Below are 108623 nucleotides of genomic sequence, written 5' to 3'. Positions count from 1 at the left end.
TTCTGCCGGTTCATGACGGAGATGCTGCCCGGTTCGGCCAGCTTGGGCTCGACCAGGCCGCGCAAAATCGCTTCCGCCATCGAGCCGGCCCCGTAAAAGCAAAGTCGAACTCCCCGCAGGGGGGAAGAGGTTGAATTCGTCATTTTCCGTTGCACGCTCCTAAGCTCTGATTTGACCCGAACCGACAATGCGGTATTTCGTCGAAGTGAGGGCGGGCAGTCCCATCGGACCGCGCGCGTGCAGCTTCTGCGTACTGATGCCGATTTCGGCGCCGAAGCCGAATTCGAAGCCGTCGGTGAAGCGGGTGGAGGCGTTATGGTAGACGGCGGCGGCGTCGACTTCCTGCAGGAAGCGCTCGGCGTTCCCGGGGTCTTCCGTCACGATGCACTCCGAATGCTGCGTTCCGAACTTGCGAATATGGGCGAGCGCTTCGTCTACATCTTTTACAATTTTCAGGTTCAAAATGTAGTCGTTGTATTCGGTGGCGTAATCTTCCGCGGTTGCCGTATCGATCGACGGAACGAGCTTGAGGGAGGCTTCGCAGCCTTTCAGCTTGACGCCGGCTTGCGTGAATTTGTCGGCAAGGGCGGTCAGATGCTCGGCCGCGAACGCTTCGTGCAGCAGCAGCGTCTCCATGGAGTTGCACACCGACGGACGCTGAACCTTCGCGTTCAGGGCGATCGCTTCCGTCATCGCGTAGTCCGCGCTCGCATCCGCGAACGTATGGCAGATGCCCGCGCCCGTCTCGATGACGGGCACCGTCGCATTCTGCACGACGTTCTGAATGAGCGATGCGCCTCCGCGCGGAATGATGACGTCCAGCAAGCCGTTCAGCTTCAGCATTTCGTCGACCGACTTGCGGTCCGAATCCTCGATCAGCTGCAGCGCGTCCGCGGGAAGGGCCGAGCGCGACAGCGCCTCGCGCATGACCTCGACGATGGCGCGATTGGAGGAGAGCGCCGCCGAACCGCCGCGAAGCACGACGGCGTTCCCGGTTTTCAGGCAGAGAGAGGCGGCGTCCACGGTGACGTTGGGCCGCGCTTCGTAGATCATGCCGATAACGCCGAGCGGCACGCGCCTCTGTTCGATGGACAACCCGTTCGGACGATCGAACGACTGCAGCGTTTCGCCGACCGGATCGGGCAGCTCGACGACTTCCCGGACGCCTTGGGCGATGCCTTGCAGCCGCTGCGGAGTCAGCTTCAGCCGGTCGAGCAGCGATTCCGACGTGCCTTGGGCGCGCCCGCGGACGATATCCTCCTCGTTCGCGGCGAGCAGACGGTCTTCAGCGGCAAGCAGGGAGTCCGCGATTAAAATCAGGGCCTCGTTCTTCTGCTCGGTAGTCAGGTTATTCAACGCGGCGGTCGTTTCCCGAGCCGCCTTGGCTTTCGTTACGACTTCACTCATGTGCGTGAGCCTCCTTTACGATCGTGGATGCGACCCATTCGTCGCGGTGAATGACTTCGATGCGGGCGACGTCGACGCGTTTGCGCGCTTCGTCGGTGGATAAGCCGGCTACTGCGGTAATCTGCCATAGGGCGTAATTCGTGATGCCCCTGCCGAGCACGCGGCCGTCTTGACTGACGACCTCGACGACTTCCCCGGGGTGGAAATCTCCCTCCGCCGCCGTAATGCCGGCGGGGAGCAGGCTGCTTCCCCGGTTCAACAGCGCGTCTTCCGCTCCGGCGTCGACGACGATTCTTCCTTGCGGATCGGACAGGAACCCGACCCAATGCTTCTTCGCGGACAGGGAGTGGAGGGAAGGGGCGAAATAAGTGCCCTTGCCGACTCCGGCTGCGGCCGCCATCAAATCTCCGGCTTCGGATACCCGTCCTACGAACAGCGGAACGCCTCCCCGCATGGCGATGCGCGCCGCGTCGAGCTTGGAGCGCATGCCGCCGGTGCCGACGGAAGAGCCGGCTCCTCCCGCCATCCGGTACAGCTCTTCGGTGAGCGCCTCGACGCGTTCTATGCGCTCGGCTTCCGGCATTTTGCGGGGATCGCCCGTGTACAATCCGTCCATGTCGGTCAGAATGTACAAGCCGTCGGCTTTGACCAGATTGGCGACGAGCGCGGAGAGGGAATCGTTCTCCCCGAACTTGATCTCGTCGACGGCGACGGTGTCGTTCTCGTTAATGATCGGGATCGCCCGCTGCTTCAGCAGCTCCTCGATCGTTCTCGTGGCGTTCTGCGCCCGTCCCCGGTTGCTGAAGTCCGGCCGGGTGAGCAGAATTTGCGCGGCCGCGATGCCGCTTGCGCCCAGCGCTTCCTGGTAAGCCTGCATCAGCAGCGCCTGGCCGACGGATGCGGCCGCCTGCTTCTCGTGCACGAGCTTTGGTCTCTCCGTATAGCCGAGGCGGCGGAACCCCGCGGCGATCGCTCCGGACGTGACGAGCAGCACCTGGTGGCCCTCGCCGTGCAGCGAGGCCAGCTCGTCCGCGAAAAACTTCACCTGCGCGCGGTTTAATCCGCCTTGCTCGGAGGTGAGGGAGCTGCTGCCTATTTTGACTATGATTCGTTTGCCCATGCGTTCAACCTCCAATCAAGCCATAAAAAAAACTCCCGCCCCATAAAGGACGAAAGCTCATCTTCCGCGGTACCACCTTCGTTGACGGCGCCTGAATACAGAGGCATCCGTCCTCTCATGCTCCCGATAACAGCGGGCGCTGTCCGGCTCGTCGCCGTCCGCTCGGGGATGGGGGAGGCGGGGGGCCAGGCAAACTCTCTCAGCCAAGGAGTTTGCTCTCTGCGCGAGCCCGGTTCCGCTTCGTTTCCCGTCATTGCGTTGTTATGATCCGCCGGTCGCCCCGGCGCTCGAATATCCTAAGAATACCATGCGCCGCAAGGGTTGTAAAGGAACGGACGGCGGGGGAGGCGGCTTAGAACAGCCCGAGCCGTCCGACTCTTGCGGCAACCTCGCGGAGCCGCTCCTCGCTTGTCAGCAGGCCGAGCCGGACGTAGCCTTCGCCGCTTTCGCCGAAGCCGGAGCCGGGAGCGACGACGACGTCCGCTTGCTCCAGCAGCAGATTGGCGAACGACATCGACGTGTGGCCTTGGGCGACGGGCAGCCAGCAGAAGAAGGAACCCGCAGGCTTCGTCGCTTTCCAGCCGATTTCGTCCAGCGCTCCGTACAGGGCGTTGCGGCGGCTCTCGTAAGTCGCCACGAGGTCGCGAACGGATTGCTGCGGGCCGGTCAACGCCTCCGCCGCGGCTTCCTGGATGCCGCCGAACAGACTGCAGTACATATGGTCTTGAATCAGGTTGATCTGCTCGATAATGTCCGCGTTGCCGATGGCGAAGCCGACGCGCCAGCCGGCCATATTGTACGACTTGGACAGCGTGTAAAATTCGACGCCCACCTCTTTGGCTCCCGGCGTCTCCAGGAAGCTGACCGGACGGTTGCCGTCGAAGCCGATCGCCCCGTAGGCGAAGTCGCTGGCGACGACGATGCCGTGCTTGCGTGCGAACGCGACGGTCCGTTCGTAAAATTCAGGAGTGGCCGTCGCAGCCGTCGGGTTGTTCGGGTAGTTGAGGAACATCAGCTTGGCGCGATCGACGGCGCCGGTCGGAATCGCTTCGTAGTCGGGAAGGAAATCGTTCTCCTCTATCAGCGGCATGAAGCTCATATCCGCGCCCGCGAGCGCGACACCCGACCAGTAATCCGGATAACCCGGATCGGGCACGAGGCAGACGTCGCCCGGATCGAGATAGATTTGGCTGATCTCGATCAGGCCGGATTTGCCTCCGAACAGGACGGCAACTTCCGTCTCGGGATTCAACTCGACGCCGTAATCCGCCAGATAGCGCTCGGCGACGGCTTGCTTCAAAAACGGGAAACCGCGAAAAGGCGGATATTTGTGGTACAACGGGTTTTCAGAAGCGGTTTTCAGCCGTTCCACGACGTTCCGCGGAGTCGGCAAATCGGGATTGCCTTGTCCGAGATTGATGACGTCGCTGCCGGTAGCGGCGCGCGCGTTCGCTTTGGCGACCAGCGCCGCGAAAAATTGTTCCGGTAAAGCCTGCATCCGCTTGGCAGGGGTAAACTTGACACTCATGCTCGATCGTCACGCTCCGTCATGCTTAGAATTGGAATAGGATGAATGTAGCATAACGACATCGGCTCGGCAACGGATGAGGGCTTTTTTTTTGTGGAAAAATCAGAGATAGAAAGGCGGAATTGTGGGGATTGTTGCGAGCGTATGGCGAGAACGCTCGGGGAGGCGCGGGAGCGGAGGTGGTACGGAGCAGGCAGAATACAGCGGGTGAGGCTCAGGACCGGAAGGAGCATCGGATTGGAGGCGGCAAGGGCTTGGAAGTCCATGGGATCGGCGGCGGTAGAATGCTGGAGGAAGCTTGGAACTCGGCGGCGGGGGGGGGGGGAAGTTGGGCGCGGTTGCCGGAACGGGGAGGATGCAGTACGATGGAGGACATAAGCGACTGTCGCTCAAGGACCGTGCTTCACGATCGGCCGGTGCCTGCGATTCATGGCGGACAGCCTCGTTCCGTCGACAGTCTCCATTATGGACGTGTACAGGAGTGGATAACGGTGACCCAATTAAGGATTGCGTTAGTTCAGATGAATATAGAAGCGGGGAATACGGAAGCGAACTTCGCCAAAATGGAGCGGAAGCTGGAAGAGGCGGCCGCCCTCGATCCGAAGCCGGACTTGATCGTGCTGCCCGAAATGTGGAACACGGGGTACGCCCTGACGGAAATTCGGAACCTGGCGGACCCGGACGGAGAGCGCACGAAGAAGCTCGTGTCGGAGTTTTGCCGCCGTCACGGCGTCAACGTGCTCGCGGGATCGATCGCGCAGCTACGCGGCGAAGGCGTGACGAACACGATCCACGCGTTCGATCGGACGGGAGTCAATATCGCCGAATACAGCAAAATCCACCTGTTCCAGTTGATGAACGAGCATCTGCATCTGGAAGCGGGAGGGGCGGCGGGATCGTTCGAACTGGAAGGCGTTCAGGCGGCGGCGATGATCTGCTACGACATCCGTTTTCCCGAGTTGGCTCGCAAGCTGGCGTTGGGCGGAGCGAAGCTGTTGATCGTCCCGGCGGAGTGGCCGCATCCTCGACTGCATCACTGGCGCACGCTGCTGCAGGCCAGGGCGATCGAGAACCAGATGTTCGTCGTCTCCTGCAATACAGTCGGAGAAAGCGGAGGCTCCAGCTTCTTCGGCCACTCGATGGTCATCGATCCTTGGGGAGAAGTGCTGGCCGAAGCGGAGGAGCGGGAGACGATTCTCGTCGCCGACATCGATCTTGCGCTTGTCGACGAGGTGCGCGGCCGCATCCCGGTATTCGCCGACCGCAGACCCGAATTGTACGAGTGAGGGGCGTCCATACGCGATTTCCTCGCTGTCGGATGCCGCATTAACGGTCTGCTGGACCGTTAGCGGTCCCTCGCGGCAGTGAGTCGGCGGATTAACGGTCTGCTGGACCGTTAGCGGTTCCTCGCGGCAGTGAGTCGGCGGATTAACGGTCTGCCGGACCGTTGGCGGTTCCTCGCGGCGGTGAATCGGCGGATTAACGGTCTGCCGGACCTTTAGCGGTTCCTCGCGGCGGTGAGTCGGCGGATTAACGGCCTGCCGGACCGTTAGCGGTTCCTCGCGGCGGTGAATCGGCGGATTAACGGTCTGCTGGACCGTTAGCGGTCTCCGAGCAATGCCGAGCCACCGGATCAACGGTTGACCGTCCCCGCCAACCGTCCCCGTTATTTGCCCATATCGATCTTGTCGAACGTGGAGCGGAACGTCGAGATGAAAGCCTCGGCCGCGTTGGACAGATAGCGTCCTTTGCGATAGGCGATGACCAGCGTACGCGTCGGACGGCCCTCCAATTGCAGGTATACCGGGGCGCGGCCGGGCCAGTCGCTGCGAGTGACCATCTTGGGCAGGAAGGCGACGCCCATCCCGGCGGCGACCAACGACTGGACCGTGTCGATGTTGGCGCTCTCGAAAACGACTCGTGGGTCAAAGCCGGCCGCGGCGCACAGATCGTGCGCGATCAGGCGGAAACCTTGGCCTTTCTTCAAAAGAACGAACGGCTCGTCCTTCAGCAGCCCGACGGAAATTTCCTTGTCCCGGTACTGCGGATGCGCGAGAGGGTGGTCGGGAGGCACGGCGAGGCAGATGCCTTCCTCGATGACGGGAAGATAGGCGAGCGAAGGCTCGATCAGCGGAAGCGAGAGCAGGCTGACGTCCGTACCGCCGCTGGCGGTCAACTGCTCCAACTGGCGGGTCGTCTCTTCGATGAGCACGATTTCGATGTTGGGGTAGGCCTCGCGGAAAACGGGAAGAACGTGCGGCAGCACGTGGGCGCCGGTCATCGGGAGGCTGCCGACGACGAGCCGGCCTTTGCGCATGTCGGCGATGTCCTCCATCTCGCGGCGCAGCTGGTCGGCCATATCGACGATCTGCTGCGCTTTCTTGACGAACACGTCGCCCGCGTGCGTCAGCTCGACCGAGTTCGTGCTTCTCTTGAACAGCAGCACGCCGAGCTCCTTCTCGAGCTTGGACAGCTGCTGGCTAAGGGACGGTTGGGCGATGTGCAGCTTCTCGGCGGCGCGCGAGAAGTTTCTTTCGTTCGCGATTTGGATGGCGTATTGCAGCTGGCGGAACTCCATCTTGAGCCCTCCTTTATAGTCTGGAACAATTAACCTTATAGATATTATATCTTGGAACAATGATAGACGAAATGTTAAGATAAGAGCAAGCTAAAGAGAACTTTTGGGGTGAACAACAGATGAGCAAAAAAACGATGTTCGAGAAAATTTGGGAAAACCACGAGATCGTATCGGAGCAAGGAAAACCTAGCATCCTTTATATCGATCTTCACCTGGTGCACGAGGTTACTTCCCCGCAAGCGTTCGAAGGCTTGCGCTTGTCCGGACGCCAAGTAAGACGGCCGGAATTGACGTTCGCGACGATGGACCACAACGTTCCGACGAAAGACCGCTTCAACATTTCCGATCCGATCTCCAAACAGCAGGTCGATACGCTTACGGCGAACTGCAAAGAGTTCGGCGTCAAGCTGTACGACTTGAACACGATCGACCAAGGCGTCGTTCACGTTATGGGACCGGAACTCGGCCTGACTCACCCGGGCAAGACGATCGTGTGCGGCGACAGCCACACATCCACGCACGGCGCGTTCGGCGCGCTTGCTTTCGGTATCGGCACGAGCGAAGTCGAGCACGTTCTCGCGACGCAGTGTCTGCAGCAAGCCAAGGCGAAAACGATGTGCATCCGCTTCAACGGCAAACGCAAGCCGGGCATTACCGCCAAAGACATGATTCTCGGTCTGATCGCAAAGTACGGCACGGACTTCGGCACAGGCTACGTGATGGAATATACGGGCGAAGCGATTCGCGGGTTGACGATGGAAGAGCGGATGACCGTCTGCAACATGTCCATCGAAGCCGGCGCTCGCGCCGGTCTGATCGCTCCGGACGAAACGACTTTCGAATATTTGCGCGGACGCGAATACGCTCCTCAAGGCGCTGCGTTCGATAAAGCCGTCGAGCAGTGGAGAGCGCTGTGCACGGACGAAGGCGCCGAGTTCGATTTGACGCTCGACTTCGACGTTGAGACGCTCATTCCGCAAGTGACCTGGGGCACGAGCCCCGGCATGGGTACAGGCATTACCGATTCCGTACCGGTTCCGGAAGAGCTGCCGACCGAGAACGAGCGCAAAGCCGCCAAGAGCGCGATCGAGTACATGGGCCTTAAGCCGGGTACGCCGATGACGGACATCGAGATCGATTACGTGTTTATCGGCTCCTGCACGAACGGACGCATCGAAGACTTGCGGGCTGCGGCATCCGTGGCGCGCGGCTACAAGGTCAACCCGAACGTGACCGCGATCGTCGTGCCGGGCTCCGGACGCGTCAAGATCCAAGCCGAGAAGGAAGGTCTCGACAAGATCTTCGTCGAAGCCGGATTCGAATGGCGCGACGCGGGCTGCAGCATGTGCCTTGCGATGAACCCCGACGTTCTTCAGCCCGGCCAACGCTGCGCTTCGACGTCCAACCGGAACTTCGAAGGCCGTCAAGGCCGCGGCGGACGCACGCACCTCGTATCGCCGGAGATGGCAGCGGCAGCCGCCGTCCAAGGCCGTTTCGTAGACGTGCGCAAATGGGATTTCAAAGCCGAAGTAACGGCGTAAGGGGAGGATCACGAACATGGAAGCATTCGTACAACTGAACGGACTTGTCGCCCCGGTCGACCGGGTTAACGTAGATACCGACGCCATTATTCCTAAGCAATTTCTGAAAAGAATCGAAAGAAGCGGGTTCGGCCAATTCCTGTTCTTCGAATGGAGATGGGATGAGCAGGGCAACGTCATTCCGGAATTCAGCCTGAACAAGGACCGCTACCAGGGCGCGTCCGTCCTGCTGTCCCGCGCCAACTTCGGCTGCGGCTCGTCCCGCGAGCACGCGCCGTGGGCGATTCTGGACTACGGCTTCCGCTGCGTCATCGCGCCGTCGTTCGCCGACATTTTCTACAACAACTGCTTCAAAAACGGCATTCTGCCGATCAAGCTGACCGAAGAGCAGGTCGACGACCTGTTCAAGCGCACGGAAGCTAAAGAAGGCTACAAGCTGAACGTCGATCTGGAAAACCAGGTCATTACCGACGAAGACGGCTTGAACATTCCTTTCGAGATCGACGCGCACCGTCGGAACTTCCTGCTGCAAGGGTTGGACGATATCGGCCTCACGCTTCAGCACGAAGCCGCCATTACGGCCTACGAACAACGCCGCGCCGCAAGCGCGGTCGTCTAACGCCGAATACTGCGGACGCGGATGCCTGAAATAGGCAGAAAAAAGACCTTTTGTCTCCGATTCGGCAAAATTCGGGGCAAGGGGTCTTTTTTTCCTCCGTTACGCAACTTTTCATGTTTTTCTACGTCTAATGATTCGTGGACAAGCCGCTGCAATTCTACATAAATCGGCATCGTTCGCAAATCTTTCAGACATCGAGGTGAAGCATGAAGAAGTGGCTCTCCCTGTTGTTCGTCGTCGCCGGCATGCTGGTCCTGAGTTCGGGCATGGCGCACGCCGCCAAAGCGGAGACGCCGACGCCCAAATTGATTTTGGACGGCATGGAGTTAGAGCCCCAAGTACCGCCGTTTCTCCTGAACAGTACGGTTATGGTGCCCGTGCGCATCGCGACCGAAAACTTGGGATACAAGGTGGACTACGACAACAGCAAGAAACAGGTGACGGTATCCAACGGCAAGAAGAAGCTCGTCATGACCGTGGACAAGCCCACGGCTTATCTGGACGGGACCCCCATGCAGATGACGAAGCCGCCGCTCATCAAATCCAACTTTACTCTTATCCCTTTAAGATTTCTTGGCGAATCTCTGGGCGTTCAGGTTTTCTGGGATAATCAAATTAAATCCGTATTTATGTATTCGCCTTCGACGCCGGATCCCGGCAGCGAGAGCGGAGGCAAGCCGACCGATCCTTCGGACGGCGGCCTGATCGGGGTCGTCGACCCAAGCGAAGGCTCCGGCGGATCGGGAGAAGAGACTTCTCCGGGCACCGTCGTTCCTCCTGCGGTGACGGGAAATCTGAACGAGATTTACTACGATCCCGGGACGGAATCCGTCGTGCTGAAATACGATGGCCTTATCGTTCCCCGAGATTTCAAGCTCGACAATCCGAAAAGGATCGTAATCGACGTTCCGAACGGAAGATACGCGCCGGAATTCGTTCCCGCCGTCGACTTCTCCTTGACGAACGAAGGTTATATTCCCGTAGAGGGACACGAAGCGCTGCGTTCGATTCGGTATTCGATGTTCGGAACGGATACGAAGGCGCCGAGATTCGTGCTCGACCTCAATCAAGCGTGGGATTACGAGCTGAGCAACGATCCGGGCGCCGGCACGCTCACGATTGCGCTCAAGCGTCCTCCGGAAGACAAATCGCTCTACACGGTCGTTCTGGATGCCGGACACGGCGGAACGGACCCGGGCGCGATCAGCATCTCGAAGAAGGCGGAGAAGGATTTTAACCTGGCCGTCGTGCTGAAAGTGAAGGCGATTCTGGAGGGAGAGGAGCGGATCAAGCTGATCCTGACGCGCGAGGACGATACGTACCCGACGCTGACGGACAGATATACGCTGGCCAACTCCGTTCAAGCGGACATTTTCGTATCGGTGCATGCGAACAGCCATACTTCTCCGAACACGAACGGCACGGAAACTTATTATACCCGCGAAGACAGCAAGGCGTTCGCGCAACTGATGCATTCCTTATTCGCTCCGGCGACGGGACTGAAGGACAACGGCTTCAGGAAGCACTCCGTTAATCTCGCCGTGACGACGAAGACGACGATGCCGGCCATTTTGCTGGAAGCCGGTTATTTGTCCAGCAGCATCGACGAGCCCAAGCTGTGGACCGAAGAACTGCAAAACCGCGTAGCCCAGGCGATCGCGACGGGAATCAAGATGCAATTGAATCTGCAATAAGCTGTCCGGCCCTATTAGGGGCCGGCATGCTCATATTCCGGGAGAGGGGACAGGTTGACGATGAAGAAAGGATTATCGAAAGGCATTACCGGTTTGCTCGCCGCATCGCTGGTGTTTTCGGGGGTCTCCTACACGGAAAGAACGGCGTCCGCCGCTTCCATTTTCACGGACGTCAAACCGGGCTGGGCGGAGAAGCACATTACGAAGCTCGCGATGCAAGGCATTTTGAAGGGCGGAACGGGGAAACAGGCGGGCATGTTCAATCCGGCCAACAAGGTGACCCGCCAAGAGGCGGTCATTATCGCGCTCAGATTCATGGGCGTGGACAACGAAGTGAAAATCGGGGATCCCCTCGTTTTTCCAAGCGATCTGGTCATCAAGGACGACTATAAACCCTACATAAAACTTGCGGTTCAAAAAAATATTTTGCTGCTCGACGAAGAAATCGCGCTCGTCAAAAAAGACGGCGGCAAGGAATGGGGCAGCAGCCCCGCTACGCGCGAATGGATGGCCAAGCTGCTCGTGCGCGCGATCGGCAAAGACCAGGCGGCCAAGGAAGCCGGGAGCCAAGCGACCTCGTTCGGCGACGACGCTCAGATCGACGCCGGCCTGAAGGGCTACGTCAGCGTCGCGGTGGCGCTCGGACTCGTCAACGGCGTAACGCCGACCAAGTTCGATCCGACGGCCTCGGTTACTCGGGAGATGGCTTCCACACTGTTCAGCCGCGCCCAATCCCAGATCGACGTCGCTTATGCCGGCCAAGTGACCGGGGCGCTCGTCGGGGTAGAGGGCAACAAGCTGACTTTGCTTCATTCCGACGGCGTAGTTAAGGATTACTCACTGTCCCCGACCGCTTCCGTCTACGGATTCGGATCGGAGCAGACGACGGATATTTCTTCATTAAAGCTGTACGGCGAAGTGATTCTCATCGGCACTTCCAGCGGCACAGTCGGCTACGTGGAGCAGACAAGCGAGACGCCTAAGGTGACCAACATCCAAGGAACGCTGCTGCTCGTGTCCGAAGCGCAAAGCAAGCTGACCGTCTCCGTCGACGGCGAGCCGAAAAGCGTCTCTTATAACGAATCGTCTTTGACGATCAAGGACATTAACGGACAATCGCTGACGATCGCCGATCTCCCGGTTAACGTGCCCGTGACGCTGGGCGTCGACGTGGCGACCGAGAGCAAGCTGCTGTCGCTTACGGTAAACAAAGCGGTAACGAACAAGTCCGGCGCCGGCACGGTCGAGAGCGTTAACGTGACCGGTCTGACGCTGCAAGTGAAGGACGCTGCCGGCACATCGGATACTTATCCGATCGACGCGAACGCGGTGGTCAAGCACAACGGCACGAACCTGACGCTGGATCAGCTGGTCGCGGGCGACGCCGTCTCCTATGAAGTAAAGATGGGCTCGGTGACGAGCGTTACGATAACGAAGAAGGTTCAGCCTCCGGTCGAGGGCGTCATCAACCTCGTCGACAAAGCGGGCAAGACGATTCAGTATCGCATCAACAACGAGCTTGGCGCCAAGGATTTGGCCGATAACGTCATCGTTAAGCTTGAAGGGCTGTCCAACGTGACGCTGGACGATCTGTTCAAAGGCGATACGGTATCCATGACCTTGAACGAGAGCGGCAAAGTCGCGATCATCACGATCAAGAACCGTTCCGTCAATTTCCTGAACGGAGCGGTCGTGTTCTCGGCCGACCTGGATAACGACATTCTGATCGTCACGGATTCGGCGAATAAAAAGGTTCCGCTCATTCTAACCGATACGACCCGGTTCGATCTGAACGGAACGGTTCTCACGAAGAAAGACGCGGTAAGATACATCGTCAAAGGCAAGAAGATCAACGTTGGTTACACTAACTCGAACGCGGCGTACATTTCGGTCGTTTCCCAGTATACCGGGACGGTGCTGGAGAACAACCTGTCGGCCAAGACGCTGAAGCTTCAGCTAGATAACAAAAACGAAGTCGTGCTGCCTTATCCGAACTATTTTGCGGCGGAAATCTACGGAACGTCCTCGACGAGCTACCTGGATATTCGCGTCGGCGACAAGGTCACGGCACTTATGGATTATAATACGCAAGACACGGTCATCGCCGTTCAAGTTCAGAAGACGGTTCAGTTCGAGCTGGACAGAGTGGATCTCTCGTTGAACAAGCTGCGGGCCAAGCGGGCAGACGGAGTATTCGAGGAATGGAGCCTGAATACGACGCTGCTGTCTCTCGTGGACGAGAACGACAATCCGATCAGCCTGACCGCTTTGAACCAATTGAACACGAAGCTGCTTAACGTCACGTTCAAAGGAAGAACGCCGATCAAGATTAAAGCTTATCCGGTCACCTACGGCAAGGTGGTTTCCGTGAACGCGGCGACCAATTCCATCGAGGTGTTGACGAACGCCGGCGCGACGGTGACGAAATCGTACCCGGCTGCTCCGACGGTAACGAGATCGAATACGGTAATCGGTTCGCTGTCCTCGATCAAGGCGAACGATCGCGTCGAAATTCGCGTGGACGAGAACGACAAGACGGTCATCGAGATCATTCCGGCAATCAGCAAGCAGTATCTGAATCACAATTCTTCAATTCTTTACGTGAACAGAGCTTCCTTGAACGAGAACAATACGTACGATTTGCATCCTCAGGTGTACGTCCATCAAGGCGCGAATACGATTTTGTTGTCGAGCATGAAGAAGGACGATCCGATCACCCTGTACATCGTCCGCGGCAAAGTCGTTGAAATCGTGAAATAAGCTTATCCGCCGTCAGGCCAATCGGAGCGATCCGGTTGGCCTGATTTGCTGTCCGGGATTAGTGTCGTATAGCGTGCTAATGTGTGCCGCATATTGCCGCACAAGCGATATTCCGGTAGACTAATAAGTTAGAGACTTTCTGAAAATGAGGAGCGCTTATGAACGCCGCAACGTTAAGGCAAGTGTTGAATACGATAGCGGAGATGTTTCCCGATGCGCGCTGCGAGCTGAATCACCGCAATCCGTTCGAGTTGACGATCGCGGTGCTGCTGTCGGCGCAGTGTACGGACGAGACCGTCAACAAGGTGACGGCTACGCTGTTCGAGAAATACCGCTCTCCGCAGGATTACTTGAACGTCCCCTTGGAAGAGTTGGAGAACGACATTCGCAGAATCGGGCTGTTCCGCAACAAAGCGGCGAATATCCAGAAGCTGTGCCGTATGATCATCGACTTGCACGACGGGGACGTACCCCGCACGCACGAGGAATTGACGGCTTTGGCCGGCGTAGGCCGAAAGACGGCAAACGTCGTCATGTCGAACGCCTTCGACGTGCCGGCGATCGCGGTGGACACCCACGTGGAGCGCGTATCCAAGCGTCTTGGCATCGCCATGCCCGACGATTCGGTGCTCGAAGTCGAGAAGAAGCTGATGCGCAAGGTGCCGAGGGAGGAGTGGACGATTACGCATCATCGGTTGATCTTCTTCGGGCGTTACCACTGCAAGGCTCAAAATCCGAAGTGCGAAGTTTGTCCGGTACTGGAACATTGCAAGGAAGGCAAGATTCGAATGAAAGCCTCCTTGAAGAAGAGGAGCGTAGCGAAGTGAACTCTATCGACCTCGGCGCGCCGCCAACCGGCGTGCCGTTATCATCAGAACTTATCCGATTCCAAGAAGCGCTGCGGCAAATGTCCGCCAGAACGGCCGAGAACGGCGACGATGTCCAGGCGGCGAAGCTGGAGGAGCTGTCCGGCAAGCTGGAGAGCGGGCGGCTGACCGTCGCGTTCTGCGGACACTTCTCCGCCGGGAAGTCCACGCTCGTCAATACGCTGTGCAGGGCGACGCTTCTTCCCGCCTCTCCGATTCCGACGAGCGCCAACGTCGTGACGGTCGTCAACGGCGAGCCGTTCGCCGAGACGGAATTCCGCGATTCGACCGGCAGGACGCATCCGGCGCGCACGATTCCGGTCGAGCAGCTGCACGACTTCGCGGTCGACGGAGAAGGCGTCACTTCGATTCGCGTATCCTACCCGATCCCGCTGCTCGGCGATCGCATGGCGATCGTAGATACGCCCGGAGTCGACTCGACGGACGGCGCGCACCGGGCGGCGACCGAGTCCGCTCTCCATATGGCGGACGTCGTCTTTTTCGTGACCGATTATAACCACGTGCAGTCCGAAGTCAACTTCCGTTTTCTGCGCAGTCTGGCGCGTTGGGGTAAACCGACCTATTTGCTCGTCAATCAGATCGACAAGCACAGGGAGGAGCAGCTCCCGTTCGCGGAGTTCAGAAGCAGCTTGAGCGAGGCGCTGTCCAACTGGGATATCGAGCCGGCCGCTACGCTGTTCCTGTCGCTGCGAGAGCCCGATCACCCGCTGTCGCAATGGAAGCAGCTGCTTCGGCTTATGGAGGAGCTCCAGCCGCTTGCGGACGCGCTCATCACGAGGAGCGTCGCCCGTTCGTCGGTTTACTTGGCGGAGCAGTATCGGGAGACGCTCCATCAGCGTAATCAGGAAAACAGGCAGCGGCTTCAGGAGCAGCTGGGCGACGAAGGCGAGACGGAGCGCAGATCGGTTCATCGCGCCGAGTTGGAGGCGGAGTTGTCCCAGCTCCGGACGGCGGGAGACCGGCGCAAGGAACGCGTACGCGTCGACATGGATAAGCTGCTCGGCAACGCCAACCTGACGCCGGCCGAGACGCGGGAGAAGGCGCAGGCGGTGCTGGCGGCGATGCAGCCCGGTTTTAAGGCGGGGTGGCTGGCAGGAGCGGCGAAAACGGAGGCGGAGCGCGTCGCGAGGCTAGGCAGGCTGACCGACGATTTCAACCGGCAAGTATCGGCGAACGTCACCGGCCATCTTAAGGGGCTGCTGAGGCGCGAAGCCGAACAGAGCGGCTTCTCCGGCGAGGAGATGGAGCGTTCGCTCGACGACATCTTCCGTCCGGTTCAGCCGGAATGGCTGCGCGCGCTCGTCAAGCCCGGCGCCGGAGCGGAAGGCCAGGCGACGCTGCACTACTCGGCGGAGATCAGCGCCGAGCTGAAGTCGCTCTACCGCAAAGCGGCGTTCCAGTGGATCGACGAGCTGCAGGAGCGGGATCGTCCCTCGCTGGAGAAGAAGGCCGAGGGCGTGCAAGCGCAACTGGCCGAGCTGGCGCAAGCGGACCGGATCGCCGACGAGATCGCCTTGCTGGAACGGGGGGAACGCGAGGAGGAGCGGAAGCTGCTCGCGCTGCTGCCTGAGCCCGAGGGCGGCCATGACGGCGAGCTGCGGCTTCCCGCGCCCGAACCGCTCGCGGCCTATCTCGTCGGTGCATTGGCGAAGGACGCGCCGACGCAGAATTCGCCGGAAGCCGTCGACGGTTCCGGGGACGATACGACGCCCGAAGAACAGGGAGCCTCTTCCGAAGAAGCCCAGCCCGGCCGTCTGGGAGCGCCCACGGGAGCCGCGGAGATGCTGGAGAACGCCGCCGCGCTGCTGTCCAACATTTCCGCGCTGCGAAGCGTCGCGGACGGCTTGAGCTCCAAGGCGGCGCGCTTTCGCGACAAGAGCTTTACGATTGCGCTGTTCGGGGCGTTCAGCGCGGGCAAATCGTCGTTCGCCAACGCGCTCGTCGGCAAGCCGGCTCTGCCGGTCTCGCCGAATCCGACGACGGCGACGATCAACCGGATCGTCGCTCCGACGGAGGAGCGCCCGGACGGTACGGCTCTCGTGACGATGAAGACGCCGGAAGAGTTCGCGGCCGACGTCCGTCACTCGCTGAAGCGGATCGGCATCGCCCGGGAGAAGCTGGACGCAGCCGGAGAGGACGTCCCTAGGCTGCTGGCGCTGAAGGATCCGGTGGCGGCCGGAGACCTGCATCCGCGCGGACGACCGCATCTGGCGTTCCTGACGGCCGCGGCCAAAGGCTGGAGCGAATTCGGCCCGCTGCTGGGCCGGAAGCTGACGGCGGGCGGGGAGGAGTACAGAAGGTTCGCCGCCGACGAGAGGGCTTCCTGCTTCGTCGCCGAGATCGACCTGTACGTCGATTCGCCCATTACGCGCAGCGGCGCGGTGCTCGTCGACACGCCGGGAGCGGATTCGATCAACGCCCGCCATACCGGCGTCGCGTTCCAATATATCAAAAACGCGGACGCGGTTCTGTTCGTGACGTATTACAACCACGCCTTCACGGAGGCGGACCGCGAGTTTCTCAATCAGCTCGGCAGCGTCAAGGACGTGTTCGAGCTCGACAAAATGTTTTTCGTGATTAATGCAGCCGACCTGGCTTCGTCGGAAGCGGAGCTGGAAGCCGTCAAAGCGCACGTGGGCGCGCAGCTGCTGAAGCACGGCATCCGCAAACCGCGGCTGTTCGGGGTGTCCAGCCTGAACGGCTTGCAGGCAAAGCTGTCGCGCAGCCGTCCCGCTCTCGAAGCTTCCGGATTGTCCGAATTCGAAGGCGCCTTCCGCCGCTTCTCCGAAGAGGAGCTGGGGGGGCTGGCGCTTGCGTCGGCGCATAAGGAGCTGGAACGCGTCGACAAGCTGCTGGACGGCTGGCTGCAATCGGCCAACGCGGACGCCGCCACGCGCGAAGCGAAGGCGAAGCGGCTGAGCGAGCAGGCGCGGCGCTGGCAGGCAGAGGGGGCGAAAGCCGTTCCCGCCGCGGCCGCGCAGCCTCTTCGCCAAGAAGTCGGAGAGCAGCTGTACCATTTGCGCCAGCGTTTGAAATTCCGCTTCAAGGAGCATTTCCAGGCGGCGTTCCATCCGTCCATTTTGCAGGACGACGGACGCGATCTCAAAAAGCTGCTGCAAGCGTGCGGCGAAGATTTGAAGCGGTCGCTGAACGAAGATTTGCTGCAGGAGCTGAGGGCGGCGGGATTGCGGCTCGAAGGAACGATCGGCGCGTTGGCGGAGAAGGCGCTCTCCGCGTTGTCCGGGTTGGCGGAGATGGAGAGCGAAGGCTTCACGCCGGAGCCGGCGGAGAAGCCGGCTCTGGAGCTGCCGCTTCCCGAAACGTTCGCCGCCGGACCGAATTTCGAGGCCAGACAGCTGTGGAGCGCGTTCCGTTCTCCGAAGCATTTCTTCGAGCAGGAAGGCGCTGCGACGCTGCGTGGCGACCTGGAAGAGACGTTGCTGGGGACGATCGACGAGGCTCTGGAGACGCTGCGGCGACAGTGGGAACAGGCGACGGAGCTGGCGCTGCAGGAAGCGGTCCGCTCGGCCGCGCAGGCCTGGTCCGGGCAGCTGTCCGCCTTCGCGCTCAGCATGAGCGAAGCGCTTCGTCAGCCGGGCGAAGAACGATATTTGATGGATTTGCGTGAGCAATGGCGGAAAATCCGCCGTTAATTTCGATAATCGGCCCTCTTTCATCTTGACGAAGATGGAAGGGGGCCTTTTCTTCCGTTGCCTGCGTTTTCCTTGCATAAACGGTTCAACAAGGGGATGTTGGGTATGAAAAGGGACGATATCGAAGAGATCCGGTGAATACCCGGCGATGCCGACGGCAGTTTCCGCCCCAAGCCCGAATAGGGCGAAATAACGCTGTTGCCGGGATCTGAGATTCGGCTTACACTGCCGTAGAAAGCAGCGAGGGGAGGACCATTTTTGGATATTTTTCGGGCTTTAAAATCCTATTACTGGAAAGACAAAGGCTTCTTGTGGGGATCGATAGCCGGACTGGCGGTCGCGACCGCGCTTGGCCTGATTTATCCCCTGCTACTCAAATCGCTTATCGACGACATGATTCTCGCGGAGAAGTATGACGGCGTTCTCGGTTTGACGTTAACGGCGGTCGGCGTCATATTCGTCAAAGCCGCATTCCAGTATGTACACGGTTTCAGCGGCGGCCGGCTGGGCAACCGGATCGCGTACCGGCTGCGCAACGCCTGCTACGAGAAGCTGCAGCAATTGTCTTTCTCCTACTATGATACGGCGAGGACGGGAGACCTGATGTCGAGGCTCACGGCCGATATCGAAGGCGTGCGGATGTTTATCGGCTTTGGCTTCGCGCAGCTGCTCAACACGGGGTTGCTGCTCGTATTCGGGTTCACGATGATGTTTTTTGTCGACTGGGCGCTTACGCTGCTCATCCTCGTCTTCATCCCGGTGCTAGGCTTCGTGGCGATTCGCTTCGAGCAGGCCATCCACCCGGTATTCCGGTCGATCCGGTCCGCGGTGGGCCGTTTGACGGTGCGAGTGCAAGAAAACATCACCGGGGTCCGTACCGTCAAATCGTTCGCCCGGGAACCGTTCGAGATCAATAAGTTCGTGAAGGAAAACGTGGACTATCGGGACAATCATCTGACGCTCGCGGACGTGTGGGCGAAGTATTTTCCGATGATGGAGTTTATCGCTAACCTTAGCGTAGCGACGCTGCTGCTGGCCGGGGGCTGGCGAGTGATCGCCGGCACGATGACTCTCGGCGAGTTGGTCGCGATCACGGGGATGCTCGGCTTCGTCGTCGCCCCGCTCTGGACGCTCGGCTTCCAGATCAACGGATATACGCAATCGAAAGCTTCGGGAGAACGTCTGCTGGAGCTGCTCTACCAACCGATCTCGGTGAAAAACCGCGACAACAGCCTAGCGCTGGACGACGAGGCGGTTCAAGGGCATATTCGCTTCGACGACGTCAGCTTCCGCTATACGAACCGCGACGATCTGCCTTCCGCGTTGCTCGGCTTGCAGCTTGACGCGCCGGCCGGCACCGTCGTCGGCCTGCTCGGGGGAACCGGTTCGGGCAAATCGACGGCCGTGGGGCTGCTGCTGAGAGCTTACGACGTCGGCGACGGCGCGATTACGCTCGACGGAATTGACATTCGCCACATCGAGCTGGAAAGCTTGCGCAGACAGATCGGCATCGTGTTCCAGGAGTCGTTCCTGTTCTCGACGACGATCAAGGAGAATATCCGCTACGGCCGCCCGGACGCGACGATGGAAGAGATCGAGGAGGCGGCGCGCTACGCGCAGGCGGACGGCTTCATCCGCGAGCTGCCGCTCGGCTACGAGACGATCGTGGGCGAACGGGGAATGGGCTTGTCGGGCGGACAGAAACAGCGGATCGCGATCGCGCGTGCGCTGCTGAACAAGCCGAAAATTCTCATTCTCGACGACGCGACGAGCGCGCTCGACATGGAGACGGAGCACGAGATTCAGACCGCCATCCGCAAAGTGATGGCCGGACGCACCGTGTTCATGATCGCCCACCGGATTTCGACTTTGCGCCATGCGGACGAAATTATCGTACTCGACCGCGGACACACGATTCAGCGGGGGACGCACGACAAGCTGGTGCGCCAGCCGGGACTGTATCGCGAGACGTACCGGATTCAATACTCCGACCGCCCGGAAGAACTGGATTACGAGGCGGACGGGGAATGCGCCTCGGAAAGGCGGGTGTCGGGATGAGCCGTCAATTCGTATACCAGGACGACGAACTGATCGAGAAACCGTTTAACTGGAAGCAGATGGGCCGTCTCGTCACCTTCGTGAAGCCGTACAAAGCCGAGGTCGGCAAAGTCGTATTCGTCATGCTCGTGTTCGGAATGCTCTCCAAGCTGGCGATTCCGTTCCTGACGATGCTGGCCATCGACCGGGCGATCTTCCCGAAGTCGGGCGAAGGCAGCCTGTCGCTGCTGCTGACGATCGCCGCCGCCATGCTCGTGCTGTACGGCACGCGCTGGTGGGCGCAGAAATATACGATTCACCGGACGAACGAGATCGGGCAGAGGGTCATTTTCGACCTGCGGGCCGCCCTGTTCAAGCACATCCAGTCGCTGTCGTTCCGCTTCTTCGACAAGCGTCCGGCAGGCTCGGTGCTCGTGCGGGTGACCAACGACGTCAATTCCTTGCAGGACATGTTCACGAACGGGGTCGTCAACACGGCGATCGACATCGTGCAGCTGATCGGCATTACGGTCATTCTGCTCTTCATCGAGCCGAAGCTCGCTTTGGCCGTTATCGTGACGGTGCCGCTCATGTTCTTCGTCTCTACGGCGCTGCGCAAGAAGATTCGCATGGCCTGGCAGATCGTCCGGATCAAGCAATCGCGCATCAACGCGCATCTGAACGAGAGCATCCAGGGCATTCGGGTGACGCAGGCGTTCGCGCAAGAGAAGGAAAATATCGCTTATTTCGACGAGATGAACAGGAGCAACATCCGTTCCTGGAACAGAGCTTCGGCGCTGAACCAGCTGTTCGGGCCGCTCATCGAGATTACGTCCGCGATCGGCACGCTGATCCTGCTGCTGTACGGCACGTACCTCATACAATCCGAGGCGATGACCGTCGGCGTCCTCGTCGCGTTCATTACTTATGTCGGCAGCTTCTGGGAGCCGATTACGCGGCTGGGCAACATGTATTCCCAAATGCTCATCTCGATGTCGTCGGCCGAGCGCATCTTCGAATTCATGGACGAACGTCCGGCCGTTCCGGAAAAGGAAGGCGCGAAACCGATCTCGCAGCTGAGCGGCCGCGTCCAACTGGACAACGTGACGTTCGGCTACGAGAACGACCGTCCGGCGCTGAAAGGCATCAACCTCGACGTGAAGCCGGGATTGTCGGTAGCGCTCGTCGGCCATACCGGCTCGGGCAAGAGTACGATCGTCAACCTGATCTGCCGCTTCTACGATACGGTGGAAGGCCGCGTGCTGATCGACGGCCAGGACGTGCGGGACGTGACGATCGACAGCTTGCGCTCGCAGATCGGCATCGTGCTTCAGGACACGTTTATTTTCTCGGGGACGATCCGCGACAACATCCGCTACGGGCGACCCGGCGCGACGGACGCGGAAGTCGAAGCGGCGGCCCGCGCCGTGCGGGCGCACGACTTTATCGTTGATTTGCCTAATGGCTACGACACCGAAGTCGAGGAGCGGGGCAACGTGCTCTCGGTCGGACAGCGGCAGCTGCTCAGCTTCGCGCGGGCGCTGCTCGCCGATCCGCGCATTCTCGTGCTGGACGAAGCGACGGCCAGCATCGACACGGAGACGGAGCTGCGCATTCAGGAGGCGCTGGGCACGCTGCTGGAAGGACGCACCTCGTTTATCGTCGCCCACCGTCTGTCCACGATTCGCCACGCCGATTGCATCGTCGTGCTCGACCACGGGGAGATGATGGAGATGGGCAATCACGAGGAACTGATGAAGCGCCCGGGGCATTACCGTAACCTGGTCGAAGCCCAGTATCGCTTTTTGTCCGCTTGACCGCCAGGAACGTTCGTCTGCTCACTTGTTCGCTTGCCGGCTTGTCGGCGTCTTTTGACGCCTTCAGGCCGGTTTTTTGCGGTTTTTCGCGCAGGACCGGGCATTTCGATTTGAAAAATGCGGCAATAACCGTTATCGTGGAAAAGTATAGGGAGAAAGCGGAAACAAGCTCCGAATCATCGAACGACTGGGGGAAAGCGGATGAAGTCGTCTTCCGTGCTGTGGAGAACGTTGGGCATTGCGTCGCTCGTCTGCCTGCTGGCGATGCTGACCGGTTTCGGCTGGGCGATTAAGGACACGTGGTTTCCGAAAGAGGGACTGGCTCTGCCTAAGGCCAGCGAACCGGAGAAGGCGGCCGGCGGTGACTGGAGCGCGAAGAGCGAGCTGTACGTCGCCGCGTTAGGGGATTCCTTGACGAAGGGAACGGGGGATGCGACCGGCGAAGGCTATGTCACGCGCACGATCGCTTCGCTGGCCGAGAGGCTGGACAAGCCGGTCTACCTGGTCAACAATATGGCCGTCAACGGCATGCGGGCCGACCAACTGGCCGTTAATCTGGATGAGAAAGGGTTCGTGAACGCGGTCGGACGCGCGGACATCGTGCTGCTGACGATCGGAGGCAACGACCTGTTCCAGGTCGCGCAAGGAGGCGGTTCGCTTGCGGAAGGAGGAGATCTGTCTCCGGAGACGCTTCGCGAGCTGCTGCCCGACGTCAAGCCGAGGCTTAAGGAAGTGTTCGACAAGATCAGGGCCGTGAATCCGGTCGCGCGCATCGTCTACGTCGGGCTGTACAACGCCTTCTACGACGTGCCGCAGATGCGGGAGGTCGCCAGCGAGACGGTGGCGGAATGGAACGGCTACGCCTACCGGCTTGCGCTGGCGGACGGCAACGCGACGGTCGTTCCGACGTACGATCTGTTCGAGTTTAATTTGACGGATTACTTGTCCTCGGACCATTTTCACCCGAATGCGCTCGGGTACGAACGGATCGCCGCAAGAGTCGCGGACGCGCTTCGATAACGACGGAGAAAGGGGATCACCGATGGGAGAGCAGGAGAAGGAAGTCGTATTGTCGGTACGGGGGCTGAAAAAAAGAATCGGGCGCAAGCCGATCATTCGCGACGTCTCCTTCGACGTCAAGGCGGGGGAGATATTCGGGTTTCTGGGACCGAACGGCTCGGGGAAGACGACGACGATCCGCATGCTTGTCGGCCTGATCAAACCGACGGACGGGGACATCCTCGTCTGCGGGGAGAACGTCCGCACGCATCCGGACAGAGCGCTCGCGCATATCGGCTGTATCGTGGAAAATCCGGAAATGTACGGCTTTATGACCGGATGGGAAAATCTTGCTCACTTCGCCCGAATGCAGCCTGGAATTCCGGAGTCGCGCATTGCCGAAGTGGTGGAGATCGTCGGACTCGACCACCGAATCCACGACAAGGTGAAAACCTATTCGCTCGGCATGAGGCAGCGGCTGGGCATCGCCCAGGCACTGCTGTGCAAGCCCCGGCTGCTCATTCTGGACGAGCCGACGAACGGTCTCGATCCGAAAGGAATCAAGGAGCTGCGCGAGTTTATCCGCATGCTGGCGGAGAGCGGCATGAGCCTGTTCATTTCGAGCCACCTGCTCAGCGAGATCCAGCTCATGTGCGACCGTGTGGCGATTATCGCGCACGGCGAAGTCATCGCCGTCGGCGAGGTGGAGCAGCTCGTCTCGCAGGCGGGCGCGTACACGGTGTGGCAGGTCGATCGGCCGGAAGAAGCGAAGCGGATGTTCGCCGACGGTTCGGACATCGGGCTCGTGCCGGAGGAGGAGCATCGGATCGACGAAGCGCTGCTGTCCGCGTTGGACGAGCCGATCGTCACCGTCGTGGACGAGAGCCGAGTCGCGGACTGGGTGAGCCGACTTGTGGCGTCCGGCGTCGGCATCGCATCGGTGCAGCGCGTCGCTCCCTCCTTGGAGGAGCTATTCCTGAAGCTGACGGAGGGGGAGAAAATTGACTAATCTGCTGGCGCTCATTCAGAACGAGTCGTTAAAGGTATGGAAGAAGAAACGGTTCGCGGTCGTCGTGCTTATCCTGCTCATCTTGATCCCCGTATTCGTCTATGCCCAGATGAAGATCGCGCAGAACAGCGCCGACAAGTTCCGGACGGATTGGCGGGCCGAGCTGCAGAGCCGGATTACCGACAATACGAACGCCCTGAGCAGCGACCGGATTCCAGAGGAATGGAAGCAGTGGCGCAAGGCGCTTGTTCAGCAGCTGCAATATTATCTCGATCACGACATCAATCCCGAGTCTCCGAACGGGGTCACGTTTACCCGCAGGTTTATGGATAACGCGGTGAGTCTGTTCATCCCGCTCATGGTGTTGGCGATCGCTTCGGATCTCGTCTCCTCGGAGCGTTCGACGGGGACGATCAAGATGCTGCTGACGCGGCCCGTGCGAAGATGGCGAATTTTATTTTCCAAATTAGCGACACTGACCTTATACGTTTCTCTTATTCTCGTGACGACAGTCGCGCTCTGCTACCTGATCTCAGGCCTCGTGTTCGGCTACGGAGGCTGGGGAGAACCGGTGTTCGTCGGGTTCCGGGTTCAGGGCGCGGACGTGGATACGTCGAATGTCCATGCCGTCACGCAGGGCGTGTACCTGCTGATGCAGGCGGGGCTCATCTGGTTCGCCGCCATGGTGGTGGCCGTGATCGGACTGATGGTATCGGTGCTCGTGCGCAGCACGGCGGCGAGCTTCGTGACGATGATGGCGACGATCATCTCGGGCACGATTTTGGCCAACATGGCCTCTTCCTGGAAGTCGGCGAAATATTTGTTCAACGTCAACCTGGAGCTGTCCGCTTATTTGCGGGGAACGCCGCCTCCGATCGAGGGCATGTCGCTCGGATTTTCGCTCGCCGTACTGGCGATCTGGGGCGCTGCGTCGATTATCGTTTCGTTCGCCGTCTTTACGAAGCAAGACATCTTGAATTAGAATAAACGAAGCGCGTTTATGAGCATAAGCGCAAGAGATTACGCAAGGAGGTCCGTTCGTGACCGAACAACTGGATATTTTCACTGAATCCGCCGCGCAGGCGGGAAGTGAATACAGCGCGGATGATATTCAAATTTTAGAAGGGCTAACCGCTGTTCGCAAAAGGCCGGGCATGTATATCGGCAGCACGACGACGTCGGGTCTGCATCATCTGTTGTGGGAGATCGTGGACAACGCCGTGGACGAGCATCTGGCCAAGTTTTGCTCGCGCATCGACGTCACCGTTCATGCGAACAACTCCGTTACGGTCATCGACAACGGGCGGGGCATTCCGACGGGCATGCACAAGAGCGGCATCCCGACGCCTCAGGTCGTCTATACGATCCTGCATGCGGGCGGCAAATTCGGCGGAGGCGGCTATAAGAAGTCCGGCGGGCTGCACGGGGTAGGCGCTTCGGTAACGAACGCCTTGTCCGAGTGGCTGGAAGTCGAGATTTACCGCGATGGAAAAATACATAAGATGAGATTCGAGACGTGGGTCGACGACAAAGGCGTGGAGCATGTCGGAGAACCCGTGACGGGGCTGGATGTGACCGGAAATACGAACCGCACCGGCACGAAGGTGACGTTCAAGCCCGATCCGAAAGTGTTCCACGGCAACGTCAGCATGAACTACGACACCTTGTCGGAACGGCTGCAGGAAATCGCGTTCCTCAACTCCGGACTGAAGGTCAACATCAAGGACGAGCGCAGCGGCAAGTCGGACTCGTTCCATTACGAAGGCGGCGCGCGCCAGTTCGTGCAGTTCCTGAACGAAGAGAAATCGGTGCTGCACGATGTCATCCATTTTGCGGCGGAGAAGGACGACATCGAGGTCGAGATCGCGCTGCAGTACAACGACGGCTATACGGAGACGATCGCATCGTTCGTCAACGCCATTCCGACGAGGGGCGGAGGCACGCACGAGACGGGCTTCAAAACCGCCTACACTCGGGTGATGAACGAATATGCGCGCAAGACGGGACAGCTGAAGGAGAAGGAAAAAAATCTCGAAGGCAACGACCTGCGCGAAGGCATGATGGCGGTCATCAATATTAAAATGTCCGAGGTCGAATTCGTCGGCCAGACGAAGGACCAGCTCGGGAGCGCTTCTGCGCGCGGCGCGGTCGACGCCGTCGTGACGGACAAGATGACCGTATTTCTGGAAGAGAATCCGCAGGTAGGCCAACTGCTGATCCGCAAGTCGATTCAGGCTTCCAAGGCCCGGGAAGCGGCGCGCAAAGCGCGCGAGGAAATCCGCAGCGGCAAGAAGCGCAGCGAGAGCCCGAGCCTCGGCGGCAAGCTGTCTCCGGCCCAGTCCAAGGACAGCTCTCGCAACGAGCTGTTCATCGTCGAGGGCGATTCCGCGGGCGGATCGGCCAAGCAGGGCCGGGATTCGAAGTACCAGGCCATTCTGCCGCTTAAGGGCAAGCCGATGAATCCGGAGAAATCCAAGCTCGTCGACATTCTGAAGAACGACGAGTACAAGGCGATTATCTCGGCGATCGGAGCGGGCATCGGCTCGGAGTTCGACGTCGAGGAATGCAACTATTCCAAGATCATTATTATGACCGACGCCGATACGGACGGCGCGCACATTCAAGTGCTGCTGCTTACTTTCTTCTACCGGTACATGAAGCCGCTGATCGACGCGGGCAAGGTGTTCATCGCCCAGCCGCCCCTCTACAAGATCACGAGAAAGTCGGGCAAGCTGGAGACGGTGCGCTACGCCTGGACGGACGAGCAGCTGAGCGTCTTCACGAAGGAGCTCGGCAAGGGCGCCGAGCTGCAGCGGTACAAAGGCCTGGGAGAAATGAACCCCGACCAGCTGTGGGAGACGACGATGAACTACGAGACGCGCACGTTCCTGCAGGTGCAGATCGAAGACGCCGCCAAGGCGGAGCGCCGCGTGTCGACGCTGATGGGCGACAAGGTCGACCCTCGCAAACGCTGGATCATCGAGAACGTCGATTTCACGGAGTACGAGGAGTAGTCTTGCGAGCGGGTGGGAGGGTTAGCGGTCTGTTGGACCGTTCACTGGGCCAGAACCGACGCGAAGGCGCAGTAACGGTCTGTTAGGCCGTTAACCGGGCTAGAATCGGCGCGAAGGCGTAGATAACGGTCTGCTAGGCCGTTAACCAGGCTAGAATCGGCGCGAATGCGCAGTAACGGTCTGTTAGGCCGTTAACCGGGCTAGAACCGGCGCGAAGGCGTAGATAACGGTCTGCTAGGCCGTTAACCGGGCTAGAACTGCGCAAACACAGAAATAGCGGTCTGTCGGACCGCTAATAAACCGCACATCATCGGGACATTGTTGAACTAACGGTCTGCGAGAGCGATATCCCGGTGCGTGTGCCCCAGAACTAGGAGGCAGTAGCAGTGAGCCTACTTGAGAACTTTTTGCCGGCGTTTCTGGAGGAGGTCGTAGGAGACCGCTTCGGACGCTATTCTAAATACATTATCCAGGACCGCGCCATTCCGGATGTCCGCGACGGCCTGAAGCCGGTGCAGCGCCGCATTCTGTACGCGATGTACGAGTCGGGCAACACGCCGGACAAGCCTTACCGGAAGTCGGCCAAGACGGTCGGCGACGTGATGGGGAACTACCACCCTCACGGCGATTCCTCGATCTACGAGGGCATGGTGCGGATGGCCCAGCCATGGAAAATGGCGCACATGCTCGTCGACGGGCACGGCAACTGGGGATCGATGGACGACGATCCGCCGGCGGCGATGCGGTATACGGAGGCGCGTCTGTCTCCGATTTCGATGGAGCTGCTGCGCGATATCGAGAAGAGGACGGTGCTGTTCAAGGACAACTTCGACAACACGGCCAAGGAGCCCGTCGTTCTTCCGTCGCGTTACCCGAATTTGCTCGTGAACGGCGTATCCGGCATATCGGCCGGCTTCGCCACGGAAATCCCGACGCATAATCTGCGCGAGATCATCGATGCGTGCGTCGCCGTCATGAACAAGCCGGACATTACGGTGCAAGAGCTGATGGACACCGTGAAAGGTCCTGATTTTCCGACCGGCGGCATCATTATGGGCGCGGACGGCATTCGCGAGGCTTACGAGACGGGCAAAGGGAAAATCCATATCCGCTCCAAAACCGCGATCGAAGAGATGCGAGGCGGCAAGCAGCAGATCGTCATTACGGAAATTCCGTACCAAGTCGTCAAGTCGAAGCTCGTGAACGCCATCGACAGCCTGCGGATGGAGAAGAAGGTCGAGGGCATCGCCGAAGTGCGGGACGAGAGCGGCCGGAACGGCCTGCGCATCGTCGTCGAGCTGAAGAAGGATGCGGACGCGGAAGGCATACTCGCTTTCCTGCTGAAGAAAACCGACCTGCAGACGACGTACAACTTCAACATGGTCGCGATTGTGAACAAGGCGCCGCGCCAACTCGGCCTTAAGCAGATTCTTGACGCGTACATCGAGCACCAGAAGGAAGTCGTCACGCACCGCACCCAATACGATCTGGAGAAGGCGGAAGACCGCGCGCACGTGCTGGAAGGGCTCGTCAAGGCGCTGAACCTGCTCGATCAGATCATCGAGACGATCAAAGCTTCGAAAAACCGTCAAGACGCGCAAAACAATCTGGTCGCCAAGTTCGGCTTCACCGAGCGCCAAGCGGACGCCATTCTCACCTTGCAGCTCTATCGGCTGACCAATCTCGAGATTACCCAGCTCGAGAAGGAGCATGCAGACACCCTTAAGAAAATCGCCCAGTTGCGCGCCATTCTGGATAGTCCGCGCAAGCTGCTGAGCGTCATTAAGGACGAGCTGGCGGAAATCCGCAACAAATACGGCATCGACCGCCGCTCCGTCATTCAGGGCGAAGTGGAAGAGATCAAGGTCAACCTGGAAGTGATGGTTCCGGCGGAAGAAGTGCTCGTGACGCTAAGCCGCGAGGGCTACATTAAGAGGACGAGCCTTCTGTCGTTCACGCGATCCGGCGGAGAGCTCGAAAGCGCGGGCGTGAAGGAAGGCGACGTCATTCGCTGGAGTCTCGGAGTCAACACGCTCGACCCGCTGCTGCTCTTCACGCAGAAGGGCCACTACTACTTGCTGCCGGTTCACCAAATTCCGGAGTTCAAGTGGAAGGACACGGGGACGGCGATCGTGAACGTGCTTCCGCTTGCCAAAGACGACCGCATCGTCGGCGTCGTGCGCGCCAAGAGCGCGGAGCTGACTCCGCCGGTAGACGGGAAGGAAGACGCAGAGACGTCCGGGCCGATGCTTGTGTTCGTAACGAAGCGGGGACAAGTGAAGCGGACGCCGCTCGTCGAATACGCCACGACGCGAAGCATGGCGATTGCCGCCTGCAAAGTGGCGGACGGGGACGAGATCGTGAAGGTGATGCGTTCGGACAGTCCGGACGATCTGCTGCTCGTGACCGAGCAGGGGATGAGCATCCGGTTCAACCGCGAGGAAGTCAGCGTGCAGGGCCGCGTCGCCGGAGGAGTAAGAGGCATTATGCTGAAAGAGGGCGATCAGCTGACGGACGCTCTGTTCGTCGCGGAGGACGAAGGAGAGGTTCTCGTTCTGTCCGACTACGGCTATGCGAAGCGCACCCTGCTGCTCGATTATCCTCAGCAAGGCCGCGGGGGCAAGGGCATTCAGACGTTCGAGTTCAAAGAAGGCAAACGCGTCCGTCCGAACGGCACGAAGCTGGTCGCCGCGTTCCATGTCAGGGAAGCGGTCAGCCTGCTCGCCTTGACGGCGAGCGGGGCCGTATCGGAATTTTCCTCGGAGAGCTCTCCGATCGAAGACAGACGCGGGCAGGGCAAGCTGATGATTCCCGTCGACCGGGGGGACACGCTGGCCGAAGCCTTCGTCAAGCCGCTCTCGACGCAAGCCGGGTCCGCTTAATCGTAAGGGCCGGAACCGTTCGGTTCGGTACGGTCTATCCATCGCAACAGCATATCCAAGACGACCCACAGGGGCACCGGTTCATTGAGCCGTTCGAGCCACTGGGGGTCTTCTATTAGTCCGGCATCCTGGGCCATTTGGCCGATCATTTTGATTTTCGTTTCGTTAGAGGACATGGACAGCGCCTCCTCATGGCCGTTTCTCCGCTTTTACCCATATTTCGTAACCAGTATATGTCGCCGTTTGTCGTCATGTTCTCGATCGTGCGGATTCATGTCGTAAATATTTAATTGCATTAAACTATCTTTCGACATAGACGGTGAGTATAATAAAGGAGAAGGCAATGTTCGGGAAGGAAGGGGCGTACCTATGGATAATGCGGCGGAATTTGTGAAAAGCTGGACGAAGCTCACGAAGGATTGGAACGCGCGGATGGAGACGGAGCTGGCTCCGCAACTGACGGCGGGGCAACTGGAAGTGCTGGAGCTGTTGCAAGCGCACGAGCCGATGAAGCCGTCGGACCTGCTACCCCATTTGGAGACGACTCCCGCCGCAATTACGACGCTGCTCGATCGCATGGAGAGGGCGGGGCTGGTCGAGAGAAACCGGGACGAAGGGGATCGCAGAATCGTTTGGGTGACGATGACCGAGCTAGGACGTTCCGAAGTCGAGCGCGGCATCGCTGTTCGCTCGGCGATCGTGAACGAATCTCTGGACCGGATTTCCACTCACAATCGCCAACTGCTCGTCTATCTGATCGGCAAAGTGTCGGGCACCAGAGAAGCGCGAACGTCAGAACGGAAAACGAATGCCGACAATGAAGCGGCGGAGCCGGCCGGCGAATCGGCGGCTGCCGAATCGGTCGTATAGGGCGGGGACGGGCTGTCGTAACGGCGAGAGAGCCGGTGGAGTAACGCAAGGCGAGCCGTTGAATCGGCCAAGAAGCCGGAGAGCAAGCACGAGGCAAACTGTCGAAACGGCCAAGGAGCCGGTAGTGTAAACGCAGGAACAGCTATCGGTAGCTAATGAAACAGCGCAAGTTCTCGGAGACCTATCGTCTGTCCGGAACTTGCGCTGTTTTTTGTTGGTTGAAGCTTATTGGGAGCCGAAGGCCCGTCGTCAACCCGAGACGAGCTTGCGGAGATGCTTGTGAATGCCCGTCTGCATCGTGCGCATCTTCTCGTAATCTTTGGACGTCAGTTCGGAGAAGCTGCGCAGCTTCAGTTCGGTCTGAAGAGGAATAACCGTATAATGCCGTTTCTTGTTCTTCCAGACGATATGAACCCAGGTCGGTTCGGTCGTGATTTCGTTCCATTCCATCTCGACGGTTCCGTCCGGATGGGCGGTTTTCGTCATGCGCACGCCGAAGATGACGCCGACGTCCTTCCAGCTGCCGGTCTGGTTGGAGATGAAGTTTCCGAGCGAGTAGATGACGATCCCTTTGCGGGGAGTACCGTCGAAGCTTTCCTCGGCGGGAACGGAAATTTCCTCGTACGGCTGTACGACGTGAGGATGCGAGCCGAGAATGAGATCGGCCCCGCACCGGATCAACTCCTTGGCCAGAGCGGTCTGTTGGGAGTTCGGCATGCGCTGGTACTCGACTCCGAAGTGAAGGGAGACGGTTACCGCGTCGACGTCGGACTGCCTCAGCTTCGCGATGTCGCGCTTGATGACGTCGAGGTCGATCAGGTTGACGGCGTATTCTTTGCCCGAAGGAATCGGAATGCCGTTCGTGCCGTACGTGTAGGAGAGGAAGCCCATGCGAATGCCGTTCCTCTCCTCGATGACTTCGCGATCCCGTGCCTCAGCGCTTGCCGCGGTTCCGAACGGAACCAGCCCGGCTTTGCGCACGGTCGCCAGCGTCCTCTCCACGCCGGGAACGCCGCGGTCGAGCGAATGGTTGTTGGCGGTCGAGACCAGCTGAATGCCGGCGCTTCTGACCGCTTTGGCCAGCTCGTCGGGGGCGTTAAAGCGCGGGAAGCCGGTAAACTTCAAATCCTTGCCTGCGATCGGCGTCTCCAGGTTGCCGATGACCCAGTCTCCGCGCTCCAAAATCGGTTTTACTTGCGAGAACCACGGAGTGAGGTCATAGCTGTCGCTGGCTTTGTCGTAATAGGCGGGAAGCTGCGGCATGTGCACCATGATGTCCCCGACGGCCAGCAACGTCGCTTCCGTGACCACAGGCTCCGCAGGCAGCTCGAGAGACGGCGTTTCCGGCGAGCCGGAAGCCGTTGCAGAGGGAGCCGGGGAAGAGGCTGTCTTCGACGGAGCCTGTTCCGAAGAGGGCGGCAGCGCACGGGAAGAATCGTTCGTACAGGACGTAAGAACGATCGCCAGCAAGCTTATGCCGAGCAGGGAGGCACACCTTCTGCCCCAAATCGAATCGTTAATCTGATGTGTCAAGCCTTTCGTCAACTCCCGCTTTCCCAACGTCCGTAGATGCCGCAGGGCAGCGTCATGCCGCTGCGCGTAATCGGCAGCCCGACTTCCCCGCTATCGAGCGAACCGCCGAACTTGCGCTTGAAGCTGAGCTCGAGCAGATTGCTTAATACGGTAGGGGAGAATCCGGTCGTATACGAATTAACGAGCACGAACAACGGCTTGTCGGAGAGGATGGACATGCACGTCTCCAGGAACGGGAACAAGTTTTCTTCAAGCTTCCACGTTTCCCCGTTAGGTCCGCGTCCGTAAGACGGAGGGTCCATGATGATCGCTTCGTACTGGCGCTCTCTTCTTTGCTCCCGTTGGACGAACTTGAAGACATCGTCCGTGATGTAGCGGATCGGAGCGGACCCTAGTCCGGACAGCTCGGCATTTTCCTTCGCCCATTGAACCATGCCCTTGGCGGCGTCCACGTGGCAGACTTCCGCCCCGGCGGAAGCGGAGGCGACCGTCGCGCCTCCCGTATACGCGAACAAGTTCAGCACGCGGATCGGTCGTCCGGCTTCGCGGATTTTGTTCATCATCCAGCTCCAATTGACCGCTTGCTCGGGGAACAGGCCGGTATGCTTAAAGTTCGTAGGCTTGATATGGAACTTAAGCGGGCCGTACGCAATGCTCCAGCGTTCCGGCAACGAGCGCTTGTAGGTCCATTGTCCGCCGCCGCTGCTGCTGCGGTGGTAATGGCCGTCCGCCTGCTTCCAGTCTGCGTTCTCGGACTTCAGCGGCCAAATAATCTGCGGGTCGGGGCGCCGCAGAACGACGTCTCCCCAACGCTCGAGCTTCTCTCCGTTGCCGGTGTCGAGCAGTTCGTAATCTTGCCAATCTTGCGCCAATCGCATCATCGTTCAACTTCCTTTTGTCGTCTATTTATGGTGAGTTCAAAAAGTCCGGTTTTCAGCTTTAAGTTATGAGGTCTGTTCCTCGCAGTTCTCCGCAGGGCAGAACCGGTAGCCGAAGCCGCGTACGGTCTGAATCCAGCGGGGACGAGCGGGATCGCTCTCCAGCTTCTTCCTGAGATTGCTGACGTGCACCATCAGCGTCCGCGTATCGCCCATGCTGTCCGTCTGCCACACTCTGCGGTACAGCTCCTCCAGCGGAAATACCCGCTTTGGGGATTTGGCCATGACGCTGAGCAGTTCGAACTCCTTGGCCGACAACGAGAGCAGTTCGCCGTTCAAGCGAACCTCCATGCTGAGAAAATCGATGTCCAGCCCCGGGAAGCTGAGCGACGAGGCTTGCTCCTCCGGATTTCGTTCCCGCGTTCTGCGCCTGCGGATGTGCGCCTGAATTCTCGCGACGAGCTGGCTCGGGCTGAACGGCTTCGTAATATAATCGTCCCCGCCTTCGGACAACGCGCGAATGATGTCCCGGTCTTCCGACTTGCAGCTGAGGAACAGGATCGGCACGTCCGCGCAAGGTCCTTGCCGCAGCATGCGGCACACCTCGATGCCGTCCATGCGTCCGAGCGAGACGTCGAGCAGGATCAAGTCGGGCTGAAGCGTCTCCGCCGTCCGGAGAGCCTGCGTCCCGTTGTCGGCCGCGTATACGTCGAACCCCGCTTTTTGCAAATAGAGGGCGATCAACTCGGTAATTTCCTGCTCGTCGTCGACGACGAGGACGGTTGCTTCGTAGCTGGTCATCATAATCCTCCGTGCGAAGGTCTTAATTCTCGAAGAGGAGAACCGATTTTGTGAAAACACTCCAATCGTCTTATTATAACGAAAGCGTTGACGAGGAATCAATGCACCGTTACAATGACGTTCGAAACGTATTCGCACCGGACCGACATCGATCAATAAAGGGAGAGGGAATCGTGGCGTCGCGAAAAGCGGAAATGTCGATCAGGCGATGGTATACGTATGCGGCGGCTTTGGCGATTATCGCGCTGCTGTCGGTCGGGGCGGCAGGATGCGCGTCTTCTTCGCGAGGAAGCATGGCGGAGCCGGTCGCCGCCGGAGGGGTCATCGACTTGACCCAGTGGCCTTGGAACGAAGAGGGAACCGTCCCTCTGGACGGCGAGTGGGGCTTCCGGTGGCTGGAGCGCGGGGAAGAGACCGGCTTGAAGCCGGCGTATCGGGATACGACGCTGAACATGCCCGGAACGTGGGGCGCGGTCGAGCCCGGCGACGGAAAATCGCTGGACGACATCGGCTACGGCGAATATCGGTTGACGATACTGCATCGCCCCCAGAGCGGGATGATGGCGATTCGGCTGCCGAACATTTCGACGTCTTACGAGCTTTACATCGGGGACAAGCTTGTGCAATCGCGCGGGCATCCCGACGTCTCGGCGCGTCTGACGATTCCTCGTCAGGTGCCTGCGACCGTCCACTTCGGCGCGGGAGGAGAACGAACGGAGCTGAAGCTTGTCGTCGCCAACTACGACCACCGGCACGGCGGCGTCCGCACGTCGATCCTGATGGGCACGTCGGAGCAAATCCAGCGATTACAGCTCAGGCATGCCGCTCAAGAGTTGATTATTATGGGCTGCCTGCTCATGATCGGCTTTTATCATCTCGGGCTGTATATTTTGCGGCGGAAGGAAACCGCGAACGTGATGTTCGCCTTGCTCTGCCTATGCGTCGGGCTGAGGACCGGCCTGATCGGCGAAGGTTTTATTGTCAGATGGCTGCAGGGCATGAGCTGGGGGACGGCGATCCGGCTCGAGTATGCGGCGTTCGTCATGGCCGCCTGGGCGGGCTTCGCCTACTTCCGCAAGATGTATCCGCTGGAAATCCCGAAGATGTGGTTCAAAGCCGCGACCCTCGTCGGCGCCGCGCTTATTCTTGTTGCGTTCGTTACGCCGACGCTGTCTTTTACATCGTGGCTCATCGTTAACCAGATCTACGTGCTCCTGTTCAGCGCGCGAGTTCTGGTCGGCTTGGTCGTATCGGCCCACCGGAAGCGGGAAGGCGCGATGCTCGCGCTGATCGGCGTCGCCGGCCTTGTCGTAACGATCGTCAACGACATTCTGTTCTACAACGGATGGTCCCGTTCGGTCGATATGCTCCCGTTCGGCCTGCTGTTCTTGATCATCATGAATTCGTTCATCATTTCGCTCAGGTTTTCGTTGACCTACGACAGGGCGGAGAGGATGTCGGCGCAGCTGATCGAATGGAACAGCTCGCTGGAGGAAAGAATCGAGGAGCGGACGGAGGAGCTGCGGCGCTCTTACGTTACGCTGGAGGAAGCGAAAGTCGAGCTGGAGAGGATGGAGCATTCGCGAGCCCGTCTCGTCAGCAACATTTCTCACGACTTGAGGACGCCGATCACGCTGCTGCGCGGCTATCTGGAGGCGCTCAGAGACGACGTCATCTCGGAACCGGAACAGCGCGACAAGACGATCCGGTCGATGCTGTCGAAGGTCGAAGGCCTCAATTCCCTCATCCAGGACCTATTCGACTTGTCTTTGCTGGAAGCCAGGAGGCTGGAACTGTCGCTGGAGAATATTCCTTTGTCGTACTGGCAACAAAGGATAACGGAACAATACGGCTTGGAGATGCAGGGCAAGGGCATTCGCTTTCGCTGCGAGCGGATCGGCGAATCCGCTCCCGATACGATCGTGGCGGTCGATATCAGGCAGATGGACCGCGTGTTCGCCAACCTGCTGTACAACGCCATTCGCTACACGCCGGAAGGCGGCGAGATCGTACTGTCGCTGCGGACGTTGCCGGAAACCGGCGGGGTGGAAATTCTGGTCGCCGACAGCGGCCCCGGAATCGAGCCCGCCGACGTGCCCCGAATTTTCGACCGGTACTATCGGAAGGGCGATTCCGGATCTTCCGGTTCGGGAGGCGGCGGATTGGGACTTGCGATCGCGAAAGAAATCGTCGAATTGCACGGCGGACGAATCGACGTCCGTAATTCCGAAGGCGGCGGGTGCGTCTTCCGCATTGAGCTTCCGGCGCGTCGCTAGGGCGTGTATGCATACACGCCCTAGCCGCTGTTGTCCGCTCGCTGCTCCCGGCTCATGAAATCCGAAATCAGGGAGATGGATTGCTTGCGCTGCTCGTGGCTCATTCGCCGGAACAGCTTCAGAATTTCTCCCGAATCCGGAATTGCGGGCGAATCCGCGGAAGGATTCGGCTGCGTGCCTCCGATTACGTAATCCAGCGAAACGTCGAAGAACGCGGCAAGCTTGATGAGAGTTTCATAGACAGGCTGTCTATTGTTAATCTCGTAATGGCTGTAGGCGGAGCGGGTGATGCCGATATGGCGCGCCACTTCTTCTTGCGAGATTTTGCGCTGCAATCGCAGCTCGCGCAATCTGTCTCCCATAGTCATTCGTCATATCTCCTTGATCAGAAATAGAGTGATCTAAATTAAATTTATGATACAAAATGTATCGTGTCAAGAGGAAGAGGAAACGTTTTCTTGAGAAATCGGTGCAAATCAGGCGGAATATAATAATTTTCAGCTCGCATTCAGCTACAATAAGGGTATAATTTAAAAAAAGATACAAAATGTAACATTTTGAAGCTTGATTCATTGCTGATGAGGAGGTGACGGCATGAAGGCAACTATACTTAGCGCGAAAATGACCCGGGACGAGGAGAACGGATACGTCGGCCTCATTCGCTTCGAGATCGAAAACCACAAGCAAGGCTACGAAGTGACGATTCAAAGCGACAATGGGAAAAACAATTGGAGCTATGCGCTGAATTTCAGCGACCGATCCGGCAGCGAAGAGGAAATTCAGGCGGTGGACGAGAGGTTGGAGGAGGACGACGCGTTCTTCGAACAATTCGTCATCGCGGCGAAGAACGCTCTTGTCGAATAGATCGCATTCCCGCAGCAGGGCCTTTCCGCAGCGCATCCAAGGATGAGCGGGATGGCCCTGCTGCGGTTTGCCGGACTCTCCGATTTTCGCTGAGCTGCAACTTCTTTCTTCCAGGGAACGTCATGTTCAGTAAAGAAATGGGGGATGAGACGTGCGCAAAACGGCTATCGGTTTAGGTATGGCGGCGGTAATCGCCTGCTCGGGCTGCGGGAATTCGGGTGCGGGGAACAATCCGGACTCGCCGGGCGAAGAGAGGCGGGAGAGCGCGTATATGGCCCAAGACGTCGATTCAAGCCTCGTGCAGGCTTCCAACGGGTTCGGCTTGTCGCTGATGGAGAAGCTGATGGCCGAGCGTCCGGAACAGAACGTGCTGCTGTCTCCGTTAAGCGTGTCTTCCGCGTTGGCGCTAACGACGACGGGCGGAGCGGGTAAGACGGGGGAAGAAATGCGGGAGGCGCTGGGGCTCGGCGGGAAAACGAACGACGAGATCGGGGAAGGCTATCGGGTGCTGCTCGATCTGCTTCGTCATCCGGGAGAAGAGGGCATCCGGACGAACGTCGCCAACTCGTTGTGGTTGAATGAAGGCAAGCCGTTCCTGGACGAATTCGTCGGCAGGAGCCGGGACGACTTCGGAGCGGAGGTCGAGCGGGTAGACTTCGCCGCACCGCAAACGCTGCGAACGATGAACGAATGGGTGGAAAATGCGACCGAGGGCAAAATCAAGCAGATGCTGGAGAGCGTGGAGGCGGATGCGGCTATGTACGTGCTGAACGCGGTTTATTTTAACGGCGCATGGACGACCCCGTTCAACCCGAACCGGACGAAGGACGGTCTCTTCCGAGTCTCTCCCGACGAGACGGTGTCGGTGCCCATGATGAGCGGCGGGGGCCGTTACCTCTACGCGAAGAAGGACGGCTACGAAGCGATCCGGCTCCCTTACGGGAAACGCGAGTCGGCCTATATGGCCGTTCTGCTGCCGGACGAAGACGTCGCGTTGTCCGAATTGGCGGTTCGGCTGGCGGAGAATCCGGGTCTGCTGACGGAATCGTACGAAGCGCGGCTAGGAAGCATCGAAATTCCCCGGCTTCGCTTGGAGTATTCCGAAGATCTGGTCGACTCGCTGCGGCGGGCGGGAATCTCGGAAGCGTTCGAACCGGACCGCGCGGAATTCTCGGCGATGGCGCCCGAGCCGCCGAACTTGTTCATCAGCAAGGTTACGCACCGGGCCACCCTCGCCATGGACGAGGAAGGCACCGAAGCGGCAGCGGCGACGGTGGTGGAGATGCTTGCCGGGGCGGCGCCTCCGGAGGAGCCGTTCGAAATGAAGGCAGACAGGCCGTTTATCGCTGCGATTGTAGACGGCGGCACGGGCTGCGTTCTGTTCGCGGGAGCGGTGTTCGATCCGGCCGGAGGGCGGTAACGGGATTTACTTTTATAGGGGATGGGAGTATATTAGGAGAAAAGGAAGGAGGTCGATCCGCATGGATGCGTCGACGGAACAACTGGAACACGGGACGGAGGACGGAGCGGAATGCTGCTCGGACGGAAGCTCGGTTCGCAAGAGCCATCACTCCGACAAGGTGAAAAACAGCCTGGTCAGCCGCCTCAACCGGATCGAAGGCCAAGTGCGCGGACTCAAGGGACTGATCGAGAAGGATACGTACTGCGACGACGTGCTCAACCAAATCGCCTCCATCCAATCGGCGTTAAACGGAGTAGGGAAGCTGCTGTTCGAGAATCATATGAAGAGCTGCGTCGTAGAACGAATTCAGGAAGGCGACATGGACGTCATCAACGAATTGATGACGACGATGAACAAAATGATGAAGTGACACGAAACGGGCAGCGGCGGCGCTGCTCTTTTTTATCCCCGGAAGGCAATAGTCGCATTAGCTTTCAATATAGGGTACCCTGGTATTCTAAAAATAGATATTGACTACATATAGGGTAGAGGGGTATACTAGCGTCAGAAATCAAAATCATATCCGAAAGGTTGATGAAACATGGCTAAAACCATTTTGAAAGTCGAAGGCATGAGCTGCCAGCACTGCGTAAATTCCGTCGAAGGCGCGCTCAAGGAGATCGGAGCGGAAGGAACCGTCGATCTGAGGAGCGGGTCGGTCGAAGTGACTTATAACGAAAGCAGCACGACCGTCGACAAAATCAAAGCGGCGATCGAGGATCAAGGATACGACGTAAAGTCATAATCGGCTTGCGCGACTAAGGAGTGAGCGACAGTGGAAACGACGGCGACGAGCGATACGAAGCAGACGTCTTTGCAAATTACCGGCATGACGTGCGCGGCATGCGCCAACCGGATCGAAAAGGGACTCGGCAAGCTGGAAGGCGTCACGGCCGCCAACGTCAACTTCGCGGTCGAGCAGGCGAGCGTCACTTACGATCCGGCGAAAGTCGGCATCGAACGAATGGAGGAGACGATCCGCAAGCTGGGATACGACACCGCCAAGGAGGTCGCGCAGTTCAAGCTGGAAGGCATGACGTGCGCGGCGTGCGCTAACCGGATCGAGAAGGGACTGGCGAAGCTTCCCGGCGTAACGGGCCTTACCGTCAACTTCGCGCTCGAATCCGCCCGCGTAGAGTTCAATCCAGGGAGCGTCTCGGTCGGCGATATTCAGGGCAAGGTCAAACAGCTCGGCTACCGGGCGATCGTCCGGCAGGAAGACGCGAACGCGGAGGATCGGCGCGCCAAGGAAACCCGGAAGCAGAAAAACAAGCTGATCTTGTCGGCCGTTCTGTCGCTGCCGCTGCTGTGGAGCATGGTCGCCCACTTCTCGTTCACCTCCTGGATCTACTTGCCGGAGCTGTTCATGGAGCCGTGGTTCCAACTGCTTCTTGCCGCTCCGGTGCAATTCTACGTCGGCAAACCGTTCTACGTCGGAGCGTACAAGGCGCTTCGGGGCGGCGGCGCGAATATGGACGTGCTCGTGGCGCTCGGCACCTCGGCCGCGTTCTTCTACAGTCTGTACCTGACGATCGACTGGTATGCCGCAGCCGGCATGCAGCATCACGGTCCGGCGCTGTACTACGAGACGAGCGCGATTCTGATTACGCTGGTCATTATGGGCAAGCTGCTGGAATCCCGGGCCAAAGGCCGCACTTCGGAGGCGATCAAGTCGCTGATGGGCCTGCAGGCCAAAACGGCGCTCGTCGTACGCGACGGACAGGAGCTGACGGTGCCGGTCGAAGAGGTGCTGGCGGGAGACATCGTGCTCGTTCGTCCGGGAGACAAAATTCCGGTGGACGGGGAAGTAATGGAGGGCGTATCGTCCGTTGACGAATCGATGCTGACCGGCGAGAGCCTGCCCGTCGGCAAGAAAGCGGGCGACGCCGTAATCGGAGCGACGATCAACAAGAACGGCGCGCTTCGCGTAAAGGCGACCAAGGTCGGCAAAGACACGGCGCTGGCCCAGATTATCAAGGTTGTCGAAGAGGCTCAAGGCTCCAAGGCGCCGATTCAGCGGGTGGCAGACGCGATCTCGGGCATCTTCGTGCCGATCGTAGTCGGCGTAGCCATTGCGGCTTTCCTCGTCTGGTACTTCTTCGCCGCGCCCGGCGATTTCGCCGAAGCGCTGGAGAAAGCGATCGCGATTCTGGTCATCGCTTGCCCTTGCGCGCTTGGCCTTGCCACGCCGACTTCCATTATGGCCGGATCGGGCCGCGCAGCGGAGCTGGGAATTCTGTTCAAAGGCGGCGAGCATCTGGAGCAGACGCACAAAGTCGACACCGTCGTTCTGGATAAGACGGGCACGGTGACGAACGGCAAGCCGGAGCTGACCGACGTGATCGCGGTCGGCGACGAAACGGAATTTCTCCGTCTCGTCGGAGCCGCGGAGCTCCAGTCCGAGCACCCGCTCGCGGAAGCGATCGTCGCTGGCATCGGGCAGAGGAACATCCGCATCGCCGCGGCCGAATCGTTCGAAGCGATTCCCGGCTACGGCATTCAAGCCGAAGCGCAGGGCAAACGGGTTCTCGTCGGAACGCGCAGATTGATGGAGCGTTATAACGTGGATGCAAGCGAGGCGTACGAGACGATGTCGCTGCTGGAGGAATCCGGCAAGACGGCGATGCTCGCGGCGATCGATAACCGCTATGCAGGGATGGTCGCGGTAGCCGACACGATCAAGACAACGTCCGCCGAAGCCGTTCGCAAGCTGAAGGATATGGGCATCGAAGTCGTGATGATTACGGGCGACAACGAGCGGACGGCCAAGGCGATCGCCGCCCAGGTCGGCATCGACCGCGTGCTGGCCGAAGTGCTCCCGGAAGGGAAGGCGGAGGAAGTGCGCAAGCTGCAAGCGAGCGGCAAGAAGGTGGCGATGGTCGGCGACGGCATTAACGACGCCCCGGCGCTGGCGACGGCGGACATCGGGATGGCGATCGGGACCGGGACGGACGTGGCGATGGAAGCCGCCGACGTCACGCTGATGCGCGGGGATTTGTCCAGCATTCCCGACGCCATCTACATGAGCCGGAAGACGATGAGCAATATCCGGCAAAATCTGTTCTGGGCGCTCGGCTACAATACGCTGGGCATCCCGATCGCGGCGGTCGGCTTGCTCGCGCCGTGGGTCGCGGGAGCGGCGATGGCGCTGAGCTCGGTGTCGGTCGTGCTGAACGCGCTTCGCCTGCAGCGCGTCAAAATCAAACGCGCCTGATCGATCCCAACGGCAATTTAGGAAACGGAGTGATCGTGCTTGAGAATGAATAGACGCATCATGCTGACGATTGCGAGTACGCTTGTCGCGGCAGCGCTGCTCGCCTCCTGCGGCAAGTCCGGCGAAAGCCGGCACGCTTCCGGGCATGGAGGGCATGACGAGCCGAACGCGGCGAGGGAGAGCGGCCTGCAGGCTTCGTTCGACTTCGCCGCCGGCCGGGCGGCTGCCAACGAAGAGACGGAGCTGACCATTCGCATTACGGACCGGCAGGGAACTCCCGTGGACAAGTATGAAGTCAACCACGAGAAGCTGCTTCATCTGATCGTCGTGGATCACGACTTGGCTTACTTCGACCATATTCACCCCGATTACCGGGGAGACGGGGAGTTCGCGGTAACGACCGCTTTTCCGTCGGGCGGACAGTACAAGGTGTTCGCGGACTTCATCCCCGAAGGCGGCAAAAACTTGACGCTGAGCGAATGGGTGACGGTGGAAGGCGAGGAAGCGGCTCATGTCGAGCTTAAGAAGGACGAGCGGCTCGTTCGCTCGACAGACGGCAAGGAAATCGAGCTTGCGCTTGACGAGGTCAAGCCGGGCAAGGACGTCAAGCTTTCTTTTACGATACGCGACGACAAGACGAAGGAGGCAATTGACGACCTCGAACCGTACCTGGGCGCCGTCGGCCACGTCGTGATCTTATCGTCGGATGCGGAGCAGTATCTTCACGTGCACCCGATCGACGAGAAAGCGACGGGACCGGTGGCCGAGTTCTCGACTTCTTTTCCGCATGCCGGCCTCTACAAAATATGGGCTCAATTCAAACACGAAGGCAAAGTGATCACCGTTCCGTTCGTCGTCAACGTCAAGTAACCGGCTTCGCAGGGAGGTCCGCAAGCTTGCCTCGCAGAGGGACGAGACGTCCAATCATTGAGCTGATCGAGACGATTCAGAAAGATACGATCGACGCTGCCGAGGCGATGAAGCTAAGCCTTCAAGAAGTGCAAGAAGGAGTAATCGCCGTTGGGGATGCAGAGCAGGCGTTTAAGGAAATCGTCGCGTCCACGGGCGAGGTATCCACACCGCCGCGGCGGCGGAGCAGCTTGCTCGAGCGGGGAGATAACCCGCTCGAGCAGACGTTGTCGGACATCGCCAAGGAATTGCAGTAGCTGGTCCGCCAGTTTGCGATCTGATTTCGCCAAGCGAAAAAAAACGACGACTGACCCATTGACATCCATCTGAGTGACTGGAGTCTCTCGGTGTAAAGCATGTACGAAAACAGCGATTGTTTTTTTCGTCATGGCTTGCCTGTCGAAGTTGCTCGCGTAACGGCCTCCCAGACCGCAAGGGAACTCGCCTTGGGAAGACCACCCCATTGGGTGTGCGCTGATGTGCGTTAATTGGTCAGTCGCAGAAAGAAAAAGCGCAAAGCAGAGCTTGCAAGACTGCTTGCGCTTTTTTCGTTCTGCAATTAGGTTTCCAACACTGTATTGGATACTCTCGCCACCATACCGTCGTTTGCAAAGAGACTTCAGCGATGACGGGGAGCGGAGTAATGAAAGCGTTGCCGAAAGCTCTTGTCTATTTTTTTATCCGCCCGTATACTTGGAGCACGCCTGTATGCGACAGTATCAGTCAAGTTTCGAGGGAGGGCGGCGACATGATCCAGGGCATTATGCAGAGCATTCGCAAAAAAATGATCGTCAGCTTTTTGGGCGTGATCGCGATGCCGCTGCTGTTGTCTATCTATATCTCGTATCGCAATTTCGCATCGGAGCTCGAACAAAGCTATATTACGAACAATAAGGTGATTTTGAAGCAGTTAACGAGCCGGATCGACGATTATTTCGCTCAACTGGAGAATATCGGGCTCACATTCTACTCCGACCTTTTGTTCTCCCCGGAATATCAGCTTGCGGACACCTCGTTTAGTCAGCATAACCTGAAGCTTCGCAAGCTGATGAGCTTGTATCTTGCCCGCAAGGAAACCCATTCGGTCATGTTCTACACGCCGCTTAATCAGGAACTGTACGTGATCAATAAAGCGTTAAATACTTCGTTCTCCGGCGCTCATGCGATGGAAAATCGCGACTGGTATCTCAATGCGATGGAGACGCCTAACAAACTGATCGTGGAGTCCGCGCATCGTTTGACCGACTACCCGGCAGAGTACCGAATTCAGTCCAACGTTCCCGTCTTTTCGCTCAGCCGTCTGATCAAAGGCTACACGCCGGAGGTCGGCGTCCTGACGATCAACTATGAGCTGACCCAATTGCAGCGAATCGGCGAGGAGGGCATTCTTAATCTCGACGAGGAGCTTGGACTGTGGACGGAAGAAGGGGGACTGCTGTACAGCTCCAATCCGCATAGATCTGCTTTGCCGCCCGAGTTGCTCGAGCGTATCCGCGGCGATGGTAGGGAAGGAGGGTCTTTTCAATATGCGGAAGCGGGGACTGGGGAAGCCAAGCGGCTCGTCTATGCCCGCTCCGACCATAACGGTTATCTGCTGGCGAAGCTGATCCCGATGAATGTGATCGTCTCGCAGGCAGAGAAGACGAGGACGATCAATTTACTGATCGCATTGGGCATTATTTTGGTCTTGATCGCGACTATCGCGTTTATCTCGATCCGGCTGACGGGGCCTCTGATCAAGCTGAAGCGCCATATGGTCCTGGCGGGAGAAGGCAACTTCCAGATGCCGATTTCCATCTCTCAGACCGATGAGATCGGGCTGATCTCTCATGCTTACAATCGGATGATCCAGCAGATCGATACGCTGATCATCGAGAAGTACAGGATGAAGCTGGCGACACGAGAATCCCAGTGGAAGGCGCTGCAGGCGCAGATCAACCCCCATTTTATGTTTAATACGCTACAGACGATCGGAAGCGTAGCACTGGACGAAGGCAACGACGAACTGGTTCGCATGACGCACTCGCTGTCGGATATGCTGCGTTACAGCTTGAAACCGGGAGACCGGGCATCGCTGCGGGACGAAATACGCAACGTAGAGGATTATTTGTGGATTCAGACTTTCCGTTTCGAGGATAAGTTGACGTCGCGGATCAAGGCGCCGGACGAGGCGCTTCGCTGGTCGGTGCCGAAGCTGTTTCTGCAGCCGCTCGTCGAGAACGCTATTCTCCATGGCCTGGAGCCAGCGAAGCATCGCGGCGAGGTTGAGCTTCGGTGCAGTCTGGAGGGCGGGAGGCTTCGCATCGTCATCTCCGATAACGGCGTAGGGATCGCGCCTGAACGGTTGTCCCGGCTGCAGGAGACGCTCGATACTCCGGATGTACCGGAGAGGGCTGGCCAAGATCGGATCGGTCTGTTGAACGTCCGCCAACGGCTGCGGTTGATGTATGACCAGGGGGCTGAGATGCGGTTGCGAAGCATACCCGGGCAAGGAACCGAGGTGGATATCCGTTTGTCGGCGGAGCTTGCGAGCGCCGCCGAGCAGAAGGGCGAAGGGGGAGAGTCAGATGAAGTACAGCGCCATCGTGGCGGATGACGAGCGAAGAGTCCGCAGCGCGATTATCAAGCAGGGGGATTGGGACATGCACGGCATCCTGCTCGTCGGAGAGGTCCAGGACGGCGACGAGCTTATGGAGGCGGTCGGCCGCGAGCGTCCGGATCTCGTCCTGACCGACATGCGGATGCCAGGCTTAAACGGAGCGGAGTTGATCCGTACGCTGCGCATTCATTATCCCGAGGCACAACTGATCGTTATCAGCGGATACGACGACTTTGTCTACATGAAGCAGGCTATCGCCTCGAGGGTAGTGGATTACCTGCTCAAGCCAGTTCACCGGGAAGCGCTGAACGAGGCGCTTGATCAGGCGGTACGTGAGCTGGACGCGAGGCAAATGGAGAAGGATCGCGCGTTCCTCCTGCAGCGCAAGTTGAACGAAAGCTTGCCGCTGCTGGGCGAAGACGCGTTCCACCAGTGGTTGACCAGCACAAGAATCGGTGAGGAGGCGTTGCTGCGCAGTCTTGATCTTCCAACCGTGCCAGGGGATCCGGGGTTTACGGCTGTCGCTTGCGTCATGGACAATTTCGCGGAAGTGGCCGAGCGCCGTTTCCGCTCCAATCCTCACTTGCTGCAGTACGCCATCGTCAACATCGCCAACGAGCTGCTTTGCAACTGCGGCAAGAGCTTCCGTAGCCGTCAGCAGAACAGCGAACTGATCGTCATTCTGTACCGTCCGTTGTCCCGGAATGAACTTGGTGAACTGCTCGACAAGCTGAGGGGGCTGTTGCATCGGCTGCTCGACATTTTGGTGCTGATTGGCGTCGGCGATAGCCGGTCCAGTCCCCGGCAGCTTCGCGATTCTCTGAACGAGGCGCGAGCGGCGCTGTCATGGCTTCATGCGGGCGAGCAGCAGGAGCGCACGGCGTTCTACGACCTGCTGCATTTGCCCAAGCGTCCGGCGCGCCATCCGACGGACAGCGGCGAGAGACAGCTTGCCGCCGCGATGGATTCAGGCAGCCTGGCCTTTATCCGGCAAACGATAGAAGAGGTGTACGCGGAAGCTTCCCGGTCGGCTTGCATGAGCATCGCCAGCATCCGCAAGCTGAATGCCGACCTGCTCTACCAGTTGGAGAGGCTCGTCGATCAGATGGAGGACAAGCGGACCTTTCTCGCCGAACTGACGTCTCTGAGGCTCACGGCTGCGGCCGAACTAAACCTGAACTTCGTTCAGGCCTGCGCCGTGCAGTTTCTGGAATCCATCTCACGACTGGAAATCAAGCAGAGAACAGAGCGCAAGATTATCTACGACATTCGCGACTACCTCGAGCGGGAATACATGCGCAAGCATTCCCTGAAGGAGCTTTCCGACCGCTTTTATCTGAGCAAGGAATATATCTCCAAAATGTTCAAGGAGGAGTTCGGAACCAATCTGTTCGAATATCTGGCGAACCTGAAGATCGAGCGGGCCAAGCAGATGCTTACGGGCAGCGAGGCCAAATTGCGACAGATCGTCGACGAACTGGGCTTTAACGACGAAAGCCACTTCAGCAAAACGTTCAAAAAGCATACCGGTTGTCCTCCCAAGGCATACCGGGCACAGTTCAGATCGATATAGCTCAATAGCATGCTTTTGGCTCCGGTGCTCCGGAGCTTTTTTCAACGATTGCAGGCCGGTATGCCGAAGAAGAAACGGGAAGATTGTTCAATACGGTACAAGTGTTGTTCAAGCCGGTACATGTTTACTGAGGGTGAAAACGCGTACATTACAATTAGAGGTTCGGCGCGAAGCCTCTCCCGCAGAAGCTTGGCGGGGTGTATGAAAAAATGGAGAGGGGTTATCTCATGAGAAAGAGCTTGAAGTCTGTTCTGTTCGCATCCGCTGCGGGTATGCTGCTGCTGTCCGCTTGCGGGACAGCAGGGAAGGAAAGCGGAAGCGAAGCAACGGACAGCAAAGGCGCGGAGCCGGTAACGCTGAAGTTTCTGACCCAGGTCGTCGATTATCCGAAATACGAGGATCAGATCAATGAGGCGCTGCACAAGACGCATCCGAACATTACGGTGGAATTCGACCATGTATTCGACAACTACGATTCCGTACTGAAGACGAAGATTGCGACCAAGGACGCGCCCGATCTGTTTAACTATGCGGGATATTTGGCGATGAAGCCGTTCGCCGACGCGGATCAACTGCTTGATTTTACGGAGGACAAGATCGAAGAAGGCATTCTGCCGAATTTCCGTGAAGGCGGCAAGTATAACGGCAAGACATATGCGGTCTCCACCCAGGTGCTCGGTTACGGCCTGATCTACAACAAGCAGGCGTTCCGGGAAGCGGGCATTGCCGAGCCGCCCCGGACTCTGCCCGAGTTGAAGGAAGCGATCGACAAGTTGAACGAAATCGGCATTACTCCGTTCGCCTCGGGCTTCAAGGACGTTTGGCTCAGCTATCATATGTTCTGGGCGATGCAGGGCGCGACTTTGGACGACTTCCAACAGTTCTACGACGATATGAACGCTGGCAAGGCGAAAACCAAAACCGACCGGCTTGATAAGGCGTTCGAACTGTTCGATCTGTACAATGCGAACGACGGGCAAAATCCGCTGTCCAGTGATTTTTCCAACATGAGCCATTTGGTCGGAACCAAGAAGGCGGCAATGGCCATCCAGGGCGTCTGGTCCTACGAGGAGATGGTGAAGCTCGATCCGGATGTGGAGCTCGGACTCGCGCCGATTCCGGTGTCCGACGATCCGCAGGACGCGACGATGCTCGCCGACGGCGACGGATTTATCTATATCTCCAAGGATAGCAAACACCCCGAGGAAGCGAAGCAATTTTTGAAATGGATGGTGTCCAAAGATGGCGCCGAGGCTACGGTCGGCAGCATCCTGAAGCAGCAGTCGACCTCCGTGAGCAATTCCAAGACCGAGCTTAACGCGCTTAGTGCCGATGTTGCCAAATACATCGCGGACGGCGGCAAAACGCGCGGCTTTGTCATCAATTTCTGGCCGAGCGGTTTGGCCGACATCATCGGCAAGGAAATGCAGGATTATATCGCCAAGGGCAAGACGCGCGATCAACTGTTCGACAACATCGACGCTTCGTGGAAGAAACTGTATAAGCCATGAGCATAGGGTGATCGGAAAATGTGAGCCAGACAGAGAAGAAGCTACAGCGGGTCCGGCTGACCGGCGTTTCGGGAGCTTGCCCATCACCTGCCCGCCGGCCTGCTTGGAGGAGGAGAGATACCGAAATGAACAGAATACTGCAGCGCGGAGGCAAGCAAACCGCCTCCCTGCTTCTTTTTACCGCTCCGTTTCTCATCGTGTTCGCTGTGTTTTTCCTGTATCCGCTTGCCCGCGGCGTCGTACTGTCGTTCACAGACTGGAATGGCATTCAGCGAAATGCCGTCTATAACGGACTGAACAACTACGTCGAGCTGTTTACCGACGACCCGCGGTTCTTACATTCCCTGTGGATCACCCTGGTCTTCACCGCGTTGACCGTAATCGTGTCCAATTTCGTGTCGCTTGTGCTGGCCGTGCTTATCGAAAGCGGTTCCCGCTTCAAAAACACGCTGCGCACCTTGTTTTTCCTGCCTTATGTATTCAGTCTGGTCGTGGTCGGGTTTACCTGGAAGATCATGTACATCGAGATTATCCCCGATATCGCCAAGCTGAGCCCGGCGCTGGAATTTCTGAATCTGGACTATATCGGCAATCCGCAGCTCGCCTTGTATGCGGTAATCGTGATGAACATCTGGTTCGGTATCGGTTATTACCTTATCATTTATTTGGCCGGCATCCAGACGATCGACTCCAGCGTAATGGAGGCGGCTTCCATCGACGGAGCTACCGGCTGGACGCGTTTTCGCGTCATAATGGTGCCGCTGCTGATGCCTTCGATTTCAATCTGTGTGTTTACGAGCATCACCAGCTCGCTCAAGATATTCGACGCCATCTTCGTGCTGACGGGCGGCGGTCCCGGCTATGCGACGGAGTCGATCGCCCTTAACATCTATTATGAAGCTTTCGGCTCAGCGAACCGGTTCGGCTACGGGATGGCCAAGTCGGTCGTGCTTGGCGTTATCGTGCTGATCATTTCCTACTTTCAATTGAAGTTCTTCAAATCCAGGGAGGTGGAAGCTTAATGCGCGCGTCCAAATCTTCGCCTCTGCCGGGCATCGCGCTGCTGGCGTTGTTGGCCGCGTATTTGTTCCCGGTGTATCTGATTGCGCTCAATTCCTTCAAGTCGTTCCGGGAAATTTTCGAATCGTTTCTTGCGTTTCCGCAATCGTTCTACATCGATAACTACGTCAAGGCGTGGTCCTCGACCAATTTCGCGAAGGCAATTACGAACAATGCTGTCATCACGGGGGCTTCGGTCGTCGGAGTTATTCTGGTGACTGCGCTGGCCGGCTACAAGCTCTCGCGAGACCGGAGCCGACTGAGTTGGTCGATCTACATGTTATGCACGTTTCCGTTCCTGATTCCGTTCTATACGTACATGATTCCACTCGTCCAGTTGTCCAAGACGCTACACATTACGAACAACCCACTCGGGCTGTCGCTGATCTACATGTCCACCGGGAGCTTCGCCATTTTCCTGTTTCATGCTTTCGTCAAAAGCATTCCTCGGGAGATTGACGAGTCGGCGTATATGGACGGCTGCTCGGAACTCGTTTTTTTCTTCCGAATAATCTTTCCGCTGTTGAAGCCTGCGGTCAGCAGCGTTGCCATTCTGTACGCGCTGTGGACGTGGAACGATTTTCTGCTGCCGTTTCTGGTGCTGACGGACAAGGAGTCGGCTACACTGACGATCAACATCTACAAGCTGTTCGGGAAGTTCGGCAGCGATTGGGACGTCATAACCGCCAGCCTGATGCTGTCGTCCCTTCCGATCGTGCTCTTGTATATCGCATTGCAAAAATACATTATCAGCGGAATCGCGGCCGGAGCGGTGAAAGGCTGAACGCGCGGCGGCAATGAAGCGAGAGGAGGACTATGGATGTGGAGTTCCGATGCATTTCTGGAACGGCTGTATGCCTGGACGTTAGAGAATAGCGCGGACCGGATGATGGGCGACAGCGCCAAGGAACAGATGCTTGAGACCAAGCAGCAGCAGCTTCGCGAACGGCTGCTGGACGCAGCCGGAATAAGGCACGTTTTCCTGGAGCGGGAGCCGCTGCAGCCGGAGCTGTTGGAGCGCCGCGAACAGGACGGGCTTGTCGTCGAAAAGCTGATCTATACGACTTATGCGGGACTTCGTGTACCCGTCTATGCGCTGTATCCCCGTGAGCGGCAGGGCCGAATGCCCGCCGTGCTCGCTTGTCACGGCCACGGCATCGGCCATCGCGCTGCGCTTGGCCTGAACGCGGACGGCTTAGTCGCGGATGAGCGGGGCATCCACAATTGCTTCGCCGTTCAACTGGCCCGCCGCGGCCTGTTCGTACTGGTGCCGGAGATGATGGGCTTCGGCGACCGGCGGCTGCAAGCCCACTTGGAGCAGGATCCGTCCGCCTCCTCCTATAGCTGCCTGCCGATTGCGCTGCAGCTTCTGATGTGCGGGACGACGCTGGCCGGTGTGAGGATCAGCGAATCCTTGGTCGCGCTCGATTATCTCGAGACTCGGGAGGAGGTCGACAGCGGCCGGATCGGGACGTTCGGCTTTTCCGGCGGCGGGCTTGTCGCCTCGTTGACTGCCGCGGTGGATATGCGCATCCGGGCCGCCGTGCTGTGCGGATATGCAAGTACTTACGTGGGAAGTATTTTGCAAGTTCCTCATTGCGTGGACAATTACATTCCAGGACTACTGCAGGTGGCGGAGCAGCCGGACCTTCTCGGTTTACTCGCGCCAAGACCTTTATTTATCGAATCAGGCGAGCAAGACGCCGTGTTCCCGATCCAACCAGCCCGGGAGGCGATCCGGAGGCTGGAAGCAATCTATGCAGAGTTCGGGGCTGTAGAACGGCTCGACTTCGACATTTTCCTCGGCGGTCATGAGATCAGCGGTCGCAGATCGTTCGACTGGTTGGCGAGCCGGCTGTCGGAAGAGGGTCCGTCATGACGGAGGGGAGAGAGATAACGATGCTGGTCGCTTCGGACGGCAGCGGACACTTTACCCGCATTCAAGAGGCGATTGACCGGATGCCTGCGGACAACGGCAAGCCGGTGATCATCCGGATCAAACCGGGAGTGTATCGGGAGAAGCTGAGGGTCGAGAAGCCTAACCTGACTCTGCTCGGGGAGGACGCTTCGACGACCGTCATCACGTATGACGACTACGCGCAGAAGACGTTTCCTGGCGGAGAACCGTATCATACGTTCAATTCCTACACCGCTTTTATCGGGGGCGACGGCTTCTCTGCGGAGCGGCTGACGTTTGAGAACGCTGCGGGACCGGGGGAGCAGGTTGGACAGGCGGTTGCCGCCTATGTGGACGCCGACCGCGTCGTGTTCCGGGACTGCCGATTTTACGGCTATCAGGATACGCTGTTCACCGGACCGCTGCCCGAGAAGCCGGTCGACCGGGCTTCCTTCGGAGGACCTCGTGACAGCGCCCCGCGATTGCAGGGGCGGCAACTGTACGAACGTTGCTACATCGAGGGGGATATCGACTTTATTTTCGGCTCGGCGATCGCCCTTTTCCTGGATTGTACGATTCATTCAAAGCGTCTGAGGGTAGAGACGGACGTGCACGGCTGGGTCACGGCCGCCTCCACGCCGGAGGGTGCGCCATACGGCTATGTATTCCGCGGTTGCCGATTGACGGGAGACGCGACCAGCGGCAGCGTCTATTTGGGTCGGCCTTGGCGGATTCACGCCCAGACGGTGTTCGTCGAATGTTGGTTCGGCGAGCATATCCGTCCGGAGGGCTGGGACAACTGGGGAAAACCGGAGAGCGAGCAGACCGCGCTTTATGCGGAATCAGACTGCTTCGGACCGGGAGTCGCGGTAGCGCAGAGAGTCGGCTGGTCGCGGACACTGACGGCCGCTGAAGCCCTCCGATACGAGCCTGCGACAGTGCTGCGAGGCTCAGACGGCTGGAATCCGTTGGTTGGAAAAAAGGAATACCCTGGAAGGAGGCGGAGCACCTGAGCACCGTATGGTCTTTGGCGATGTCCGAGTCGTTCATGAAGCAGTATCCGCTCGTGTCGGATATGCCCTTTCAGGAGCGCAGATGCTGGAATTATGAAAACGGTTGTATCCTGACCGCGTTCGAACGCATATGGCGGAAGACGGGGGATGAGCGTTATCTGACCTACATCCGGGACAATATGGATCTGTTCGTCCGCGAGGACGGCTCCATCGAGACGTATTCGCTGAATGAATACAACGTAGATATGATCAATCAAGGAAAGGCGCTGTTCGTCCTGCTTGAGCGGACGGGGCAGGAGCGCTACCGCAAGGCGGCGGAGCTGCTGGCTGCGCAGATGAAGGGACATCCCCGCACGTCCGAAGGCGGCCTCTGGCACAAGAAGATCTATCCGTTCCAAATGTGGCTGGACGGCGTGTACATGACGGCGCCTTTTCTGGCGCAATATGCGGTCGTATTTGGTGAAGAGGAATGGTTCGACGACATCGCAAGGGAAATTTTGCAGATGGAACGCGTATCGCGTTGCCCGAGGACGGGACTGCTGTACCATGGCTGGGACGAGAGCCGCGAGGAGCGATGGGCCGATTCGGAGACCGGCTGCTCGCCGCATTTCTGGGGACGGGCCATCGGCTGGTACATGATGGCGATCGTCGATGTGCTGGAACATTTGCCGCTTGATCATCCGCAGCGCGGCCAGATTGTCGGCATATTCTACAGGCTGTCCCGGGCGGTCGTCCGGGTACAGGATGAGGAGAGCGGGCTCTGGTATCAGGTGATTGACCAGGGAACCAGGGATGGCAACTATTTAGAAGCCTCCGCATCTGCCATGTTTGCCTATGCGCTGGCGAAGGGCGTCAACGAAGGCTATCTGGACAACTGGGCGCTGGAATCCGCAATCCGCAGCTATCGCGGTCTGTTGAGCCGCTATGTCGAGAATGACTCTGACGGCTCGCTGCATCTGAACGGGATCTGCAGTGTGGCGGGACTCGGCAATACGCCTTACCGGGACGGTTCCTTCAATTATTACATCAGCGAGCCGATCCGGAGGGATGACCCGAAGGGCTTTGCCCCGTTCGTCCTGGCGTGTCTGGAGATCGAAAGGTCTGGGATGACTTGATCCTCTGGATAGGTCAGGCGGTGGATGGACGCCGACGCCAAAGCTAAGAAAGCGCAAAGCAGAGTTCGCCAGACTGCTTTGCGCTTTTCTATTCTGCGGTCACGTTTCCAATAAAATGCGCCCGTATACGATAGATCGCAGCCTTGGATCGCGCGAAGCTCGTTCATGCTAGCCTGGCTAGTCGCCCCCCTCCTACTCGATTGGATGGTAAAATATAATTGTTGCTTAATATCCTCATTATTACAATTCAAGTATTATTTTTAATAGTTTTTTGACATTCTCCCTTCTATGATAATAGTAGGAAGAGTATGAATCTGCCATCGACATCTAGAACAGGGGGAAGTTAATGAGATCGGTAAGAGTAAAGCTGCTCAGTTCGTTCGCAAGCGTACTGGTCTTCGTATTCGCATTCGGATGGACGGCTTTGTCGCAGATTAAACAGGTAAGCGATTTTACGGACGAGGTCACCGACCACTGGCTGTACGGTACTGAGACCATCCTGCAGGCGAATCTGAAAATCGAACGATTTCTTAGCAATTATTATCAATCGTTGGTCTCCGACGACGCGGATCTGGCCAAGCAGCTGGCAGAAGCGAGAATAGTGCTCTTGAGCGGGATCGACGAAGACATCAAAAAGTATGAGGTAACTCTGTCGGGAGAACAGGACGCCGCTCAATATGCGTCGCTCGTCCAAGCGTGGAACCAGTTCCAAGAGGATCTGGCCAAGACGGCCGATCCTAACGCCACGCAGGAACAAGCCGCTGCGGCGATGGCGGATGTAACCCAATCGTTCGGTCATCTAAAGGCCGTAGTCGATGGACTGATCGGTTTCAACCATGAAGGAGCCATTGAGAGCGAGAACAAGAGCAAAGCGGTGTACGAAGGGACATCCAGAGTTCTGCTCTTCCTCGGAATCGGAATACTGGTCGTCGTAGGCGCGTTGGCCTGGTGGCTGATCGTGAATCTGACAAGGCCGCTTAAAGCGACGACGGCGGTCATGAACAGAATTTCTTCCGGCGATCTGCGAGTCGATCTGCTTCGCATCGATCGCAAGGACGAATTCGGGGTCATGATGGAGTCCGTCAATAAGACGGTGCTTGCGCTTCGGCAATCCGTCCAGCAGATGCAGGACGCCTCTACGTCGGTGGCAACGGCATCTACGCAGCTGTATGCGAGCTCCGAGCAAAACTCGGAAGCGGCCCGGCACGTGTCGGAGTCGATCAACCAGGTGGCTGTCGGCTCGGAAGAGCAAGCGAGCACCGCCGCGGAATGCGGACGCGTCATCGACGAGATGGCGGAAGGCGTCCAGCGGATCGCGGAGACGACGGGAGAGGTGTCGGAGCTGTCGCAGCAGGCCGCCCTGCAAGCGAGCAGCGGCTCTGCGAAAATGCTCGAGGTGTCGGATCGCATGCAGCGCTTGTCCGAGACCGTCGAGCAGGCCGGCCAGACGATCGTCAAGCTGGAGGAGCAGTCGGCCCAGATCAGCGAAATTTCCGGATTGATCGGCGAGATTGCCTACCGCACCAACCTGCTGGCGCTGAACGCTGCGATCGAAGCGGCCCGGGCGGGAGAGCACGGCAAAGGCTTTGCCGTCGTAGCCGGGGAAGTGCGCAAGCTCGCTTCGCAGAGCGACGAGTCATCCAAAGGCATTATCGAGCTGATCGCGACGATCCAGAAGGATACGCTCGACGCCGCGGAAGCGATGCGGCTGAGCTTGCAGGAGGTACAGGAGGGCGTACTCGCCGTGGATCACGCCGAGCAGGCGTTCAAGGAGATCGTCTCCTCTACGGGCGAAGTGTCCACCCGGATCCAGGAAGCCGCGGCGGCGGCGGAGCAGCTCGCGGCCAGCTCAGAGGAGGTCGCGGCTTCGATCTCCAACATGGGGCATATTGCCAGACAGACGGCCGGCATGTCCCAGCAAGTGGCGGCTACGACTGAAGAGCAGCAGGCGTCCAGCGAGGAGATGACCCGCTCTTCTCAGACGCTGTCGGACATCTCCAGAGATTTGCAGAAGCTGGTTCGGCAGTTTACGATCTAGAAGCGGGCGACATGTCCGCAGCGCAACAAAGAAGCACAAGGCGCAGCCCGGAATCGGGCCGCCTTGTGCTTCTTTGTTGCGGGATCAGGTCTCCAGCAGAATGCGGCCGGTCTGCGACAGGTCGTAGCCCTGGATCGCCCGCAGCTCGCTCAAATAAGCGTCGGATTTCAAAATGTCCATGACCGCCTCGATCCACCGGGCGTTGTCGGGCGATTTTCTCATGGCGAGGTCGTAGCGCTCGCGGATCAGCGGGACGAAGGTGACGTTGCCGACGATCGCGGCCGCCTTCTCGATCCCGATGCCGACGTCCGCCTCGCCCAATCCGACTTTGCCCGCGACGGCCAGATGATTGGACTCGATCGCATCGTATCCCAGCAACGAAGAGGGAGCGATGCGATTCAGCCTCAGCTGCTCGTCCAGCAGCACTCTGGCGCCGGAGCCGACCTCGCGGTTAACGAGGCGCAAGCCGGGTTTGGCAAGATCCGGCCAGTCTTGGAGTCCCAGGGGATTGCCTTGGCGCACGTAAAATCCGGCTTGACGGGAGAGCAGGTTCACGACGACGTAAGAGGAGCCGACTAAAATTTTCTTGATGTAGGGCAGATTGTACTCCCCGGTGTCCCCGTCCAGCAGATGCGTGCTGACCAGGTCGGATTCTCCCCGATACATCGAGATCAAGCTGTCCAGCGAACCAGCGAACGAGCGGAGCGGCCGGAACCCGGTCGCCCGGCTTTCCAAATGCTTGGATAAAATGTCGAGGCTCATATCCTGTCCCGTAATGACGAGAGGTCGAATGCCGGATGCCTGCCTTGGCTCGGGACGAGCGCTCGGGGGCTCTTCGGATGCAGCGGGCGATGGCGATGGCGATGGCGATGGGGCGATTCCCTTGGCCTGACGCTTGTACGCTTCCAGATCCGCCGCGTCGACCCGCATCTGCTTGCCCACCCGATAGGAAGGGAGCTTGCCTTTCTTGATCAGGTCGTACACGGTCAGCTTCGATATTTTCAACAGTTTGGCGATTTCTTCGGTCGTATAGGATTGATCGCTCGACATGACGGCGCGGGCCTCCCGTATGAGGAATAAATTCAGAATGTCTTTATTGTAACATACCGGAGCGGCCGAAGGTTTCCGGTTGTTGGCCGGGCGATGGTCCTTCCAGCCGAAGCTCTAAATGCCGGCCGGCTGAGCAAGTTCCGACAATCTTTCCCGCACGTCGCCACGGTACAGTCCGCCGTGATAACAGACGACGGTCTCGATGTCGTAGCCCAGCAGTTTGGCGAGGGAGCGTCTTGCCAGCTCCGGATCGAGCGTCGTCGCCGGGTCCGGGCCGCACAGCTCGCCTGCTTCGCTTACCGTTAAAGCGTCCGCGGCGATCAGCGTCTTGCTGGCCCGATGATAGAGGCTGATATGACCCGGCGTATGGCCGGGCGTGGCGATGATGGTTACGCCTCCGCAGCAAGGCAGCTCTTGGCCGTCATTGACGATGTCGCTCACCGGGCAGCTTGGGGGATGTTCAAGCGAATGCCGGAACGCCTGCTTCCACTCGTCGGATACGTTCGGAGGGAGGGACCTCACGGCTTGCTCGATCGCTTCGGGGGTTATTCTAAGCAGGCGGAGTTTGCCTTCGATATAGGGCTTCTCGAATGCGCTGGACATGACCAGGACCGCACCGGCGGATCGATCTGCGAGAACGGGCAGCGAGCCGATATGGTCGATGTCTTGGTGGGAAAGGATGATTCGCGTTAGGCCGCCCGAAGGAAGAGCGTATGTCCCGAGTTCGGCGGCAATCAGGTCGGCTTGGCCCGGATAGCCCGTGTCGAGGAGGACGGCTTCCTCCTCGTCCCATAGCAGGACGGGGTAGATCGTGTTCGGCTTGCCCATGATGACGGCGGTTAGTTCGAGCACGGCAATTCCTGGCTTGATCAGCATCGGTGGATTCCTCCTTGTTATCGCTCCGCCTTGAACGTTCGCAGAGAAGAGAGAAGTGCGTGCGACGGATAATCGTAAGATAACAAAAGAAGATTTTCTTGTAAATACATAAATATTTAATCATAACACAAATAAAAATTTTTGTCAATATTTAATTTGGTTTGGGGATGAGAAGCGTGAAGTTCAGTCCGGACCATCTTTCAGGCTTTGTGGGAAATCTTGCATCGGAGGGAGATAGATGCCCATGACATCATTCCATCGATAATCGTTCGGTACGGCTTTATTTACTTATTGGACAGCCCCTTTTCGGCGGTTTAAAAGTTGGCAACATTTATTTGCTATACTTGATCCATTAACGGATAAAGGAGCTTTGTCGTTGACGGATGCGATTAAAGTGCTGGCGATCGAAGACGAGGAGTCGATTCGCGACATTCTCGTATACGCGCTGAGGCGGGAAGGATTTCACGTGAAAGCCGCCGCGACGGGAGAGGATGGCATGGAGCTGCTGGAGCGCTTCGTGCCGGATGTCCTTCTGCTGGACGTCAACCTGCCCGACGCTGACGGTTTTGATCTGTGCAAAAAAGTATCTTCGAACGTCCGGATTCCGATTCTTCTTCTGACGGCGCGCCACGATCTGGTGGACAAGGTGCTCGGCCTGGAGCTCGGAGCGGACGATTACATGACCAAACCGTTCGAAATCCGGGAGGTGATCGCCCGGATTCGGGCGGTGCTGCGAAGAAGGGACATCGAGAGGGACGGCGGCTCCCGCGCATCCGGCCTCGTCGCGTTGTCGGGCAGGCTGGAGCTGGACCGGCCGGGCTATGCGGTGTACCGGGACGGAAGTCCGATCAAGCTCAAGCCGAAGGAATACGAGCTGCTTCTGCTGCTGCGCGATCACCCCAACCGGGTGTTCTCCAGAGAGGAGATATTGGACCAGGTGTGGGAGATGGACTATGACGGGGATTTGCGAACCGTAGACGTCCATGTTCAGCGAATCCGCAAAAAGCTGGAGGAGCCGCTCATCGAGACGGTGTTCGGAATCGGCTACAAGTGGCGGGGAAGGAGCCGCACGTGCTGACGGGGAAACTTAGGCGCAAACCCCGGGAAGGCAGCGGTCCGTTGAGGCGCAAATTTCTGCTCGGCTTCGCGCTGCTGTTCGCGGTGGCGGCTCTGGGCTTTTACGGCTATATGTCCCATCTCTTGAAGCAGCATACGCAAGCGGCGATTGCCGACGAGATGAAGAGGCTGCAATCGCTTGTCTATGATCATATCGATTATTACTTGACGCTGAACGACGTTCGACCGGAGCGATCGTCGTCCGGGCACCCCGAGACGTTGATTCGCGCGCTCAGCCTGAGCGGGAACGTCCGGGCGGCCTTCTACGGCCCGGACGGGACGTTCCAGGCCGAAAGCTTGCCGATGGATGGGGGATACGTGCTGGTGCAAACCAAGCCTTCGCCGGCGCTGCTGCGGTCGGCGGCAAGCGACTTGGCCGCCGCGGCGCAAAATCAATCCGTCGTCAGCCTGCATCACGACCGCGGGGAGAGCCTGGCCGTGCTGACGCTTCCGGTATACGCGCTGGACGAAACGGCGGGGTTTCTCAGACTAACCGCCGATTACACCGGGACGTTCCGCCGGGACGCCGTCGTTTTGCAGAGCCTGATCGGCTTTTCGCTTGCACTGTGGGCGCTGTTGGCTGCGCTTGCCTGGTCTTTCGCGCGCAGGCTGACCCGACCGCTGTCCAAACTTGCCTTCGCGATGCGGCAATTCGGCGAAGGCCGCTTCAGCTCCCTGCGCATTCCTCCCGCGAGCAGCGAAATCGCGGTGCTGTCGAAGAGCTTCGAGGAAATGAGAAGCAAGCTGGAAGAGCAAATGGAGGCGCTCGTGGCGGAGAGAAACAAAGTCGTCGCCCTGGAGGGCAACCGGCGCAGCTTCTTTCGCAACGTGACCCACGAATTAAAGACGCCGTTGACGACGATCTCCGGCTATGCGCAAATTTTGCAAGCTCCCGATTTCGACGATCCGGCGTTCCTGCGTAACGCGGCCGGCCGCATTCACCGGGAGTCCGGACGTCTGCATCGGATGATGCTGGACATTATCGAGCATTCCAAGCGGGAGTTCGATGCGGCGGATCGCCGCGACGAAGCCGTCCGGCTCGAAGATTCGATCGGCGACGCGGCGGAAGCGATGCGGTTGAAGGCGGAAGAGCGCGGGCAGCGCATTCGCTGCCGGCTGGAGCCGCTCGTCGCAAGCGGAGATGCCGACGAGCTGCGCAAAGTATGGGACAACGTTCTGGACAACGCGATTAAATACGGCAAACCCGACAGCCTCATCGAAGCCGAGCTGTCGTCCGTCGGCACCGAGGCCGTCTTGACGATCGTCAACGAGATCGAGCCCGGGCATCGTTTCGAAGCGGACCTCGCGTTCGAGCCGTTCTACCGCAGCGGCTCCTCGAGCTCCAAGGAGCGAGGGAGCGTCGGGCTCGGCCTTGCAATCTGCAAACAAATCGTCGAGCTCCATCGCGGCTCCGTCGCGCTGACTCTTCGCCCTGTCGCCGTCGTTCTGGAGATCAGGCTGCCGCTGCGGTCGCAAGTTGGCAACAATTCCGCCTGATTTGTCTATATCCGTGCGTTAGATTACAGGAGCGGGCGAACCGTGCAGTCCGTTAGCGAGGCGGAGCGCCGAATCGATTCAGAAGGGATGGAAGAAAATGACGATGGAATGCGGAAAAAGAGGAGGCGCGTGGCGCAAGCTCGGTCGCGCGGGGACGGTCGCTCTGGCCTTCGCGCTGAGCGGATGCGCCGCGCAGGCGGTTGGACATACCGGGGAGAGCGGCTTTGTTTTAAGCAGCGATGTAAAATCGGAGCTCCAGGCGAAGAAGCTGCCCCTGATTCAAGGCGACCCGGTCGAGCTGCGAGACCAGGTGCGGTTCGAAGAGGTGCTGAACGTTCGCGAAGGAAGCATGCTGTTTAACCGGGCGGATGGCTTGTACAAGGCGGAACTGGAACGGCTGGATGAGCCTCGGAAAGTGTCGGAAACGCGCGCGTCGGAGGTGTCCGAGGACGGACGGCGGTCGTTGTACGAGCGGGACGGGCGGCATTACGTCAGCGATCTGGAGAGCGGGGAGACGTGGGTGCTGGACGGCGCGGAAGCGAACTCCCGCTGGAGCTTCGCCGACCCGGAAGGCGAGTACGTGATCGGCGGCGTGCCCGGTATAATCGGTCTCATTCGGCCGGAAAGCGGAGAAGCGAAATGGGCGGATTTGAAGAAAATCTTCGATACGTCGAAATATGGCTACAGCTACGGCAATCCGCGCTATTACGGCGGATATATCTATGTGGACGGTTCGTTTGCGGACAAGGATAACGCCATCTACAGATTTTCGCCGGACGGGGGGGAGGCCGAGCTATATTTGGATTTTCCCGGAGGGAAAGCGCGCGACTCGATCGGGGAGTACCGCTTTTTGCCGGGCGGCGAGCTGTTGTTCGCCGGGACCTACGACCGAGAGAGCGGATTGTTCGTCTACGATCCGCAAACTCGGGAAGTCTCGTCGCTCGTGCTGGGGACGACAATCGACGGCTTGGGCGTCGGCGTCTCCTACAGTCTGTCTCCGGACGGGAAGAAGCTGCTGTTCCATACGAGAGACGAGAACAACGACCACGTGTATCAGGCGGAGCTGGACGGAACGCAGCTGGCGAACGGCCGTTACATTTTGCGGGATTCGCTGTACGCTTCGGTGTCGCGCCTCGCTTACTGGAACGCCGACTCGGCCTCCTATTATTTGAAATACACGCCTCCGGGCGGAACAGTCGAGAGCATCATCGCCTACAGGTTCTAGCCGAATAGAATAGCCCCTATTGCTGGCCGCCGGTTTCGACCCGCAGGGCAAATTTCGCAACGCTTTCTTGAATCGATATCTATTTGAAAGTTATGATAGATAGGGAAGAACATTCGAGGAGAGGTGCGTGGGGAAAATGAAATACGCTCGTTTGGGCCGCTCGGGCCTAAAAGTCAGCAAGCTATGTCTGGGAACGATGAACTTCGGAGTCGATACGGACGAGAAGGAAGCTTTCCGCATCATGGACGCCGCGCTGGATGCGGGAATCAATTTCTTCGATACGGCCAACATCTACGGCTGGGGCAAAAACGCCGGCCGGACCGAGGAAATCATCGGCCGCTGGTTCGCTCAAGGCGGGGGAAGGCGCGAGAAAGTCGTGCTGGCGACGAAGTTTTACGGCGATATGAGCGACGAGACGGACGGCCCGAACAGCGAGGCCGGCCTGTCCGCCTACAAGCTTCGCCGTCACCTGGAAGGATCGCTTAAGCGGCTTCAAACCGATCATATCGAACTCTATCAGATGCATCACGTGGATCGCAACGTAAGCTGGGACGAGCTGTGGGAAGCGTTCGGCGTAGCGATTCATCAAGGCAGAATCGGCTATGTCGGATCGAGCAATTTCGCCGGGCGCGATCTGGTCAAGGCGCAGTACGAAGCGAAGGCGAGCCGGACGCTCGGTCTGGTGAGCGAGCAGCATAAGTACAGCCTCCTGTGCCGCATGCCGGAGCTGGAAGTGCTGCCTGCGGCGGAGGAGCTTGGCATCGGCGTCATCGCGTGGAGCCCGCTGGACGGCGGCCTGCTGAGCGGACACGCGCTCAAGCCGGTCGAAGGCTCCAAGCGGGCCGGCAATCCGGAGCGCGTGGAGCGCCATCGGGCGCAGCTTGAAGCGTTCGGGGCGCTGTGCCGGGACATCGGCGAGAGCGATGCGAACGTGGCGCTCGCCTGGACGCTCGTTCATCCGGCGATGACGGCGCCGATTATCGGGCCGCGCACTCTCGGCCAGCTCGAAGGCGCTTTGCGCGTCGTCGATCTCGAGCTGTCGGACGACGTGTTGAAGCGCATCGACGAGATTTTCCCGGGCCCGGGAGGGTCTGCTCCTCAGGCTTACGCCTGGTAAGCTGCCAGTCGATAGCGACTGAATAGGATAGCGAGGAAAAAAACGCAGTTTCAGGGCCCAAGAGCCCCGGAGCATGCGTTTTTTTCATACGGCGGGGGAGGGGGAGCGTTACTCGATTTCTTAGAACAATACCCTTCGTGTGAGCGGAATTCGGGTGACGATACTCGATTTCATAGAACAATGCCCTTCGTTTGAGCGGAATTCGAGGGACGTTACTCGATTTCTTAGAACAACGCCCTTTGTGTGAGCGGAATTCGAGAGACGTTACTCGATTTCTTAGAACAATGTCCTTTGTTTGAGCGTAATTTCGTCAGACTATTTACATACATACAGTATGTATGTTAAATTAATGACGAAGCGATAATCGAGAGGAGACTGCAATTATGAAGACAAACAGCTTTTATCCCGTTATTATGACGGACAAGGTGCAGGAGACATCCGCTTTTTACGTCGAGTATTTCGGGTTCGAGACGGTGTTCGAAGCGGATTGGTACGTCAGCTTGAGGACGGGGGGCGACGGAGCGGCTTACGAGCTGGCGATCATCGATTATACGCATCCGACGATCCCGGAGGCTTATCGGACGCAAGCGAGAGGGATGATTCTCAACTTCGAGACGGACGATGTCGATGCCCAATACGATCGGCTCATACGCCAGGCGGGGCTTCCTCTGCATCTGGACATCCGCGACGAGGACTTCGGGCAGCGTCACTTCCTGACCTCCGATCCGAATGGTATACTGATCGATGTGATCAAGATTATTCCTCCGTCCGAATCGTTCGGCAAACAGTACTCGGAAGAGATATGGAATGCGGAGGAAGAACGTCAAGGTTGAACATTTCCGGAGGCAGACGGAGCGTACGATGAGGAAGAGCAAAGAGGAAGCGCAGGAGACGATTCGCCGGTTGGTCGAGATCGCCAGGGAGCATTTTACCGAACGGGGCTACGCGGACACCGCGCTGGAGGCGGTCGTTCAAGAGGCGAACATTACGCGCGGCGCGGTGTACCACCATTTTCGCAACAAGAAGGACTTGTTTCGCACGGTGCTCGAAGCGGTGCAGCAGGAAGTGGCGGAACGGATCGAGCAGGCGGCATCGGCAAGCGACGACGTGTGGGAGCAGCTGTTCTTCGGCTGTCGCGCCTTTGTGCTGGCCGCGGTAGAGCCACGCAACAAACGGATTATGCTGATCGACGGTCCCGCCATATTAGGCTGGGAGATCTGGAGGGCCATGGATCAGAAGCATTCCATGCGCCTGCTGCGCGGACAACTGGAAATGATGCAGGAGCTCGGCTACCTGAAGGCGGTTCCGCTGGAAGTAACGACGCATTTTCTGTCGGGAGCTTTGAACGAGATGTCGCTGTGGCTAGCTTCGCAGGAATCTGCCGGTCCGTCCGCCCTGGAAGATGCGATGAAAGCGATCGAATGGTTCATGGATGGCGTCAAGCGGCAAGAAAGCGATGCGTCCGGGCGGGATGGAGGCCAGTGAAGCCCGGAGATCCGATCGGGGCCAAGAGAACCGCCAACGGTATGCTCCGGAGCTTTAAGCAGGCGGGGCCGAATGAGGCGAAAAGCGCAAGTTTCAAGGGAATAATCCCCCTTGGGCTTGCGCTTTTTTTCATGCCGTTTTATCTCCGGTTCACGCCTTCCAGCTACTCCGTTACCGCCAAAAACCACTCGGATCGCGGCTTTTTTTACAAGAAACGGTTGACAAATTGCCTTGCGGTAATTATTTTAAACACGTACACAAGTTTTGCATTATGTAAAAATATTTCACCAAGTACACAATTGGATCGGGAGGAGAAAAAGAGTGGAGAAAAGGTTGTTCAAAAGCAAAAAGACGGTTGCGGGATTTTGTTTGTTGGCGTTGTTCGGGGCATTGACGGCCTGCGGTTCCAATGAATCCGATAAGGGGAAGACGGCGGAGGGAGAAAAAATCGACATCGTGACGACGATCGCGCAAATCGCGGAGCCGATATCCGTCATCGGAGGCGACCGGGTTAACGTGCAAAGTCTGATGGGACCGGGCGTCGATCCGCATCTGTACAATGCGACGCAAGGGGATATCGGGAAGCTGGAAGGCGGAGACGTGATTTTCTACAGCGGACTTCACTTGGAGGCCAATATGGTCAAGGTGTTCGAGGAGATCGGCAAGAGCAAGCCGGTGCTGGCGATCAGCGACGGCATAGCCGAAGACCGGCTCTTGAAGGACGAAGGAGGGGCGACCGACCCGCACGTCTGGTTCGACATCGACCTGTGGAAGCACGCGCTCGGCGCCGCGACCGAGAAGCTGAAGGAGGCTTCGCCGGAGGACGCCGATTACTTCGAAAGCAACAAGACGAAATATTTCGCCGAACTCGACGCTCTTAAGCAAGAGGCGACGGAGAAGCTGGCGCAGATTCCGCAGGAGAGAAGGGTGCTCGTCACCGCGCACGACGCGTTCGGTTACTTCGGCCGCATGCTGGACATCGAGGTGGTCGGCTTGCAGGGGCTGAGTACGGAGGCGGAAATCGGGCTGTCGGACATCGAGGATACGATCGGGCTGCTGCTGGAGCATCGAGTGCCGGCCGTTTTCGTGGAAAGCAGCATCAACCCGGCGTCGATCAATGCGGTCGTCGAAGGCGCCAAAAAGCAGGGACTGGACGTCAAGCTGGGCGGCGAGCTGTTCTCTGACGCGATGGGCGATGCCGGCAGTCCGGAAGGAACTTATGCGGGGATGTACCGGCATAACGTCGAGACGATCTATCAAGCGCTGAAATGAAAGGGGGAGCCGCATGCTTCCGGTAATCAACGTTAATCAACTGTCGGCCTCCTATCGGAAAAACAAAGTGCTCGACCGCGTCGGCTTCGAGGTTCGTCCCGGGACGATGACAAGCATCGTCGGACCGAATGGCGCAGGCAAATCGACGCTGCTCAAAGTGCTGCTCGAGCTGCATCCGAAGTTGTCCGGAACGGTAAGTTTCTTTGGAGAAACCTATGCCAAGGCGAAGGAGCGGATCGGCTACGTGCCGCAGCGGGGGTCCGTCGATTGGGACTTCCCGACGAACGCGCTCGATGTCGTCCTGATGGGGCTGTACGGCCGGATCGGCTGGTTGAAGTGGCCGAGGAAGCTGCACAGGGAGAAGGCGCTGGAGGCGCTCCATCAGATGGGAATGGCCGATTACGCCTCGCGGCAGATCAGCCAGCTCTCCGGCGGTCAGCAGCAGCGGGTGTTCCTCGCCCGCGCGCTGATCCAGGACGCAGACCTGTACTTCCTCGACGAGCCGCTCGCCGGAGTCGACGCCGCTACCGAGCGGGCGATCATGGATACGCTCAAGCTGCTCAAGAGCAAGGGAAGGACGGTGCTGGTCGTCCATCACGACTTGCAGACGGTGGAAGATTATTTCGACCACGTGCTGCTGCTCAATCGGACCGTTGTCGCTCACGGACCTACCGCCGACGCGTTCACGAGAGAAAATATATTCCGTACTTATGGAGGAACGCTTCGCTGGATGGAGGGGTTGTCGGGATGATCGGATTGTCCCATAACGCGCAATGGGTGCTGCTGAGCACGCTGATTCTCGGCACGGCGGCCGGCATCATGGGCTGTCTGGCCTATTGGAAGCGGCAAAGCCTGATGAGCGACGCGCTCTCCCATGCGGCCTTGCCGGGAGTCGTCGGAGGCTTCGCCTTGATCGGCTTCAAGAACCTTCCGGTCATGATCGCGGGAGCGGCGGTCAGCGCCCTGATCGGCGCTCTGCTCATCCACTGGATTCGCTCGTCCAGCCGCGTCAAGGAGGATGCGGCGATGGGCATTATTTTATCCGTCTTCTTCGGACTCGGCATTATGATGCTCACCTTCGTCAACCGGATGGCGGGCGCAAGCCAGAGCGGCCTGGACAGCTTTATTTTCGGGCAGGCGGCTTCGATGGTGCGCAAGGACGTGCTGATGATGATCGTGCTGGCGTCGATCGTGCTGCTCGTGGCCGGCATCGCCTTCAAAGAGTGGAAGCTGTTCCTGTTCGACCCGGCGTTCGCCAAAGGGCTGGGCATGTCGACCCGTTGGATGGGCGGCATCTACATGGGGGCGCTCGTGCTCGTCATCGTCGTCGGCATTCAGGCGGTCGGCGTCATCCTGATGGCGGCGCTGCTCATTATCCCGGCGGTCAGCGCCCGGTACTGGACCCAATCGTTCAAATGGATGGTCGTTCTATCCGCCTTGTTCGGCGGAGGAGCGGGAATGATCGGAACGTTGATCAGCACTTACGGCAAAGGCTGGCCGACGGGACCGTTTATCGTGATCGCAGCCGCCTGCCTGTTCGTCGTCTCGCTCGCCTTCGGCGCGCGTAAGGGGCTGGTCGTGCTGGCCGTCCAGCAGTACGCGCAGCGCAAAAAGCTCAGAAGAACGACGTTCGTACAACAAAGCGCGCTGGAGAGGGGGAGCTGAGATGAGTTATGCCGGTTGGATATTGCTGACCGCTTCTCTGGTCGGATTGTCTTGCGGATTTATCGGCGCTCTGCTCATTCTGCGGAGAATGGCGATGATGGCGGACGCGATCAGCCATACGGTGCTGCTGGGCATCGTTGTCGCCTATCTGGTTACGCGCGAGCTGAGCGGCGTGCACATGCTGCTCGGCGCGATCTCCGCAGGACTGCTGACGTCGGTGCTCGTGCAATGGTTCCATTCCCGCGGCGTGCAGCAGGAAGCTTCGATCGGCGTCGTGTTTACTTCTCTGTTCGCGATCGGCGTCGTGCTCATCGCGACGAAGGTCGGCAACGCCCACCTCGACGTCAAGCACACGCTGATGGGAGAGATTACGTTTATCCCGTGGGAGAAAATCGAGCTGCCTTGGCTAGGAGCGATTCCGGAAGCGGTATTCATCCTTTCGCTCGTGCTGATCGTCGTCGTGGCTGTCATCCTGGCGTTCTATAAGGAGTGGAAAATCACGTCGTTCGATCCCGCGCTCGCGGCGAGCCTGGGCATTCCGGTCGTGCTGATGCATTACGTGTTCATGTCGCTCGTCTCGGTCACGACCGTGGCCGCGTTCGATGCGGTTGGCGCGATTATGGTCGTAGCGATGCTTATTACGCCGGCAGCAGCCGCGTATTTGTGGACGGACCGGCTTGCCGTCATGCTCGGGCTAAGCGGTCTGTTCGGCGTCGTCTCCGCCATAGCGGGCTATTACGTCGCGGTCTGGCTGGATACGTCGATATCGGGTTCGATGGCGTTCGCTACGGGCGTCGTGTTCATGATCAGCTTCCTCGGGTCGCCGAAGCACGGCATCGTAGCGAAGTTCATCCGCCCGGCGGTCCCGTCCGCCTGAGAGGAGTGAGAGCTTACCTACCCCCGGGATGGAGGATCATCTGTCGGTGAAACCGTTCGCCTTCTCGAAAATGGCTCCAAAGCTGAGTCCGGGGGAATGCCAAAAAACCGTTCTCCCGTAAATGGAGGCACGACCTCCCTTTTACGACAAGAACGGTTTTTATGGAGTTGCGGGCCCTTCGCCGCGATTATGGACGGACTTCGTCCCGCCAGCGATGAACCGGCTGCCAGCCCAGAAGGCGCTTGGCCTTCGCGTTGTCGAGCAGCGTCTCGTGCCCTTCCAGCGGCGTTCGGATGTCCGTGACGCCGGGATAACGGGCGGTCAGCAGATCGCGGCTGCGAACCGCCATGCTGGAGTCGTCCGCGGCGATGTTGAGCGCTACGGCGCCGAGGCCGTCCGTCTCGATCGCCAGCCGGCAGGCGGAAGCGGCGTCGCGCGTGTCGATATAGCTCCACAAAATGCGATCCCGTTCCTCCGGCCGTTTAATGAACGAAGGGAACCGCTCGTACCATTCCGGCGGAATGACGTTGCCCAGCCGCAAGGAGACGACTTGCATGCCGGTGCGGCGGTGGAACATCTCGGCGGTTTTCTCGTTGACGACTTTGGACAGGCCGTAGCTGTCTTCCGGCAGCTGCGGATGGTCCTCGTCCACCGGAACATACTGCGGAGCGGGCGGATGAACCGCGAACACGATGCCGTACGAGGACTCGCTGGACGCGATGACCGCTTTGCGGATGCCGAGTCCGGCCGCCGCCTCCAAAATGTTGTAGGTGGACATGACGTTGTTGCGGAACGTGACCTCCGGCGTATAAATGTGCGCTGCCGGTATGGCCGCCAGGTGAACGACGGCGTCGGCGCCGGACAGCGCGCCGTAGGTTTCGCCGAGGTTTTCCAGATTGGCGATCAGCGTCTTGCATACGGGTTCGTCCGGGCGGCGGGTGTCGACGTTCAGCACGTCGTAGCCTTGCTCCACGAAATGGCGAACGACCCATCTTCCAAGCATGCCGCTGCCCCCGGTAATGACTACTTTAGGCATCTCGTTCGCTCCTATTTCAGAATTTCCTCAATGCGGTCCAGAACTTCCTGGCTAAGCTCGATGCCGGACGCTTTGGCGTTCTCCGTCACCTGCTCCGGACGGCTGGCGCCGACGAGCGCGCTCGCCACGTTGTTCAGGCGCAAAATCCACGCCAGAGCGAGATTGCCTACGGAAATGTCCAGTTCTTTCGCAATGCCTTCCAGCTGCTTTACCTTGGCGATTTTCTCCTCGGTAATGCCTTTGCGCACCCAGTCCAGCTTCGCGGCGCGGCTGTCTTGCGGGATGTCGGAAGCCGACGAATACTTGCCCGTAAGCAGACCTTGCGCGAGCGGGGAGAAGACGACTTGGCCAATGCCGGAGCGCTCGCTGAGCGGAACGACTTCCTTCTCGATGTAGCGCTCGAACATATTGTACACCGGCTGGTTGACGACGATGCGGTCGAGCAGGTAACGGTCGGCTACGCCGAGCCCTTCCGCGATCTGGGAAGCTTGCCATTCGCTTACGCCGACGTAGAGCACTTTGCCTTGGCGAACGAGATCGTCGATCGCGCGCAGCGTCTCGTACAGCGGCGTCTCCGGATCGTGACGGTGGCAGTAGAAGATGTCCACGTAGTCGTGGCCGAGACGCTTCAAGCTCGCGTTGGCCTGCTCGACGACGTGCTTGCGGGACAGGCCGCGGTCGTTCGGACCTTCTCCCATCGGCCAGAACGCTTTCGTCGCCAGCACGTAGGATTCGCGCGGATACTCCTTCAGCGCCTTGCCGACCAGCTCTTCCGCCGCGCCTCTTTCGTACACGTTGGCCGTATCGAAAAAGTTGATGCCCAGATCGTAAGCCGTCTTGATCGATTTCACCGCGTTTTCCCGTTCCACGTAACCGCCATATGTAAGCCAGCTTCCCAAGCTGATTTCGCTGACCTTAAGTCCGCTTCCGCCCAATCTGCGATATTTCATTCCAAGCAGCCTCCTTGAATTCGTTTTCGTTGCCTTCTCATTCTATAAAAGTTCGTATACAATTTGAAGAAGTGAAATGTTTTTCACTTAATTATAGCCAGTATAGCTACTATACTTATTTATAGTTACAGGCTTGGAGGAGAGACTGCATGAATTCGGTTAAAAAAGCGAGCAGCTATATTCCGAAAAATCCGGTACATATCGAATGCAATATCGAAAAAACGTTGGACGTGCTCGGCGGGAAGTGGGCGTTCCTCGTCATTCGCGAGCTGTTCTGCGGGACGCTTCGGTTCGGGGAGCTCCAGCGCAAAATCCCCAGCGTAAGCCCCCGCGCGCTGACCAGCACGCTGCGCCATTTAGAGGAGCAGGGCGTCCTCGAGCGGGTCGTCTATCCGACTGTTCCGGTTACGGTGGAATACACGCTTACCCCGAAGGGGCAGGATCTGCACGTCATCTGTCACGAGATGAAGCTGTGGGCGGCAAGATGGACCTAACGGGTCAAAGAGTCAAAAAAAACGAAACAAGATCTGGAGGAATGCGGGATGTTGACGATTCGCCGAATGATGGATCAAATGTACTGGGCCAACGACGAGCTGCTGAGGGGCCTTCACCAGCAGCCTGACGCGAGCGGGGAAATCGGCAAGCTGTTTCGCCACCTACTCATTGCCGAGCAGGTGTGGGTGACCCGGCTGGAAGGAAAGAGCAGCGCTCATCTGAAGTTATGGAAAGAGAGCGACGTCGATTCGCTGGAAGCGCTCGTTCGGGATAACGAGCAGCGGTACAAACGCTACGTCGAAGGATTGGCGGGGGCGGATTTGGATCGCATGCTCGAATACGCAAACCAAAGCGGAGCGAAATTCCGCACGTCGATCCGCGACATTCTCATTCACGTCGCGCTTCACGGCCAATATCATCGGGGGCAGATCAACAGCGCGCTCAGAAAGCTTTCGGGCACACCGGTCCCTCTCGACCATATCGTTTTCGCGCGGCTGGACGAAGCGCCGAAATCCTAAGAGAGGGAGGGGCAGTCATGAATTTCAGGCTGGAACAGGGGATCGAAGTATTGGAACGCACGCCGGTGACGCTGGAAGCGCTGCTGTCCGGCTTGTCGGACGGCTGGCTGAGCTGCAACGAAGGAGAAGGAACGTGGAACGCGTCCGAGGTCGTGGCGCACCTGATCGAAGGGGAGCGGACGAACTGGATTCCCCGGCTGGAATGGCTGCTCCGGGAAGGGGAGGGCAAGCCGTTTCCTCCGTTCGACCGTTATTCTCACTTGAATGGAACCGCCGATGGCTCTATCGACCGGAAGCTGCGCGAATTCAAGGAGATCCGGCTGCAAAATACGGCCCGGCTGAGAGCGCTGATCGATTCGGAGGCGAGACTGGAAGAGGTCGGTTCGCACCCCGCCTTCGGAGCGGTCAAGGCGCGAGAGCTGGTGTCGACTTGGGTCGCCCACGATTTGACGCACATCGCCCAGATCGTGCGGGTCATGGCCGAGAGATATCGGGAGGACGTCGGACCGTGGATCGCGTATTTGGGCATTTTGAACAAGGAACGTCAATAGTTTGCGAGTCGATGAAAAACCATTAGCATGATTTCGAGGTCGGTGAATGCGCATGAAGAACGGACGCACAGGCTCGGCGTATCCGGGGGGCGTTATGCATGCGACGGTAACGCGTACGGGGGAGTTGTCGGAGGCCCTTCTGGCCGATGTGCTCCCGGAATGTCGCCCAAGGAGTTCGCGCGCCGGCATTTCGCCAAGCATGTTGACGTTTCCCAGCCATTTCAGCACCAAGGTGGACGATGTGCTGAAAGCTCTGCTGAAGTAAAGCGCCCTGGAAGAACATCCAGTAAAGCTCCTGATCGGCACAAATTGCCGGCAAGGAGCTTTTTGCCGTGTTTGGGCAGAAGCGAAATTATGGAAGGTTAAAAATAAATATGTTTTAATATAATTAAAATGAGTTTTGTGATGGTCGTCACTTCTGTTTTCAGATAAGTAAGAGAAAATAGTATCCGATCTGACAAGATGCATATCGGTCGTCGCTCGATTTACAATCTAACCTGACAAGTTTATAATCATCAATTATATCTAATTATATCTAAACATAGGGGTGTAGAAAAAGAATGCATCGATTTGTTAGAAAAAGTATAGTTATGTCGCTTGCTGTCGTCATGTCTATCGTATTTGTGGCGTGCGGTTCGAATGCCGATTCCAAATCGGCTCCTGCGAAGCAGGTCGAGCTTACGGTATCGGCGGCTGCGAGCCTGACCGATGCGCTGAACGAAATTCAGCCGCTGTTCGAGAAGGCGCATCCGGACATCAAGCTCGTGTTTAACTTCGGCGCATCAGGGGCGCTGCAGCAGCAGATCGAGCAAGGGGCTCCGGCAGACCTGATCCTGTCCGCGGCGACCAAAAACATGAAGGCGCTGGTCGACAATCAACTGATTGATGCCGATCGGCAAACGAACCTGCTGAACAACGAATTGGTCGTCGTCGTGCCGACGGACGGCAAAATAAGCATTGCAGGCGCGGCGGATCTGGCCAATGACGAGATCAAGAAAGTCGCCATCGGCATTCCCGAGAGCGTTCCGGCCGGCAGCTACGCCAAAGAAGCGCTGACGAACGCACAGCTGTGGGACTCGCTGCAGCCGAAGCTGGTGCAGGCGAAGGACGTTCGCCAAGTGCTTCAGTACGTAGAGACGGGCAACGCGGAAGCCGGCTTCGTCTACAAGACCGACGCGCTCACTTCCGATAAGGTCGGCATCGCGTTCTCCGTCGATCCGGCCGCCTACACGCCTGTGGAATATCCGATCGGCATCGTGAAAGCGACGAAGAACGCCGATCAAGCCGCCGTCTTGTACGATTATCTTCAATCGCAAGCCGCTCTGGACGTGTTCGTCAAATACGGCTTCTCGGTGCCGGCGGCCAAATGATCGGAGAACTGGATTGGCAAGCGTTCTGGTCGCCCATCGCGTTGTCGCTGCGGGTCGCGCTCCTGTCCAGCGTCGCGGCGATGGCGCTGGGCGTAGGAGCGGCAAGGTGGATGACCCGGCGTTCGTTCAAAGGGAAGACGCTGCTGGAAACGGCGTTCATGCTGCCGCTCGTCTTGCCTCCGACGGTCGTCGGGTTCCTGCTTCTCGTCAGTCTGGGGAGAAGGAGCTGGATCGGGAAGTTCGCGGAGTGGCTGTTCGCCGCTCCGATCGTCTTCTCCTGGTGGGCCGCGGTGATCGCGTCGGTCGTCGTCGCCTTCCCGCTTGTCTACCAGACCATGAAGACGGGGTTTCTGTCCGTCGACAAAGGCTTGGAAGAGGCGGCGCGCTCCAGCGGCGCGAACGAGCGCCAAGTGTTCGCCTACATTGCGCTGCCGCTGGCTTATCGCTCTTTCGTAACGGCCTACGTGCTGGGATTCGCTCGAGGCTTCGGAGAGTTCGGCGCCACGCTGATGATCGCCGGGAACATCCCGGGCCGAACGCAGACGACGCCTACCGCGATCTTCATAGCCGTAGACGCCGGCAATGCAACGATGGCCTGGGCGTGGACGCTGTCGATGATCGCCGTATCGTTCGTTTTGCTTTTCTTCGCCAGAGCCAGAAACGACTAGCTTTGTCCGCTTGCGGCAAGCCGGTCGTTTTTCGTTTTAAATGCGCCGCTTGCTTTTTTGTCCGTTTTATGAACGATTCCGCGCTGGACGGCGGTTGGTACGCGCGGCGGTGACTCGCGTCACAGTGCTCCGATTCCTATCGATGGTACATTGGATTACGAATCCGGACTGATAGGCATAGAGGAGAGGAGCTGCGCGAATGCAAGACGCAAAAAAGTTTCAACTGCCGCTGCAAACGGTAAGTTTGGTTTTGGGCTTTATGGTATGGGTGATCTTGTCTTCTCTAATGCCCTATATTAAAGAAGACATCCAGCTGACTTCGTCCCAGCTCGCCTGGGTGACGGCGATTCCGGTGCTGATCGGTTCGATCATGCGCATTCCGTACGGCTATTGGACGAATCGGCACGGAGCGCGCAAGCTGTTCATGATCAGCTTCGTGCTGCTGCTCGCGCCCGTATTCTGGGTCAGCCAGGCGGATTCCTTCGCCGATCTGATCGTGGGCGGCGTATTCCTCGGAATCGGCGGCGCCGTATTCTCCGTCGGGGTGACATCGTTGCCCAAGTATTACCCGAAGGAACGGCACGGCTTCGTTAACGGCATCTACGGCATCGGCAACCTGGGGACGGCTTTATCCGCGTTCGGAGCTCCGGTGCTGGCCAGCGCGATCGGATGGTCCAAGACGGTTATGCTCTACAGCATCGCGCTGGTGCTGCTCGCGGGCTTCAACTTCCTGCTCGGAGATCGGAAGGAGACGCCGGTTCGCACTCCGATCATGGAGCAGATCAAAGCGGTGTCGGGCAACGAGAAGCTGTGGTTTCTGTGCCTGTTTTACTTTCTGACGTTCGGTTCTTTCGTTGCCTTCACGGTATACTTGCCGAACTTTCTCGTGAGCCACTTCGATCTGGACAAGGTGGATGCGGGCATGCGCACGGCCGGCTTTATCGCGCTGGCCACGGCGATGAGACCGATCGGAGGCTGGCTTGGGGACCGCTTTAATCCGTTCAAAATTTTAATGTTCGTATTCGCGGGCTTAACCGCAGCCGCCATTCTGTTATCGTTCTCGCCCTCGATCGCGCTGTATACGGTCGGCTGCCTGACCGTGGCGCTGTGCGCGGGAACCGGCAACGGAACGATCTTCAAGCTCGTGCCGCTCTATTTCACCAAGCAAGCGGGCATCGCCAACGGCATGATCTCGGCCATGGGCGGCTTGGGCGGGTTTTTCCCTCCGCTGCTGCTTACGGCGATCTACGGCCTGACCGGCCAGTATTCGATCGGATTCATGGCGCTCGCGCAGATCGCGCTGGCCAGCTTCGTCCTCGTCAACTGGATGTTCTTCCAGGACAAACTTACGCTGTCCGCCAACGTGCTGGAAAATACGATCGAAGCGATTCTCATTACGGACACGAACGGCGTCATTACTTCGGTCAACCCCGCTTTCACCGCGATTACGGGCTATTCGGCGGAGGAGGCGATCGGGAAGAAGCCGAGCATTCTGAAGTCCGGCAAGCAGGATAAGAGCTTCTACGACGAAATGTGGCGCTCTCTGCGGGAAAAAGGATATTGGCAAGGGGAAATCTGGAATCGGCGGAAAAACGGAGAGATCTATCTGGAGTGGTTAAGCGTTACGGCGATCAAGAACGACGCGGACGAAGTGAAAAACTATGCGGGCATGTTCAGCGACATCGGCTCGAATCGGCGAGCCGCCGGGGCCTGACCGCTCGGCCCGCCAGTCCCGAACGATCAAAGATACTTAGTTTGATTTAGGAGCCGAAAGGCTCCTTTTACCGTGACGGACGTCACAGCAGGCCGGGATTTCCGAGCTTATGATGGGGATAGCTTTTGGAGAAAGGGTGGGGGATATGCAGACCGAGAAAACGAAGACGTTGTACGATAGGATCGGAGGGGAAGGGACGATTCGGCGGTTGGTGCAGGCTTTCTATCCGAGAGTTTACCAGGACGCCGATCTTTCCCCGCTGTTCCCGGACGGAGTCGAGGAAATTATGCGCAAACAAACGCTGTTTCTGACGCAGTTCGCGGGAGGTCCGCCGCTCTACTCCGATCAGTACGGACCTCCGAGAATGCAGCAGCGGCATCTGGCTTTCCCGGTTACTCCGCGAAGAGCGGAAGCATGGCTTCGCTGCATGAATGAAGCGATGGACGAGATCGGACTTGCCGGCCCGGCAAGAGAAATGCTGTACGACAGATTAACCCAAGTCGCCCGCATCATGGTCAATTCTCCGGACGAGGGAGATTAGGCCGGAAAGGATCGTACAGCGCGGTTACGGCGATTCTAACGGCCCATTCGCGTCTCTTACCCAGAGCCGGTGTTCGAACAAACAGAAATGGCGGCGAGAGGATATTCCCTCCAGCACCGCCATTTCTTCATTTTCGCCCGAGACAACCGCTTTGCCGTAACCATTCGGATCAGAAGAAGCCGAGCATTTCTTTGGCTTCCATCGACATCATGCGAGGAGACCATTTCGGCTCCCAGACGATGTCGACGTTGACGTCCTCTTTGCCGGTACGTTCCGCGAGCACCCATTTGACCCCTCCGGCAATCGTGTCGTGCATCGGACAGCCCGGCGTCGTCAGCGTCATTTTGACATAGATCCGTTCCGGTTCGTCGCGAACCTCGTAGACGAGCCCGAGATCGACGATGTTGACGCCCAGCTCGGGGTCGTACACTTCCTTAAGAAGGTCGCGGAGATGTTCTTCGCTGTGTGCCATTGCAATCCACTCCATTTCATGAAAGTTATCGGGTGAATACGAGCGAGATCAGTGCAATATAGGCGATGGATAGAAGGGATAAAGCCGATCCGGCAATCGAGATCAACCCGGGCGAGTCTGCCGCAAGTCCCCCGAGAAGAAGGAGGCTCAAGACGGCGATCGAGGTTAGTCCGACATTTGTTTGCTTTTCGCTCAGCAGATCCGCCATGACCGGAGTTCCGGGCTTGCCGGCGCGTTTTCCGTACTTGTGCGTCCACCACAGGAACGGAACGATTTTGGAGGCGTAACCGAGTATCGTGAACGATACCCAGCCGCCCAAGTAAGCCCAGCCTGCCACGACGAGGGAGGAGGACAGCAGCATTCGCTCCGGATAGATGACCGAGCAGACGAAGGCGGCGATCGTCATGACGGCGAAAGCTTGGCTCGCGTACATCGACCACTTGATCCCCGAGCCGGGAGTGCGCTTGTGCCGCTTCTTCTTGATCTGAACCAGGTGAACGTTGTAGAGGACGGTCGCGGCTGCCAGCAGAGCAATCGCGAGCTGAAGCGCCCATACGTCCCAGTCGGCCAGGAATGCCAACGCTCCGATCGCGGCGGAGGCGTTCCACAAGATCAGCACGGCGCTTTGCAGCTTGATCGGATAATCGTGCGACAAGTAAAACATCGGCAGCATTTTGTAGCTGAACCCGGTAATCAACAGCCCGAACCAGCCGATCGTCCCGAGCCAGATGTGCGCCCCGAACAGATTGTCGTGGTAATTCGCCCAGATGCCGGTCGCGAAGTTCAGGCCCATCGCCATGCCGGACAAGCCGGTCAGCAGCAGGCAGACGACCGAGCACGCGGCGCTGATCGTGATCGCGTTCCACTTCGACGCGCGAATCAGAGTCGCTCCGATGTTCCAGGCGAACGCGACGATGCCGCAGAACGCCAGTGAAGCGAAGGCGGCGATCCAGTGGATGTCTCCCCGCGCGAACCCGACGAGCAGTCCGAACAAGCCGACCGAGAACAGCGCGTAATGAACGTAGCCGAGACGCTCGCTGTACAGCGAAGATTGAAGAATAACGTTGATCAGCTGGTAGACGGCGCCCATAGCCAGCATGGTCGCCCAGCCGAGCACGAACAGATGGATGTGAAACCAGCCGTCCGGACCGCGCAGCTCTTCGCCGAGCCAGCCGGACAGCGACAGCAGCGAGGCTCCGTGGAACAGCGCGAATCCGGCGATTCCGGTGATGATAAAAAGAAAGGGGAGACGGGACATCGTTCTCGCCTCCTTACGGTTTTTGTATGCGAACCTTCGCCGACCCGTCCGGCTGCTCCTCTACGGTATAGGGATACCCCAGAGTCTGAAGCTCTTCGATCAGGAACATCGGCACGCGGTCGTTATGAATGTGCACTTCGTCTCCCGGCCGGCAGCGGTCCAGAGCGGACAGCGTGCGAATCATCGGCTTGGGCGGCTCCAGGCCGCGGTTGTCCAGCGAGACCACTTTGGACTCTCCGGCCGGCGCGGGTTCGGCATCCGCCGCCGATGACGCGCGTTCCTCGTTTTCTTCCCCGTCGCTTGCCCCGTCGTCCAGCCAGCTCTTGTTTTTCTTGTTCACGAAAGTGGAAATCCAATGCTCGGGACCGATCTGCTCGGCTTTGCCCGCCAATCCCTTCATCTTAAGCACGCCGAACAGCGGCGCCGGCTTGAAGGTGGCGTGAAGGACGAAGATGTCGTCCTTGCCGAGGTTTTTCACGGCATCCATGATCAATTGGAACGGCTCCAGCTTCTTGCGAAGATGGGGCCTGACGTCCAGTTCGACGATTTTGGCGTCTTTGCGGTCCATGGGCTTTCACCTCTCGACTATTTGGTTTCCCGCCTTTTGGCCTCTTCGTACAAGCCCGCCATCCCGCCGTACAGAGAGTAGAAGAAAGAGTCGGGCGCATCCAGGGAAAAGGAAGTGTACATCTTCGGATCGACTCCGAGCATTCTCTCGAACAAGCGCGCGGAGTCGTAAGCGTAGAAGCAAAAATACGTATAGTGAAACTCCGGCATCTTCTCGTAGATGGTTACGATCTCGGAGGCGTATTCGCCGATCCCGAGGGAAGCTTCCCGAACCATCGAGACCGCGTCTTCCAAGCCTACCGTAATCTTGATCGTCTTCTCATCGAGGATATCGACGCGCGCCATCAGATTTTCCCGATTCTGACCTGGAATACCGCAGGCCCCTGCTCGATGTAATCCCACGTAAAGTGCTCCGCGTGATTCGCTTCGAACTGGTAGCGAAGCGGGACGGGATCGTGATCGTTTATGAGCAGCATGGCCTCCTCGGGCGCCAGCCGTTCGAACGTTTCGAAAATGACTTTGTGCTTAAGGTGCGGCGGGTACTCCGTGGCGTTAACAGTAGCGGCAAATGAACTCATCTTACATACCTCCTCGAGAGTGAATAGCTTTACGATCCCGATTATAGAGCAGGCGATGCGCGGTCTATGTGACCGCGATCACATATGGAACGGATTTTCGCGAGTTGCGAATTGTCTGTGACAGAAGGGCCGCCGGCGGGACGACGGTGATCATGATCACAGCTATGGGCGATCCGCCTGCCTATACTTAGGGAGCGTTAAAGACAACGGAGGGGCGCGAAGCGGATGACAAGCGGCCGAACGAAGGCGAAGCAGGCGCAAAAAGTGGAGATCAGACATTACAGCATGGGCAAAGACGTCGTATTTCTCGTTACCGGGGGAGCGGCGCATATCGGCGCGACGGCGACGGCCTGCTGGTCGGACAAGGAGGGGGAAGCCGTTCATGTCGATGTGCTGACGCTGCCCGGTCACCGGGAAGATCGACTGGCGGCCGAGCTGGCCGTGGCGGCGGCATCGGCTCTTCGCCGCACCGTCGCCGTGATGGCGGGCATTCATCTGGACCGGCCTTCCCGCGAGGATATCGAAGGGATCGTCCGGGAAGCGCGCCTCCGTATGAAGCAAGTTCTGGACGAATGGGAGGACAGGCCCGAGGAGAGTGAAGCGAGTGGAGAAACGATTGGTTGACAGATTCGGCAGAGTACACGATTACTTGCGCATCTCGGTGACGGATCGCTGCAATCTGCGCTGCGTGTACTGCATGCCCGAAGAGGGGATGCAGTTCGAACCGGGGCATCGCATTCTGTCCTACGAGGAGATCGCCGAGGTCGCGGCGACGCTCGCCCCTCTCGGCGTGAAGAAGCTGCGGCTCACCGGAGGCGAGCCGCTGGTCAGGAAGGGACTCGATCGCTTGATCGCCATGCTGTCCGCGATTCCCGGCATCGAGGATATCGCCCTGTCCACGAACGGGATTTATTTGGCTCCTTTCGCCGAGCGGCTGAAGGAGGCCGGAGTCACGCGGGTGAACGTCAGTCTCGATTCGCTCGATCCGGACAAATACGCGAGGATCACCAGGGGCGGAGATGTCCGCAAAGTTCTGGAAGGCCTGCAAGCGAGCCGCCGCGTCGGCTTCGATCCGATCAAGCTGAACGTCGTGCTGATGAAGGGGACGAACGACGATGAAGTAGCACAGTTTCTGCGCATGACTTGGGAGGAACCGATTCATATCCGCTTCATCGAATACATGCCGATCGGCTTCGAGAGCGCCGGCTGGAAAGCCGGATATTTGCCGCTCGAACACGTGTTGGACACTTGCCGCAGGCTGGGCTGGCGCTTCTCGCCTTGCGGGGACGTGTACGGCAACGGCCCGGCCAGCAGCTTCCGCATGGATGGAGCGGCCGGAACTTTCGGGCTCATAAGTCCGGTCAGCGATCATTTCTGCGGCAGCTGCAACCGCCTGCGCCTGACGGCCGACGGAAACATCAAGTCCTGCCTGTACTGGTCGGACGAATACAATGTGCGCAAGCACGCCGGCAATCCGGCCGCGATCGAGGCGCTGTTCCGGCGGGCGCTGGAGGAGAAGCCCGAGACGCACGAGATGGCCGCCGCGCTGGCCGGGGCAAACCGGTCGCGCACGCCCACGGCCAGACAGATGTCGCAAATCGGCGGGTAACGGAATGTGTCGAATTTATGAACGGGTGATGTCGGTCACAGCCTGTCGAATCCGCACGGTGATACATTGAACTACAGATTACGGATCCGACATTTCTAGTTACGGAACAGACATTTCTGGGTAAACGCGCTCCGCATCCAGACAAGGAGGAGAACTATGGGCAAGTCGAGAACGCCCCTATTCCGCAAGCTCAACTATTTCGCCAAACGGGAAAAGCATTCCGACGGCTGGAGCGAGGTGTCGCCCGCCGGCCGCGATTGGGAGGACGTCTACCGCAGACGGTGGCAGCATGATAAAGTCGTGCGCTCGACGCATGGCGTCAACTGCACGGGTTCGTGCAGCTGGCAAATTTTCGTGAAGGACGGCATCGTCACTTGGGAGAACCAGGCGACCGATTATCCGTCCACCGGTCCGGACATGCCGGAATTCGAGCCGCGCGGCTGCCCGCGGGGCGCCAGCTTCTCTTGGTATTTGTACAGTCCGCTTCGGGTGAAATATCCTTACGTGCGCGGCACGCTGCTGGAACTATGGCGGGAAGCGCTGCGGCGGGAGGGCGATCCGGTGCGGGCGTGGGCGAGCATCGCGGACAATCCCGAGCTGGTCAAGAAGTACAAAACCGCCAGAGGCAAAGGGGGGCTCGTGCGCGCTTCCTGGGACGAGGCGACGCAGATTATCTCCGCATCAATGATCCATACGATCAAGCAGTACGGCCCCGACAGAATCATCGGTTTTTCCCCGATTCCGGCGATGTCGATGGTCAGTTACGCCGCCGGCTCCCGGTTTCTGTCGCTCGTCGGCTCGCCGCTGCTTAGCTTCTACGATTGGTACGCGGATTTGCCGCCGGCTTCGCCGCAAATCTGGGGCGATCAGACCGACGTGCCGGAGAGCAGCGACTGGTTCAACTCCGGATACATCGTCGTCTGGGGCTCCAATCTTCCGATGACGAGAACGCCGGACGCCCACTTCCTGGCCGAGGTGCGCTACCGCGGGACGAAGGTCGTCTCCGTCAGCCCCGACTACGCGGAATTCGTCAAATTCGCCGATACGTGGATGTCGGTCAAGCAAGGTACGGACGGCGCGCTCGCGATGGCGATGGGCCACATCATTTTGAAAGAGTTTTACGTCGAGAATCCCACCGAATACTTCATTCAATATGCGAAGCAATATACGGATTTCCCCAATCTCGTCCTGATCGAGGAGAATAACGGGGTTTACTCCGCAGGCAGGTTTCTCGTCGCGGACGATCTGGGCGAGAAGGGCAACAACATGCAGTGGAAAACGGTCGTGTACGACGACAACAGCGGAGTGCTCGCGGTGCCGAAAGGCAGTCTCGGCTTCCGATGGGGCGAAGAAGGCACCTGGAACTTGCGCATGGAGACGGCGGACGGGCAGCAGCCGATCGAGCCGCGACTGTCGCTGCTGGGCGTTCATAACGAGACGGCGGCGATCCGGCTTCCGTACTTCGACGACGACGGCCGGCATCTGATGGAGCGCACGATACCGGTCAAACGAATCGTGAGCGGAGGCAAATCTCTCATCGTCACGACGGTCTATGACCTGGTGCTCGCCAAGTACGGCGTCGACCGCGGACTGGAAGGGGAGCGCGGGCCGGACGAGAGCAGACCGTTCACGCCGGCGTGGCAAGAGAGCATCACGGGCGTCGATCGCGACGTCGTCGTGCAGATCGCGCGCGAATTCGCCCGCAACGCCGACGAGACGAAAGGGCGTTCCATGATTATCGTCGGAGCGGGCATTAACCACTGGTACAATTCCGACGTCATCTACCGGGCGATTCTGAATCTCGTCGTGATGACGGGGTGCCAAGGGGTGAACGGCGGAGGCTGGGCGCACTACGTCGGCCAGGAGAAGCTGCGTCCCGCGGAAGGCTGGCAGACGATCGCGTTCGCGAGAGATTGGGGCGGACCGGCGAGGCTGCAGAACGGAACGTCGTTCTTCTACTTCGCGACGGACCAGTGGCGCTATGAAGAAATGAAGGTAGACAGCCTGATCTCGCCGCTGGCGGACAAGGCGCGCTACGCGCACGTGGCGGACTACAACGTGATGGCCGCCAGATTGGGCTGGCTGCCTTCCTATCCGCAGTTCGACCGCAACTCGCTCGAGCTGTATCGCGACGCGCGCAAGGCGGGGGCGGCCACGAACGAGGAGATCTCGGCTTACGTGGCGCGGCAGCTGCAAGCGAGGAATCTGAAGTTCTCGATCGAAGCTCCGGACGATCCGGCGAACTTCCCGCGCGTGCTGTTCGTCTGGCGGGCGAATCTGATTTCCAGCTCGGGCAAAGGCCACGAATACTTCCTGAAGCATCTGCTCGGCACCACCAACGGCTTGCTGAACGACGACGCCAACGGCTTCCGGCCGGAGGAGATCGCCTGGGCCGAGCAGGCGCCCGAGGGCAAGCTGGATTTGATGGTCAATCTCGACTTCCGGATGGCCGGAACGGCGTTGTATTCGGACGTCGTGCTGCCTGCGGCGACCTGGTACGAGAAGAGCGATCTGAGCAGCACGGACATGCATCCGTTCGTTCATCCGTTTAATCCCGCGGTGTCCCCGCAATGGGAATCGCGTTCCGACTGGAATATTTTCAAGGAGCTGGCCCGGACATTCTCGGAGATGGCCAAAGATCAGTTCGATCAGCCGCAGCACGATATCGTGGCGACGCCGCTGCTGCACGATTCGCCGGACGAATTGGCCCAGCCGCTGGGACGCATCCGCGATTGGAGCAGGGGAGAGTGCGAGCCGATTCCGGGCCGCACGATGCCTCACTTCCATGTCGTGCAGCGTGACTACGCGGCCGTCTACGAGAAGATGATCGCGCTCGGCCCGCTGGTTAAAGACAAGCCGATCGGAACGAAGGGCATCTCCTGGTCGGCCGCGCCGGAATACGAGAAGCTGAAGCGGGTTCTCGGCACCGTGCGGCAAGGGCTGGGCGAGGGCTGTCCGGACTTGAGCACCGACCGCCGCGTCGCCGAGGCGATTCTGACGCTGTCTTCTACGACGAACGGCCATATGGCCGTAAGGGCGTGGGAAGCGCTGGAGAAGAAAACCGCGCTTGAGCTGAAGGATCTGGCCGAAGAACGCGCGGAAGAATGCTTCACGTTCGAGGAGATCACCTCCCGCCCGAAGACGGTCATTACTTCGCCGGCCTTCAGCGGCTCGGAGAAGGGCGGACGCCGCTACTCCCCGTTCACGACGAACGTGGAGCGCCTCATTCCATGGCGCACGCTCACGGGTCGGCAGCAGTTCTACATCGATCACGAGATGCTGCGCGAATTCGGCGAGACGCTGGCGACGTTCAAGCCGACGCTGAAGCATACGCCGTTCCATCCGAACAGCAAGCGTCCGGTTCAAGGCGGAAAGGAAATCGTCCTGAACTACTTGACGCCGCACAACAAATGGTCGATTCACAGCATGTACTATGACGCCTTGCCGATGCTGACGCTGTTCCGCGGCGGACCGACGGTATGGATGAACTACGAAGACGCCGCAGAGGCCGAAGTGGCCGACAACGACTGGATCGAATGCTTCAACCGCAACGGCGTCGTCGTCGCGCGCGCCGTCGTCTCGCACCGGATTCCGCGCGGCATGGCGTTCATGTACCACGCCCAGGACCGGCATATCAACGTGCCGGGCACGCCGATCTCCGAGACGCGGGGCGGCACGCACAACAGCCCGACCCGCATCCATGTCAAGCCGACGCATATGATCGGCGGCTATGCGCAGTTAAGCTACGGCTTCAACTATTACGGTCCAACCGGCAATCAGCGGGATTTGCACGTCATCATTCGGAAGCTGCAGGAGGTGGACTGGCTTGAAGATTAAAGCTCAGGTTGGCATGGTCATGAACCTGGACAAATGCATCGGCTGCCATACGTGCAGCGTAACGTGCAAAAACACGTGGACGAACCGTCCGGGAGCCGAGTACATGTACTGGAACAACGTCGAGACGAAGCCGGGCATCGGGTATCCGAAGCAGTGGGAAGACCAGGAGCGCTACAAAGGCGGCTGGGAGCTGAGGAAAGGCAAGCTGGAGCTGAAATCGGGAAGCCGGGGCAAGCGGCTGCTGAACATTTTTCATAACCCGGATCAGCCGACGCTCGACGACTATTACGAGCCGTGGACGTATGAATACGAGAAGCTGACGAACAGTCCCGCCAAGAAGCATCAGCCGGTGGCGCGGCCGAAATCGACGGTGACCGGCTCGTACATGAACCTCGAGTGGGGACCGAACTGGGAGGACGACTTGGCGGGCGCGCATGTGACGGGAATGGAAGATCCAAACATGCGCGGCCTGGAGGAGTCCATCAAGATGGACTTCGAGCAGGTGTTCATGATGTATTTGCCGCGTATATGCGAGCACTGCATCAACCCGGCTTGCGTCTCGTCCTGTCCGTCGGGAGCGATGTACAAGCGGGACGAGGACGGCATCGTGCTGGTTGACCAGAATGCATGCCGGGCGTGGCGGTTCTGCGTGTCGAGCTGCCCGTACAAGAAAGTGTACTTCAACTGGCAGACGAACAAGGCGGAGAAGTGCACGCTCTGCTTCCCGCGCATCGAAGCCGGCCTGCCGACGATCTGCTCCGAGACCTGCGTCGGGCGCATCCGCTATCTCGGCTTGATGTTCTACGACGCGGACAAAGTGGAAGCCGCCGCTTCGGTAGAGAACGAGCAGGATCTGTACGAATCCCAGATGGGCATCTTCCTCGATCCGCACGATCCCGAAGTAATCGCGGAAGCGCGCAAGGAAGGCATTCCGGAAGACTGGATCGAGGCCGCTCAGCGTTCGCCGATCTATAAGATGGTCATGGAATGGCGAATCGCCTTGCCGCTGCATCCGGAATACCGGACGCTGCCGATGGTCTGGTACGTTCCGCCGCTGAGCCCGATCACGAATCGGATCGAAGGCAAGGGCAGCGCGCTGGATCCGAACGATATTTTCCCGGCGATCGACAGCATGCGGATTCCGGTCGACTATTTGGCCAACCTGCTGACCGCGGGAGATTCCGAGTTGATCCGCGAGGTGCTGCGCAAAATGGCGGTCATGCGCATTCATATGCGCAACAAGCAGACAGGACGCGTCAGCGATCCGGCTCTGCTGGAGACGATCGGGCAGAGCGCGCAGACGGTGGAGGACATGTACCGGCTGCTCGCCATCGCCAAATACGACGATCGCTTCGTCATTCCGCCGGCCCATCGCGAGCAGGTGGCCGATCTGTACAACGAGCAGGGCGGCTGCGGTCTCGATTTCATGGGCGGACCGGGCGCGTGCGGCGTATTTTGACCGAGGAGGAGCTGCGGATGGATATCGAGACGACCCAGACGACCTGCTGGCTTCTGGCTTATCTGCTTCAATACCCCGACCGGGATTGGAGGGAGCGGCTTCCGGCGTTCCGGGAGGAAGCGGAAGCCCTCCCGGACCCGGATGCCGCCGCGACTCTTGCCGCCTTTCTTCGACTGGCGGAGGAGTCTGACGATATGCGGTGGCAGGACGGCTATGTGCGAACGTTCGATTTCGGCAAGACGTCCAACCTGTATTTAACCTACGAACAGCATGGAGAAGAGCGCGATCGGGGGCCGGCGCTGCTGGAATTGAAGCGGCAATATGCCGCCGCAGGCTTCGAGCTGGCGGGGGGAGAGCTTCCCGATTACCTTCCGCTTATGCTGGAATTCGCTTCGGCCGCTCCCTGGGAGTCGTCCGGGGCGCTGCTGGGAGCCAGAACGACGGCGCTGGAATCGATTCGCCGCAAGCTGGAGCAAGCGAACAGCCCGTATGCGCCGTTAATGGAATTGCTGTTGCGGATCGTTCCCGCGAAGCCTCCGAACGAAGCGCATAAAGAAGCGATATTATCGGCGAGAGGAGGAGATTAAGCGATGGAGGTATTGCTGTGGGGCGCCTTGCCGTACGTGGTGCTGACGCTCTTTATCGCCGGGTTGATCTGGCGGTATGCGACCAACCCGTTCAGCTGGACGTCCAAATCCAGCGAAATGCTGGAGAAGCGCAAGCTGAAATGGGGAAGTCTGCTGTTTCATTACGGCATCCTGGCCGTGTTCTGCGGACATATCGCCGGGCTGCTCGTTCCTGTGGAAGTGTATCGGTGGCTGGGGATCAGCGACGAGCTGTATCACCTTGCGGCGATAGCCGGCGGGATGCCCGCGGGCATCGCCGCGTTCGTCGGCTCGCTCATTCTGCTGTACCGCAGATATGCCGACGCCCGCATTCGCGCGACGAGCAGCGCGGGCGACCGGGTGGCGCTCCTCGTTCTCGTCGTCGTCCTGTTCACGGGACTGGCGGCAACGGCGGGGAACTCCCTGAGCCACGGGGACTTCGATTACCGAACGACGATCAACCCTTGGCTGCGGGGAGTGCTGGTGCTGCAACCGGATCCCGCGCTGATGGAGACGGTCCCGATCGGATTCAAGATCCACATTTTGACGACGTTTGTCCTGTATCTCGTCTTTCCGTTTACGCGGCTCGTTCACGTGTTCAGCTTGCCTTTGGGCTATTTAAGAAGAAGCTATGTGCTGTATCGCCGCAGGAACGGCTCGGCATAGCTTCGCCACGGAGGGTGTCCCATAAGCAGAGTTGCTTGAGATGATCGATAGACAAAGAAGGGGTATGTACCTCCTGGAGAATGCCTCCTACGCTTCTGAAACCACCTTTTCACGGGTTTACCCATTCAAGTTTCAGAAGCGTATAGCATCGGAAGGAGGTACATACCCCTTGCCCCTTTATCATCGATTATCTTTCACAGCAACTTGGTTGGCTTATGGGACAGCCTCGCCGCTCGGGCGACTATTCGTCGGAACCGTGCAATTTCAGCCAAATTCGCACCTCGACGAGACAAGCGAACAGCGCCGTCGCAATCGCCAGGTGGATTACCGCCCAGGCGATGTCCAGCTCATACAGGACGGTCAATATCCCGGCAATGATCTGCGCGGCGGCCAGCGCGGCGCAAGCCAGCATCCGGATTTTCAAGCCGGACGGCTCGTTGCGGACCATCACCCGGAACGCCAATAACCCGATATACGCAACCGCGGCGGCTGCGGCGATCCGATGGATCGTCTGCACCGTTTGCGGAAGGGATTCGGGAAGCCAGCTCTCGCCGCATTCCAGCCAGCCGCAGGCGAGTCCGTAGGTTTCGTGTTTCGTGTAGGCGCCGACGGCTATCGTCAGCAGCATGAGCCCGAGTATCGCATGAACGTGCCGAATGTAAGTTCTGTTCTGTCCGTCGACGGACGCGTAAATGTCGAGAGGCCGATCGACCGTCCGCCATACGAGCATAACGAGCGCAAGATAAGCCATGGCGATCAGCAGATGGGCGGAAATGACGATCGAAGGCAAATCGAGCACGACGACAAGCGCTCCGAACAGAATTTGCAGGCCGAGCAGCGCGAGCGACCAGTTGGCCGCGGCTCGCACGGGACCGGCTTGATCGGTTTTTTTGACGATTTTGTACCACAACATCAGATTCAGGACGGCCAGAACGGCGCCGACGACCCGGTGCGCGTATTCGACCAGCGTCTCTCCGCGCAGAACGGGAACGAGAACGCCGTTGCACAAGGGCCAATCCGGACCGCAGCCCATGCCCGATTCCGACGATGCGACGTAACCCCCGAACACAATCAGTATGTACGTAACGAGCACGGTGCAAAGCGCCAACGACTTCGTATTCACTTGATATACCTCCCAAAAGTAAAATGTTTCCATTATTTTAGCGCGGCGAAACAGACGGGGATGTAATGCGCATCACACCTGTCCGAATCGTTACGCTATTTTTGATTCAAACGGAAACATGAACTTTCAGGAGATTCGCCGGGCGCGAATTACATGCGGCACAGGTCCTTGGGACACAATTCGCACCGGCATACCGACTGCAGGTAGGGCAAATCCGTAACGGTGATCATTCCGTCGTTCATGGAGATGGCCCCCGCTTTGCGCAGCTCGCCGAGCATCCGGTTGACGCTCTCCCGCGCGCAGCCGATGTGGTCGGCCAATTCTGCGTTCGTCAGCTTCATCGTAATGTGGATGCCCTTCTCGTCCTGGCGTCCGTATGTGTTGGACAGACGGATCAGGGTGGAGCAGAGGGCGCCCGGTTTGCCCAGCATGACCAGATCGCGGAATTTCGTCTGGGTCAACCGATGCATGAAGCTCATCCAATTGACGAATTCGATCGCCAAGTCGCCATGCTGCCAGAGCAGCACTTCCAAGTCGCTTCGCTGAAACACGCCGACGACGCACTTCTCGATCGTCGTGGCGGTGAATTGGTGGACCGATCTGGACGAGGCGTCGAGCTGACCGAAGAAATCCCCTCCATGGAACAGGGACATAATGTATTCCTTGCCTTCCTCCGACAGCTTCGTCAATTTGACTTTGCCCGATTGAATGAAATACAGGCTGCCGGCGGCGTCTCCTTCGCGGAAGACGTTGACGTTCGAATTCAGATTCTGGAAGTACATAATTTGTTGCAGTTTCTGCAGATTATCGCCGGAAAAGAGAGAAGAGTTGCGGATCGGATTGCAGTCGGCTTGCCTTGGCGCGGTAATCACGTGAGCCACCTCCAGGATACGTTGGAGCAAGTATAACAGGGGAACGAAACGTCAAGTGTGATTCACCTCACATCTTCGGCCTTATGGGCAAATAAAGTGTGTTCTACATCACAGGCTGGACATTCCGCTGCGCTTATACTGGGGGTGAACCTACAGAAAAAAACGAAAGGAAGGATCGGATATGAGCCAAAGATTTAACGGAGAAGAGAAAATCGGCAACATCGTGGCCGATTACCCGGGAGCAAGCCATCTGTTCAAGGAGGCGAAAATCGACTTCTGCTGCGGCGGGGATCGGCCGTTGTCCGAAGCCGCCCTCGGCCAAGGGTTGAACTTGGGGGAGCTTGTAAGCCGTCTGAACGCGGGATACGCGGAAGCGATCGCCAAGGCCGAAGCGGGAGAGGCCGATTGGAAGACGGCGCCGATCGCGGATCTGATCGATCATATCGTCGCCCGGCATCACGGCTATGTGAAGAAGGAGCTGCCGCACATCAGCGAGCTGTTGACGAAGGTGCTTCGCGTCCACGGAGCCGGACATCCCGAGCTTTCCTCGCTGCATAGACGGTTTCATCAAATGAAAATCGAGCTGGACCAGCATCTGATCGCCGAAGAAGAAGCGCTCTTCCCGCTGCTGAGGAGCTACGCGGCCGAGCCGAGCGCGGAGGCGAGGGAGAAGGCGGTCGCGGGGCTGGACGACCTGGAGAAGGACCACAGCGTCGTCGGCGACTATTTGAAGGAAATGAGAGAGACGACGGACGGTTACGCTCTGCCGCCGGAAGCTTGCACGACGTATACGCTGGCGTTCGGCAAGCTGGTCGAGCTGGAAGCGGATCTGTTCGAGCATATCCATCTGGAGAACAACGTGCTGTTCCCGCGGGTCGAAGAAGGCCGGCTGTAATCGCGGTTCGGGTTACCGGATTTCCTTCTGCTGCTTTAACGCTTCCAGATCGATGATGACGATCCGGCTGCGATCGACTTCGAGCAGTTCGTCTTTGTTGAACTGACTGAGCAGCCGGTTGATCGTCTCTCTCGTCGTTCCGATAGAGTTGGCGATCTCTTGGTGGGTCATCGGCAGATTGATCGTAATTTTGTTGTCCTTAACGTCCCCGTGATGTTCCGCGAGCTGGAGCAGGAACGACAGCACCCGGTGCTTGACGTCCTGGCCGGAGAGCACCTGCAGCTTCTCCTGCAGCTCCCGGATTTTGTCGCCCATCACGCGCATCATCTTGATCGCGATCGACGGGGTATTCATCATCAGCCGTTCGAATACTTTGACGGGAATCGCCAGCAGCTGCGTGTCGACGATCGCTTCGGCCGTGGCCGGGTACGGATTCTGGTTGAAGAAGCCGGTATGCGGGAACATGTCGCCGGTTTTCAGGAAGGAAACGATCTGTTCGTGACCGTTCTCGTCCGTTTTATAGGTTTTCACCAAACCGTTCTTGATGAAGTAGACGGCCTCTTTCTCGCTGCCTTCGGTAAAAATGACGGATCTTCTCGAGATGGAACGGGAGATCGTAATTTCCTCGACCCGCGCCATCTCCTGGGGGTTCAAATCGTGGAACAACGGGACCTGATGCAGGAAAGCGGACGCTTTATCCTTGCTCATGGACATCCTCCTCGTATATCGGATCTATACCGTCTTAATTGTATCGGAAATCCAAGCAAGATGTATCCATCATTGGGATCGGTTTTCAACATATTAATGAATTTTGGCCGGAATGGCTGTGAGTTATGTCATAGAGGAAGTCGATCGGCGAGGACGATAATGGGATAGCGGGGAGAAGCGCGATTATTCCATGCGAATCCGGAGGAATGCGATGTGGATACGACCGATCGACTGCCGATTGACCAGAACGTTTGCCTCTCCGGCGTGATTCTGGCCGGAGGAAGAAGCCGGAGAATGGGCGGCCCCCATAAGGCGCTGCTGCCGTTCCGCGGGGAGAAGTTGATTCACCGGCAACTGAAAGAGTTGAGGAAAATATGCTCGGAGATTATACTGGTCACGAACGAGCCGAGGACGTTCCTTCCGCTCGTGGACAACGAGGTTAGAATCATTACGGACTTCTATCCCGATAAAGGGCCGCTCGGCGGAATTCACGCCGCGTTGTCGCTCTCGAGCCATATGAACATCTGGATCGTCGCTTGCGACATGCCGTTCTTATCTCCGCAGGCCGCCCGGACGCTGTTGGAGATTAAGGCGGACACAGGCAGCGAAGCGGCGATTCCGTACTTCAACGAACGAATGTATCCGTTCCACGGCGTGTACGACAAAAGCTGCGTCGAACGGATACCGTATCTGTTCAGCCGAGGACAATTCCGGGTCGGCGGGTTTCTGGACGCGATCCGCTGCGAGAAGGCGGCGGCGGCCGAGTTCCTGCGCCGGGGCATCGATCCGCGGTTTATTCTGAATCTGAATACGCCGGAGCAATACGAAAGTCTGCTTGCGCTCGAGTCGCGGGAGGCGGCAGACCGGTAACGGGGGAGTGACGATGAAAAAGAAGAAAAAGCTGGTGATCCCTCACGAACACGGCGGATGGGCGATGGTCAGCGTGCCGTTCCTGGTCGGCATGGCGGCCGGAACTCCGCAATGGATTCATTTGCCGCTGTTCGCCGGTTGGCTGCTCTTATATTTGGCCTCGTATCCGCTTCTGCAAGCCGTGAAGAGAGCGGCGAACCGGGCTTATATGCTGAAATGGGGAGCGGGATACGCGCTCGGCGCGCTGGCGTGCCTGATCCCGCCTCTGATCGACCGGCCGGAGCTGGCTTACTTCGGAATTCCTCTGGCCGCGCTGCTCGCGGTGAACGTCTGGCACTCGAAGCGGAAGTCAGAGCGGGCGCTGCTGAACGACCTGTGCGCCATCGTCAGCTTCTCGCTTGCCGCCGCTGCGGCTTACTTGGCCGGCGGCGGGGAATGGGGCGCCGAGCTGGCCGCGCTTGTGGCGCTTAACTTCGCCTATTTCATGGGAACGGCGTTCTTCGTCAAGACCGTGTTCAGGGAGAGGCTGAATGCCCGCTGGATCGCATACGCGAAAATCTACCATGTGCTGGCCCTTGCGCTTCCATGGGTAATGGGCTATCCGCTGATGACGATTCCGTTCGTATTCCCAGCATTGCGAGTGTTCGTATACGCCGGCAAAACGATGAGACCGGCCAAGGTCGGCATTATGGAGATCGCCGGGGCGCTGCAATTTTTGTTGTTGACCGTTTTTCTTTTTCATAAATAAAGAAGAAGCCCGATTTCGCCGGAACGTTCGTTGGCGAGATCGGGCTTGCTCGTTATACGGCTATTTATTGCAGTTGGAGCGTTTCTTCCTTTTCCGTCTGCAGAGTTTCTTCCTTTAATCGTTTGCGCGTATTCCAGTCGAAGCGTCGGGCTTTGCTCCAGAAGTTGAACTGTCCCGAGTAGCAGCCTTCTTCGTCGACCTGGATCTTCTTGCGGGCGATCATTTTAACGTAGCCGATGACCCGGCTGTAAGTCGCGAGGTCGTCGCTGCCGCATACCGGACAGAGCTCGACGTTCCTTCCGTCGTCGGCGACGATCTGCTGATTGCAGGAAAGGCAGCTCGTCAAAGTCGGCGTCAAGGTGATGTACTGGATCGGTTTGTCGAAGATTTTTCGCAAATAGTCCGCGAGCCGCTCGGGCGGCACTTTGCTTTCCAGGAAGTGGTGCAGAATGCTTCCCGAAGTGGCGTAAGCTTGAAATTCCGCGCTGTTCTCGATCTGCCGGACGAAGTCGTCTTCGCTGAAGGGCAGCATGCAGCCGGACGTCAAGTAGACGTGGTCCCCCGAGCCCTGCACGAAGATGTCGCGGCTCCGGCTCCGCGCCCATTTGACGTCGTGGCGGGCCAGCTTGATCGCCGCGTTCTCGCCGGGCGCATATTCGATGCCGCAGGCGACGCGATCTCTCACGATAAATTCGTTAATCTGTTCCGTCATGAACTGCATGATCCGATGAGCCAGAAGTTTGCCCGCCTCGTTGTTCATTCCTCCCGCATATCCGGCGTTGATCAGTCCCTCGTGCATGCCCGCCACGCCGAACACGTTAAAATAATTGGACAAGTCGCGGTTAAACGCGAAGAAGGTCGGATACAGCTCCTTGTTGCGTTCGATCCATTTCCGCTTCGCCATATGGCCTTCCTGCATGATGTTCAGAATCTCGGCGATTTTGGAGAACAGCGCTTTTTCGTCATGGCCGTATTCGAGCAGCATTCTGTTCAGATTCAAGTTCAACACCTGCACCGCGCCGGTAGAGCCGGTCGAGCTGCCGAAGATGCCGCTGCCGACCCGGGACAGCACGTTCAAGTCGATCTGCAGCCGACAGCACAGGCTGCGGCTCGCTTCCGGATCGCGCGGCTTCAAGTAGGGATTCAGCCGGGTATAGCGTTCATCCCGGAACGGAGCGGTGCGGAAGTTCTCGAAGTAGACGCCGCCCCAGCGGTACATCCCGTCGAGCAGCTCCAGAAACAGGCGGTTGCCGTAGTCGAAATCGTCGTCGATCGGCACGGTCAGCAGCGGGAAGGTGAACGGAATGCCGTTTCCCGTTCCCTGCTTCATCACTTCGATGACGGCGCTGTTGATCCGGTCGAAGTAGGAGGCGGGGATGTCGCTATAGGAGATGTCGAGCGGCGCCCCGCCGATAATCACGAGCTCGTCCTTGATCTCGTCGGACGGCTTGCCGAATTCGAGCGTAATGTTGGTGAACGCCGATTGGGAGCCGCCGCGCAGCGGCATATTCATCTCCCAGATCAGGCTCTGGAACAATTGCGTCAGCTCGTCGTCCGTAAAGCTGCGGCCGTGAATGCGTTCCTCCGCGTACAGATAAGAGGCCGAGATCGTCGTCATCTGCGACAGCATGACCGCTCCGGACACCTGCTGGGACATGAGCACGACGACGTTGCTGAAATGCCGAAGCAGCGTGTCCAGCTTGCGGGTCGGCTTCGAGCTCATCATGTTTTTGGCCAGCGTGGGAATGCCCTTGGTCGCGATGTCCTTGCAAGACACGCTCAGGCAGTAAGGGCTGAGCTGCTTGTCGTGAATGTAGACGACGCCGTCTCTATACAGCTCGGTCAGCGCGGCCGGCAGCACGTTGTCCAGAAGATAGCGCTCCTCCGAGAAGTTAGTCAGATTGTGCCGGAGCAGCGGCAGGGAGTAGACGAAGTTGCTGTTTTCCCGTTTCAAATAATCGGCTTGCTTCGTTTCCGACGGGGAAGTGAACGTCTCGATGATTTCTTCTGTACGGTTGAACATGGCGAATCCTCCATTCAAAAGTGTGAGTGCCCCCGCGCGGCTTGCGGAGGATAATACGGATTCAGAAAGTAGGGAACGCGACTGCCGTGCTTGGCGTTCAATTGGTTCACGTAAGCGCGGATCTTCTCGAAGTATTCGTCGCTCAGCAGCGGGTATCGCACGGTTCGTACCTGGCTGGCCTCGCCGTTGTGCCGGATGACGGCTTCCACGGACTCCAGCATGTCCCGGCGCATTCGGCGGGAAGGCGCCGTTCCGATAATCGCTTCATAGACGTCGGAGTCTTCGACGGGGTCCAGCAGATGATAGGGAAGCTTCATATCGATATGTACGCCGTCAATCAGTCTAAGATCGAGCAGCATCCGCAATTTGCGCGGATAAGTGCCGTTCGTGTACACGATAACGGTACCGTCGAACGCGTCGCGCACTTGGCTGAAGAAATCGGCCATATCGGCGGTACGGTTGACGAGAAATTCCCCTCCGCTGACGAGCAGGGCGTCGAACAGCCCGGCGCTCGCCCGAATGCGTTCGACGGCCTGAGCGGCGGTCAGCCGGGTCGTGTCCGGTTTGGCGGCGATCAGCTCGTCGTAATTGTGACAGCCGAAGCAGCGCATATTGCAGCCGTTCCAGCTGTGGATAAGCAAAGACACGCGCCAAGGCAAATCGTCGAACGTGCGAGTAAATCCGGGATAGAAAGCGAGCATCCCCAAGTCCCCTCCTTCGTGAAAATAAGCGCTGTCTCACCTCCTTGGTTCCATCAACACCATATATAGGCGATGAAAAGAATAGTAATACAACATATTGTTTCGGTAAAGTGATAAAAATCACAAAGTCGACGATTTTTATTTTTGAAATCCATAGGGTGACCGTCGTCACATCGGGCGGTCTTCGGATATGGTACATTAGCGACCGAGTACATCGCGACGGAAGGGAGGGGAGGATTTGTCGAGCAGGAAGCGGAGCGGGCTGGCGGAAGCGGCAAGCCCCGCATGACGGTCCGCGTTGGCGAGGGGCAGCATTGGGTAGCTTCCCGGTATACCCGGTTCATAAGCGTCGAAGGCGATCGAGGCGTCGGGGGAATGCTGTACAACTCCTATACCGGAGCGCTGGCATCCGTCTCTTCCGAGGAGCAAGGCGAGGTTGCCCGCTTGTTAAACGGAGTAATCGAGACGCCGGAGGATGCGGAGGGGTTGGCCGGGGAATTGCTGGCCGCGGGTTTTCTCGTTCCGGCCGACGCGGACGAGCTGCGGCGGGCCTCGAAATTTCACGAGGCGCTTAAGACGGCGGGGACGATGCACCTTGTCCTGATGCCGACGGAGGCGTGCAACTTCCGCTGCGCGTATTGCTATCAGACGTTTAAGCGCGGTGCGATGACAAGGGACGTCATCGAAGGGCTTAAGACATACGTTCGGAAAGCGGCGGAGCGCGTCGGCCATCTGTCGGTCAGCTGGTTCGGGGGAGAGCCTCTGCTTGCGTTCGATGCGATTGCGGAATTGTCCGACAGCTTCATGGACAGCTGCAGGCGAGGCGGCGCCCGGTATTCGGCGGATATGTCCACCAACGGCTACGGACTGACCAAGGAGAAGCTTGCCGCGTTGATCGAACGCCAAGTTCGCCGATACATGATCACCGTCGACGGAGAAGCCGGCGTTCACGACCGCAGAAGGAAGCTTCGCGGCGGCGGCGGGACTTATCGGACGATTATGGACAATTTGAGAGAGCTGCGCTCCCTGGACGCAGAATATACGGTCGATCTTCGAGTCAACTTCGACGAGGATAACATTGCCGGCTTGAAGACGTGGCTAAATGAATTGTCCGCTCTGCTGGGCGGGGATCGCCGCTTCGGATTGCTGGTTCGGCCGGTCGGGCGGTGGGGCGGCCCTCGGGACGCCCAGCTGCCCGTCTGCGACAGGACGGCGTCCGACCGCTATCTATGGGAACTCGCCGAATACGGCCGTCAGGCCGGTCTGCCGATCAGCGGAGCGGTTGCGGACGCGCTCATGCCGGCAGGATCGGTCTGCTACGCGGCCAAGCCGAACGCCATGGTCGTTGGAACGGACGGCAGTCTGTACAAATGTTCCGTGGCGCTGGACGACGAAGCGAATCAGGTCGGCAAGCTGGGACGGGACGGAACGATGCGGCTGGATCGCGACAAAATCGCGTTATGGACGGATTCGGGCGAAGAGCAGGACGCGGTATGCCGAGCGTGTTTTTACCGTCCCGCATGCCAGGGCAACCATTGCCCGCTGTACCGGATGAGAACGGGCAAGCGGCCTTGTCCGCACGAGAAGAGGAAGCTGAAGCGGGCGCTGGGGCTGCTATGGAACGATCATGTCGAATAAAGAAGGAGGAGAAGCGGATGAAGCTCATCAGGCCGCCCGTTACCACGATGCAAGCGCTGCAGACAGGCAAAGTGATGAAATCGGTCCCGGGTAACTTGAATTAACGGGTTGCGGAGGTGATTGCGATGAACGAAAAAACAAGCCAACGATGGGAAAAGGCAAGCTTGGGCGATCTGATCGACTACATCGTGAACGTCCACCATGCGTATTTGTACAAGGCGCTGCCCGAAATCGACCAATACGCGCGGACGATCGAGAGCGTCCACGGAAGCTATCAGCCGGAGCTGGGCGAAGTGCGCAAGCTGGTCTCCGAGGTGCGCAGGGAGCTCGAACTGCATCTGACTCGGGAGGAGAAGGATATGTTTCCGCTGATCGGCAAGCTGGAGCGGGAGCCTTCCTATGAGAGCCTGCGGCAAGCGGAGAGGATGGTCCGAGCGCTGGAGAGCGATCATCAGTCCTGCGAGGAGACGCTGGCTCGGCTTCGGACGGTGACAAACGATTACGAACTGCCGGAGTGGGCATGCCCGACGTATAAGCTGGCTTACGAGAAGCTGCAGGAGCTGGAAACGGATCTGGCTCTCCACGCCGCGCTCGAAGACGACGTTCTGTTTCCGCGCGCTCTGGGCAGGCGGGGGTAGCAGGGGTATTGGAAGATTTTGGCAAGATTTTGGCAAGACATAAGGAAGGGCATGAATGCGCTCCGCTGCGGGAGAGATTCATGCCCTTCTGGCTTGCGTATGCGATAGGGGGGCGGGCGGCGGAAGCCGGGTCCGTTCGCTAGCGCCCTAGTGGCTGTGGCCGCTTCCGCAGCTGCCGCCGCAGCCGCAGTCGCCTTTCTTGAGGTCGCCCGGCTCCGGGAGGCGGGCGAGCTCGACCGTTTTCGTGAAATATTGGCTGATCTTATCGTGAAGCTGACCGAACTCGCGCTGGGCGTACAGAAACTTGCGAATGACGGAATTGTCGTACAGCGCCCGCTCTTCTTGCTCGTAATCGGCGATCTCCTCGGACGTCAGCTCGATATCCGCGTCCTCCTTGTGCCGCAGATGCTGATGCTTCTCCATAAAGCGCTCATACTGCTGCAGCGACGATTCGTCCGAAGCGAAATGGTCGATCGAATCGCGCAATTCCTTGTAGCCTGCTTGCCCGAGCAACGTCTCGCAGAGCTCCTTCATTTTCTCCATGATCGGATCGCCGTCCAGCTTGATAACCATATGTCTGCCTCCTTGTCGTCTTGCTCTCTCTCACTTTAATCCAAATGAAGCCGGGCGACTGTGACCACCCTCACACCTTGGACAATGGCGGTGTGATAGGATGACATTGATCACAGCCCCAAGCGAAGGCGGGGGCAACCAAGGGAGGCGCAGACGGATGCAGGGATTTTCGTATGAGGATATGCAGCGGATCGACAGGGCGGAATTGGGGGACCAGGTTCCTCTGAAGCTGTTCCGGACGATTCGTTTGATCGGCATGTGTATCAGGGGTTGCCGATGGGCGGAGGTAGGAAAGGCCAAAAGTCTCGGATAAACGACCAGAAACGGGGGAGATCCGTTCCCCCGTTTCTGTTCATCGTTCGTTCTATGCGTGTCGCGGCGGGTTTAGTGGCCCATAGCCGCCGATCCGTCGTCCGTGCCGTCCGCGGTGATTCGCAGAATGGCGACGGCGCCTTTGGATGCGTGGTTGAACTGGTGGGTGACGATCGGATAATCGCCTTCTTCCGTGACGGTGAACTCGACGACCGCACCGCCGCTGGCCGGAAGCATGATCGTCTGCAGACCGTGCATCAAGTTGTCCGGGTGACCGTCTACGTACACCCGATCCAGAATGGTGCCGACGACGTGGAAGGATGACACTTCGTTCGGGCCGACGTTGTTGACGTACAGCCGGACCGTGTCTCCGACCTTCGCCAGCAGCGGTTTTTCCTTCAAACCGTAGTCGTTGCCGTTAAACACGACGTATTCCGGCTCGGCGTTCAGCATCGCGTCCATGTCGTTCTCCGCGTACCATTCGCTCTGCACGATCGTATACGAACGGTCGATCTCCGCATCCGACGGATAGCCGTTTTCCGGTTCGACGATAATGACGCCGTACATCCCGTTGGCGATGTGCTGAAGCACGGGAGCGGTGCCGCAGTGGTACATGAATACGCCGGGGGAGTTGGCCGGGTATTCGAATGTGCCTTGCTCGTCGGGCAGAACGTTGATGAATTTCTTGCTCGGCGCCGCGTGAACGGCATGGAAGTCCATCGAATGCGGAATGTCGGGGTCGAGATTTTTTAAGGTAAATTTGAGCGTATCCCCTTCTTTGACCCGAAGGACCGGGCCGGGCGCCGTTCCGTTAAACGTCCAGGCGTTGTAGACGACGCCTTTGGAAATCTCGATATCCGTCACCTGCGACGTCATCTCGATTTCCACGATGCTGCCGTTTCTCTTGACGATCGGCTCTACCGGAGGCTGATTGATCCGATTCGCCGCAGCGGAGGCGACGGGGGCAACCGCCGTTTTCGCTGCAGCGTTTTCATGAATCGTCTTGGAGGAAGCGTCCTGCCGCTGGCAGGCGGGCAGGATAAGCAAGGCGGCAACGGCGAGCGAGACTAAGGTGATCCAAGGTTTGCGCATGCGAATCATTCCTTTCAATGTGATTAATTTCACAATACAAGAAAGACAAGCGTGCAAATGTGACAGGGAACACGTATTTGAGGTTGTCGCAAATCTGTAACAACTTGTAAAGGAAGGCGGGAATGTGATGAGCCTCACAGCTAACGGAAGCAAACTCCTCTAGGCTAAGGAAAGAGAGAAGCAGTCCGAAAGGAGGCGACGTCATGTCGTCGATCGTTCGAGAGAGAGATTACAACGTAAATCCGTTTATCGTCATCTGGGAAGTGACCCGAGCCTGCGCGCTGAAATGCTTGCATTGCCGGGCCGAAGCGCAGTATCGCGCCGATCCCCGCCAGCTGACGTTGGAAGAGGGCAAGAAGCTGATCGACAGCATCGCGGAGATGGACAATCCGTTGTTCGTATTCACCGGGGGAGATCCGCTGATGAGACCGGATCTGTTCGAGCTGGCCCAATATGCGATCGAGGAGAAGAAGCTGCCCGTATCGTTGACGCCGAGCGCCACCCCGAGAGTGACGCGGGATGCGATCCGCAAGGCGAAGGAAGTCGGACTGTCGCGCTGGGCGTTCAGCCTGGACGGCTCCCGGGCGGAAATCCACGATCATTTTCGCGGGACGAAGGGCTCCTACGATCTGACGATGAGAGGGATCGAATACTTGCAGGAGATGCAAATTCCGATCCAGATCAATACAACGGTGTCGCAGTACAATCTGCACGATCTCGAAGCGACGGCCGAGAAGGTGAAGGAGATGGGCGCCGTGCTGTGGAGCGTCTTCTTCCTCGTTCCGACCGGACGCGGGATGGAGAAGGACATGATCTCCCCGGAACAGCACGAAGAGGTGATGAAGTGGCTGTTCCGCGTTCAGCAGCGCATGCCGTACGGAGTGAAGGCGACGGAGGCTCCGCATTTTCGCCGGGTGTTCATGCAGGAGAAGATGCGGTCGGGAGCGGGGCAGGAACAAGCCGGGACGAAAAGGGCCGACCTGCTCGGGCGCGCGCACAAAGGGGTCAACGACGGGGACGGCTTCGTCTTCATCAGCCATATCGGAGACGTGTACCCGAGCGGGTTCCTGCCGATCTCCTGCGGGAACGTTCGGGAGCAGTCACTGACGGACATCTACCGCAATTCTCTCGTGCTGCAGCGGCTTCGCGACAAATCGCTGCTGAAAGGGAAGTGCGGAGCATGCGAATTCAAGGAGCTGTGCGGCGGCTCCCGGGCCAGAGCTTACGCCGTGACCGGGGACGAGTTGGAGAGCGATCCGTATTGCGCGTATATTCCGAAGAAATGGCCGCAGCGAAGCCCGGCCGGCTGATCTGGGATCGCGGCGAAGAGAAGGCGAAAATCAGCCGGTTAAACGGCACAACGGCAAAGAGATGGCGACAGATGGAGAAGGGCGGTGCCGAGGATGGACGGCAGGCGGTTAAAGATCGTCGTCGCAGGCGGGGGAATTACGGGAATGAGCGCGGCATTTTATGCCGTTAAATATTTTGCGGAACGGGGAGCTGCGGCCGACATCATTCTTGTGGAGAAGAGCGGAAGGCTCGGCGGGCAGATCCGGACGCGGTATCGCGACGGCTTCATTATCGAGCAAGGGCCGGATTCTTTTCTCGCTCGCAAACCGGCCGTCCTGAAGCTCGTTCGCGAGCTGCATCTGGAGGACCGCCTGGCGTCGACCAATCCGGATCCGCAAGCGAAAAAGAACTACATCCTGCACAAGGGAAAGCTCCACGAGATGCCGCTGGGGCTCGTGCTCGGCATTCCTACGGCGCTGACTCCCTTCGTCAAGACCGGGCTCGTCTCCCCGCTTGGCAAGCTTCGGGCCGCGATGGATTTGCTGCTGCCGCGCCGGAAGGACGAGAGCGACGAGTCTTTGGGCGGCTTTATCCGGCGCCGGCTGGGCAAGGAGGTGCTGGACAACATTACGGAGCCGTTGCTGGCCGGCATCTACGCCGGAGACACCCAGTCCTTGAGTCTGCAGGCGACCTTCCCGCAATTCCGCCAGATCGAGCGCGAGCATCGCAGCCTCATGATCGGGATGCTGGCGGGCAAGAAGAGCGCGCCGGCGGCTGCGACGGATATGCCGAAAGTCGCGAGGAACAGCCTGTTCCTGACGTTCGACCGCGGCCTGTCGACGCTGGTCGAACGGCTGGAGCAGGCGCTGCCGACGGTTCGGAAGCTGACGGGGGCCGGCATCGCGACAATCGGGAAGGAAGCCGACGGCTACCGGCTGCAGCTCGAAGACGGTACGGCGCTGCAGGCCGACGGGCTGATTATGGCGACGCCCGCGATGGAAACGGCCCGGCTGCTCTCCGACGTTGCGGAAGCGCAGTGGCTGAACCGCATCGCGTACGCCTCCGTGGCGAACATGGCTCTGGCCTACCGCGCGGCGGATGTCCCCTGCGCATTGGACGGTTCCGGCTTCGTCGTTCCGCGACGGGAAGGCAGACTGATCACGGCGTGCACCTGGTCGTCGTCTAAGTGGCCTCATGCCGCTCCACCCGGCAAAGTGCTGCTGCGAACGTACGTCGGGAGGGCGAACGCCCAGGAATGGTTGAACCTGCCGGAGGAGGAGCTGATCGCAGGTGTCCGGGCGGATCTTCAAGCGACGATGGGCATAACTGCCGAACCGCTGTTCATCGAGATTAGCCGCTGCCATCGTTCGATGCCGCAGTACCCGGTCGGTCACCGGGACCGGTTGAAGGAATTGCGGGCGAGGCTGGCGTTCGACAAGCCGGGCGTATGGCTGTGCGGCGCCGGCTATGAGGGCGTGGGCATCCCGGACTGCATCGAGCAGGGACGCAGGGCGGCTGAGCAGGCGATTGCTTATACGATGTCATGAAAAGTCCCCGCAACGGCATTAGCAACGCCGCTGCGGGGCGGCGAGTTTGAGGAGATGAAGCGGATTGTCCGCTCTCATCGTTGAAGAGGAATGGACGGAACAATTTTAGGCGGAAAACCCGCGCTAATTTTGTCGAAAGGGGCAGATACCCGGATTTAGAGCGGAAAGTCCGCTTTATTTTTTCCAAAACAGAAGAATCTCGGAAATAAGGCGGGACATCCGCTTTAAATCGCTCGGAAGGGGTGCGGCAGCGAATTTAAAGCGGATATCCCGCTTAAAAATCTACAAGTCGTGTACACATGCCCGAACGGATTGAACTGGGCAGATCTCTGCGGATGGTGCTGGAAATGACGGTTCGGACCATTCGCCTCCGACAACAACGCGATTCGGTGTCTGGAGGACGCCAAAGGCGTTTTGGCTTGACTACGTCTTGATATCCGCCCACATCTCGTCTTCGACGTCCAATTCGATCTGCGAAGGGTAGACTCGCTGTCCGTATTCGTTAAGCACGTAGCGCATGATCGCTTCCTTCAGGTTGGCCTCGACCAGAAACCGGCTGCGGCCCTGTATCCACACTTCGGCGCTGAAGCCGTTGTCCTCGTCGTACAGCAGCTCGACTTCGACCGCTTCGACCGGAACCTCGTGGCGTTCGGCCATGTTCAGGCAGACGGCGTTAACGATCTGATCCATCGTAAGGCGCATAGCCGATTACCACCTGCGCTGCTGCGGGTTCTGATTCTGCCTGCGGCGCTTGAACGCGTCATACGCGGCGCGGAAGACGACGAACAGGACGAACAGCGCGAGCACGTTGACGAGCAGGCCCAGCAGGTTGGCGAAGAAGCCGGTGCCGAACATGCCGCCGAACAGCAGGCCGGCCAGACCGCCGATCATCAAACCTTTCATGAAGCTGCCGCCGCTGAAAAATCCGCGATTCGCCGTGCCCGCGGCGGAAGTTCCGGACGACGAGTTCGTCGTCGAGCTTTTGCTGACGCCGTCCTGGGACTGGGCGGGCGTCTTGTTGAACGACTTCTTGCCGGAGCTGAACGAGCGGGGTCTCGCGTCGGCGTAATCGGCCGGTACCGTTACGGCTATCGTGAAGGCGAACAGGCTCAACATGATCATCATCTTTTTCCACATGGTGCAGTTCCTCCTGAAGATGGTTGTAAGTTTCTTACTTTATTACTTACGGGCGGGTTCATTTGCGGTTTCAGTCACATTCTGGGATGCCGAGCGGCCCGAATTGCGTTATGCTAAAGGAAAGGAAGATGCGGAAGAAGAGAGGAAGAAGCAGGATGAGCGCCATCGAGTATCCGCCAGCCTATATCGATTATTTGGCCGAATATTACGGTTCGCGGGATTATTTCGAGTGTCACGAGATTATGGAGGAATTTTGGAAGGAGAACGAATGGCCGGAGTATCGCACATGCTGGCTCGTGCTCATTCGGATCGCGGTATGTCAGTATCATTCCCGGCGGGGAAATTGGACCGGAGCGATCAAGCTGATGGGCAAAGCGGCGGACGAGGCGGAACCCGCGCTGTTCGATCGACTGGGCATAGACGGCGGCGAGCTGGCCGGACTGCTGAGGCGCACCGCGCGCGAATGGGGCGAGCCGGACGCGAGCTACCGGGACATCGACCTGCCGATTCGCGACGAACGCTTGCTGAGCACCGCGAAGCAGCGCTGCCTGGAGCTTGGCTATACATGGAACTTGCCGGGGCTTGAAGCGGGCGAAGAGGTGATTCACCGCCATTTGACGCGAGATCGGGAGGAGGTCGTCCTGGCCCGGGCCGAATCGGCGAGGCGCAAGGCGCTCAGCCGCGGGATTCGAGAGCCAGATACCCGTCCGTGACGACTTCGAGCTCGCCCGTGTCGGGGTGAATGATCATGCCGTGCACCGGCGTGCCCGGAGGAAGCAGCGGATGGTTGCGAACGATCTCGACGCTGTTCTCGACGCTCTCGCGCACGCTGTCGAAGCCGGTCAGCCAACGGTACAGGTTGATGCCGGAGTGGCGAAGCGTATGGATGACATGTTGCGGGATGCCCCGCGCCTCCATATGGCGGACGACCTCGTCCGGATTGATGCCGGTCATGCCGCAATCGTGATGGCCGACGAGAAACACTTCGTTGGCGTGCAGCTCGTACAGCGCGACGAGCACGCTCCGCATAATGTTGCCGAACGGGGAAGTGATGATGGCTCCGGCGTTTTTAATAATTTTGGCGTCGCCGTTCTTCATGTTCATCGCCTTCGGGAGCAGCTCCGTCATGCGGGCGTCCATGCAGGTGACGATGACGACCTTCTTCTCCGGCGGCCGGTTCGTCGTCAAGTACTGTTCGTAATCTTTGTTTTCGACGAATTGCTTGTTGAAGGTCAATATTTCATCGAGTTTGCGCAAGGTCATTCCTCCTTGTTTCTTCTGTCCTCTAGCCTGAGCTGGTTGCTGTAGATTTGGCCGTCGCTGGCCAGTTTGAACGCGCGCTTGGAAGGGTCGTAGGAAACCCGCATCCGCTCGTCGAAAAACACCTCGTGACGCTTCTCGTACCAGACCTCCACGCCATTGCTCTCCGCCTGTAAATCGCCGGCTTCCGGCGCGTCGATCGACCACAAGGCCGCCACTCCGTTCATCGCGCAGCCGCACCCTTCGGAATCCGATGCCAGCTTCCAAATTCGCGCCTCTTGACCGTAACGGCTCGCAATCTCCGTCAAAGCCGCTTCGCTCCACTCCACGATCATGTCATTTTCCCCTTTTCGCCCCGTTCGCAATTCAAAGCTGCAAACAAACAGTAAGTTGATTATAAATTTTGAGGGGAGTATGATCAAGGAGACAATATCCAGTGCAGAAAGGTTGTGCCATCGATGAGCAGCGCGGATCTGACCGCAGCGGCGCCGCTGAAGCGGTTTCGGGAACTGACGGGTCAAATGAAACAATACGAGGAAATATTGGGTCTGGTCTATTGGGATATGAGGACGGGAGCGCCGCGCAAAGGCATCGAGCTTCGTTCCGAAGCGGTAGGGGCGCTGTCCGCGGAGACGTTTAAGCTGTCGACGTCCGAAGAGATGGGCGAGCTGCTGCGGGAGCTGAACAAGCCGGAACAGTTGGCTGCGCTGGACGAGATCGACCGTCGGCTTGTCGAGGAGACGGCCAAGGATTACGAGCGCAACCGCCGCATCCCTCCGGAAATGTACCGCGAGTACGTCGTGCTCACTTCCCAGTCCGAGTCCGCGTGGGAAGAAGCGAAGGCGAATAACGACTTCGAAGGCTTCGTTCCTTACTTGGAGAAAATTATCGAGTTTAACCGCAAGTTCATCGAGCTGTGGGGCGTCAAGGCGACGCCGTACGATACGCTTCTCGACGCGTACGAGCCCGGATTGACGACGGAGGAGCTGGACCGGCTGTTCGGAGAGCTGCGGGAGCGGCTCGTGCCGCTGGCCGAGAAGATCGCTTCGTCCGGGAATCGGCCCGACAGATCGTTCCTCGTCGGCGAATTCGACAAGGAAGCGCAGAAGAAGTTCAGCAAGCTGATTCTGAAGGAGATGGGCTACGACTTCGAGGCCGGCAGACTGGACGAGAGCGTGCATCCGTTCGCGACGGGGCTGAACAAGAACGACGTGCGCATTACGACGCGTTACTTGCCGGACGACTTGACGAGCGCGCTGTTCGGCACGATTCACGAGGGCGGACACGCGCTCTACGAGCAGAACATCAAGGACGAGCTGGCTAATACGCCGCTCTGCACGGGAACGTCGATGGGCATTCATGAGTCGCAGTCCCGCCTGTGGGAGAACATGGTCGGGCGCAGTCTCGGTTTCTGGACGAAATATTTGCCGGCGCTGAAGGAGCATTTTCCGGGGCAGCTTGACGACGTGTCGGCCGAAGCGTTCTACCGGGGCATCAATATCGTGGAGCCGAGCTTGATCCGGATCGAAGCGGACGAGCTGACGTACAACCTTCACATCATGATCCGCTATGAGATCGAGAAGATGCTGTTTAATGAAGGTTTGAATCCGCGCGACCTGCCGGAGGTATGGAACCGCAAGTACGAGGAAGCGCTCGGCGTCACGCCTCCGAGCAACGCGCTGGGCGTCCTGCAGGACGTGCACTGGTCGGGAGGAGCGTTCGGCTATTTCCCGTCCTACTCTCTGGGCAATATGTACGCCGCGCAGATGATGGACACGGCCCGCAAGGAAATTCCCGATCTGGACGAACAGATCGCATCCGGGCAACTGCTGCCGCTTAAGGAATGGCTGACCGACAAGGTATACCAGTACGGCAAGCTGCAGCGGCCTGGCGAAATTATCGAACGGATCACGGGGCAGCCCCTGCAATCCTCCTATTTGTGCGAGTATCTGGAAAATAAATATCGGGACATCTATCGTTTGGAATAGAGGAGCTTTTGCGGATGGGGTTTAGGGTCATCAAGACGGCGGCGGCCACGCTGGCGGCGATCTATACCGCATACTTGCTCGGGGTGGAGAATCCGCTGGCGGCCGGCCTGCTCGCTATACTCGGTGTCGAGACGACCCGCTGGCGCGGCATCCGCGTCGTTGCGGCCAGGTTCGGAGCGTCCGTACTCGGTCTTGGGCTGGCGTCGCTGCTGTTCGGACTGGTCGGCTTTCATATTTGGGTGCTTGCCGTGTACATCCTGCTTGCCTTCCCGGCACTCGGCCGCTTCGGATTGAAGGAGGGCGTCGTCACGGGTGCGGTCGTCGTATTCCATCTGTTCGCTCGTGGCGAGGTGACGCTGCACGCGCTCGGAACGGAGCTGGCGCTGCTCGCTATCGGCCTCGGCTGGGCGACCGTCTTTAATCTGGCTTACATGCCGAAGGAGAACAAGGCGCTGACGGAGCTTCGTTACTTGACGGAGCATGCGTTCTCGGAAGTGTTCCGCCGACTGGCGGAGCATCTGCGCAACCCCGATACGGTGTGGGACGGCGACGAAATCTTGCAGGCGGAATCGGCGATCGAAGAGGGCATCTCGATCGCGAATCGGGCGCGCGAAAACCGGCTTATCCCGCAGGACGAGCCGTGGCAGCTTTATTTTCAGATGCGGAGGCAGCAGTTCGAGTCGATTCAACTGATGATGGAGTGCATCGCGCTCGTATCGAGGCATGTCCCGCAAGCGGACCTGATCGCGGTGCTGTTCGACCGCCTGCAGCAGGACGTCCGGTCGGAGTATTACGAAGGCGAGACGGAGAGGATGCTGACGGAACTCGAGCGGGGTTTCCGGGGATTGCCGCTGCCCCGGACAAGGGACGAATTCGAAATTCGCGCCGCGCTGTTCCATCTGTCGCGGGAGCTGAGACGTTTTCTGAGCGTGGCCGTCCGAATGAAAAAACGGAAGTCAACTTCCGCCCATGCGATCATACAATGAAACGTATAAGTTCAAGTTTGTGCATGGATACATTTTTGTCACTCTAGACGAATGTCCTGCATAGACTTTAAGTGACTTGATCGTATGGAGGAGGTCTACCGAAATGGCTATTGCGGATAAACGGCTGCAGCGCAGGGAAATCATCACGAAGGCGGTTTGCGGCAAAGGCCGTAAGTTCTCGACGATTACCCACACCGTAACGCCGCCGCACCACCCGACCAGCATTCTGGGCGCGTGGATCATCAACCATCAGTATGAGGCGGTGAAATCGGGGAACGGAATCGAAGTCATCGGGTCTTACGATATCAACATCTGGTATTCGTACAGCAAAAATTCGCAAACCGACGTCGCCAAAGAAACGATCTCCTACGTGGAGCACATTCCTTTGTCGTACGTCGACCCGAGGCACCGCGCCTCCACCGAAGAAGTCTCCGCGGACGCAACGCAGGAGCCTAACTGTGTGGAAGCGACGGTCAGCTCGAACGGGTCTTCCGTCCTGATCCGCGTCGAACGGGAATTCGCCGTAGAAATGGTGGCGGAGACGAAAGTGTACGTTATCGTCGATCCGGTCGGGGGAGACGACGACGGCAAAGATGTCGATTTCGGCGTGGGCGAGGATGCGGATTACGAGGATCTCGATTCCGATCTCCTGGAAGACGATTTGTGATCGGTTCGGTCATCGGCCGGTACTTAAGTCTATGCGGACGCGGATCAAAAGTCGAGGGCGGATGCCCTGTCGGATCAACGGGATAAGCCTGATTGCAGCAGGGGCGAACATGGGGAAGGGTCATTCGGCTTCGGCGTTTACGCGCCGCCTGCGGGACGGCCCTTCCCGTGTTTGGCTTCGGATGGAGGGAGCCGTATGACGCGCGGTGCCGGAGCGTTGAAAATGTGGATCGCCGGAGGCGCCGGGGCTGGCGCTTGGAAGGAGCTCGCTCGCGAGGCGGGCATCCCGATGCTGCGGACTTTGGCGGATGCCGGGCCGAACGATTGCGTGATCGTGGGCGTGACTCCTGCCGGAGGCTTGGCGGCGGGATCGGGAGCTTCTTCGGCTGGAGCCGGTTATCCCGTTCGGTCAGATGACGTCGGGAAAGCGCCCGAACGGTCGGGACAATCGGCAGCTTTGCCGGTATCCCCTTGGCTCATGAACGCTGCGGCGTCCGAAGTTGCGGCGCTTGGCGATCAGGAGTTGGAGAGGAGACTGCGGCGCGAAGGAGTGTCGGCTAAGATCGGAGAGCAAGGCGGCGGAATGAAACTGACCGTTGTCGTATGGGGCTTCGACGCGTTGGAGATGCGCAGGGCTTCAGTGGGCGAAGGGATAATTAAGGACGTTAAGTATATGAAGAGCGCTGTTGGTCAAACCGCAATTTGGGACGAGCATGCGCTGTGGAAACCGGCGCAGAGACTGGCTGTACGCGCCGTCTATGCCATGGGGCTCGATTTTGGACAAGTCGACTTGCTGGTAAGCGATCAAGGCAGACTTGCCGTCACAGCAGTCGATGCGCGGCTGCCGCTGCATACGGCTGAAGGCAAGCGGAGGTGGCGGGAGACGGCGGCAGCATTCGCTGAGCGGTGGGCCACGGAGACGGCGGAGGGATCGGGCGTGCAGACCATGCTCGGCGCCGACCCGGAGTTCGTGCTGCTCTCGTCCGCGGGACGGGTTGTTCCGGCATCCCGTTACTTTCCCTATGAGGGGGAAGCCGGATGCGACTCGATGCGCGTGCGCGGCGAGAAAATATGGCCTCTTGTCGAGCTTCGGCCCCGTCCGTGCCCGGAGCCGGCGCAGCTGACCGCCGAGCTGCATGGTCTGCTGCATGTGCTGCATATCGGCCTGGCTCATTCGGCCGCCGGTCTGGCCCATGGGCATGCTGCCCGACGACCCGGACGGCATGGTGGAAGAGGAACCGCTCGTTTGGGCGAGGGCAGGGGCAATGACGAGCGCGGCGGCCAAGCCGCCGAGGAGGGCACGACGATCCATAAGTCTCTCCTGC

99 protein-coding genes are annotated in these 108623 nt (G+C 58.7%); 70 read left to right on the top strand and 29 right to left on the bottom strand.

What is annotated here, in order from left to right; translation table 11 throughout:
- Positions 1 to 159 precede the first annotated feature (159 nt).
- The 3 genes from ACESLM_RS03925 to ACESLM_RS03915 form a co-directional block, all read right to left on the bottom strand.
- A complete protein-coding gene (locus ACESLM_RS03925; RefSeq protein WP_372630062.1) occupies positions 160 to 1407 on the bottom strand; it encodes a glutamate-5-semialdehyde dehydrogenase in 1248 nt (415 codons plus the stop codon).
- On the bottom strand, positions 1400 to 2527 hold the full coding sequence (gene proB / locus ACESLM_RS03920) for a glutamate 5-kinase (RefSeq protein ID WP_372630061.1): 1128 nt from the start codon (positions 2525 to 2527) through the stop codon (positions 1400 to 1402). Before proB ends, ACESLM_RS03925 begins: the two co-directional genes overlap by 8 nt.
- Positions 2528 to 2879: 352 nt before the next feature.
- Positions 2880 to 4055, bottom strand: a complete 1176-nt coding sequence (locus tag ACESLM_RS03915; RefSeq protein WP_372630060.1) for a pyridoxal phosphate-dependent aminotransferase — start codon at positions 4053 to 4055, stop codon at positions 2880 to 2882.
- Positions 4056 to 4540: 485 nt separating this feature from the next.
- Here ACESLM_RS03915 and ACESLM_RS03910 point away from each other — a divergent pair, with 485 nt between their 5' ends.
- Positions 4541 to 5341, top strand: coding sequence for a carbon-nitrogen family hydrolase (locus ACESLM_RS03910; RefSeq protein WP_372630067.1), 801 nt, complete (start codon positions 4541 to 4543; stop codon positions 5339 to 5341).
- Between the two features lie 380 nt (positions 5342 to 5721).
- Here ACESLM_RS03910 and ACESLM_RS03905 read toward each other — a convergent pair whose 3' ends face one another.
- Positions 5722 to 6633, bottom strand: coding sequence for a LysR family transcriptional regulator (locus tag ACESLM_RS03905; protein WP_094042694.1), 912 nt, complete (start codon positions 6631 to 6633; stop codon positions 5722 to 5724).
- A 119-nt stretch (positions 6634 to 6752) separates the two neighbouring features.
- Between ACESLM_RS03905 and leuC the strand changes: the two genes are divergently transcribed.
- The 13 genes from leuC (at position 6753) to gyrA (ending at position 29545) form a co-directional block, all read left to right on the top strand.
- Positions 6753 to 8174 carry a 3-isopropylmalate dehydratase large subunit gene (leuC, locus tag ACESLM_RS03900; RefSeq protein WP_372630059.1) on the top strand — a complete coding sequence of 474 codons (1422 nt, stop codon included), beginning with the start codon at positions 6753 to 6755 and terminating at the stop codon, positions 8172 to 8174.
- A 16-nt stretch (positions 8175 to 8190) separates the two neighbouring features.
- Positions 8191 to 8793 (top strand): 3-isopropylmalate dehydratase small subunit, encoded by a 603-nt coding sequence (leuD, locus tag ACESLM_RS03895; RefSeq protein ID WP_372630058.1) that lies wholly within the window; start codon positions 8191 to 8193, stop codon positions 8791 to 8793.
- Positions 8794 to 8999: 206 nt separating this feature from the next.
- Entirely contained in the window at positions 9000 to 10487 is a 1488-nt protein-coding gene (locus tag ACESLM_RS03890) for an N-acetylmuramoyl-L-alanine amidase family protein (RefSeq protein WP_372630057.1), read from the top strand.
- A gap of 60 nt (positions 10488 to 10547) precedes the next feature.
- On the top strand, positions 10548 to 13247 hold the full coding sequence (locus ACESLM_RS03885) for an S-layer homology domain-containing protein (protein WP_372630056.1): 2700 nt from the start codon (positions 10548 to 10550) through the stop codon (positions 13245 to 13247).
- A gap of 158 nt (positions 13248 to 13405) precedes the next feature.
- Positions 13406 to 14074 carry an endonuclease III gene (nth, locus tag ACESLM_RS03880; RefSeq protein ID WP_372630055.1) on the top strand — a complete coding sequence of 223 codons (669 nt, stop codon included), beginning with the start codon at positions 13406 to 13408 and terminating at the stop codon, positions 14072 to 14074.
- Complete coding sequence (locus tag ACESLM_RS03875; protein ID WP_372630054.1) at positions 14071 to 17787, top strand: dynamin family protein; 3717 nt, start codon at positions 14071 to 14073, stop codon at positions 17785 to 17787. Before nth ends, ACESLM_RS03875 begins: the two co-directional genes overlap by 4 nt.
- A gap of 258 nt (positions 17788 to 18045) precedes the next feature.
- Positions 18046 to 19845: an ABC transporter ATP-binding protein gene (locus tag ACESLM_RS03870; protein ID WP_372630053.1), complete on the top strand. Its 1800-nt coding sequence runs from the start codon at positions 18046 to 18048 to the stop codon at positions 19843 to 19845.
- The gene (locus ACESLM_RS03865) at positions 19842 to 21641 is read left to right on the top strand and encodes an ABC transporter ATP-binding protein (RefSeq protein ID WP_372630052.1); all 1800 of its coding nucleotides are present in this window, start codon (positions 19842 to 19844) and stop codon (positions 21639 to 21641) included. Before ACESLM_RS03870 ends, ACESLM_RS03865 begins: the two co-directional genes overlap by 4 nt.
- A gap of 201 nt (positions 21642 to 21842) precedes the next feature.
- The gene (locus tag ACESLM_RS03860) at positions 21843 to 22661 is read left to right on the top strand and encodes a GDSL-type esterase/lipase family protein (protein ID WP_372630051.1); all 819 of its coding nucleotides are present in this window, start codon (positions 21843 to 21845) and stop codon (positions 22659 to 22661) included.
- Between the two features lie 22 nt (positions 22662 to 22683).
- Complete coding sequence (locus ACESLM_RS03855) at positions 22684 to 23649, top strand: ABC transporter ATP-binding protein (protein ID WP_372630050.1); 966 nt, start codon at positions 22684 to 22686, stop codon at positions 23647 to 23649.
- The gene (locus ACESLM_RS03850; protein ID WP_372630049.1) at positions 23642 to 24631 is read left to right on the top strand and encodes an ABC transporter permease; all 990 of its coding nucleotides are present in this window, start codon (positions 23642 to 23644) and stop codon (positions 24629 to 24631) included. Before ACESLM_RS03855 ends, ACESLM_RS03850 begins: the two co-directional genes overlap by 8 nt.
- A 58-nt stretch (positions 24632 to 24689) precedes the next feature.
- On the top strand, positions 24690 to 26663 hold the full coding sequence (gene parE / locus ACESLM_RS03845; RefSeq protein WP_372630048.1) for a DNA topoisomerase IV subunit B: 1974 nt from the start codon (positions 24690 to 24692) through the stop codon (positions 26661 to 26663).
- Between the two features lie 386 nt (positions 26664 to 27049).
- On the top strand, positions 27050 to 29545 hold the full coding sequence (gene gyrA / locus ACESLM_RS03840; RefSeq protein ID WP_372630047.1) for a DNA gyrase subunit A: 2496 nt from the start codon (positions 27050 to 27052) through the stop codon (positions 29543 to 29545).
- Here the strand turns inward: gyrA and ACESLM_RS03835 are convergent.
- A complete protein-coding gene (locus ACESLM_RS03835) occupies positions 29542 to 29721 on the bottom strand; it encodes a hypothetical protein (RefSeq protein WP_372630046.1) in 180 nt (59 codons plus the stop codon). The two genes, gyrA and ACESLM_RS03835, sit on opposite strands and share 4 nt — an antisense overlap.
- A 193-nt stretch (positions 29722 to 29914) precedes the next feature.
- On the opposite strand from ACESLM_RS03835, the gene ACESLM_RS03830 reads away from it, so the two are divergent.
- A complete protein-coding gene (locus ACESLM_RS03830) occupies positions 29915 to 30415 on the top strand; it encodes a MarR family winged helix-turn-helix transcriptional regulator (RefSeq protein ID WP_372630045.1) in 501 nt (166 codons plus the stop codon).
- 249 nt (positions 30416 to 30664) lie between these two features.
- Here the strand turns inward: ACESLM_RS03830 and ACESLM_RS03825 are convergent, their stop codons facing one another.
- From ACESLM_RS03825 to ACESLM_RS03815, 3 genes are all read right to left on the bottom strand, one after another.
- Positions 30665 to 31948, bottom strand: coding sequence for a CapA family protein (locus ACESLM_RS03825; protein WP_372630044.1), 1284 nt, complete (start codon positions 31946 to 31948; stop codon positions 30665 to 30667).
- A gap of 8 nt (positions 31949 to 31956) precedes the next feature.
- Complete coding sequence (locus ACESLM_RS03820) at positions 31957 to 32826, bottom strand: class I SAM-dependent methyltransferase (RefSeq protein WP_372630066.1); 870 nt, start codon at positions 32824 to 32826, stop codon at positions 31957 to 31959.
- A 66-nt stretch (positions 32827 to 32892) separates the two neighbouring features.
- Complete coding sequence (locus ACESLM_RS03815) at positions 32893 to 33627, bottom strand: response regulator transcription factor (RefSeq protein WP_372630043.1); 735 nt, start codon at positions 33625 to 33627, stop codon at positions 32893 to 32895.
- 173 nt (positions 33628 to 33800) lie between these two features.
- On the opposite strand from ACESLM_RS03815, the gene ACESLM_RS03810 reads away from it, so the two are divergent.
- The gene (locus ACESLM_RS03810) at positions 33801 to 35903 is read left to right on the top strand and encodes a sensor histidine kinase (protein ID WP_372630042.1); all 2103 of its coding nucleotides are present in this window, start codon (positions 33801 to 33803) and stop codon (positions 35901 to 35903) included.
- Between the two features lie 20 nt (positions 35904 to 35923).
- Here ACESLM_RS03810 and ACESLM_RS03805 read toward each other — a convergent pair whose 3' ends face one another.
- A complete protein-coding gene (locus tag ACESLM_RS03805; protein ID WP_372630040.1) occupies positions 35924 to 36271 on the bottom strand; it encodes a helix-turn-helix domain-containing protein in 348 nt (115 codons plus the stop codon).
- 226 nt (positions 36272 to 36497) lie between these two features.
- On the opposite strand from ACESLM_RS03805, the gene ACESLM_RS03800 reads away from it, so the two are divergent.
- From ACESLM_RS03800 to ACESLM_RS03725, 16 genes are all read left to right on the top strand, one after another.
- A complete protein-coding gene (locus ACESLM_RS03800; RefSeq protein WP_372630039.1) occupies positions 36498 to 36767 on the top strand; it encodes a hypothetical protein in 270 nt (89 codons plus the stop codon).
- Positions 36768 to 36918: 151 nt separating this feature from the next.
- A complete protein-coding gene (locus ACESLM_RS03795; protein WP_372630038.1) occupies positions 36919 to 38187 on the top strand; it encodes a serpin family protein in 1269 nt (422 codons plus the stop codon).
- Positions 38188 to 38248: 61 nt separating this feature from the next.
- A complete protein-coding gene (locus tag ACESLM_RS03790; protein ID WP_372630037.1) occupies positions 38249 to 38599 on the top strand; it encodes a metal-sensitive transcriptional regulator in 351 nt (116 codons plus the stop codon).
- Positions 38600 to 38770: 171 nt separating this feature from the next.
- Positions 38771 to 38974 carry a cation transporter gene (locus tag ACESLM_RS03785; RefSeq protein ID WP_372630036.1) on the top strand — a complete coding sequence of 68 codons (204 nt, stop codon included), beginning with the start codon at positions 38771 to 38773 and terminating at the stop codon, positions 38972 to 38974.
- A gap of 30 nt (positions 38975 to 39004) precedes the next feature.
- Positions 39005 to 41443, top strand: a complete 2439-nt coding sequence (locus ACESLM_RS03780) for a heavy metal translocating P-type ATPase (protein WP_372630035.1) — start codon at positions 39005 to 39007, stop codon at positions 41441 to 41443.
- A gap of 45 nt (positions 41444 to 41488) precedes the next feature.
- Positions 41489 to 42313, top strand: a complete 825-nt coding sequence (locus tag ACESLM_RS03775; RefSeq protein ID WP_372630065.1) for a hypothetical protein — start codon at positions 41489 to 41491, stop codon at positions 42311 to 42313.
- Between the two features lie 26 nt (positions 42314 to 42339).
- Positions 42340 to 42609, top strand: coding sequence for a hypothetical protein (locus ACESLM_RS03770; RefSeq protein WP_372630034.1), 270 nt, complete (start codon positions 42340 to 42342; stop codon positions 42607 to 42609).
- A gap of 491 nt (positions 42610 to 43100) precedes the next feature.
- The gene (locus ACESLM_RS03765) at positions 43101 to 44948 is read left to right on the top strand and encodes a cache domain-containing sensor histidine kinase (RefSeq protein ID WP_372630033.1); all 1848 of its coding nucleotides are present in this window, start codon (positions 43101 to 43103) and stop codon (positions 44946 to 44948) included.
- Positions 44920 to 46524 (top strand): helix-turn-helix domain-containing protein, encoded by a 1605-nt coding sequence (locus ACESLM_RS03760; protein WP_372630032.1) that lies wholly within the window; start codon positions 44920 to 44922, stop codon positions 46522 to 46524. The genes ACESLM_RS03765 and ACESLM_RS03760 overlap by 29 nt, the downstream gene beginning before the upstream one ends.
- Positions 46525 to 46751: 227 nt before the next feature.
- Positions 46752 to 48035, top strand: a complete 1284-nt coding sequence (locus ACESLM_RS03755; protein WP_372630031.1) for an ABC transporter substrate-binding protein — start codon at positions 46752 to 46754, stop codon at positions 48033 to 48035.
- Positions 48036 to 48160: 125 nt separating this feature from the next.
- Positions 48161 to 49057, top strand: a complete 897-nt coding sequence (locus ACESLM_RS03750) for a carbohydrate ABC transporter permease (RefSeq protein WP_372630030.1) — start codon at positions 48161 to 48163, stop codon at positions 49055 to 49057.
- Positions 49057 to 49878, top strand: a complete 822-nt coding sequence (locus tag ACESLM_RS03745; RefSeq protein ID WP_372630029.1) for a carbohydrate ABC transporter permease — start codon at positions 49057 to 49059, stop codon at positions 49876 to 49878. The genes ACESLM_RS03750 and ACESLM_RS03745 overlap by 1 nt, the downstream gene beginning before the upstream one ends.
- A 36-nt stretch (positions 49879 to 49914) precedes the next feature.
- Positions 49915 to 50973, top strand: coding sequence for an alpha/beta hydrolase family protein (locus ACESLM_RS03740; protein WP_372630028.1), 1059 nt, complete (start codon positions 49915 to 49917; stop codon positions 50971 to 50973).
- Positions 50970 to 52004, top strand: coding sequence for a pectinesterase family protein (locus tag ACESLM_RS03735; protein ID WP_372630027.1), 1035 nt, complete (start codon positions 50970 to 50972; stop codon positions 52002 to 52004). The genes ACESLM_RS03740 and ACESLM_RS03735 overlap by 4 nt, the downstream gene beginning before the upstream one ends.
- On the top strand, positions 52001 to 53119 hold the full coding sequence (locus ACESLM_RS03730) for a glycoside hydrolase family 88/105 protein (protein WP_372630064.1): 1119 nt from the start codon (positions 52001 to 52003) through the stop codon (positions 53117 to 53119). Before ACESLM_RS03735 ends, ACESLM_RS03730 begins: the two co-directional genes overlap by 4 nt.
- 346 nt (positions 53120 to 53465) lie before the next feature.
- On the top strand, positions 53466 to 55157 hold the full coding sequence (locus tag ACESLM_RS03725; protein ID WP_372630026.1) for a methyl-accepting chemotaxis protein: 1692 nt from the start codon (positions 53466 to 53468) through the stop codon (positions 55155 to 55157).
- A gap of 84 nt (positions 55158 to 55241) precedes the next feature.
- Here ACESLM_RS03725 and ACESLM_RS03720 read toward each other — a convergent pair whose 3' ends face one another.
- Positions 55242 to 56207, bottom strand: coding sequence for a substrate-binding domain-containing protein (locus tag ACESLM_RS03720; RefSeq protein WP_372630025.1), 966 nt, complete (start codon positions 56205 to 56207; stop codon positions 55242 to 55244).
- A gap of 114 nt (positions 56208 to 56321) precedes the next feature.
- Positions 56322 to 57083, bottom strand: coding sequence for an MBL fold metallo-hydrolase (locus tag ACESLM_RS03715; protein ID WP_372630024.1), 762 nt, complete (start codon positions 57081 to 57083; stop codon positions 56322 to 56324).
- A gap of 376 nt (positions 57084 to 57459) precedes the next feature.
- Between ACESLM_RS03715 and ACESLM_RS03710 the strand changes: the two genes are divergently transcribed.
- The 11 genes from ACESLM_RS03710 (at position 57460) to ACESLM_RS03660 (ending at position 67337) form a co-directional block, all read left to right on the top strand.
- Positions 57460 to 58161: a response regulator transcription factor gene (locus tag ACESLM_RS03710; protein ID WP_372630023.1), complete on the top strand. Its 702-nt coding sequence runs from the start codon at positions 57460 to 57462 to the stop codon at positions 58159 to 58161.
- Positions 58155 to 59696, top strand: a complete 1542-nt coding sequence (locus tag ACESLM_RS03705) for a sensor histidine kinase (protein ID WP_372630022.1) — start codon at positions 58155 to 58157, stop codon at positions 59694 to 59696. Before ACESLM_RS03710 ends, ACESLM_RS03705 begins: the two co-directional genes overlap by 7 nt.
- 97 nt (positions 59697 to 59793) lie before the next feature.
- Positions 59794 to 60921: a TolB-like translocation protein gene (locus tag ACESLM_RS03700; protein ID WP_372630021.1), complete on the top strand. Its 1128-nt coding sequence runs from the start codon at positions 59794 to 59796 to the stop codon at positions 60919 to 60921.
- Positions 60922 to 61057: 136 nt separating this feature from the next.
- Positions 61058 to 62038: an aldo/keto reductase gene (locus tag ACESLM_RS03695; RefSeq protein WP_372630063.1), complete on the top strand. Its 981-nt coding sequence runs from the start codon at positions 61058 to 61060 to the stop codon at positions 62036 to 62038.
- A 383-nt stretch (positions 62039 to 62421) separates the two neighbouring features.
- The gene (locus tag ACESLM_RS03690) at positions 62422 to 62871 is read left to right on the top strand and encodes a VOC family protein (protein WP_372630020.1); all 450 of its coding nucleotides are present in this window, start codon (positions 62422 to 62424) and stop codon (positions 62869 to 62871) included.
- A gap of 28 nt (positions 62872 to 62899) precedes the next feature.
- Positions 62900 to 63523, top strand: a complete 624-nt coding sequence (locus ACESLM_RS03685; protein ID WP_372630019.1) for a TetR/AcrR family transcriptional regulator — start codon at positions 62900 to 62902, stop codon at positions 63521 to 63523.
- Positions 63520 to 63936, top strand: coding sequence for a hypothetical protein (locus tag ACESLM_RS03680; protein ID WP_372630018.1), 417 nt, complete (start codon positions 63520 to 63522; stop codon positions 63934 to 63936). Before ACESLM_RS03685 ends, ACESLM_RS03680 begins: the two co-directional genes overlap by 4 nt.
- The gene (locus tag ACESLM_RS03675; protein WP_372630017.1) at positions 63845 to 64795 is read left to right on the top strand and encodes a metal ABC transporter solute-binding protein, Zn/Mn family; all 951 of its coding nucleotides are present in this window, start codon (positions 63845 to 63847) and stop codon (positions 64793 to 64795) included. Before ACESLM_RS03680 ends, ACESLM_RS03675 begins: the two co-directional genes overlap by 92 nt.
- 13 nt (positions 64796 to 64808) lie before the next feature.
- On the top strand, positions 64809 to 65546 hold the full coding sequence (locus ACESLM_RS03670) for a metal ABC transporter ATP-binding protein (RefSeq protein ID WP_372630016.1): 738 nt from the start codon (positions 64809 to 64811) through the stop codon (positions 65544 to 65546).
- Entirely contained in the window at positions 65543 to 66460 is a 918-nt protein-coding gene (locus ACESLM_RS03665; protein ID WP_372630015.1) for a metal ABC transporter permease, read from the top strand. The genes ACESLM_RS03670 and ACESLM_RS03665 overlap by 4 nt, the downstream gene beginning before the upstream one ends.
- Position 66461: 1 nt before the next feature.
- Positions 66462 to 67337 (top strand): metal ABC transporter permease, encoded by an 876-nt coding sequence (locus tag ACESLM_RS03660; protein WP_372630014.1) that lies wholly within the window; start codon positions 66462 to 66464, stop codon positions 67335 to 67337.
- 187 nt (positions 67338 to 67524) lie between these two features.
- Here the strand turns inward: ACESLM_RS03660 and ACESLM_RS03655 are convergent, their stop codons facing one another.
- A complete protein-coding gene (locus ACESLM_RS03655; RefSeq protein WP_372630013.1) occupies positions 67525 to 68373 on the bottom strand; it encodes an NAD-dependent epimerase/dehydratase family protein in 849 nt (282 codons plus the stop codon).
- 11 nt (positions 68374 to 68384) lie between these two features.
- Positions 68385 to 69323, bottom strand: a complete 939-nt coding sequence (locus ACESLM_RS03650) for an aldo/keto reductase family protein (RefSeq protein WP_372630012.1) — start codon at positions 69321 to 69323, stop codon at positions 68385 to 68387.
- 149 nt (positions 69324 to 69472) lie between these two features.
- Between ACESLM_RS03650 and ACESLM_RS03645 the strand changes: the two genes are divergently transcribed.
- From ACESLM_RS03645 to ACESLM_RS03610, 8 genes are all read left to right on the top strand, one after another.
- Entirely contained in the window at positions 69473 to 69817 is a 345-nt protein-coding gene (locus ACESLM_RS03645; protein ID WP_094042651.1) for a winged helix-turn-helix transcriptional regulator, read from the top strand.
- Positions 69818 to 69865: 48 nt separating this feature from the next.
- Positions 69866 to 70336 carry a DinB family protein gene (locus tag ACESLM_RS03640; protein WP_372630010.1) on the top strand — a complete coding sequence of 157 codons (471 nt, stop codon included), beginning with the start codon at positions 69866 to 69868 and terminating at the stop codon, positions 70334 to 70336.
- Between the two features lie 17 nt (positions 70337 to 70353).
- Positions 70354 to 70887, top strand: a complete 534-nt coding sequence (locus ACESLM_RS03635; RefSeq protein ID WP_372630009.1) for a DinB family protein — start codon at positions 70354 to 70356, stop codon at positions 70885 to 70887.
- Positions 70888 to 70933: 46 nt separating this feature from the next.
- Positions 70934 to 71152: a hypothetical protein gene (locus ACESLM_RS03630; RefSeq protein WP_372630008.1), complete on the top strand. Its 219-nt coding sequence runs from the start codon at positions 70934 to 70936 to the stop codon at positions 71150 to 71152.
- Between the two features lie 295 nt (positions 71153 to 71447).
- Positions 71448 to 72257, top strand: a complete 810-nt coding sequence (gene modA / locus ACESLM_RS03625; RefSeq protein ID WP_372630007.1) for a molybdate ABC transporter substrate-binding protein — start codon at positions 71448 to 71450, stop codon at positions 72255 to 72257.
- A complete protein-coding gene (gene modB / locus ACESLM_RS03620) occupies positions 72254 to 72925 on the top strand; it encodes a molybdate ABC transporter permease subunit (RefSeq protein WP_372630006.1) in 672 nt (223 codons plus the stop codon). Before modA ends, modB begins: the two co-directional genes overlap by 4 nt.
- Positions 72926 to 73124: 199 nt before the next feature.
- On the top strand, positions 73125 to 74639 hold the full coding sequence (locus tag ACESLM_RS03615) for a nitrate/nitrite transporter (protein WP_372630005.1): 1515 nt from the start codon (positions 73125 to 73127) through the stop codon (positions 74637 to 74639).
- A 145-nt stretch (positions 74640 to 74784) separates the two neighbouring features.
- Positions 74785 to 75180: a globin domain-containing protein gene (locus ACESLM_RS03610; RefSeq protein WP_372630004.1), complete on the top strand. Its 396-nt coding sequence runs from the start codon at positions 74785 to 74787 to the stop codon at positions 75178 to 75180.
- A 169-nt stretch (positions 75181 to 75349) separates the two neighbouring features.
- Here ACESLM_RS03610 and ACESLM_RS03605 read toward each other — a convergent pair whose 3' ends face one another.
- Genes ACESLM_RS03605 through ACESLM_RS03585 form a run of 5 tightly spaced genes read right to left on the bottom strand, consistent with a single transcriptional unit; the run spans position 75350 to position 78055 of the window.
- Positions 75350 to 75652, bottom strand: coding sequence for a metal-sulfur cluster assembly factor (locus tag ACESLM_RS03605; RefSeq protein WP_372630003.1), 303 nt, complete (start codon positions 75650 to 75652; stop codon positions 75350 to 75352).
- Between the two features lie 25 nt (positions 75653 to 75677).
- The gene (locus ACESLM_RS03600; RefSeq protein WP_372630002.1) at positions 75678 to 76910 is read right to left on the bottom strand and encodes a hypothetical protein; all 1233 of its coding nucleotides are present in this window, start codon (positions 76908 to 76910) and stop codon (positions 75678 to 75680) included.
- 13 nt (positions 76911 to 76923) lie between these two features.
- Positions 76924 to 77478 (bottom strand): DUF2249 domain-containing protein, encoded by a 555-nt coding sequence (locus ACESLM_RS03595; RefSeq protein WP_372630001.1) that lies wholly within the window; start codon positions 77476 to 77478, stop codon positions 76924 to 76926.
- 17 nt (positions 77479 to 77495) lie between these two features.
- On the bottom strand, positions 77496 to 77822 hold the full coding sequence (locus ACESLM_RS03590; RefSeq protein ID WP_372630000.1) for a hypothetical protein: 327 nt from the start codon (positions 77820 to 77822) through the stop codon (positions 77496 to 77498).
- Positions 77822 to 78055: a DUF2249 domain-containing protein gene (locus tag ACESLM_RS03585; RefSeq protein WP_372629999.1), complete on the bottom strand. Its 234-nt coding sequence runs from the start codon at positions 78053 to 78055 to the stop codon at positions 77822 to 77824. The genes ACESLM_RS03590 and ACESLM_RS03585 overlap by 1 nt, the downstream gene beginning before the upstream one ends.
- A gap of 225 nt (positions 78056 to 78280) precedes the next feature.
- On the opposite strand from ACESLM_RS03585, the gene lpdD reads away from it, so the two are divergent.
- From lpdD to narI, 6 genes are all read left to right on the top strand, one after another.
- The gene (lpdD, locus tag ACESLM_RS03580; RefSeq protein ID WP_372629998.1) at positions 78281 to 78679 is read left to right on the top strand and encodes a prenylated flavin chaperone LpdD; all 399 of its coding nucleotides are present in this window, start codon (positions 78281 to 78283) and stop codon (positions 78677 to 78679) included.
- Complete coding sequence (gene moaA, locus ACESLM_RS03575) at positions 78660 to 79664, top strand: GTP 3',8-cyclase MoaA (RefSeq protein ID WP_372629997.1); 1005 nt, start codon at positions 78660 to 78662, stop codon at positions 79662 to 79664. Before lpdD ends, moaA begins: the two co-directional genes overlap by 20 nt.
- 156 nt (positions 79665 to 79820) lie before the next feature.
- On the top strand, positions 79821 to 83501 hold the full coding sequence (locus ACESLM_RS03570; protein ID WP_372629996.1) for a nitrate reductase subunit alpha: 3681 nt from the start codon (positions 79821 to 79823) through the stop codon (positions 83499 to 83501).
- Positions 83491 to 84960: a nitrate reductase subunit beta gene (gene narH, locus ACESLM_RS03565; RefSeq protein ID WP_372629995.1), complete on the top strand. Its 1470-nt coding sequence runs from the start codon at positions 83491 to 83493 to the stop codon at positions 84958 to 84960. The genes ACESLM_RS03570 and narH overlap by 11 nt, the downstream gene beginning before the upstream one ends.
- A 17-nt stretch (positions 84961 to 84977) precedes the next feature.
- Complete coding sequence (gene narJ, locus ACESLM_RS03560) at positions 84978 to 85547, top strand: nitrate reductase molybdenum cofactor assembly chaperone (RefSeq protein ID WP_372629994.1); 570 nt, start codon at positions 84978 to 84980, stop codon at positions 85545 to 85547.
- Positions 85548 to 85550: 3 nt separating this feature from the next.
- Positions 85551 to 86231, top strand: coding sequence for a respiratory nitrate reductase subunit gamma (gene narI, locus ACESLM_RS03555; RefSeq protein ID WP_094042633.1), 681 nt, complete (start codon positions 85551 to 85553; stop codon positions 86229 to 86231).
- 241 nt (positions 86232 to 86472) lie between these two features.
- Here narI and ACESLM_RS03550 read toward each other — a convergent pair whose 3' ends face one another.
- Both ACESLM_RS03550 and ACESLM_RS03545 read right to left on the bottom strand, forming a co-directional pair.
- Positions 86473 to 87354, bottom strand: a complete 882-nt coding sequence (locus ACESLM_RS03550) for a COX15/CtaA family protein (protein ID WP_372629993.1) — start codon at positions 87352 to 87354, stop codon at positions 86473 to 86475.
- 149 nt (positions 87355 to 87503) lie between these two features.
- Positions 87504 to 88226: a Crp/Fnr family transcriptional regulator gene (locus ACESLM_RS03545; RefSeq protein WP_372629992.1), complete on the bottom strand. Its 723-nt coding sequence runs from the start codon at positions 88224 to 88226 to the stop codon at positions 87504 to 87506.
- Positions 88227 to 88407: 181 nt separating this feature from the next.
- Between ACESLM_RS03545 and ric the strand changes: the two genes are divergently transcribed.
- Positions 88408 to 89121, top strand: coding sequence for an iron-sulfur cluster repair di-iron protein (gene ric, locus ACESLM_RS03540; RefSeq protein ID WP_372629991.1), 714 nt, complete (start codon positions 88408 to 88410; stop codon positions 89119 to 89121).
- A 12-nt stretch (positions 89122 to 89133) separates the two neighbouring features.
- On the opposite strand, the gene ACESLM_RS03535 is transcribed toward ric, so the two are convergent.
- Complete coding sequence (locus ACESLM_RS03535) at positions 89134 to 89829, bottom strand: Crp/Fnr family transcriptional regulator (RefSeq protein WP_094042630.1); 696 nt, start codon at positions 89827 to 89829, stop codon at positions 89134 to 89136.
- A gap of 213 nt (positions 89830 to 90042) precedes the next feature.
- On the opposite strand from ACESLM_RS03535, the gene mobA reads away from it, so the two are divergent.
- Both mobA and ACESLM_RS03525 read left to right on the top strand, forming a co-directional pair.
- Complete coding sequence (mobA, locus tag ACESLM_RS03530; RefSeq protein WP_372629990.1) at positions 90043 to 90699, top strand: molybdenum cofactor guanylyltransferase; 657 nt, start codon at positions 90043 to 90045, stop codon at positions 90697 to 90699.
- Between the two features lie 13 nt (positions 90700 to 90712).
- Positions 90713 to 91447, top strand: coding sequence for a YwiC-like family protein (locus ACESLM_RS03525; RefSeq protein ID WP_372629989.1), 735 nt, complete (start codon positions 90713 to 90715; stop codon positions 91445 to 91447).
- A 64-nt stretch (positions 91448 to 91511) separates the two neighbouring features.
- On the opposite strand, the gene nrdD is transcribed toward ACESLM_RS03525, so the two are convergent.
- Together nrdD and ACESLM_RS03515 are read right to left on the bottom strand one after the other, a co-directional pair.
- Positions 91512 to 93470, bottom strand: coding sequence for an anaerobic ribonucleoside-triphosphate reductase (gene nrdD / locus ACESLM_RS03520; RefSeq protein WP_372629988.1), 1959 nt, complete (start codon positions 93468 to 93470; stop codon positions 91512 to 91514).
- A 14-nt stretch (positions 93471 to 93484) separates the two neighbouring features.
- Positions 93485 to 94171: a radical SAM protein gene (locus ACESLM_RS03515; protein ID WP_372629987.1), complete on the bottom strand. Its 687-nt coding sequence runs from the start codon at positions 94169 to 94171 to the stop codon at positions 93485 to 93487.
- 285 nt (positions 94172 to 94456) lie between these two features.
- Here ACESLM_RS03515 and ACESLM_RS03510 point away from each other — a divergent pair, with 285 nt between their 5' ends.
- Together ACESLM_RS03510 and ACESLM_RS03505 are read left to right on the top strand one after the other, a co-directional pair.
- Entirely contained in the window at positions 94457 to 95809 is a 1353-nt protein-coding gene (locus tag ACESLM_RS03510) for a radical SAM protein (protein WP_372629986.1), read from the top strand.
- A 125-nt stretch (positions 95810 to 95934) separates the two neighbouring features.
- Positions 95935 to 96447: a hemerythrin domain-containing protein gene (locus ACESLM_RS03505; RefSeq protein WP_372629985.1), complete on the top strand. Its 513-nt coding sequence runs from the start codon at positions 95935 to 95937 to the stop codon at positions 96445 to 96447.
- 147 nt (positions 96448 to 96594) lie between these two features.
- Here ACESLM_RS03505 and ACESLM_RS03500 read toward each other — a convergent pair whose 3' ends face one another.
- A complete protein-coding gene (locus tag ACESLM_RS03500) occupies positions 96595 to 97020 on the bottom strand; it encodes a YlbF family regulator (protein ID WP_372629984.1) in 426 nt (141 codons plus the stop codon).
- Positions 97021 to 97177: 157 nt separating this feature from the next.
- On the opposite strand from ACESLM_RS03500, the gene ACESLM_RS03495 reads away from it, so the two are divergent.
- Positions 97178 to 97333 (top strand): hypothetical protein, encoded by a 156-nt coding sequence (locus tag ACESLM_RS03495; RefSeq protein ID WP_372629983.1) that lies wholly within the window; start codon positions 97178 to 97180, stop codon positions 97331 to 97333.
- Between the two features lie 71 nt (positions 97334 to 97404).
- Here the strand turns inward: ACESLM_RS03495 and ACESLM_RS03490 are convergent, their stop codons facing one another.
- Entirely contained in the window at positions 97405 to 98424 is a 1020-nt protein-coding gene (locus ACESLM_RS03490; protein ID WP_372629982.1) for a multicopper oxidase domain-containing protein, read from the bottom strand.
- Positions 98425 to 98627: 203 nt separating this feature from the next.
- Between ACESLM_RS03490 and ACESLM_RS03485 the strand changes: the two genes are divergently transcribed.
- Entirely contained in the window at positions 98628 to 99734 is a 1107-nt protein-coding gene (locus ACESLM_RS03485) for a TIGR04053 family radical SAM/SPASM domain-containing protein (RefSeq protein WP_372629980.1), read from the top strand.
- A gap of 93 nt (positions 99735 to 99827) precedes the next feature.
- Positions 99828 to 101261: a protoporphyrinogen oxidase gene (gene hemG, locus ACESLM_RS03480; protein WP_372629979.1), complete on the top strand. Its 1434-nt coding sequence runs from the start codon at positions 99828 to 99830 to the stop codon at positions 101259 to 101261.
- A 423-nt stretch (positions 101262 to 101684) separates the two neighbouring features.
- Here the strand turns inward: hemG and ACESLM_RS03475 are convergent, their stop codons facing one another.
- Positions 101685 to 101963 carry a DUF2653 family protein gene (locus ACESLM_RS03475; protein WP_372629978.1) on the bottom strand — a complete coding sequence of 93 codons (279 nt, stop codon included), beginning with the start codon at positions 101961 to 101963 and terminating at the stop codon, positions 101685 to 101687.
- A 6-nt stretch (positions 101964 to 101969) separates the two neighbouring features.
- Positions 101970 to 102398 carry a hypothetical protein gene (locus ACESLM_RS03470; RefSeq protein WP_372629977.1) on the bottom strand — a complete coding sequence of 143 codons (429 nt, stop codon included), beginning with the start codon at positions 102396 to 102398 and terminating at the stop codon, positions 101970 to 101972.
- Between the two features lie 155 nt (positions 102399 to 102553).
- Between ACESLM_RS03470 and ACESLM_RS03465 the strand changes: the two genes are divergently transcribed.
- The gene (locus ACESLM_RS03465) at positions 102554 to 103111 is read left to right on the top strand and encodes a DUF309 domain-containing protein (protein ID WP_372629976.1); all 558 of its coding nucleotides are present in this window, start codon (positions 102554 to 102556) and stop codon (positions 103109 to 103111) included.
- Here ACESLM_RS03465 and ACESLM_RS03460 read toward each other — a convergent pair.
- The gene (locus ACESLM_RS03460) at positions 103074 to 103655 is read right to left on the bottom strand and encodes a beta-class carbonic anhydrase (RefSeq protein ID WP_372629975.1); all 582 of its coding nucleotides are present in this window, start codon (positions 103653 to 103655) and stop codon (positions 103074 to 103076) included. The two genes, ACESLM_RS03465 and ACESLM_RS03460, sit on opposite strands and share 38 nt — an antisense overlap.
- A 2-nt stretch (positions 103656 to 103657) precedes the next feature.
- Complete coding sequence (locus ACESLM_RS03455) at positions 103658 to 103993, bottom strand: iron-sulfur cluster biosynthesis family protein (RefSeq protein WP_372629974.1); 336 nt, start codon at positions 103991 to 103993, stop codon at positions 103658 to 103660.
- A gap of 123 nt (positions 103994 to 104116) precedes the next feature.
- Here ACESLM_RS03455 and ACESLM_RS03450 point away from each other — a divergent pair, with 123 nt between their 5' ends.
- The 4 genes from ACESLM_RS03450 to ACESLM_RS03435 form a co-directional block, all read left to right on the top strand.
- Positions 104117 to 105646, top strand: coding sequence for a carboxypeptidase M32 (locus tag ACESLM_RS03450; RefSeq protein WP_372629973.1), 1530 nt, complete (start codon positions 104117 to 104119; stop codon positions 105644 to 105646).
- A 14-nt stretch (positions 105647 to 105660) separates the two neighbouring features.
- A complete protein-coding gene (locus ACESLM_RS03445) occupies positions 105661 to 106632 on the top strand; it encodes an aromatic acid exporter family protein (RefSeq protein WP_372629972.1) in 972 nt (323 codons plus the stop codon).
- 103 nt (positions 106633 to 106735) lie between these two features.
- Positions 106736 to 107299 (top strand): outer spore coat protein CotE, encoded by a 564-nt coding sequence (cotE, locus tag ACESLM_RS03440; RefSeq protein WP_094042610.1) that lies wholly within the window; start codon positions 106736 to 106738, stop codon positions 107297 to 107299.
- 195 nt (positions 107300 to 107494) lie between these two features.
- Positions 107495 to 108623, top strand: a 1129-nt coding sequence (locus tag ACESLM_RS03435; protein ID WP_483862596.1) for a putative amidoligase domain-containing protein, incomplete at its 3' end; no start/stop codon positions are given.

Source organism: Cohnella sp. (assembly GCF_041641335.1).
GTDB lineage: Bacteria > Bacillota > Bacilli > Paenibacillales > Paenibacillaceae > Cohnella.
Note: the sequence above shows the minus strand (reverse complement) of the source record. Positions and strands in the feature narration are given on the sequence as shown.

Bases quoted from the DNA above. Each gene is read 5' to 3' on its own strand.
- ACESLM_RS03595 (WP_372630001.1), bottom strand. From the start codon at position 77,478: ATGGACCGCAAAGACGCCAAAATCGTCGAACTGGACGTCAGGCCCCAT.
- ACESLM_RS03765 (WP_372630033.1), top strand. From the start codon at position 43,101: ATGATCCAGGGCATTATGCAGAGCATTCGCAAAAAAATGATCGTCAGC.
- modB (WP_372630006.1), top strand. From the start codon at position 72,254: ATGATCGGAGAACTGGATTGGCAAGCGTTCTGGTCGCCCATCGCGTTG.
- ACESLM_RS03475 (WP_372629978.1), bottom strand. From the start codon at position 101,963: ATGCGCCTTACGATGGATCAGATCGTTAACGCCGTCTGCCTGAACATG.
- ACESLM_RS03665 (WP_372630015.1), top strand. From the start codon at position 65,543: ATGATCGGATTGTCCCATAACGCGCAATGGGTGCTGCTGAGCACGCTG.
- ACESLM_RS03790 (WP_372630037.1), top strand. From the start codon at position 38,249: ATGGATGCGTCGACGGAACAACTGGAACACGGGACGGAGGACGGAGCG.
- ACESLM_RS03490 (WP_372629982.1), bottom strand. From the start codon at position 98,424: ATGCGCAAACCTTGGATCACCTTAGTCTCGCTCGCCGTTGCCGCCTTG.
- proB (WP_372630061.1), bottom strand. From the start codon at position 2,527: ATGGGCAAACGAATCATAGTCAAAATAGGCAGCAGCTCCCTCACCTCC.
- ACESLM_RS03570 (WP_372629996.1), top strand. From the start codon at position 79,821: ATGGGCAAGTCGAGAACGCCCCTATTCCGCAAGCTCAACTATTTCGCC.
- ACESLM_RS03450 (WP_372629973.1), top strand. From the start codon at position 104,117: ATGAGCAGCGCGGATCTGACCGCAGCGGCGCCGCTGAAGCGGTTTCGG.
- ACESLM_RS03860 (WP_372630051.1), top strand. From the start codon at position 21,843: ATGAAGTCGTCTTCCGTGCTGTGGAGAACGTTGGGCATTGCGTCGCTC.
- leuC (WP_372630059.1), top strand. From the start codon at position 6,753: ATGAGCAAAAAAACGATGTTCGAGAAAATTTGGGAAAACCACGAGATC.
- ACESLM_RS03610 (WP_372630004.1), top strand. From the start codon at position 74,785: ATGCAGACCGAGAAAACGAAGACGTTGTACGATAGGATCGGAGGGGAA.
- ACESLM_RS03855 (WP_372630050.1), top strand. From the start codon at position 22,684: ATGGGAGAGCAGGAGAAGGAAGTCGTATTGTCGGTACGGGGGCTGAAA.
- ACESLM_RS03720 (WP_372630025.1), bottom strand. From the start codon at position 56,207: ATGTCGAGCGATCAATCCTATACGACCGAAGAAATCGCCAAACTGTTG.
- ACESLM_RS03500 (WP_372629984.1), bottom strand. From the start codon at position 97,020: ATGGTTATCAAGCTGGACGGCGATCCGATCATGGAGAAAATGAAGGAG.
- ACESLM_RS03470 (WP_372629977.1), bottom strand. From the start codon at position 102,398: ATGTGGAAAAAGATGATGATCATGTTGAGCCTGTTCGCCTTCACGATA.
- ACESLM_RS03590 (WP_372630000.1), bottom strand. From the start codon at position 77,822: ATGGCGCGCGTCGATATCCTCGATGAGAAGACGATCAAGATTACGGTA.
- ACESLM_RS03740 (WP_372630028.1), top strand. From the start codon at position 49,915: ATGTGGAGTTCCGATGCATTTCTGGAACGGCTGTATGCCTGGACGTTA.
- ACESLM_RS03615 (WP_372630005.1), top strand. From the start codon at position 73,125: ATGCAAGACGCAAAAAAGTTTCAACTGCCGCTGCAAACGGTAAGTTTG.
- ACESLM_RS03510 (WP_372629986.1), top strand. From the start codon at position 94,457: ATGACGGTCCGCGTTGGCGAGGGGCAGCATTGGGTAGCTTCCCGGTAT.
- ACESLM_RS03695 (WP_372630063.1), top strand. From the start codon at position 61,058: ATGAAATACGCTCGTTTGGGCCGCTCGGGCCTAAAAGTCAGCAAGCTA.
- ACESLM_RS03515 (WP_372629987.1), bottom strand. From the start codon at position 94,171: ATGCTCGCTTTCTATCCCGGATTTACTCGCACGTTCGACGATTTGCCT.
- ACESLM_RS03505 (WP_372629985.1), top strand. From the start codon at position 95,935: ATGAACGAAAAAACAAGCCAACGATGGGAAAAGGCAAGCTTGGGCGAT.
- nrdD (WP_372629988.1), bottom strand. From the start codon at position 93,470: ATGTTCAACCGTACAGAAGAAATCATCGAGACGTTCACTTCCCCGTCG.
- ACESLM_RS03650 (WP_372630012.1), bottom strand. From the start codon at position 69,323: ATGAAATATCGCAGATTGGGCGGAAGCGGACTTAAGGTCAGCGAAATC.
- leuD (WP_372630058.1), top strand. From the start codon at position 8,191: ATGGAAGCATTCGTACAACTGAACGGACTTGTCGCCCCGGTCGACCGG.
- ACESLM_RS03890 (WP_372630057.1), top strand. From the start codon at position 9,000: ATGAAGAAGTGGCTCTCCCTGTTGTTCGTCGTCGCCGGCATGCTGGTC.
- ACESLM_RS03905 (WP_094042694.1), bottom strand. From the start codon at position 6,633: ATGGAGTTCCGCCAGCTGCAATACGCCATCCAAATCGCGAACGAAAGA.
- ACESLM_RS03600 (WP_372630002.1), bottom strand. From the start codon at position 76,910: ATGTCCCGTCTCCCCTTTCTTTTTATCATCACCGGAATCGCCGGATTC.
- ACESLM_RS03660 (WP_372630014.1), top strand. From the start codon at position 66,462: ATGAGTTATGCCGGTTGGATATTGCTGACCGCTTCTCTGGTCGGATTG.
- ACESLM_RS03745 (WP_372630029.1), top strand. From the start codon at position 49,057: ATGCGCGCGTCCAAATCTTCGCCTCTGCCGGGCATCGCGCTGCTGGCG.
- ACESLM_RS03485 (WP_372629980.1), top strand. From the start codon at position 98,628: ATGTCGTCGATCGTTCGAGAGAGAGATTACAACGTAAATCCGTTTATC.
- ACESLM_RS03495 (WP_372629983.1), top strand. From the start codon at position 97,178: ATGCAGGGATTTTCGTATGAGGATATGCAGCGGATCGACAGGGCGGAA.
- modA (WP_372630007.1), top strand. From the start codon at position 71,448: ATGCATCGATTTGTTAGAAAAAGTATAGTTATGTCGCTTGCTGTCGTC.
- ACESLM_RS03915 (WP_372630060.1), bottom strand. From the start codon at position 4,055: ATGAGTGTCAAGTTTACCCCTGCCAAGCGGATGCAGGCTTTACCGGAA.
- ACESLM_RS03925 (WP_372630062.1), bottom strand. From the start codon at position 1,407: ATGAGTGAAGTCGTAACGAAAGCCAAGGCGGCTCGGGAAACGACCGCC.
- ACESLM_RS03830 (WP_372630045.1), top strand. From the start codon at position 29,915: ATGGATAATGCGGCGGAATTTGTGAAAAGCTGGACGAAGCTCACGAAG.
- lpdD (WP_372629998.1), top strand. From the start codon at position 78,281: ATGACAAGCGGCCGAACGAAGGCGAAGCAGGCGCAAAAAGTGGAGATC.
- ACESLM_RS03760 (WP_372630032.1), top strand. From the start codon at position 44,920: ATGAAGTACAGCGCCATCGTGGCGGATGACGAGCGAAGAGTCCGCAGC.
- ric (WP_372629991.1), top strand. From the start codon at position 88,408: ATGAGCCAAAGATTTAACGGAGAAGAGAAAATCGGCAACATCGTGGCC.
- ACESLM_RS03820 (WP_372630066.1), bottom strand. From the start codon at position 32,826: ATGCGATTGGCGCAAGATTGGCAAGATTACGAACTGCTCGACACCGGC.
- ACESLM_RS03605 (WP_372630003.1), bottom strand. From the start codon at position 75,652: ATGGCACACAGCGAAGAACATCTCCGCGACCTTCTTAAGGAAGTGTAC.
- ACESLM_RS03755 (WP_372630031.1), top strand. From the start codon at position 46,752: ATGAGAAAGAGCTTGAAGTCTGTTCTGTTCGCATCCGCTGCGGGTATG.
- ACESLM_RS03815 (WP_372630043.1), bottom strand. From the start codon at position 33,627: ATGACCAGCTACGAAGCAACCGTCCTCGTCGTCGACGACGAGCAGGAA.
- ACESLM_RS03750 (WP_372630030.1), top strand. From the start codon at position 48,161: ATGAACAGAATACTGCAGCGCGGAGGCAAGCAAACCGCCTCCCTGCTT.
- ACESLM_RS03800 (WP_372630039.1), top strand. From the start codon at position 36,498: ATGAAGGCAACTATACTTAGCGCGAAAATGACCCGGGACGAGGAGAAC.
- ACESLM_RS03635 (WP_372630009.1), top strand. From the start codon at position 70,354: ATGAATTTCAGGCTGGAACAGGGGATCGAAGTATTGGAACGCACGCCG.
- ACESLM_RS03690 (WP_372630020.1), top strand. From the start codon at position 62,422: ATGAAGACAAACAGCTTTTATCCCGTTATTATGACGGACAAGGTGCAG.
- ACESLM_RS03465 (WP_372629976.1), top strand. From the start codon at position 102,554: ATGAGCGCCATCGAGTATCCGCCAGCCTATATCGATTATTTGGCCGAA.
- ACESLM_RS03655 (WP_372630013.1), bottom strand. From the start codon at position 68,373: ATGCCTAAAGTAGTCATTACCGGGGGCAGCGGCATGCTTGGAAGATGG.
- nth (WP_372630055.1), top strand. From the start codon at position 13,406: ATGAACGCCGCAACGTTAAGGCAAGTGTTGAATACGATAGCGGAGATG.
- ACESLM_RS03670 (WP_372630016.1), top strand. From the start codon at position 64,809: ATGCTTCCGGTAATCAACGTTAATCAACTGTCGGCCTCCTATCGGAAA.
- ACESLM_RS03525 (WP_372629989.1), top strand. From the start codon at position 90,713: ATGAAAAAGAAGAAAAAGCTGGTGATCCCTCACGAACACGGCGGATGG.
- ACESLM_RS03885 (WP_372630056.1), top strand. From the start codon at position 10,548: ATGAAGAAAGGATTATCGAAAGGCATTACCGGTTTGCTCGCCGCATCG.
- ACESLM_RS03715 (WP_372630024.1), bottom strand. From the start codon at position 57,083: ATGCTGATCAAGCCAGGAATTGCCGTGCTCGAACTAACCGCCGTCATC.
- ACESLM_RS03835 (WP_372630046.1), bottom strand. From the start codon at position 29,721: ATGTCCTCTAACGAAACGAAAATCAAAATGATCGGCCAAATGGCCCAG.
- narJ (WP_372629994.1), top strand. From the start codon at position 84,978: ATGGATATCGAGACGACCCAGACGACCTGCTGGCTTCTGGCTTATCTG.
- ACESLM_RS03865 (WP_372630052.1), top strand. From the start codon at position 19,842: ATGAGCCGTCAATTCGTATACCAGGACGACGAACTGATCGAGAAACCG.
- ACESLM_RS03535 (WP_094042630.1), bottom strand. From the start codon at position 89,829: ATGAGCAAGGATAAAGCGTCCGCTTTCCTGCATCAGGTCCCGTTGTTC.
- ACESLM_RS03640 (WP_372630010.1), top strand. From the start codon at position 69,866: ATGTTGACGATTCGCCGAATGATGGATCAAATGTACTGGGCCAACGAC.
- ACESLM_RS03775 (WP_372630065.1), top strand. From the start codon at position 41,489: ATGAATAGACGCATCATGCTGACGATTGCGAGTACGCTTGTCGCGGCA.
- ACESLM_RS03785 (WP_372630036.1), top strand. From the start codon at position 38,771: ATGGCTAAAACCATTTTGAAAGTCGAAGGCATGAGCTGCCAGCACTGC.
- ACESLM_RS03585 (WP_372629999.1), bottom strand. From the start codon at position 78,055: ATGAGTTCATTTGCCGCTACTGTTAACGCCACGGAGTACCCGCCGCAC.
- ACESLM_RS03630 (WP_372630008.1), top strand. From the start codon at position 70,934: ATGCGCATGAAGAACGGACGCACAGGCTCGGCGTATCCGGGGGGCGTT.
- ACESLM_RS03445 (WP_372629972.1), top strand. From the start codon at position 105,661: ATGGGGTTTAGGGTCATCAAGACGGCGGCGGCCACGCTGGCGGCGATC.
- ACESLM_RS03725 (WP_372630026.1), top strand. From the start codon at position 53,466: ATGAGATCGGTAAGAGTAAAGCTGCTCAGTTCGTTCGCAAGCGTACTG.
- ACESLM_RS03455 (WP_372629974.1), bottom strand. From the start codon at position 103,993: ATGATCGTGGAGTGGAGCGAAGCGGCTTTGACGGAGATTGCGAGCCGT.
- narI (WP_094042633.1), top strand. From the start codon at position 85,551: ATGGAGGTATTGCTGTGGGGCGCCTTGCCGTACGTGGTGCTGACGCTC.
- hemG (WP_372629979.1), top strand. From the start codon at position 99,828: ATGGACGGCAGGCGGTTAAAGATCGTCGTCGCAGGCGGGGGAATTACG.
- ACESLM_RS03700 (WP_372630021.1), top strand. From the start codon at position 59,794: ATGACGATGGAATGCGGAAAAAGAGGAGGCGCGTGGCGCAAGCTCGGT.
- ACESLM_RS03685 (WP_372630019.1), top strand. From the start codon at position 62,900: ATGAGGAAGAGCAAAGAGGAAGCGCAGGAGACGATTCGCCGGTTGGTC.
- cotE (WP_094042610.1), top strand. From the start codon at position 106,736: ATGGCTATTGCGGATAAACGGCTGCAGCGCAGGGAAATCATCACGAAG.
- ACESLM_RS03645 (WP_094042651.1), top strand. From the start codon at position 69,473: ATGAATTCGGTTAAAAAAGCGAGCAGCTATATTCCGAAAAATCCGGTA.
- ACESLM_RS03735 (WP_372630027.1), top strand. From the start codon at position 50,970: ATGACGGAGGGGAGAGAGATAACGATGCTGGTCGCTTCGGACGGCAGC.
- ACESLM_RS03805 (WP_372630040.1), bottom strand. From the start codon at position 36,271: ATGACTATGGGAGACAGATTGCGCGAGCTGCGATTGCAGCGCAAAATC.